Origin of the sequence: Nocardioides turkmenicus, from assembly GCF_011045035.1 — a bacterium.
Classification (GTDB): Bacteria; Actinomycetota; Actinomycetes; order Propionibacteriales; family Nocardioidaceae; genus Nocardioides; species Nocardioides turkmenicus.
Genome location: NZ_JAALAA010000022.1, coordinates 1 through 90,554, shown reverse-complemented (window position 1 = coordinate 90,554; position 90,554 = coordinate 1). Strand labels below are relative to the sequence as shown.

The window sequence follows — 90,554 nt, the reverse complement described above, 5'->3', positions numbered from 1 at the left end:
CCTACCAGGCTCTCTTTCGCTTCAGCAATTCGGCGCTAACCGCGCTTCCTTACCAGCTCCAGACCCTCTGGCCGGTCCTGCCTCGCAGACTTTATCAGAGCCACTCTCGCTTCTCCAACTCGGCGCTTTCACGCTTTCTGCCGGATTAGCAGCTGTTTCTCTGCTTCGTCCTGGAGGACTTTATCGGATTCTGCTTTCATCTCCAATTCGGCGAATTCTCGCGCTTATCGGATAAAGCAATATCCACACCCGCACAGCACGAGACAATCAATCGACGGTTCGTGCTGCCTCGATCGTCTGGTCCGAGGACCTGACAGAGACTCTGAACCGAGCTGATGCTCGAGAGTGTTGGGTGGCCGACTCAGGGGCCGGAAGCCCGCCCGAAGACTCGCGCTTGCTTCCCGCCGCACCCCGGCGACCAGATGAACATTACGCCTCCATGACGCGCTTGCCAAATCGAGGAACGCCCCGGCGAAGGCAGTCGCCTTCGTCGGGGCGTTCTCGCAGGTCAGCGGCTACTTGAGGCGTACGCCGGCGAACTTCTTCTTGCCCCTGCGCAGGACGATCCAGCCGTCACCGAGCAACTCTTTCTCGTCGAGCGACCCTTCGGCGTCCTCGACGCGGACGTTGTTGACGTACGCACCGCCCTCGGAGATGGTGCGCCGGGCCTCCCCCTTGGAGGAGACGAGACCGGCGGCGACGAAGAGGTCGACGTACGTCGGCAGCTCCTCCCCACGCTCCAGCTCGACGGCACCGGCCTCCGTGATCGCGGCGGCCAGCGTCGTGCTGCTCAGGGTTGCCAGGTCGCCGCCGCCGAAGAGTGCGGCTGCGGCCTGCTTGGCCTGCTCGGTCTCCCCTGCCCCGTGGACGAGGGTCGTCATGTGATCGGCGAGCGCCTTCTGCGCCACCCGCAGGAACGGCTTCTCCGCGTGCTGCGCCTCGAGGCTCTCGATCTCCTCGTGGGAGAGGAAGGTGAAGACGCGCAGCATCTCCCCCACCTTGGCGTCCTCGACGTTGAGCCAGAACTGATGGAAGGCGTAGGGCGACATCATCGTGGGGTCGAGCCAGAGGGCGCCGCCCTCGGTCTTGCCGTACTTGGTGCCGTCGGCCTTCGTGATCAGCGGAGTGGTGAAGGCGTGCACGGTCTCGCCGGTGACCCGGCGGACCAGCTCGACACCGCCGGTGATGTTCCCCCACTGGTCCGAGCCACCGAACTGGAGGCTGACCCCGTGCGTACGGAAGAGGTTCAGGTAATCCATGGACTGCAGCAGGATGTAGGAGAACTCGGTGTAGGAGATGCCGTCCTCGAGACGCTTCTTCACCGTGTCGCGGGCGAGCATCCGGTTGACCGGGAAGTGCTTGCCGATGTCGCGGAGGAAGTCGATCACCGACAGCGACGCGGTCCAGTCGGCGTTGTTGACCATCGTCGCGGCGGTGTCGCCCTCGAACGAGACGAAGCGCTCGATCTGGCTGCGCACCTTGCCGACCCATTCCTTGACGGTCTCGGGCGAGTTGAGCGTGCGCTCGCCGGAGTCACGCGGGTCGCCGATCATGCCGGTGGCACCGCCGACCAGCACGTAGGGCGTGTGGCCGGCCTGCTGCAGGCGCATCGCCATGGTGATCTGGAGGAGGTTGCCCATGTGCAGGCTCGGCGCGGTGGGGTCGAACCCGATATAGAACTTCACACTCCCGCCGGCCAGCGCTTCTCGGAGCGCGTCGCGGTCCGTCGAGTCGGCGATGAGGCCTCGCCACTCGAGGTCGTCGAGGAGTGTGGGATCGATGGACACGTGGTGCCTTTCTCAGATCGTTCTCAGATGGTGTTTCCGGGGCCCGGAACGGGTTGTCCCGAAAGCAAGGGTAGTGGGCGATACCCCCTAGAGTTGACCACTGGCGAACGCGTTTGAGATTTGAGGGGACCTGGGTGATCGCAGGGAGGTACCGGCTCGAGAGGGAGCTCGGGCGGGGAGCGATGGGGGCCGTCTGGCTCGCCACCGACGACGTGCTGGGACGTTCTGTCGCGCTCAAACAGCTGGTCGCGCTCGACGGCGTCTCCGACGCCGCGGTCGAACGCGAGGCCCGGCTCGCCGCACGCCTGGTGCACCCGAACGTGGTCGCCGTCTTCGATCTCGTACGGGACGACGACAAGCCGTGGCTGGTGATGGAGTACGTCGAGGGGAAGACCCTCGCCCACATGGTGCGTGATGACGGCGCCCTGTCCGTCGAGGACGCTGCCCGGCTGATCGGTCAGATCGCCTCCGCCCTGCGCGCCGCCCATGCCGCCGGGATCGTCCACCGGGACGTGAAGCCCGCCAACATCGTGGTCGGCCGCGCCGAGCGGGCGAAGCTGACCGACTTCGGGATCGCTCGCGGCGTCGACTCCCAGACCACGCAGACCGGGCAGGTCACCGGCTCGCCGGCGTACCTGGCTCCGGAGATCGCCACCGGCGGACGGGCCACCCCGGCCAGCGACATGTGGTCGCTGGGGGCCACGCTCTTCCAGGCGCTGACCGGCGAGCCTCCCTACGGGATCGGCGACAACGCGCTGGCGACGTTGTATCGGGTCGTGCACGAGGACCCGCCGCGTACGCCGCTGGCCGGCCGGCTCGCGCCCCTGCTCGAGCACACCATGGCCTACGACCCGGCCGACCGGTGGTCGGCTCAGGACGTCCTCGACTTCCTGGCCGGGCGGCTCGCGGCCGAGAAACTGGAGCCGGTGGCGCTGCGTACGCAGACGCTCGCCGCCGTCGGGGCGCCGGCTCCGGCTCCGGCTGAGGAGCCGGTGCACGCCATCGCGTCGAAGCCGGCTGCGGCCGGACGACGCAGGTGGTGGCCGCTGGTGCTCGTCGCCGTCGTGGCGCTGGTGCTGCTGGTCGGCGGGGCGCTCTGGGCCAACCGCGGCGACGAGCCGGCCGCGAAGCCGAAGCAGGTCGCCTCTGCCTCACCGCTGTCGGAAGCCACGGCCGAGAAGTCCGAGGACGCTGCCGAGGCCGAGGAGTCGGAGGAGCCTTCGGAGGAGCCGACACCCACGGAGACCACCAGCGAGACCCCGAGCGAGAGCCCTTCGGCAAGCGAGACCGCCGGCGCGACCGCCGAGGGCATCGACGCGTTCATCCGCAACTATCTCAAGACCGCTCCCGCCAACCCCGACAGCGCGTTCAGCTCGATGCTGACCCCGGCGTTCCAGGCCAGCAGCGGCGGGATCGAGGGCTATCGCGACTGGTGGGGCTCCGTCGCGAGCACCAGTGTCGTCTCCGTCTCCCCCAGCGTCGACCCGCTCCAGGTGACCTACACCTACAAGTACACGATGAAGGACGGCCGCAACGACGGCGGCACGGTCACGCTCGGGCTCGTCTACGACGACGGTCGCTACCTCATCGACACCGAGGGCTGAGCGCGTCAGAGCAGCTTCCCCAACGGGCCCAGATCGATGTTGAGGTCCTCCGGGGTGAGCCCGAAGTGGTCGCGCAGCTCGGTCATCTTCTCGTCGAGCAGCATCAGGGTCTGGCCCAGGCGCTCGATGTCGTCGTCGCTCAGGCCCCCGGCATCCATGCGCCGGATCGCCTGGCGCTCCATCAGCTGCCGGAGCAGCTCCACGAGGGTGAGCACGAGCTGAACGAGGCCCTTCTCGACGGACTCGGGGTCGGTGGTCCTCCAACCACCCACGTACCCCCGGAGGTACCCCTTGGGCAGCGGGACATACCTTCGGCCCACAGATTGGGCGACGTGGCGAGGAGCGAGCGCCGTCAACGGCGAGGTCTGTGCGCCGGAGCACATCGGATCCCGATAGGCTCCCGTGCGGGCCGTTAGCTCAGTCGGTTAGAGCAGAGGACTCATAATCCTTGGGTCGCGGGTTCGAGCCCCGCACGGCCTACCAACGATCGGTGCGCTGGACCTCGTGCATGAGCTCGATCTTGCGGAAGCCGAACTGCCGGTTGATGCGCTGCATCACGTCGTTGGACGGGTCGGTCCAGGTGTGGATGCTGGTGCGCTCGGGGTGGTCGCGCTGGACGGCGGCGAGGGTGGCGACCTTGAGGGCGAGGCCGAGCTTGTGGCCGCGGTGGGCGGCCTTGACGAAGGTGTCGTCCTGGATGGCCTCGTCGCTGCCGTGGGCGAGGAAGATGACGGAGTAGCCGACCAGCTCGCCGGTGAGGATCTCGCGGGCGGCGGCGGTGATGCGGTCGTAGGAGCGGGCGGTGCTCTTCTCCGCCGAGCGAATGCGGTCGGCGGTGTGGGCGACCATGTCCTCCTGGGACTTGCCCGGCATCTCCTTGCCCATCTGGTTGCGCAGTCCGACGAACTGCGCCAGGAGGTCTTCGGGGGTGCGGTCCTCCCACATCAGGATCTCGTAGCCGAGCACGTTGAAGGGCTTGTGGGGCAGCGGGAGGTCGGCGGCGAGGTGGTCCTCGCGGCGTACGGACTTGAAGCCGAGCGCCCGTGCGAAGGCCAGGGAGGACTTCGGCGGGATCGTCACCTCGGCGGTCGTCAGGGTGCGGCCGTTGGTGCGGCGTACGTCATCGGCGGCTCGCCACAGCTCGGTGCCGACCCCGCGCCAGCGGTGCACGGGAAGGACGTGGATGCCGAGCTCGACGACATGGCTGCGCTCCTCCTCGGGGAGATCGAGCTCGGCGATGCCGATCGTCTCTCCCTGCTCCTTCGCGGCGAGCAGCACGCGGCGGCCGTGGTCGTGCGGCGTCCGCACGGAGTTGGCCAGCGCCTCGAACGTGCGATGCGACGCGTAGGGTCGGTCGAAGGCCATCGATGCCGCCTCCACGGCGTACCAAGCCTTCAGAGCGGTGTCATCGTGGACGTCAACGGGGGCGATCACAGACACGGCACTATCTAACCGTGTCCCCCAAGTTGGCGGGAAATGAGGCCCCCCACCATGCGTTGACACATCATCTGTTCGGGCCGGAGCCGCCTCAGAACGGCCCGGGCTCAGTCTCCGGGTCGTCCGGCTCGGGGTCCGGCGGCCCGGGCGACTTCGTCGGCGTCGGAGTCGGGGTGGGGGTGGGAGTCGGCGTGGGAGTCGGCGTGGGCGTCGGCGTCGGCTCCTTGGTCGGCGACGGCTTCTTCGTCGGCTCCGGCTCCTGGGTCGGCTCCGGGTCGGGAGCCGGCGGGACGTAGGGCGCGTGACCGTCCTCGGGGGCGTCGCCGTCGAGCCAGGCCGGCTCGGGGAACTCCTCGTAGTCGAGCTCGTCGGTCAGCGGGCCCATGATCTCTACCCAGGTGTCGGCGGGGTAGTCGGCACCGAAGAAGGTGTCGAGCCAGCCGTCGAGGGCTCCGCTGCCCTTTCCGCGGCTGTAGGCGACGGCGGTCGAGAGCTGCGGCGTGTAGCCGACGAACCAGGCCGAGGAGACCTCGTCCTTGTCGTTCGTCGCGGTGCCGGTCTTGCCCGCGGCGGGCTGGACGACTGCGCTGGCGGCTTGTCCGGTGCCGCTGGCGACGACCTGCTGGAGTGCGTAGGAGGTGTCGGCGGCGACGTCCTCGCTCATCGCCCGCTTGCCCCTCGGGGAGTCGTCGCGCTCGTAGATGACGGTGCCGTCGGCGTCGACCACCTTGGAGACGACGTGGACGTCGTTGCGTACGCCGCCGTTGGCGATCGTGGCGAAGGCGTTCGCCATGTTGATCGGGCTGGTCCGGTTCTTCCCGAGGGTGAGCAGGAAGTCCTCGGGGCTGAAGTCACCGGTGGTCATCGGGATGCCGGGGTGGGTGGCGTCCGCCTTCTCCGGCGGGATCCCGGCGGCAAGCGCCATGTCGTAGACCTCCTCGCTGCCGTTGGGCAGCGAGTCGGACATCTCGACGAAGGCGGTGTTGACCGAGTCCTCCATCGCCTGGAGGCTGCTGATGCTGGACCCGTAGCTGTGGCCGTACGGATTCGCGGCGTCCTGCCCCGAGTTGCGGATCGGGTGGCCCGGCAGGACGTCGAACTCCTTGGGCGAGTTGCCGTCCCAGCTGTCCTTGAGGGAGTAGCCGGCCTTCAGAGCCGCGGCCATCGTGAACGCCTTCATCGTCGAGCCCGCCATCGTGCCCGTCGCCGCCCAGTTGGTCTGCGACTCCAGGTAGTCCTGGCCGCCGTAGAAGCCCCGCAGCGCACCGGTCTTCACGTCGACGGTCGCCGCGCCGACGTGGAGCTCGTCGCCCTTCTTGTTCTCGTCCTCGATGAACGCCTTCTTGTCCTCCGGACGTACGTCGTTGACCGCCTGCTCGACGGTCTTCATCGTCTTCTTCGTCAGCGTGGTGGTGATGCGGAGGCCGCCACCGTTGATCTCGTCCTCGCTGACCAGCGGGTTGCCCTGCTCGTCCTTCAGCCGCAGGAGCTCGTCGCGGACCAGCTTGAGCGCGTGACCCTTCTGGCCGCCGTAGCGGCTGTCGGAGCGCGGCTTCTTGAACTTCGGCAGCGAGGACTTGGCCTTCTCGCCCTCGGCCGCGTCGATCATCTCCATCTTGACCATCGAGTTGATGACGTAGCGGTAGCGGCCCTCCAGCTCGGCGATCGCCTCCTCGCCGTTGTTGGGGTCGAGGTCGTTGGGGTCGTTGAGGATCGCCGCCAGCGCGGCGGCCTCCTGGAGGCTGATCTTCGCTGCCGACTTGTGGAAGTAGGCGTTCGACGCGGCCTCGACGCCGTAGGCGCCGCGGCCGAAGTAGATGGTGTTGAGGTAGCCGGCGAGGATGTCCTCCTTGGACTTCTGCCGGCTGATCTTCAGCGAGATGACCGCTTCCTTCACCTTGCGGGTGTAGGTGCGCTCCTGGGTGAGGTAGAGGTTCTTGACGTACTGCTGGGTGATCGTCGAGGCGCCGGACTGGGTGCCACCGGTGTTGTTGTTGACCACCGCGCGCAGGATGCCCTTGATGTCGATGCCGCTGTTGGTCCAGAACGTACGGTCCTCAGCGGCGACCGCGGCGTCCTTCATCAGCTGCGGGATCTCGTCGTAGGGCAGCGAGTCGCGGTCCTGCGAGTCGGCGATGTAACGGCCCAGCTCGTCCTTGCCGCCGCGGTAGTAGACGAAGGACGTCTCCTTCTCGTAGGCGGCGTTCGCGTTGGGGATCGGGATGGCGTTGTAGGCCACGATCACACCCAGGGTGCCGATGAGTGCGCCCACCAGAATCAGCACGAGGAAGCCCTTCAGGACCTTCTTCGCCCGCTTCTTCTTCGGCTTCGGCGTCGGTGTCGTGGGTGTATAAGGCGGATTGCCCTGCCAGCTCAAGATGTCCCCTCCCGCGGTCACAAACGTCAACAAGACTACGGTGGGGCCCCCGGACCGCCGCGATCCTCGACCCCGTGTCAAGGACGTTTCAGCGGGGTCTCAGGTTGCCTGGAGCGTACGAATGGGCCTCTGTCCTGGGCGAGCGAGTCGGTGTCGTCCCAGGCCAGAGGCCCATTTCAACAGGGTCAGACCAGCTTGTAGAAGGTGCTGTAGTGGTCCGGGGTGAAGTACACCGCACCGGAGCTGCGGTCGACGACGATCCGGTAGGACTGACGCGGGGCGCCACATTCGCGCGGGGTGACGTCGAACTCGAGGTAGGAGCGGCCGGTCGGCAGCTCGCCCTCGTAGTTGTTGTAGGTGCCGCCGGCGAAGTTGCAGGTGCCGGTGGGGGCCCAGTCGTACCAGCCACGGGTCGACGGGTAGCCCATCGACTTCCAGGTGCTGTTGGAGCTGCGCGCCTCGGCGCAGCCGCTGTGGGTGCAGCTCGGGTTGTAGTAGGCACTCGCGGACGGAGCGGTGGCGAGGCCGGCACCGACGAGGCCGGTGGTGGCGACGAGGGCTGCGAGCAGCAGCTTGACGATGGTGAGCACGGAGCGGTTCTTCCCGGACATGAATCCTCCAGTGTGTGCGTTACGGACGCGCGTAATTCTGCTACCTGGCCGGGCCGGATGGGGGCTCGCGAGGTCACGAACCGGTGAACTCTCGGCGCCGTCCACGCCGGACGGGGCCGCTCAGACGACGCCGGCCTCGCGCGCGACGATCGCCGCCTGGACCCGCGAAGTGACCTCGAGCTTCGCCAGGACTCGGGAGACATGGGTCTTCGCGGTCGCCTCCGAGATCACCAGCCGCTCGGCGATGTCGGCGTTGGACAGGCCCTGTCCCAGGGCCGCCAGCACGTCCCGCTCCCGCGGGGTGAGGTCGGCGGGCAACCGGTCGGTGGCATCGGCCGGCGGACGGGACGGGCCGGCCAGCTCGGCGAGCACCCGGCGGGTCACCTCCGGGGCGACCACGCCGTCTCCGGCGGCGACGTGCCGGACCGCGTCGACCAGCGCGGTGGCCTCCGCCGACTTGAGCAGGAACCCGGCCGCGCCGGCGCGCAGGGCACCGAAGACGTACTCGTCCAGGTCGAAGGTGGTGAGCACGAGTACGTCGGCGAGCCCCTCGTCCACGACCTGACGGGTCGCGGTCACGCCGTCGGTGCCCGGCATGCGTACGTCCATCAGCACGACGTCGGGACGCAGCGCGCGGGCGTTGGCGACCGCAGTCGAGCCGTCGGCGGCCTCCCCCACGACCTCGATGTCGCCGGCGGTGGCCAGCAGCATGCGCAGGCCGGCACGGATGGCGGCGTGGTCGTCGGCGAGCAGGACTCGGATCATGGAGTCATTCCTTCCTCAGCGGCAGGACCGCTCGGACCCGCCAGCCGGCGCCGTCGGGGCCTGCCTCGAACGTCCCGCCGAGCGCTTCGGCGCGTTCGCGCATCGAGACCAGCCCGGTGCCGCTGCCGGCGGTCTCCGGCTCCGCCGCCGCGCCCGCGGCGCCCTCGTCGCTCACCTCGACCTCGAGGACGTCGCCGGGAACCAGGCGCAGGTGGGTGGCTCCGCCGCCGTGCTTGAGCACATTCGTGAGGGACTCTCGCACGATCCGGTAGACCGCATGGTCGACCGCGACCGGTAGCGCGAGGTCCGCGCCGTCGAGCAGGCCACGCGGATCCTCGACCTGCAGTGGCAGCCCGGCCAGCCTGGCCTGCTCCAGGACCGGGCCGAGGTTGGCCGTCCGGGAGGCGGCGGTCAGGTCCTCGGGCTCCCCGGGCGCAGGGTCGGCGCGCAGGACGCGGATCATCGCCTGCATGTCGTCCAGCGAGGCCAGGCTCTCGGCACGCACCGCCCGCAACGCCGCCCGGTCCCGCTCGGGATCCTGGTCGCCGGCCAGCGCCGCGCCCGAGGTGAGCGCGATCGCGGACAGGTGCGAGGCGACCACGTCGTGGAGGTCGCGGGCGACCGCGGCGCGCTCGGCCCTGACCGCGTCGTGTCGCTCGGCGTCAGCCAGGCGCAGCATCGCGGTGCTCCGCTCCCGCTCGAGCCGTGCCCGTTCGTCGGCGGCGTCGGCGAGCTCGCTGCCCTGACGTACGTTGTTGCCCCACCACATCGGGGTGACGACGAGCGCGACGAGGGTGAGCGCGAGGACGGCAGGGGTGCGCGGGTCGGGCGTGGCCGCCGCGGAGGCGACGACGGCGGCCGCGATCGCCGCGACGACGGACCCGGTCGTGATGCGGCGCGCCAGGGACGAGCCGTGCAGGTGGAGGGCGAAGAGGGCGTCCCAGAGCGCCACCACCATCGCCACGCTCCCACCGATCAGCAGGTCCCCGACGAAGCAGAGGGCGACGACGGCCACCACGATGAGAGGACGACGACGCTTGAGCACGAGCGCACCGGCCGCGAGCGCCAGCGGGACCAGATGCCACCAGGCCGGGGCGCTGTCGGAGCCGAGCCCGAAGGGGTGCAGGCCGCGTACGCTGCCGACCTGGCCGAGGAGGAAGAGCACGAGGCCGGCGACGAGGACGACGCCGGCGTCGAGCCAGGCCAGGCGCCGGTCCCGGGCACGCAGGCTGGAGCCACCGCCGAGAAGCGCCGCGGGCAGCTGCTGCAGCAGGGTCGGGCGGTCCACGACACCATCTCAGCACGTACGCCGCCCCGCGGGGGTCATCCGAAGGATGTATCCGCGCCGGGATGGATCATCGGTTCGGCCGACGCCGTCAGACCCGCGGCACGGGAGCCTCGGACCATGGACATCGACCTCGGCCCGCTGACCGGCGACCTGGGCGGCACGGCGACGTACGTCGCGCTGGCCGTGCTCGCGCTGATCGACTCGACCAGCTTCGGCACCCTGCTCATCCCGGTCTGGCTACTGATGGCGCCGGGCCGGGTGCGGGCCGGCCGGATCCTGGTCTACCTCGGCGCCATCGCCGGCTTCTACGCGCTGCTCGGCATCGGGATCCTGCTGGGCGGGTCGGCGGTTGCGGAGACGGTCGCCGGGGTGAGCGACTCGCGCCCGTTCCTGTGGGGACAGCTCCTCCTCGGCGTCGGCCTGTTCGCATGGAGCTTCAAGCTGGACCCACCCAGATCAGGGACCGAGCGGGCCGACGCGCCGGAGATGCCCCGGCGCCTGCTTCGCTGGCGCGAACGAGCGGTCGCCTCCGAGTCCGGATCGGCCTCCGCGCTCGCGGCGATGGCGGTGCTTGCCGGGCTGCTCGAGGCCGCCTCGATGCTCCCGTACCTCGCCGCGATCGGGATCATCGGGACCGAGGGGCCGGACTGGCCGGTCTCGGGCCTGTGGGTCGTGGCCTACTGCGCGGTGATGATCGTTCCGGCACTGGTCCTGACCGCGCTGCGGGTGCTGGCGGCGCCGCTGGTCGCCAAGCCGCTGGCGCTGCTCGACGGCTGGCTGGTCAAGCACGCCGCGGGCGCCACGGCGTGGGCGGTGGGGATCGTCGGCTTCCTGCTCGCCCGGGCCGCGCTCGGGCCGCTCTTCGGCTGAGCCCTTCGGCTGAGCGTCTCACTCCCAGCCGCAGTGGCCGGGCAGGAAGTCGTAGAGCGCGGCCTTCTGCGGCTTGCTGAGCGGCAGGAAGTAGGCCGCCTCCTCGGGCAGGCCGGGGCCGCCGACGTGGACGCGGAAGAGGCTGCCGACCTTGTCGTCGGCCAGGGCGTGCGTATCGCAGCGGGCGGGTAGGACCCGCAGCTCCAGCGTGACCGGCTCGCCGGTCATCGGGTGCGGCGTCGATCGCGGCCAGGTCGGCGTCTCGTCGGCGAGCTGGAAGAGGACGGTGCCCTCCCAACCGTCGAAGGTGACGTCCGGGGCGTCCTCCGTCGGGGCGAAGGTCACCGGGAGGACGAAGACGCTCTGCTTGCCCTCCCCATCGACCCTCGGCTCGCCGACGGTGACCTCGGCGGCCTCGGTCAGGGTGCGCTCGGCGCAGTCGCGGTCGAGGAGGCGGTCGATGTTGGCGTACCTGTCCTCGGCGGTGCCGGTGCTGGTGCGCCACTCTTCCGCCTCTCCTGTCCGGCGCCAGGTGATGGTCACGTCGGCGTCGCCGCTTTCACCACATCGGCCGCGGGGCATGTCGAAGTCGAAGTCCATCTCGGGATCGACCGGTTCCGAGCCCTTCCAGCGGGCCCGGAACCGGTCGCTGCTCACCTCGACGCGCGAGACCTCGATCGAGGAGCCGGTGTCGTTGACGAGGCGTACGAACGCCTCACCGGTGTTGCGCTGCAGCCGGGTCTGGTCGAGGTAGGCGGTCAGCCCGTCGGGCCAGGCCGTCTCCCGCGGCTCGCTCGGCCCGCTCGTGCCGCAGGCAGCCATCGACCCGATCAGGAGAACCGCGACCAGCGCGGCGATTCGGCGCATTGCGGCAGGTTAGCGGCACGGCAGCCCGATCCGCTCACCGTTTGCCGGCGACCACCAGGACGTGGAGGGTGCGCGGACCGTGCACGCCCTCGACGCGGTCCAGCTCGATGTCGCTGGTGGCCGAGGGGCCGCTGATCCAGGTCTGCGGCCGGGCGGGGTCCAGGACGGCGATCGCGTCGGGTACGTCGGCGACCACCTGGTCCTCGCGGACCACGCAGACGTGGGTGTCGGGGACGAGCGAGATGGCTCGGCGGCCCTGGTCGGCGGTGTGGTCGAGGACGATCGTGCCGGTCTCGGCGATGCCGACCCGGGCCTCGGTGACGACCGCCGCGATCCGGTCGAGCTCGGCCGCGGTGAGGCTGCCGTCGTCGACGACGGCGTCGGCGACCCGGATCGAGAGGCCGGGTGGGACGACCACCTGGCCGGGCGGGAGGGCCGCCGCGACCCTCTCCGCCACCTCGTCGACGCCGCAGCGCTCGACCACCGCGCGGTAGTCGGCCACGCGCTCGGCGAAGAGGTCGATGACGTCGGGGGTCACGACGGGCGCGAGGTCCCTCGGCGTCGCCGGCTCGGGGATGTCGATCGCCGAGCCGGCCAGGGCCTCCCGGACCCGGGCGAGGATCTCGGTGCGTGCGTCGGTCATGCGTCGTCCTTCCGGCCACCGTCGGTCCGTTGCCACCAGGCCCGGAAGCTCTCCTCCGGCGCCTCGGGCAGGTCGCGCGCGCCGGTCCAGGCGGAGGGCCCGAAGCGCCGCGCAAAACGCATCCCGAGACCCGTGAGGCGCTCGAGGGCGGAGAGGCGGCGCGAGCGCCCCAGGACGTACGCCGCGCCCTTCATCGCCGCGCCCTCCGGCTTCGGCACGCCGCCGCGGTGGGCGTCGACCACCTGGGCGCGCTGGTCCACCAGCACGGACGGGATGTCGATGCGTACCGGGCAGACCTCGAAGCAGGCGCCGCACAGCGAGGAGGCGTATGGCAGCGAGTCGATCTGGTCGTCGTGTCCCACGCCCTTCAGCAGCGGGTTGAGGATGGCGCCGATCGGGCCGGGGTAGACCGAGCCGTACGCATGACCGCCGGTGCGCTCGTAGACCGGGCACACGTTGAGGCAGGCCGAGCAGCGGATGCACCGTAGGGCCTGCCGGCCGACCTCGTCGGCGAGCGCGCGGGTGCGGCCGTTGTCGAGGAGCACCACGTGCACCTCCTGCGGGCCGTCGCCTGGGGTGATCCCGCTCCACGTCGAGGTGTAAGGGTTCATCCGCTCGCCGGTCGAGGACCTCGGCAGCAGTCTCAGCAGCGGGTCGAGGTCCTCCCAGCGGGAGACGACCTTCTCGATGCCGACGACCGAGACCAGCACCTCGGGCAGGGTGAGGCACATCCGCCCGTTGCCCTCCGACTCGACCACGACGAGGGTGCCGGTCTCGGCGACCGCGAAGTTGGCGCCGGAGACGCCGACCTTGGCGCGCAGGAACTTCTCGCGCAGGTGCTCCCGGGCCGCGGCGGCGAGCACAGCAGGTTCGTCGGTCAGGTCGATCGGCGCCGGACGGCCCGCGGCCGCCATCCTGGAGCGGAAGATCTCCCGGATCTCGGCGCGGTTGCGGTGGATCGCCGGCACCAGGATGTGCGACGGCAGGTCGTCGCCGAGCTGGACGATCAGCTCGGCCAGGTCGGTCTCCCAGGCCGCGATGCCGTCGGCGGCGAGCGCCTCGTTGAGCCCGATCTCCTGGGTCACCATCGACTTGACCTTCACGACCTCCTGCGCATCGTGCGCCTTGGCGATCGAGGCGACGATCGCGTTGGCCTCGGCAGCGTCACGGGCCCAGTGGACGGTGGCGCCGTTGGCGGTGAGGGTCTCCTCGAGGCGTACGAGCTGGGTGTCGAGATCGAGCAGCGCGCGCTCCTTGACCGCGGCACCGGCCAGGCGCAGCTCCTCCCAGTCCTCGACCTCGGCGACGACCCTGGCGCGCTTGGCGCGGATGGTGCCGGTCGCGTGGGCGAGGTTGTGGCGCAGCTGGGAGTCGGCGAGGGCCTCGCGCGCGGCGGTCGGGAAGGCCGGCATGCCGACGAAGGTGCCGCTCATCGAAGCGTCCTCTCGATCGAGCCCGCCTCGGTGGAGGCGAGGATCTCGGCGAGGTGGACGGTGCGTACGCCGGAGCGCTGCCGGGAGAGCACGCCGCCGATGTGGGTCAGGCAGGAGTTGTCGCCGGCGACCACGACCTCGGCGCCGGTCTCGCGGATGTGACGTGCCTTGTCGGCGCCCATCGCGACCGAGATGTCGGCGTTCTTGACCGCGAAGGTGCCGCCGAAGCCGCAGCACTGGTCGGCTCCGGGCAGGTCCACGAGCCGGATGCCCCGGACAGCCTCGAGCAGCCGCCGCGGCCGGTCCCCCACCCCGAGCATCCGCAGCGAGTGGCAGGTCGGGTGGTAGGTCACCCGGTGCGGGTAGTAGGCGCCGACGTCGGTCACGTTCAAGACATCGATCAGGAACTCGGACAGTTCGTAGACCTTGGGCCCGACCTCAGCAACGGCCTTCTCCAGCGCCTCGTCGCCGGAGCGCCGGGCCACGATCGAGTGCTGGTGGCGTGCCGATCCGGCGCACGAGCCCGAGGGCGTCACGACGGCGTCGTAGCCGGCGAACGCGTCCACGAACGTACGCACGACCGGGACCGCCTCGTCCAGATAACCGGTGTTGACCATCGGCTGCCCACAGCAGGTCTGCGCCTGCGGGAAGTCGACCTCGACGCCGAGCCGGCGCAGGAGGCGTAGGACGGCCTGCCCGGTGCCTGGATAGAGGGCGTCGTTGATGCAGGTGACCATCAGCGCTCCTCGCACCCGGCAGCCTCCTTCGTGTGTGGTGCCATCAGATCAGATCACGGTCTCGGGGCGGACCGAAAGCAGGCGCATTCCACGACAACCTCGGTGAGCCGACCAGTGCTCGGGAGCCATCCCTATGCTGCAATTGAACGTTTCAGGAAGGAGCCCAGGTGGCGATCACTCCGGCTGCCGGTTCGTCGCGCAGTGCCTCGGTCAAGGACGTCGCGGCCACCGCCGGCGTCTCCCTCGGCACCGTGTCCAACGTGCTCAACCGTCCCGAGCGGGTCAGCCCGGCCACACGCGAGCGTGTCGAACGCGCCATGGCCGAGCTGGGCTTCGTACGCAACGAGTCAGCGAGGTCGCTGCGCACCGGCAGCACCCAGTCGCTGGCCTACGTCATGCTCGACGCCGGCAACCCGTTCTTCACCGATGTCGCCCGCGGCATCGAGCTGGCCGCCGAGTCGGCCGGGCTCTCGCTGTTCCTGTGCAACAGCGACAGCCGCTCGGCCCGCGAGGGAGCCCACCTGGCCCACCTTCAGCAGCAGCGGGTTCAGGGCATCGTGATCACCCCGGTCGACCCGGACGACCCGCAGATCGACCAGCTCATCGAGCGCGGCACCCCGATCGTCATGGTCGACCGCACCCGGGCGGGCTCGTCGTTCTGCTCCGTCGCCGTCGACGATGTCCTCGGCGGGCGGCTGGCCGTCGAGCACCTCATCGACGCGGGTCACCGGCGGGTGGCGTACGTCGGCGGGCCGGAGTCGATCGGACAGGTCCGCGACCGCGGCGAGGGCGCCCGGCAGGCCTGGGCCGAGGCCGGGCTCCCGCCCGAGGACCTGATCACCCTCTCGTGCGAGGCCCCGACCGTCGCCTGTGGCCGTACCGCCGGCGAGCGGCTCGTCGGGCTACCCGCCCGGCGCCGCCCCACCGCCGCGTTCTGCGCCAACGACCTGCTCGCGCTCGGGCTGCTCCAGCAGACGATCTCAAGCGGCAGGACGGTCCCCGGCGACCTCGCGATCGTCGGCTACGACGACATCGAGTTCGCCGCCGCAGCAGCCGTGCCGCTCACCTCCGTGCGGCAGCCCCGCCAGGATCTCGGCCGCCGCGCCGCCGAGCTGCTCCTCGACGAGGTCGACGACCCCGCGCACGAGCACGAGCAGGTCGTCTTCACCCCCGAGCTCGTCGCCCGAGCCTCCACCCTCGGACGCCCCTGACCGCGCACCGGCAGGGTGAGGAGCCGTGGATGCCCTAGGCTCCAGGACGGAAGCCGAAGGAGAGTCAGTTGGCCGGAGAACGTGCAGCGACGCTGAGCGATGTCGCCCGCGAGGCAGGGGTCTCGCTGGCCACCGCGTCGCGCGCGCTGAACGGGAGCGACCGGGTGGTGCGCCCCGAGCTGCAGGAGCGCGTCCTGGCGGCGGCGACCAAGCTCGGCTACACGCCCAACGCCAACGCCCAGGCGATGGCGCGCGGCTCGACCGAGACGGTCGGGCTGCTGGTCAAGGACATCGCCGACCCCTACTTCTCGACCATCGCCGGCGGCCTGGCCGACGAGGCCGAGAAGCACGGCCTGCTGGTGATGCTGTGCAACACCGGCGGTCAGGCCGAGCGCGAGCAGAAGTTCCTGGCCGCGCTGCGGCGGCAGCGGAGCCGGGCGATCGTGCTGGCGGGTAGCGACACGACCGACATGGGCCACACCCGCGAGGTCGCCGACCTGCTGACCTCCTACCTGGACGGTGGGGGCCGGGCGGCCGCGATCAGCCAGCCGCGCCTGCCGGTCGACACCGTCGTCATCGACAACCATGGCGGGGCGAAGGCGCTGGCGGAGCGGCTGGTCGGCCTCGGCTACCGCCGCGCCGCGGTGCTCACCGGTCCGGAGGATCTCCTGGTCTCGACCGAGCGTCACGCGGGCTTCGCGGAGGGGTGGCTGGAGGCGACGGGCTCGAAACCGGCGTACGTCGCCGACGAGTTCAGCCGCGACGGCGGCCACCGCGCGATGTCGCGGCTGCTCGAGGACGGCCCGGAGGCCGACTGCGTCTTCGCGGTCAACGACCTGATGGCCGTCGGCGCCCTGGCCGCCTGCCGGCAGGCCGGCGTCGAGGTCGGGAAGGATCTGGCGGTCGCCGGCTTCGACGACATCGCGACGCTGCGCGACGTGACCCCCGGGCTGACCACCGTGCGTCTCCCGCTGGCCGACATCGGCCGGCTGGCGCTCGAGCTCGTGCTCGGCGAGCCGTCGGCGGAGCTTCGCAAGCAGTCGGTGCACGGCGAGGTCGTGCTGCGGGAGAGCACTCCCCCGCGCTCCTGAGCCGTCCCGCGGCGTCGGGTGGACGCAACACCCTCTTGCGACCGGAATCACATTTGTCATACCGTATTGGAAAGCGCTTTCCCAATCGCCTTCCAGCAACTCTCAGCAGACGAGGAACCCTCACATGGCCACACGACGGCTCGGCATCATCATGAACGGCGTCACCGGACGCATGGGCTACCGCCAGCACCTGGTGCGCAGCATCCTGGCGATCCAGGAGCAGGGCGGTGTCGAGCTCTCCGACGGCACCCGGATCCAGCCCGACCCGATCCTCGTCGGCCGCAACGCCGAGAAGCTCCAGGACATCGCCAAGGAGCATGGTCTGGACCGTTGGACGACCGACCTCGACGAGGCGCTGGACAACGCCGAGGACACGATCTACTTCGACTCCCAGCTGACCAACGTCCGCGAGGCCGCCATCACCAAGGCGATCGCGGCCGGCAAGCACGTCTACACCGAGAAGCCGATCGCCGACAACGTCGAGGGCTCGCTGCGCCTGGCCCGCCTGGCCAAGGACGCAGGCGTCAAGACCGGCGTCGTCCACGACAAGCTCTACCTGCCGGGTCTGCTGAAGCTGCGCCGCCTGGTCGAGTCGGGCTTCTTCGGCCGCATCCTCAGCGTCCGCGGCGAGTTCGGCTACTGGGTCTTCGAGGGTGACCTGCAGCCGGCCCAGCGGCCGAGCTGGAACTACCGCAAGGAGGACGGCGGTGGCATGACCACCGACATGTTCCCGCACTGGAACTACGTCCTGGAGAACCTCTTCGGGAAGGTCGAGGCCGTCACCGCGAAGGTCGTCACCCACATCCCCGAGCGCTGGGACGAGAAGGGCGCGCGCTACGACGCGACCGCCGACGACTCCGCCTACGGCATCTTCGAGCTCGAGGGCGGGATCATCGCCCAGATCAACTCTTCCTGGGCCACCCGCGTCAACCGCGGCGAGCTCGTCGAGTTCCACGTCGACGGCACCCACGGCTCCGCCGTCGCCGGCCTGCACCACTGCGTCACCCAGGACCGCAACCTCACCCCGAAGCCGGTCTGGAACCCCGACCTCGTCGAGTCGATCCGGTTCCGTGAGCTGTGGAACGAGGTGCCCGACAACCAGCCCTTCGACAACGGTTTCAAGGCGCAGTGGGAGCAGTTCATCCGCTACGTCGAGGGCGACGGCGACCACCCCTACGACTTCATGGCAGGCGTACGCGGCGTCCGGCTCGCCGAGGCCGGCCTCACCTCCTCGGCCGAGGGCCGCCGCATCGAGCTCGGAGAGATCGAGCTGTGACCTCCGTACGTCTCCCCCTGTCCGACGGCGGCACCGAGCTCTACCCGCTCGCCGACCCCAAGGAGTGGACGAAGCCGACCGCTCCGTTCACCTCCCGCACCGCGTACGCCGCCGCCCACGTCGTTCCCCGCGCCCTGGCCGAGAACGTGCCCGGAGCCCCGGCGGACATCGACTGGGACTCGACGCTCGCCTATCGCCACGAGCTGTGGTCCTACGGCCTCGGCGTCGCCGAGGCGATGGACACCGCCCAGCGCGGCATGGGCGTCGACTGGACCGCCGCGGCCGAGCTGATCCGCCGCTCGGCGGCCGAAGCGGCGACCTTGGGCGCCTCGATCGCCTGCGGCGCCGGCACCGACCAGCTCGTCCTGTCCGCCGTTCCCGACGGCCGACAGGGCCTGGCCACCGTCGTCGACGCCTACCGCGAGCAGATGAAGGTCGTCGCCGACACCGGCGCGACCACGATCGTGATGGCCTCGCGTGCCCTGGCCAAGGTCGCCCGTGACGCCGAGGACTACGCCGAGGTCTACGCGACCCTCCTCGACGAGGCCGACAGCCCGGTGATCCTGCACTGGCTGGGCGACATGTTCGACCCGGCGCTGGCCGGCTACTGGGGCTCCTCGTCCGTCGAGGAGGCGACCCAGACCTTCCTCGAGGTCATCCGGGCCCGCCCCGGCAAGGTCGACGGCGTCAAGGTCTCGCTCCTCGACGCCGAGCACGAGGTCGGCCTTCGGCGGGCGCTGCCCGAAGGCGTACGTCTCTACACGGGCGACGACTTCAACTACCCGGAGCTGATCGTCGGTGAGCGGGATGACTTCTCGCACGCGCTGCTCGGCATCTTCGCGGCGATCTACCCGGCCGCCTCGGCCGCGCTGCAGGCACTCGACAACGACGACGCCGACACCGCCCGGCAGCTGCTCGACAGCACCCAGGCACTCGGCCGCAAGATCTTCGAGGCGCCGACCTACTACTACAAGACCGGGATCGCGTTCCTCTCCTGGCTCAACGGTCACCAGCCGGGCTTCTCGATGGCCGGCGGCCTGCACGCCGGCCGTTCGGTGCCCCACCTGGCCGACGTCTTCCGACTGGCCGACGAGGCTGGTCTGCTGACCGACCCGGATCTCGCGGCCACGCGCATGCGTGCCTTCCTCACCGTGCAAGGAGTCGAACAGTGACCGACCACGCCATCGGGCTCGAGCGGCTCTCGCTCAACACCAAGACCACCAACTCCTGGACCCTCGCCGACGCGGTCGACGGAGCGGCCCGCGCCGGCATCCCGGCTCTCGGTCTGTGGCGGGATCGTGTCCAGGAGGTCGGGGTGGAGAAGGCCACCAAGCTCGTACGCGACGCAGGCCTGCGCGTCTCCTCGCTCTGCCGCGGTGGGTTCCTGACCGCGTCCGACCCTGCCGGAATCGCTGCCGCGCTCGAGGACAACAAGCGGGCGGTCGAGGAGGCCGCGACGCTGGGCACCGACGCGCTGGTGATGGTCGTCGGCGGCCTCCCCGAGGGAGATGTCGACCTGGCCGGGGCGCGGGAGCGGGTCGCCGAGCGGCTCGCCGAGCTCGCCCCGTACGCCCAGGCCGCGGGCGTGAAGCTGGTCCTGGAGGCGCTCCACCCGATGTACGTTGCCGACCGGGCGGTCATCTCCACCCTCGGCCAGGCGCTCGACCTGGCCGCACCGCACCCGGTCGACGCGGTCGCGGTCGTGGTGGACACCTTCCACGTCTTCTGGGACCCCGACCTCGCCGCTCAGGTCTCGCGGGCCGGCGCGGAGGGGCGGATCGCGTCGTACCAGGTCTGCGACTTCAACCTGCCGATCCCCGCCGACGCGCTGCTGGCGCGCGGGATGATGGGCGACGGAGTCATCGACTTCGCCTCGATCACGCGGATGGTCGCCGGTACCGGCTACGCCGGCGACGTCGAGGTCGAGATCTTCAACGAGGCGGTCTGGGCCAGCGACCCCGACGAGGTGCTCGCGACCATGGCGCAGCGCTACCGCGACCTCGTCCTCCCCCACCTGTGATGGCCGAGCATCGGCGGGGCGGTCGGGTCGTCGTGGTCGCCTGCGACAAGTTCAAGGGCTCCCTGACCGCGCGCGAGGTCGACGAAGCGGTGGCCGCAGGCATCCGCACGGCGTCCCCCGAGACCGAGGTACGCATCGTGCCGATCGCCGACGGCGGCGACGGCACCGTTGCGGCGCTGGCGGGCGCCGGCTTCGACCTGGTGCCGGTGACCGTCGCCGGCCCGACGCTCGAGCCGGTGGCGGCGCACTACGCCGTGCGCGGCGACCTGGCGGTCGTCGAGCTGGCCGACACCTGCGGGCTGCTGCGGCTGCCCGAGGGCCGGCTCGCGCCGCTCACCGCCTCCTCCCGCGGGCTGGGCGAGGCCGTGCTCGCCGCCGTCGACGGCGGCGCCCGCACGGTCGTGCTCGGCCTCGGCGGCAGCGCCAGCACCGACGGCGGTGCGGGGATGCTCCGCGCCCTCGGCGTACGTCTTCTGGACGCGTCCGGGGCCGAGCTCGCGGAGGGCGGGGGCGCCCTCCAGCACCTGGCGCGCGTCGACCTCGACGGTCTCGATCCGCGCCTGCGGGAGACCGAGATCGTGGTCGCCTGCGACGTCGACAACCCGCTCCTCGGCCCCCGCGGCGCGGTCGCCACCTTCTCCGCGCAGAAGGGCGCCGGCCCGGAGGAGCAGGCCATCCTCGAGGCGTCTCTGACGACGTACGCCTCCCTCGTCTCCGCCGTCCTCGACCGCGCCGCGCCGGCTGACACCCCTGGTGCAGGCGCGGCCGGGGGCGTCGGGTTCGCCGCCCTGGCGGTGCTGGGCGGCCGCGTCGAGCGGGGCGTCGACCTCCTCGTCGACCTGGTCGGCTTCCGCGAGGCCCTCGACGGGGCGGACCTGGTCGTCACCGGCGAGGGCTCGTTCGATCATCAGACCTTGTCCGGCAAGGCCCCGCTCGGCGTACTCGAGGCCGCGCGCCGGCAAGGCGTCCCTGCCGTCGTCGTCTGCGGCCGCACCACCCTCTCCCCCGCCGAGGCCGAGCACGCCGGCGCCGCGGCCGTCCACGCCCTCACCGATCTCGAGCCCGACCCCAAGCGCTGCATGACGAACGCCGCCGAACTGCTCTCACAGCTCGGCGGCGGACTCGTGTAACACGTCGTTCGTACGTCTTTCCGGTCGTTCCGATAGGGCGAGTAGTCCGACGAACAGCGTGTTACACCCCGCGAGAGCCCACATCCAGCCGGGAATCTGGCCGCGTCAGTGCGCGTTCAGAGCCCCATGCACGCACTCTGGGTATGGGCACATCCGCACGCGTCATCACTCAACGGCAGGCTCCAGGAAGTGGGCCGGAACGCCCTCGAGGCGGCCGGCTGGACCGTCGACGAGATCGACCTCTATCGAGAAGGTTTCAATCCGCTCCTGGTGGAGCGGGGAGAGGCCGACGTACGCCGCCACCAGGAGCGGCTGCGGGCCGCCGATCTGCTGGTCGTGCAGTTCCCGCTGTGGTGGTACTCGGTGCCGGCGATCCTCAAGGGTTGGATCGACCGGGTCTTCGAGTCGGGGTTCGCCTTCGACGTACCGGACCCGGAGACCGGCAAGCCGCTCAAGTACGGCAAGGGCGGCCTGGTCGGCAAGCGGGCGCTGACAGTGGTGACCGCCGGCGACCGGGCCGCGACCCTGGGCCCACGCGGGATCAGCGGCCACATCGAGGACGTCCTGTGGCCGCTGCTGCACGGCACGTTCTGGTACACCGGGATGGACCCGCTGCGCCCCCACCTGATCACCGACGCCGACACCGTCGACCCGCAGGTCATGGCGCGGATCGAGGGCGATCTGAGCGTACGTCTGGAGGGCGTGATGACGGAGCCGCGGATCGCCTACCGGCCGATGATCGAGGAGCACTACGACCACACCATCAAGCTCCACGACTCGGTCGCGCCCGGGAAGGACGGGCTCAGCGCCCACCTCGAGGGCTGAGGGCGTGACCACGACGGGCGGTCGCGCCTGCTACGGTCTTCGGGCCAGCCGCTCGGGACGTAGTCCCGGCACGGGAACCCGGTGAGAGTCCGGGACTGACGCGCAGCGGTGTGGGTGACGGACGGGACACTGTGCCACTGGGCCCTCGGGTCTGGGAAGGCGTCCCGCGCCGGTCGATCCCGAGTCCGAAGACCTGCTGGCCCTGCAGCAGACCGCTGCCGGTCAGCACGGGCGACGCGCACCAGCCCGCGACCCGCCCGAGGACCGACGTGCACCTGTCCCAAATCATCCTGTCCCGAACGATCTGGGCCCGAACGATCGCCGCGAGCACCATGCTGGCGCTCGGCGCCGCCCTGGTCGGCTGCGCCGCCGACCAGCCGTCCGGCGCGCATCGAGCCGCCGTCGGCACCGGCGCCGACGGCTTCCCGCTCACGCTCACCAACTGTGGGCGCGAGATCACGCTCGAGGCGCCACCCGAGCGTGCGGTCTCGCTCAACCAGGGCTCGACCGAGATCCTGCTCTCGCTCGGCCTCGCCGACCGGATGGCCGGTACCGCCGTCTGGACCGACCCGGTGCTCGACTCGCTCGCCGGGGACAACGAGCGCGTCCCCCGGCTGGCCGACGACTGGCCCTCCTACGAGCGCGTGCTGGAGGCCGAGCCGGACTTCGTCACCGCCTCCTTCATCAGCACCCTCGGCGAGGGCGGCGTGACCACACCCGAGGACCTGGAGAAGCTGGGTGTCGGCTCCTACCTCTCCCCCGCCGAGTGCCTCAAGGACAACGAGGGCGACGACGACGGCACCCGTCTCGACCCTCTCGAGATCGAGACGATCTACCAGGAGATCACCGACCTGGCGCGGATCTTCGGCGTCCCCGAGCGCGGCGAGAAGCTGGTCGCCGACCTGTCCCGGCGCCTCGAGGCGGCCGAGCGCAAGGCACCGGAAGGCGGGGTGAGCGCGATGTACTGGTTCGCCAACTCCGAGTCGCCCTACCTGGCCGGCTGCTGCGGCGGCCCCGGCATCATCGGCCGCACGCTCGGCATCGAGAACGTCTTCGACGACACCACCGACGAGTGGCCGCAGATCAACTGGGAGACCGTCGCCGAGCGCAACCCCGACGTCATCGTCCTCGGCGACCTGACCCGCAAGAACCAGACCGCCGAGACCGCCCGCGCCAAGATCGACTACCTGAAGAGCAACCCGGTCACCGCGCAGATGGAGGCGGTGAAGAACGACCGCTTCGTGACGGTCTCCGGCGCCGAGCTCAACCCCTCGATCCGCACCGTCTACGCGGTCGAGAACGTCGCCGACCAGCTCGCCGACCTGGGCTTCCGCTGATGCCGGTACGCCTCCCCCGTCCGGCCCTCATGCTGGCCGGGGCGCCCCTGCTGGTGCTGGTCTCGGTGGCCGGTGCCATCACCGTCGGCCCCTCCGACCTCAGCATCGCCGACGTCTACGGCGTCGTGGCCGACCGCGCCGGACTCGGCTCCACCGACCTCACCCTGCTGCAGCAGAGCATCGTGTGGGACCTGCGGCTGCCGCGTACGCTGCTCGCGGGGATCTGCGGAGCGGGCCTGGCCATCTGCGGGGTGATCCTGCAGTCGCTGCTGCGCAACCCGCTCGCCGACCCGTTCGTGCTCGGCATCTCCTCGGGTGCCTCGACCGGCGCGGTCTCGATCGTGGTGCTCGGCATCGGGTCGGGCGCGATCGGGCTCTCCACCGGAGCGTTCGCGGGCGCGCTCGCGTCGTTCGGGCTGGTGCTCCTGCTCGCCTCGCTGGCCGGCGGCACCACCGACCGGCTCGTCCTGGCGGGCATCGCCGCCACCCAGCTGTTCTCGGCGCTGACCTCGTTCATCGTGTTCACCGCGGCCGACGCCGAGCAGACGCGCGGGGTGCTGTTCTGGCTGCTCGGGTCGCTCTCCTCGGCGAGCTGGACCGACGTGCTCGTGTGTGCGGTGGTCGTGCTCGGCGGGCTGGTCTGCTGCATCGCGGGCGCCGGGTGGCTGGACGCGTTCGCGTTCGGCAACGACGCGGCGGCCTCGCTCGGCGTCGACGTCGTGCGCATCCGTGCGGTGCTCCTGGTCCTCACGGCACTGATGACGGCCGTGATCGTCGCGACGTCCGGTGCGATCGGCTTCGTCGGCCTGGTCCTCCCCCACCTCGCCCGCGCGCTGGTCGGTGTCGGACACCGGCTGCTGCTCCCGGCCACCGCCCTGCTCGGCGCGATCTTCCTGATCTGGGTCGACACCGCGGCCCGGACCATGATCGACCCCGAGGAGCTGCCCGTCGGGGTCGCGACCGCACTGGTCGGCGTGCCCGCCTTCGCGCTGGTGCTGATGAGGGCCCGGCGATGACGACGCTCGAGACCGAGCGGGTGTGCTGGGCGCCTCGGGGCCGGCTGGTCGTCGACGACGTCTCCCTCCAGGTCGAGGACGGCGCCACCGTCGGGCTGCTTGGACCCAACGGCTCGGGGAAGTCCTCGCTGATCCGGATCCTGGCCGGCCTGCGGCCGCCGTCCTCGGGCGACGTCCTGCTCGACGGCAGCCCGCTCGCCGGGATGTCCCGGCGCCGCCTCGCCCGCCGGCTCGCAGTCGTCGAGCAGGAGCCGGCGACCAGCCAGGACCTCCGCGTACGCGACGTCGTCGCGCTCGGCCGGGTCCCGCACCGCCCGGCCTGGGCGCCCGACAGCGCCCAGGACCGTGCCGTCGTCGAGGAGGCCGCCGCCCACGCCGGCATCGCCGACCGCCTCGACCAGCGCTTCTCGACCCTGTCGGGCGGTGAGCGGCAGCGTACGCAGATCGCGAGGGCGCTCGCCCAGGAGCCGGAGATCCTGCTCCTGGACGAGCCGACGAACCATCTCGACGTACGTCACCAGCTCGCCCTGCTCGCGCTGGTCCGTCGGATGCCGATGACCTGCCTGGTCGCGCTGCACGACCTCAACCTCGCCGCCGCCTACTGCGACCAGGTCTTCGTGCTCTCCCACGGCCGGGTGGTGGCGGGCGGCGCACCCGCCGAGGTGCTCACCGAGTCCCTGATCGCCGAGGTCTACGGCGTCAGGGCCCGGGTGCACCACGACGACGGGGTCGTCATCCGCTTCCTCGGCCCTGTCTCCTAGAGCTGGGAGTCGTAGACGCGTACGTAGTCGACGACCATGCGCTGCGGGAACTGGGTCGTGCCGTCGGGGTTGCCGGGCCAGTTGCCGCCGACGGCGACGTTGAGGATGAAGAAGAACGGCTGGTCGAAGACCCAGGGGTTGGCGCCGGTGTTGGCCGTGGTGAAGGTCTGGTAGGCCACCCCGTCGACGGACCAGGTGATCGAGCCGGGCCGCCAGTCGATGGCGAAGGTGTGGAAGGTGTCGGCGAAGGACCAGCCCTGGGGATGCATGTACTGCCCGGTGATCCCGTTGCCGCCGGAGTAGCCCGGCCCGTGCAGGGTGCCGTGCACCAGGTGGGGCTCGTAGCCGACGTTCTCCATGATGTCGATCTCTCCGGCGTCGGGCCACGGCGTGCCCGGGAACTGGCCGCCCAGCATCCAGAAGGCCGGCCAGATGCCCTGCCCGCGCGGGATCTGGATCCGCGCCTCCAGCCGCCCGAACTTGGGCTGGACCTTGCCCTTGGTGGTGAGCCGGGCCGAGGTGTAGCCGCTGCCGCTCTGCCGGGCGGTGATGACCAGGTTGCCGTTGCCGTCGAGCGCGGAGTTGTCGCGGGAGTCGGTGTAGGTCTGCAGCTCGTTGTTGCCCCAGCCGCCTCCCCCGGTCTCATGGTTCCAGTTCGCGGGGTCGGGGGCGCTGCCGGCGGGCCCGTCGAACTCGTCGGACCAGGTCAGGGCGGCCGCCTCGACCTCGCCGGCGCGGGCGGCACCGGCCTCCGGGCCGGGTACCGCCGCCGGGGCGGCCATCGGGGCCACCAGGACAAGTGCAAGGGCGGCGGTCGCGGTCAGTGTGGTGCGGATGGTGCGGATCCTCGAGCTACGCATCGTACGCTCCTTCGTGGGGTGAACTGTAAGGCGACCTTACAGTTACTGGTGGCTCGCGGGAACGGAAACGACGCGCGACGTCCGGTCACCGCCAGTAGCCGATCGATGCGCTCTAATGGGTGACCGGACAGGGGGCCATCGGGGGTCCCCGCAGATGGGGTGATCGCATGGCACGGGATCCGTACAAGCCACGGACGCCGATCATCGGCATGGTGATGGTGTTCCTCGCGCTGGCGATCGTCGGGGTGACGGCCTATCTGCACCTCGGCTGGTGGTCCCTGATCGGCTACGCGGCCGCGGCGGTCATCGCCGTGGTCGGCGGATGGCTCCTGTTCAAGGACGTGCCCGAGCCGCCTCACTCCGGACCGGGAGCGAGCCGATGACCGACACCGACCAGACCAGCAACCCGGCCGACCCTCCCGCCGTCGGGCTGACGGACGAGGACGAGGGCTACCACAAGAGCCTCAGCCCGCGGCAGCTGCAGATGATCGCGATCGGCGGCGCCATCGGCACCGGTCTGTTCCTGGGCGCGGGTGGCCGCCTGCACGAGGCCGGGCCCGGGCTCTTCCTCGTCTACGCCTTCTGCGGCGTCTTCGTCTTCCTGATCCTGCGGGCGCTCGGCGAGCTGGTGCTGCACCGGCCTTCGTCGGGATCCTTCGTCTCGTACGCGCGGGAGTTCCTGGGCGAGCCGGCCGCGTTCGCCGCGGGCTGGATGTACTTCCTCAACTGGGCGATGACCTCGATCGTCGACGTCACGGCGATCGCGACGTACATGCACTTCTGGGGCACCTTCGAGGTCGTCCCGCAGTGGGTGATCGCGCTCGTCGCGCTCGCGGTCGTGCTCTCGATGAACCTGATCTCCGTCAAGCTCTTCGGCGAGCTCGAGTTCTGGGCGGCGCTCATCAAGGTGGTCGCCCTGGTGGGCTTCCTCGTGCTCGGGACCATCGTCCTGGCCGGGCGGGAGGAGCTCAACGGCCAGGAGACCGGCATCGGCATGATCATCGACAACGGCGGCCTGTTCCCGGTCGGCGCGCTGCCGCTGGTCGTCGTCATGTCCGGCGTCGTCTTCGCGTACGCAGCGGTCGAGCTCGTCGGCACCGCGGCCGGCGAGACCGCGGAGCCGGCGAAGGTGATGCCGCGGGCGATCAACTCCGTGATCGCCCGGATCGCGGTCTTCTACGTCGGCTCGCTCGTGCTGCTCGCGCTGCTGCTGCCCTACACCACCTACCGGGCCGACGAGAGCCCGTTCGTGACGTTCTTCGACCAGCTCGGGATCGCGAACTCCGGCACGATCATGAACCTCGTGGTGCTGACCGCCGCCCTCTCCTCGCTCAACGCCGGCCTCTACTCGACCGGCCGGATCCTGCGGTCGATGGCGATGAGCGGGAGCGCGCCGACCTTCACCGCGAAGATGTCGCGGAACGGGGTGCCGTACGGCGGGATCCTGCTCACCGGCAGCATCACGCTCCTCGGTGTCGGTCTGAACGCGATCGTCCCGGGCCAGGCGTTCGAGATCGTGCTGAACATGTCGGCCCTCGGCATCATCGCCTCCTGGGCGACCATCGTGATCTGCCAGATCCAGCTCTACCGGCGGTGGAAGAAGGGCCTGATGTTCCGCCCCGACTTCCGGCTGTGGGGCTCGCCGTGGACCGGCTACGCGACGCTGGTGTTCCTCGCCGCCGTGCTCGTGCTGATGGGCTTCGACTACCCGATCGGCACCTGGACGGTCGCGACCCTCGTCGTCATCGTCCCGGCCCTGGCGATCGGCTGGCGGCTTGTCCGCGACCGCGTCCGGCAGATCGCGCTCGAGCGCGAGGGTTACACCGGCGCGATCCCGATCCGGGCCGAGCGGCCGATCTCCGACGAGGCGACAGGCGGCCCCCGCGACGACGAGGACCCGAGCAGCTGATCAGGCGGCCAGGATCTGCGCGGCGATGTCGAGCACGGTGTCGATCGGGATCGCGTAGCCGGAGATCTCGGCCGAGCCCGAGGTCGCGGCGACGTTCATGCCGATGACCTCGCCGTCCTCGTCGAGCAGCGCGCCGCCGGAGTCGCCGGAGACGACGTCGGCGTCCGTCTCGATCAGGTCGGTCAGGCGGGTGCTGGTCCCGTCCTCGTTGCTGACGGTGATCGCGGTGCTCGGGTCGGTGACCGTGCCGTCCGCGGCCGAGAGCTCGCCCTGACCTCCGGCGTTGCCGACCGACGTGACCTGCTCCCCCTGGGTGGCAGCGTCGCGGTCGGTCGCGACGGTGGCGAGTCCTGAGGCCCCCTCGAGCTGCAGCACCGCGACGTCGTGGGTGGCGTCGTAGCCGAGCACGGTCGCGTCGTACGTCGTGCCCGTGCTCGGGTCGGTCACGGTGATCGAGGTGGCGCCCTCGACGACGTGGTGGTTGGTCACCACGATCCCGTCGGCGGTGATCGTGAGCCCCGTGCCCGCGCCCTGGGCGGTGCCGTGGCCGACGATGGTGTCGAGCAGCACCACGCCGGTCGACTCGGCGTCGGTCGCGGGCTCGGAGTCGACCGTCGCCGTCGAGCCGCTGGCACCCTGCTGGTACGGGTCCAGGGGCACGCCGCCGTAGCTGCCGTAGCCTCCGCCGAGCCCGCCTCCGTAGCCCTCGGTCCAGCCGTATCCCGGGCCGTACCCGGAGCTCGGGCCCGACTCGGCGGCGTACGTCCTGGTGGTGCCGACCGCGGCCGCGGCGAGGGCCGGGGTCGCGACCCGGATCGTGACGAGCGGGATCGCCAGGGCGGCGACGACGGACTGGCGGATACGGCGGGAGCGAGACATCGGGTCCTCCTCGAGGCGGTTGATGCCTCGAGATTCCGCCCGTCCGCTGCGGGCTTCCTGTGAACCAGTCACGGACTGGCCGGGAATGTCAGACCCTCGACGAGTCGCCGTCGGTCGAGTCCTTCTCCTCCTCGACCTTTGACCGTACGTGTCGTTCCTCATCCGCGCGGTAGAAGAGGCCCGTTGTCCACTCGGTGAGTGCCCTTCCATCCGGTCGAGCGCCTCGTAGCCCGCCAGGACGCTGAACCCGAGCGCTGGAAACCGGTCTCCCTGTTCCTTCGCGATCTCTTCCAGGGCTCCCTCCAGCTCGTCACGCTCCGGCCGCTCGTCAAAACGCGACATGGCGCTGTCGAGAATGTAGTGGGCGTGCGCACGGGTGAGCTGCTTGCCGGCGGTCGGGTAGCGACATGGTTCGCCTCCGGCTTCTCCGGAAGCCGGACGTACATCTCGCGCCACAGCACGGCAAGCGGCGTGAACGCGGGTGACTGCTCGATCGCTGTGTACATTGCGCGATCGATACGCCAGCGTCACCTCCAGCTCGACCTCTGCGGGCGTTTGGTCCTCCCGGCGACGCCGACATGACCTCGCACGACGACGCTCCCACCCCGCGCGTCTTTCAGCACGTCGGACATCACGCTCCAGTAGTCGAGGAGAAACGTCACCCGCGCGTACGGCTCCAGCCGGACGACCGTGTCCTCGACTGCCTTGTCCGGACCGAACGAGTCACCCGTTCCAAACATTCGCGGGACCACGGAGTGCTTTTTGATGCCGTGGCGGCTGAAGTTGAGCCCCGGCGAGTAGATCGTCACGGGCGACCTCCCAGGTTCTCGACCACGAGCTGCGCGAGCTCGAGCGCCCGCCCGCGCGTGACGCTCCACGCCGAGTGGTTGTTCTTGAGCACCATGCGGCCCGAGTGATTCGTCGCCAGCACTACCCCTGGCTCCCAGATCGCCGCGTTCAGGTACACCCTTACCCGCCCACCGTCGAGAAAGTGCTTGATGATCTGCCAACCGAGCGCGAACAGCGCGGCACCGAAGCTGAGCAGCGACACGACCAGCGCCCACACGGCCACGGGCAGACCGAACAACTCTGGCGTCACATCGTCATCATTCCATGAAGGACGACGCCGAGGAGCGCCTTGAGCTACCTTCGGGCATCGCGCAGAAGGCCTTCGACTTCGGGCTTCAGCAAGGTGGTGCACACCACGGCTTGCGCCGGGCAGCGTTCGAAGGCCGGGCAGACCAACGGAACGACGACTCGTAGCCCAAGGATGATCTGATCGGTGCCGACCGTCCCGATCGCTCGACCAGCGCCGAAGGCCGCCGACTTGCCGAGGACGGTCGCAGCAAACTCGGGCATGCCCGCATCACGAAGCGTCCGCGTGACTCCGTCTCCCACCGCCGCTGTGTACGTCCCTGGATCGATCGCCTTGCTCGCGTCCTCGAGAACCTTGCACAGCCAGTGGCCACGGCTCGGTCGTCGATGCCACGGCACGCGTTTGAGCAGTTCGTCCGCGGCAACGCCATACACCGAGTCCGGCTTGAAGATGATCGCCACCGCAAAGGACGCGCTGGGGTCCGCCAAGCGCCGCGTCAAGGCGTCTCGGTTCCTGGCACGCCGGTCCGCCCGCCGATCCGCCCCGCGGTCCTTGGGCGAAGGCACGCGGGGTGACTTCTTCGGGCGTGCAGGCCGAGGTTTCACGACGCCAAGCGCCATAGCGGGCGGAGATGAGCTGAACGACGCTGTCCGCTGTCTGACCGGCCGGAGGTGGTCTCGGCCTATCGCGGACGAGTAGAAGTGACTCTTACCGCGGCACCCCGGCCGCGAGCATGGATACGTACGCCTGGCCATCACGCTTCCTCCCGAGAGTGAACCGTTGCTCATCGAGCGTAGGCACGGTCGCAGGCGTGAGTTCAGGCTTCCTGCGGAAACCAGCTCGCATCGGTCCGCCAGGCGGCAAAACGAGTGCGGGCGGGTCAGCGGTAGAGCGCCCACTGAGCGTCGAGATCTCCGGCTCGGAGGGTGTCGAGCGGTGGCGCCATCGGGCAAGAGACCTGATATCCGTCAAGTTGCGGAGCGCGGCACGTCCCACCTCGGTGGCGCGGTTACGCTCGCCGACGCGAAGGCACGCGACGGCCAGGGTGGTCTGTTCCAAGTCAGGCTACGAGCTGTCGCCTGTCCACACCCGTCGATGGAGGCATCGAGGTGCTCGATGGCGCCACTCATCTCGGATCCGGTGGCGGATGGGAGGGACATCAGTGCCATTCCTGCCATCGGGGTGACCGTCGCGGTGAGACAATCCCATCGCTTCTGGTCGGCTGTCGGCCCGATGCCGACACCATGACCCAAGGTGGTCAGCACGATCGAGGACGAGTGCGTGAAGCGTGACGTGCTCGGATTGGCCCTGAATCCGGGACGACATGAGCAATCCCCATGTCGGTTCTATTGATGAGGATCTGAACACCGATGTTCGATTTCGCATTGTTGCAGCGGCAGATGAACGCCGAAGACCCAGTATCCGTACTCCTGCGTGGCCACCTCTGGATCGAAAGCATGATCGTGGAGCTGATTCGTGCTGAGTTGCCGATACCAGAAGCCTGGCGTGAGCTCGACCGACTCTCGTGGTCCTCGAAGCTCGGCCTGGCTATGGCTCAGGGCAATGCGCCCGACTTCACATCTTTTGTTGTGCTCAACCGGCTTCGAAACCGACTGGCACATTCACCCACCTTCGAGCCTGACCTCACTGCCAGCATGGAGCTTGCGCGCGCCGTCGCCGCAGACATCCAGTCCGAGAAGAATGTCCATGCGATCACATTCGACCTACCCGATCCGGATACGCAGTCACCCGCGGACATCTTACGCGAGGCGATATCGACGCTCCTCGAATACCTAGTTGCAGCGCTCACCGCCCTGTACGAAGTGCTTGCGAACAGATTCAACGAGCAGGCCGAGCGGCTCCGCGCGTTCATCGACGGTCTGCCTTCTTCCACCTCCGGTGAGGACGGTGCCGATTCGAACCAACATGGGGCCACAACTTCTGCTAGTTCGTAGCGCCATCGGCTGATCAGGTTGAGATGCTTGACCCGATGTCCACGACAACGCAGACCAGGTCCCGAGGCCGCCGAGCCGTCTTCTGGACCGGGATCGTCCTGGTCATCGCCGGGTTGAGCGTCCTCGGCTACGTCGCCTGGGAGTTCTACGGCACCACGATCGTCAGCAAGGAGCGCCAGCGTGAGGCGACCTCGAAGATCGAGAGGGCATGGGGCTCGGGTCAGACCGAGGTGACGACCGAGTTCGGGTCGGCCGGGGCTCTCATCGAGATCCCGCGCTTCGGCAAGGACTACCGGATCCCGGTGCTCGAGGGCACCTCCGACCGGGCCCTCGGCGCCGGCTTCGGCCACTTCGACGGCACGGCCGGTCCCGGAGAGGTCGGCAACTTCGCGCTGGCCGGGCACCGGGTCACCCACGGCGAGCCCCTACGCAACCTCCCCGACCTCCGGCCAGGAGACAAGATCCGCGTCCTGACCAGGGAGAAGACGTACGTCTATGCCCTCACCAGCGGTGGCGACGACCTGATCGTGCCCTTCACCTCGATCTGGGTCACCGACCCGCTTCCCGACAACCCCGAGCGGGGCGGGGTCGAGCCCGAGCAGAAGAAGGGACAGCGCCTGATCACGCTCACCACGTGCTCGGAGCTCTTCCACACCGACAACCGGATGATCGCCTTCGGGAAGCTGGTCTCCGAGGAGCCGACGAAGTAGCCCGGGCGCCGGAGACGGCTCCGAATGAAAAGAGCTCGGATGGGGTACCTCTGGGCATGGCCGAACCCACCGACCCCCTCTCACAGCCGATGGGCAACGCCCCATCGTCCGTCTCTCCAGCCCGCTCAGCCGCTGGCTCGCAGCGCGTCGGCACCGAGCCGCGCGATCGGATCCAGCCTGGTGACCTCACGGGTGGCCAGGTCGACCATCACCGCCGTGTCGGCGGGCACCGGAGTCCACCCGGGCTGGTCGAGACCGCTGGAGACGATCTCGAGACCGTGGTCGCTCGTGCGATAGTCCATCGCGAAGTACTCCGTGGTGTGCCGAGGCGGGATGTCCCCCTCGTCGTCGAAGAGCTCGCGCAGCGCCCGCAGGGGCGAGTCGGCACGCGAGTTGATGTGGATCGCGAACATGTGCGTCCGGGTGAGCATCAACGCGTTGAGGCCGCATCTGGGGAACTTCCGGACGAGCGTCGCCAGCGCCTGGGTGACCCCCTCGGCCTCGTCGCCGTACTGCTCGACGTTCTGGTGCACGAAGTGGAAGTAGCGCTCGCTGTCGGTGTCGCCGCGGAGGCGCTCCCGGGACTCCGGGGTCAACAGCGCCTCGAGCTCCGCGATCGGCGAGATGTGGCCGTTGTGTGCGAACGCGGCGCCGTCGGTCAGGAACGGATGCGTGTTCTCCGGACGTACGTCCAGACCGCCCGTCGCCCAGCGCAGGTGCACGAACCCGGCGTGCGAGAGCGGGATCTCGACATGCCTGCGATAGGTCTCGTCGACGTCGGCCGAGCGCGGCGAGCTCGTCGTGCAGGTGCCGTCGGGCGTGTGCCAGGCCATGCCCCAGCCGTCGGAGTGCACGGTGGTCAGCGAGGTGAACGCCGCCAGGCCCTCCTCTCCCAGCAGGTCGGCTACGGCACACGGGGACTCGGTCACATATCCGAACAGACGACACATCGTCGAGTGGCTCCTTCCAGAGGCAGGTGCGAGCGTTGAACAGAGACTCTTCGAGCAGTACCCACGACCGGGTCAGGACAGTCGGTGTCGAGGAGGAGCTCCTCCTCGTCGACGCCGAGAACGGCGCTCCGCGGTCCGTCGCCAGCGAGGTGCTGCGGGTGGCGCGGCGGCGCGGTGACACCGAGTCCGACGCCGGAGGCTCGGTGGGACCCGAGATGCAGGAGCAGCAGGTCGAGACCGACACCCCTCCGGAGGAGTACCTCGGCCTCCTCGAGCTGGACCTGCACCGGTGGCGCGACAAGGCGCGCGGCGCCGCGAAGGAGGCGGGTGCGCTGATCCTGGCCAGCGGCACGACACCGCTGCCGGTGGTGCCGCAGACCTTCGACGACGAGCGCTACGCAGCGATCACCGAGAAGTTCGGGCTGACCGCCAGCGAGCAGCTCACCTGCGGCTGCCACGTGCACGTCTCGGTCGAGTCGGACGACGAGGCCGTGGGCGCGCTCGACCGGATCCGCGCCTGGCTGCCCGTGCTGCTCGCGGTGAGCGCCAACTCGCCGTTCTGGCAGGGCGGCGACTCCGGCTACGCCAGCTACCGCTCCCAGGCGATGACCCGCTGGCCCACCAACGGTCCGACCGAGGTCTTCGGCAGCGGCGAGGCGTACGCCGACCACCTGCGTCGCCTCGTCGACACCGGGGTCCCGCTGGACGAGGGCATGGCCTACTTCGACGCCCGGCCCTCACGCAACTACCCGACCCTGGAGGTCCGGGTGGCCGACGTCTGCCTCGATCCACGCGACGCCGTGCTGGTCGCCGGGCTCGCGCGGGCGCTGGTCGAGACCGGTGCACGGGAGTGGGCGCAGGGCCGTCCGGCCGATCCGGTCTCGGTCGCCGTGCTCCGGCTCGCGATGTGGCAGGCCGGCCGCCACGGGATCAGCGGCGACCTGCTCGACCCGGAGACGCATCGGCCGCGGCCCGCCCGGGACGTGGTGGAGCGCCTGCTCGAGCACGTCGGCCCGGCGTTGCAGGACTCCGGCGACCTGGCGCGCGTCCAGCAGGGCATCGAGCGGGTCTTCACCCGCGGCACCGGCTCCTCGACCCAGCGCAGGATCCACTCCGAGGAGGGCCGCCTGGACCGCGCCGTGGTCCGGCTGGCCGAGCTCACCTGAGCTTCGACGCTCCGTTCCCTCCAACCCGAAAGAGGTATCTGCAGTGACGATCCGATTCGGTCATCTCGACATCGACTTCGACGACCGCGTGCTCACCCCGCGTACGTGGACCGTGCGACAGTCCGAGTGGGCGGCCGACCTCTCGGCCGATCTGCCGGACGGGCCGATGCTCGAGCTGTGCTCGGGGGCCGGCCAGATCGGTCTGCTCGCGGCGGCGATGGTCGGCCGCCGGCTGGTGTGCGTCGACGCCGACCCGGCCGCGTGCGCGTTCACCCGCGCCAACGCCGAGCGCGCCGGGCTGGCCCACCTGGTGGACGTACGCGAGGGCAGCATGGACCACGCTCTCGACCCGCACGAGCGCTTCGTGCTGGTGATCGCCGACCCGCCGTGGGTGCCCACGGCCCAGGTCCGGCGCTACCCCGAGGATCCGCGGACGGCCATCGACGGCGGAGCCGACGGGATGCTGGTCGCCACGACGTGCCTGGACACGACCGCCCGCCACCTCTCCCCCGGCGGTGCGGCCGTGCTCCAGCTCGGCACGACCGACCAGGCCGACCGCGTACGGCAGCTGGTCGAGGGCAGCGACCTGTCCGTCCAGGAGGTCCGTGGCTGGCCGGGCGAAGGGGTGCTCGTGCACCTCGCGCGGGCCGCGGCGCCGAGCATGGCGGTTCCGGCCGCCGGGTACCGGGAGCCCGATGGAAAGGTGGGCTGAGATGCTGCCGAAGTCGCGTGGCACCCTGAGTGCTGCTGTGTTCACCGCGCTGCAGAGCGGCGCCACCGCCGACCTGGTGCCGGCGCCGGAGTCCGAGGAGGACGCCCAGGTCACCCTGTGGGCGCTCTACGAGCTCCACTACCGAGGCTTCGACGAGGTCGACCCGGACCTCGAGTGGGACCCGGACCTGCTGCGCCTGCGCCGCGGCCTGGAGAGGTCGTTCGAGACCGAGCTGCGCCGGCGCTGGGACGCCAGCCCGCTCCGCGAGGCCGGCGAGCTGACCGACCTGATCGACGGGCACGACGGCCCGTCGCTGGCGCGGTTCGTGCAGCGTAAGGCCGACCGGGAGCAGGTGCTCGAGATCCTGCGGCACCGCTCGCTCTACCACCTCAAGGAGGCCGACCCCACCAGCTGGGTCGTCCCCCGGCTCGACACCCGCGTCAAGGCACCGCTGATGGAGATCCTGTTCGACGAGTACGGCGACGGCGACCCGAACCGGCTTCATCATCACCTGTTCCGCCGCGGCCTGGAGGCGGCCGGGCTGCGCACCGATCACGCCTGCTACGTCGACGAGGCACCGGTCGAGGTCCTCGCGCTGAACAACGCGCTGTCGTTGTTCGGCCTGCACCGTCGGCTCCGGGGCGCGGCGCTCGGTCACTTCGCGGCCTTCGAGGCGACGAGCTCGATACCGTCGCGACAGCTCGCCCAGGGCCTGCGCCGCCTGGAGTTCCCCGACGAGATGGCGGCCTACTACGACGAGCACGTGGAGGCCGACTCCGTGCACGAGCAGGTCGCGCTGCGCGACGTGTGCGGAGCCTTCCTGGAGGAGAACCCGAGCGAGCGCGACACCGTGCACCTCGGCGCCTTCACCTGTCTCGACCTGGAGGCGCGGTATGCCCACGCGATGCTCACCCAGTGGGGTGTCTCATGAGCGACTTCGAGCACGCCTCGGTCGTGCTGTGCCCGGCGGGACCGATGCTCCTGCGCGGCAAGCACGAGATCCTGGACGCCGACGGGAAGGTCCACCGCACGGTGCGCCCGGTGAGTGCCGTGTGCATGTGCGGTCGGTCCGCGATCAAGCCCTGGTGCGACGGTACGCACCGGCTGCTGTCCGCGGGCGCGCGCGACGACGAGCCCACCGGTTGAGAGGAGCCCCTCGTGGTTCGACTTCGCCGGGTCTCGGCGGAGGAGCCGGGATGGACCCGCCGCGGGGCGGGTCGCGGCTTCGTGTACCTCGACGATGCCGGTGACCGGCTGCCCGAGGATGCCGCGGCACGGATCCGCGCGCTGGCCATCCCACCCGCCTGGGAGGACGTCTGGATCTGTCCTCACGAGAACGGCCACCTCCAGGCCGTCGGGACCGACGCCGCCGGTCGCCGCCAGTACCTCTACCACCCCGACTGGCGGGCCAAGCGCGACCAGGAGAAGTTCGACCGGGTGCTGGAGCTCGGCAGCGTGCTGCCCCGCGTACGCGAGCGGGCGGAGCGGGACCTCACCACCACCGGGATGAGCGACGCCCGGGCCTCGGCGCTCGCGGTGCGGCTGCTGGACCTGGGCTGCTTCCGGATCGGCAGCGACGCCTACGCCGACGACAACGGCGGCTTCGGTCTGACCACGCTGGAGCGTCGCCACGTCCACAAGCGCGACGGCGCCTACGTCTTCGACTTCACCGGGAAGTCCGGCGTCCACCACACCATCAGCATCGACGACCCGCTGTCGGTGGAGGCGATCGCCACCCTGCGTCGCCGGCGCGCCGGCTTCGAGGAGCTCCTCGCCTACAAGCAGGGCAGCAGGTGGCAACGGCTGACACCGGCGATGGTCAACGACTACGTGCGCGAGCTGAGCGGCCTGGAGGTGTCCGCGAAGGACTTCCGGACCTGGCACGCCACCGTGCTCGCGGCGCTCGCCCTGGCCGAGGACCCCGAGGCCGCGGAGCGGGCGACCCCGACCGCCAGGTCCCGGCGCAAGCAGCAGGCCGCGGCGATCAAGGAGGTCGCGGAGTACCTCGGGAACACCCCGGCGATCGCCCGCGCCTCCTACGTCGACCCGCGGGTGCTCGAGCTGCACGAGCAGGGACGCACGATCCGCGTACGCAAGGGTTCGAGCACCGACCCGCAGGCCCGCCAGGCCGCGGCGGAGCGTGCGGTGCTGCGGCTGCTGGCGCCGGAGGAGGACTGAGCGGCGCGTCAGCCCTCGACGCCGGTGGCCTCGTGGGACGAGCCGACCGGCTTGCTCTCGGGTGATCCGCGCTGTCGGAGGTAGATCGAGAGCACCGCCATGGAGCCGACGGCCAGGAACTCCGACTGCCAGTTCTGCAGGGTCCGCGCCCAGAAGTCGGAGTGCAGCAGGTAGGAGCCCCAGGCGATCGGGTCACGGAGCTGCTGCATCCGGGTCTCGTTGTACGCGGCCCACCCGGCCACCGACTGGACCAGCCAGGACAGCACGAAGATGGCGCCCATGGTGAAGCCGAGCGACCGGGAGTAGAGCGCGGTCCGGAGGCCTCCGGCCCGGGCCAGCTTGGGCGAGTCCGGACGGGCGTACGCACCGACCTTCTGCTTCTCGTCGGACTCCTGGCCGGCGTCCTTGAGCGGCTTGGACTCCGGGGAGCCCCGTTGCACGAGCCAGACCGTCAGCATGACGTAGAGCAAGAACTGGAGGTACTCGCTCTGCCAGTTCTCGGTCACGTCCACCGCGAAGCTCGACGAGGTGAGGTAGCTGCCGAGGGTGATCCGGTCGAGGCCGTCGGCGAAGAGCTCGTCGTTGAGCTGGTGCCAGCCGGCGATCGCCTGGCCGGCGAGGCTGCCCAGGAAGAGCACCCCGAAGGCGAGGCTGAGCGAGTTCTCTCGGAAGAATCGTCGCATCGCTTCCCCTCACCCGTGCCTCAGCGCGAGGACGAACGTGTAGACGAGTCCGATCCCGATGACCGCCAGGTAGGCGACGTACATGATCCGCATCTCAGCCTCCGTGCAGGGCGCAGTCATAGGGCTTCGGCCGCTGCGGCGTGCAGCCCGCCGCGTGCAGCAGCCACTCGTCGGCGAACCGGGTCAGGAACAGCGTCTCGCCCTGGTAGCGGACCTCGGCCATGGTGCCGAAGACGTCGACACGGTCAGGCCGGCCCGGGGCGGGCAGCTTCTCCTCGGCGATCGCCTCGGCGCAGGGCAGCTTGGCCGCCGCCTCCAGCTCGGTCCGCGTCTCCGGGGCGAGCAGCGCGCAGGCGCCTGCCCAGTCCTGAGTGGCGACCGCGTCCTGGAAGGCGGCGGCGCGGTCACGTACCGCGGCGTCCTGGCCCGAGCCGCACCCGCTGAGGATCATTGGGAGAAGCAGTGCCAGCGCCGCGAACCACCACCGCATGGGATCCCCTCAGCCGCGCACGGCTCGCGCCGCGCCTGCCTCCGTGGCTTCGCCGCTGGTCTTCAGCTGGCCGCCCTGGTCCTCCAGGTGGGCGCGTACGAACCAGTGGAAGAGCTCCAGCTGCTCGGTCTGGCCGATCAGGATGTCCTGGGTGACCAGGTCGAGCTCCTCGAGCTCCTTGATCGCCGTGCGGTAGGACTCGATCACGCCCCGGTAGGTGACGTCGAGGGCGGCGAGGTGCTCCTGGGTGGTGGCCCGGCCGATGCTGTAGTCGTCCCACTCACGCTCCGCGACGAGTGCGCCCGGGGTGCCGCGCGGGGCACCGCCCAGGGTCGCGATGCGCTCGGCGAGCGCATCGGCCATGGCACGTACGGCGTCGACCTGGGGGTCGATCATCTCGTGGACCGCGATGAAATGCGGCCCGACGACGTTCCAGTGCACGTGCTTGAGGGTGAGCTGGAGGTCGTTCGCGGCGTGGAGTCGCGACTGCAGGAGGTCGATGGTGGTCCGAGCAGCGCTCTCGTCCATGCCCGGGATCGTGTAGTGCAGCGTGTCGGTCGTCATGGCGCGACCAGTACCCATAGCCGCTCGATTCATACCAGTACACGGGTGCGAATAAACTTTGCCGCGTGTCCGCCATCCTTCGCTCCCCCTCCCGTCTCTACCGGATCGTCGCCACCGCCGAGGCGGTGACCTGGGCGGGGCTGCTCAGCGGCATGTTCCTGAAGTACGTCACCGAGACCACCGACCTCGGCGTCAGCATCTTCGGGATGCTGCACGGGATCGTGTTCATCAGCTACTGCGTGACCACGACCGTGGTCGCCATCGACCAGCGCTGGTCGTTCGGCCGGCTCGTCGCCGGCCTCGCGTCCTCGATCCCGCCGTTCCTGACCCTGTGGTTCGAGCGCTACGCGGAGCGCCGCGGGCTGCTCGCACAGACGTGGCGGCTGCTCGAGGACGCCCCCACGCGCTCCCTCGAGCAGCCGCTCGCCTGGCTCCTCCGCAACCCGGTGCGGGGACTGGCCGCCGGCTTCGCAAGCGTCGCCGCGCTCACCGCGGTCGCGCTGGTCGCCGGGCCGCCGGTCGGCTGACCGGCCTCACCTGACCGGCATCACTTGTCGGCGTGCTGGTCCAGCTCCTGCCGTAGCTCTTCCTTGTCCTTGTCACCCGCGGGGATGCCCGCGTTGGACGCCTGACGGCGCAGCTCGTCGCGGGTGATGTCCTCGGGCATCTGCCCGAGGTGCTCCTGGCGGCTCTTCAGGAAGGCCTTGCCCAGCTCGGCGCGACGCGCGTCATCGAGACGGCTGCGCATGCCCGGCAGCACGGTCGACTCCTCCTCCTCGACGTGGTGCGAGACGGCGTCGACCACCTCGGCCAGCTTGTTGTCGTACGCCGTGGAGTAGGGGTCGCACTCGGCGAGCTCGGCAAGGAGGCGGTCGGCGAGGACGTGCTCCTCCTGGCTGTGCGCGACGTCGTCCGCCTCACCGGCCTCGTCACGGGCGACCGGGTAGACCTCGGCCTCCTCGGCACGGCTGTGCGCGGCCAGGAGGGTGACCAGGACCGGGGTCAGTCCGGCGCGTACCTCCGGCTCGCGCTCCAATTTCTCGAACAGACTCTCCACCTCACGGTGGTCCTGCATGATCAGGTCGGTCACGTCTTCGGACACGTCACTTCTCCTCTGTGCTGGTAGGGATCCGGCCGTCCACCGGTACCCCTGAACGCGCAGAGTCAGTCAGGCACCTCGTCGACGACGTGCACGGCCGCTTCCTCGGCCGAGGCGCCGGCACCGTCGATCCCCTCGTCCTGCCCGACGAGCTTCCCCTCGTCGTCCTCGCGCACTCCCTCGTCGGGACTGGTGAGCCGACCGGCACGCGCCTCACCCACCTCGCCGGTCACCGGCCCGTCCAGGATGTCGGCGTCGGCCTCGGCCTTCGCCTCCTCCCAGACCTCGGGCTCCTCCTGGGCACGGCGCTCGTCGATGGTCTCGCCCTCGCGCTCCTCCCGAGGCGTGACGCCCTTGACGGTGACACCGCGGGGCCGCTCGGGCGGCGAATAGCCCTCGTCCAGGACGTCGTCCACGCCGCGGTCGTCGAGGGTGTCCTCTGGCTGAAGCTGCTCTCCACTCATGCTTCGACCGGTATCCCGCCACCGGCTCGACGATGCTTCGAGGCCGCGCCCGCTTCAGGCAGGCCCGCCCTCGCCGCTGTGGTCGGCGAGCAGCTCGACGTCGACCTCCTCCTGATGCGAGATCTGCTCGACGACGAGCTCCTGCTGCTCCTCGGTCAGCGTCACCCCGGCCTCGTGCAGCGCCTTGGTGAGCTCGTCCCGGATGGTTCCCTCGGGCGCGGTCTCCTGCCAGGCGGTGACCCGTTCGACCACACCCTGGAGTGCCTGTACGCGAGCTTCGTCCTGGTTCATCTCAGTCATCTGCACGCGGTACCCGGCCCGGTGGGGGACATGCGGACGGGCGGCTCAGACCGGGTTCGTCTCGTCGGCGTGGGCGATCGCCTCGCGCAGCCGCTCGGCCTGGTGCTCCGGCGGGATGTCGGCCACCCAGGCGCCCATCGCCGCCTCGCTGCCGGCCAGGTACTTCAGCTTGTCGGCCCCGCGCCGCGGGCTGGTGAGCTGGAGGGTGAGCCGGACGCTGTCGCGGTGGGAGCGCACCGGGGCCTGGTGCCAGGCCGCGATGTAGGGGGTCGGGTCGTCGTAGAGCGCATCGACGCCGCGCAGCAGCCGCAGATAGAGCGTGCTCAGCTCCTCGCGCTGCGCGTGGGTGGTGGCGGCGAAGTCCGGCACCTGGGCGTGCGGCATCAGGTGGACCTCGACCGGCCAGCGGGCGGCGTACGGCACGAAGGCGGTCCAGTGCTCGCCGGAGAGGACGATCCGCTCCCCCTTCTGCTCGAACGCGAGGAGGTCGGCCTGCAGGCTCGGGCCGTACTCCTCGATCGCGGCGAGGAGGCGCTGCGTCCGCGGGGTGATGTAGGGGTAGGCGTAGATCTGGCCGTGAGGGTGCCGGAGGGTGACGCCGATGGCCTCGCCCCGGTTCTCGAACGGGAAGACCTGGGCGACGCCCGGGAGGGCGGAGAGCTCGGCGGTGCGGTCTGCCCAGGCCTCGATCACCGTGCGGGCGCGCTCGCGCGACAGCGAGCCGAAGGAACCCTCGTGCTCCGGGCTGAAGCACACCACCTCGCAGCGCCCGACCGCCGTGGCGCTGCGGCCGAGCGCGAGGCCGGACAGGTCCGCCGGCCCCTCCCCCGGGTCCGGCCCGAAGGACGGCGACCGGTTCTCGAAGACCGCGACGTCGTACGCCGACGGGATCTCGGACGGGTTGCCCGGCGTCTGCGGTGACAGCGGGTCCAGATGGGCCGGCGGCAGCATGACCCTGGTCTGGCGGGCGGCCGCCACGGTGACCCACTCGCCGGTCAGCACGTCCTGACGCATCTGCGCGGTCGAGGGTCGCGGAGGCAGCTCCCGCTCGTCGGCCCGTCGTTCGGCCGGCAGGGCCGAGTCGGGGTCGTCGAAGTAGATGAGCTCGCGTCCGTCCGCCAGCGTGTGGACCTGTTTGGGGATGCCTGTCACGCCTCGAAGGCTAGAGCTCTTTCGATATCGAAATCAACTCTTTCGCATTGACAAATTCCGGCTGGCCTGAGCAGCATGTCCGCATGCCCGAGCCCGCCCCGCACCTGCCGACCGAGGAGCGCCGCGACCGGATCCGCGAGCTCGTCGAGGAGCGCAGCTTCGTGCGGGTCGTCGACCTCAGCGAGGCGTTCGGCGTCTCCACCGTGACGGTGCGTACGGACCTGGAGGCTCTCGAGCACGGCGGCGCCGTCCGGCGCATCCGTGGCGGGGCGATGCCGGCCGAGGGCCTGCGGGAGCGTCCCTTCGAGGAGGTCCAGGTCGACGCGGCTCCGCAGAAGGAGGCCATCGCCCGTCTCGCCGTCGACGAGCTCAGCTCGGGCATGAGCGTGCTGCTCGATGTCGGCACCACCACCGCGGCCATCGCCGCCGAGCTGGTCCGGCGGACCGAGCTGGTCGACCTCACGGTGATCACCAACGGGCTCTCGATCGCGCTCACGCTGGAGCCCGCGCTGCCCCGCCTGCAGGTCATCGTCACCGGCGGGACCCTCCGCCCACTGCAGCACTCCCTCGTCCCGCCCCTGGCCGACACCGTCCTGAGCCGCATCCGTGCCGACGTCGCCTTCATCGGCTGCAACGGCGTCGACGTCGAGGCCGGCATCACCAACATCAACCTCCCCGAGGCGGAGCTGAAGCGAGCGATGATCGATGCCGCCTCCCGCGTCGTCGTCGCCGCGGACAGCAGCAAGCTCGGTCGCGTACACCTCGGCCGGGTCGCCGACCTCGGCCAGGTCGACGCCCTCGTCACCGACGGCGACCAGAGCGGGCCGGCGCTCGACGCGATCCAGGCGGTCACCGGCCTCGAGGTGCTCGTCGCCAGGGGCGGCACCCGCTAGGCAGCCGGCGTCTCGGCTTCCCAGCAGTCCTCCGCGGTGTGCTCGACCACGCCGTAATAGGCCGCTGGCTCCGCGGGCGCATTCCGGGCAGGGTCGACGCGCACCTCCACGTTCATGCACCCCTGCAGGGCCAGCCCGGTGACGACACCGAGCAGGACCACCGGCGCGAACGTTCTGACTCCGCGCCATGTCGATGCTGTTCTCATGCTCACTCCTCGTACGTGTGGTCGGCGGTTCACCCGAGCAGCGGGTCCCCTTCGGGTGGCGCGTCGGTGCGGTTGGCCGAACGGTTCATCGCGTGGTCGGGGAGCCAGAGCACGAAGGTGCTGCCGGCGGTGCCACGACTGACCAGCACCAGCCGGCCCTCGTGGCTCTCGGCGATCTGCCGGGCGATGGCGAGGCCGAGCCCCGAGCCGTCCGTGGCCGGCTCCTGACCGGCTGCTCCGTTCCCTCGGTAGAAGCGGTCGAAGATGCGTTCCCGGTCGGCCTCGGCGATCCCCGGCCCTTCGTCGGCCACCGCGGCCCAGGCCCAGCCGTGCTGGCCACCCATCCCGATGGTGATGGTCGAGCCCGTCGGGGCGAGCCTGACCGCGTTCGACAGCAGGTTGGCCAGGGCACGCTGCAGCGCGTCCGGGTCGCCGACGACGACCGGTCCCCGGTGGGAGCGCTCGACCATCCGGAGGCCACGGGCCTCGGCCGCGAGACGATGCTCCCGCACCGCCGCGGTGACGGCGTCGGACAGGTCGACCTGGCGGTCGGTGAACGCCTCGGAGCGGCTGCGGGCGATCGCGAGCAGATCCTCGAGGAGGCGGCGCATCCGGCGGGTGGCCTGGAGCACGACGACGCTCGCCTCGCGCCGCTCGGTCGGGGTGGACCGGTCGTTGGCGAGGACGGCCTCGACGTTGGTGTGGATGAGGGAGACCGGGTTGCGCAGCTCGTGGGAGACGTCCTCGACGAAGCGCCGCTGGTCGGTGAACGCCTTGTCGAGGCGGGCCAGCATCGAGTCGATGGTGTCGGCGAGCGTACGCAGCTCGTCGTGGGGCCCGGTCGCGCCGATGCGCCGGGTGAGGTCGGAGGCGTTGATCTCCTGGGCGGTGCGCGTGATCGCGCCGACCGGCCGCAGCGCGCGACCGGCGACCCACCAGCCGATGGCCAGGCTGAGGACGAACATCACGACCAGCGCGATGATCGAGTAGTTGCGCAGCGTCTGCAGCGAGGCGTAGTTGACCGCCTCTTGGACGTCGGCGAAGTCCGCTGCCTGGAACTCCTGCCCGGGCTTGTAGACGATGTGGCCGTCCTGCGTCTCGAACTTCTTGACCGTCACGGGGTCCAGCGGCGCGGCGCTGATGCTGCTGGAGAGCGCGAGGTAGACCCCGGCAAGGAGGAGGGCGGTCACGCCGAACAGCAGCGAGGAGTACGTCAGCGCGAGCCGCACCCTCACGGTGCGGAGCCATCTCGGAAGCCGCAGGGCCAGGCGACGTACGCCGGTGCCCACGCCGCCGCTCATGCGGTGGCGCCCTGGTCGAGCTCGGGCAGGTCGCGGAGGCGGTAGCCGCGGCCGACGACGGTCTCGAGGGCCGGAGGCTCGTCGCCGACGGTCAGCTTGCGCCGCAGCGTACCGACCGTGACCCGGACCGTCTGGGTGAACGGGTCGGCGTTCTCGTCCCACACGTGCTCGAGGAGCTCCTCGGCCGAGACGATGAAGGCCGGCCTGGTCATCAGGTAGCGCAGGACGGAGAACTCCTTTAGGGTCAGCCCGAGCTCCCGGTCGCCGCGCCGGGCCAGCTGCCGGGCGGTGTCGAGCCGGATCGGCCCGTGGGTCAGCACCGAGGTGCCGTCGCTGCTCGGCCGCCGCAGCAGCGCCCGCAGCCGGGCGGTCAGCTCGGCCAGCTCGAACGGCTTGGTCAGGTAATCGTCGGCCCCCACGTCAAGGCCGCGGACCCGGTCGTCGAGCCGGTTGCGAGCGGTCAGCATGAGGATCCGCGGGGGCTCGTCGCCGGCGACCTCCACTCCCCCGGTACGCAGCGCCGAGGCGACCTCGAAGCCGCTGCCGTCGGGCAGGTTGATGTCGAGGACGACCAGGTCGTAGGCGTTCAGGCCGAGCTTCTCGAGCGCACCGGCGACCGAGCCGGCACCGTCGACGGCATAGCCCTCGCGCTGCAGCGCGACCTTCAGCGCGCTGACCAGGCCGGCCTGGTCCTCGACGATCAAGACCCTCACGCTCAAGAACGGTAGCGCGCACCCTTGTCCGCGCAACGCCTTCGGGATGACTGCTGTGTATCGGTTCCGGCGCGCGCTTTCGGATCGCTTTCGGTGCTGTTTCCGCTGGTTTTCGGCCTCCTTCGATGAGATCGGTGTCCAGCAGAAGCACGCCATCGAGCTCCAGGAGGTCCCCCATGTGGAAGTCAGAGCACCAGCCAACCCAGCCGGCCCGGTCCGACCTCGGCGCCAACGCGGTCCTCGAGCGCGTCCTCTTCGAGGTCAAGCGCGTCGTCGTCGGCCAAGACCTGATGATCGAGCGGATGCTGGTCGGCCTGCTGGCCCGCGGCCACGTGCTGCTCGAGGGCGTGCCCGGGGTCGCGAAGACCCTGGCCGTACGCACCCTCGCCGGCGTCGTCGGCGGCTCGTTCACCCGTCTCCAGTTCACCCCGGACCTGATGCCCTCCGACATCGTCGGGACCCGGGTGTGGCGGCCGTCGGCGGAGCAGTTCGACACCGAGCTGGGGCCGGTCTTCGCCAACCTCGTCCTCGCCGACGAGATCAACCGCGCCCCGGCCAAGGTGCAGTCCGCGCTGCTGGAGGCGATGGCCGAGCGCCAGGTCAGCATCGGCGGCACGAGCCACCGTCTGCCCGACCCGTTCCTCGTCCTCGCCACCCAGAACCCGATCGAGAACGACGGCGTCTACCGGCTCCCCGAGGCCCAGCGCGACCGGTTCCTGCTGAAGGTCGACGTCGGCCACGTCGACGAGCTGGAGGAGATGACGATCATCCAGCGGATGGGCACCCGGCCGCCAGCCGTGGAGCAGATCCTCGACATCGCTGCGCTGCGCCGACTCCAGGCCCGTGCCGAGGAGGTGTTCGTGCACCACGAGGTCGCGCAGTACGCCGTCAAGCTCGTGATGGCGACGCGTACGCCGCATGCGTACGGTCTGCACAACCTCGACGGCCTGCTCGCCTACGGCGTCAGCGCCCGCGGCAGCCTCGGTCTGATCACCGCCGGCCGGGCGCTGGCCCTGCTGCGCGGGCGCGACTACGTGCTGCCGGCCGACATCGCCGACCTGGCCGGCGACATCCTCGCCCACCGGCTCGTGCTCACCTTCGACGCGGAGGCCGACGGGGTCGACCCGCGGGCCGTCGTGGACGCCGTCCTCGCCGCGGTCCCGCAGCCGCGGGCGACGCCGAGCGACGACGACGCGGAGACCGTCGAGCCGGCGTCCGGCGAGGAGCTGGCGTCGTGAGGTCCACGGGGCGCTCCCCCTACGGGGCCTTCCGCGAGCTGGACCTGACCGTCCAACGCCGGGTGAGCGGAATGCTCCAGGGCGAGGCCGACGGACTGCGGCTCGGTCCCGGCAGCGACGCGGAGGAGCTCGTGCCCTACACGCCGGGCCATGACGTACGCCGCATCGACTGGAACGCGACCGCGCGCCTCGGCGATCCGCACGTGTGGCTCACCCGGGCCGAGCACGAGCTCGACACCTGGCTGCTGGTCGACCGCACACCCAGCATGGCCTTCGGGACCGCGCTCGCCGAGAAGGTGGAGGTCGCCGAGGCGACGGCGGCCGCGATCGGGATCGCGGCAGACGGTCCGGGCAACCGGGTCGGCCTCGGGATCCTCGAAGCCGACGGCGTACGTTGGCGGCCGCCGGCCACCGGACGCCGGGCCGCGCGTCGACTGCTGACCGCGGAGCCGCCCTCGCCGCGTACGGCCCGGGCGGCGGCAGGCGGCGCCACCCTCGACAGCGCGCTGGTCGAGCTCGGACGGCGCGCCCGGACCCCGGGTCTGCGGGTGGTCGTGACCGACCTCCTGCCCGCGGACGGGACCTGGGAGCGGCCCTTCGGCTGGGAGTCGGCGCTGCGTCGGCTCACCGCGCGCCACGACGTGATCCTCGTCGAGATCGTCGACCCGCGCGAGCTCGAGCTACCCGCCGTCGGGCAGGTCACGATCGTCGACCCCGAGACGGACCGGCAGCACGAGGCCGACACCTCCGACCCGTGGCTGCGCGCCGCCTACGCCGAGGCGATGACCACGCTGCGCGGGCACAACGCCCAGGCCGTACGCGCCGCCGGCGCCGACCACCTGCGGATGTCCACCGACGACGACTGGGCGCGAATGCTGGTCCGGCTGCTGCGACGCCGGGCCCGACACCCCCGGCCTGCCCGCTCCCGGACGGCCACGGCCACCCACTGACCGGAAGGAGCACTCGATGAGACTCACCCAGCCGCTGTTCCTGCTCGCCCTGATACCGATCGCCCTGCTCGCCGTCGGCTACCTGGTCATGCAGCGTCGCCGGATCAAGTACGCCGTCCGGTTCGCCACCGCTCCCATGCTCGAGCGCCTCGTCCCGAACCGTCCCCGCTGGCGGCGCCACCTGGCCGCCGGGCTGGTGGTCGGGGCCCTGGCCCTGCTCGCCGTGGCGACGACCCAGCCCCAGGTCCGGGCGCAGGTGCCCTACGAGCGCGCCACGATCCTGGTCGCCATCGACACCTCCGCCTCGATGTCGGCCGAGGACATGCCGCCCAACCGCCTGGAGGCCGCCAAGTCGGCCGCCATCAGTTTCATCGAGCAGCTCCCGGCCCGCTACAACGTCGGCCTCGTGAGCTTCTCCAGCAACGCCCGCGTCGTCACCAGCCCGACCACCGACCACGCCCTGGTCGTACGCAGCATCGACGGTCTCGGCCCGCCCGACGGCGGCACCGCGATCGGCGAGGCGGTCTACTCCTCGATCAGCGACCTGCAGCAGATCCTCGAGGAGGCCGCGGCCGGCTCGTCCGAAGAATCGGAGGAGTCCGAGGAGTCCGAGGAGGAGCGGGCGCCGGCACATCTCGTCCTGCTCTCCGACGGCGGCAACTCCGCCGGCCGGAGCCCGGTCACGGCCGCCGCAGCCGCCCGGGAGGCGGGGCTGCCCACCTCGACCATCGCCTACGGCACCGAGGGTTCCAGCGCCACGCTGCCCGGCGGGCAGTCGGTCGAGGTCCGCGAGGACACCCTGCGGGACCTCGCCGACACCACCGGCGGCCAGTTCTACCGCGCCTCCAGCGCCGACGAGCTGCGTGAGGTCTACGACGACATCGGCACGCTGGTCGGCCATCACATCGAGTACCGCGAGATCACCGTCTGGGTCGTGCTCGGCGCGATGGTCCTCGCCTTCGCCGCGGCCGCGCTCTCGCTGCGCTGGTTCGCACGCCTCATCTAGGCCCCAGGAAGGACTCCCGTGAACGACAACCCGACCACCGACCACGACCACGACCTCGGCCTCGGCCTCGGCCGCCCGGCCGGACCGCAGCAGTGGACCGTCACGGCCCCACCCATACGTCCCCGCCGGCCGCTCCAGCCCGCACCACCACCCCCGATCCGACCAGTCGCACCCTCGCCGACACCACCGGCCGCGCCGAGCCCGACCCCCTTGTCGGCACCCCCTCCGGCACGACGCGTGGTGCGTGACCGCTACGGCAGGGTGCGGCTGGTCGCCCCGGCCAGGCCGCCGGGCCCGCCCACCGAGGTACCTCGGTCAGCCGACGCTCCGGCGACGCAGCCGCCTCCGGCTCTGATGAGGCGCCCCCGACGTACCCTCACGCTCGCCCTCGCCGCCGCGGTCCTGGCAGGCGCGGTCGCCGGTGGCGGCGTCGCGATCGGCCTCGCCGACCGCGGTCCCGTCGACGCCCTCACCGCCCCCGCACCCGCGCCGCAGGGCTCACAGGGAGCGGCGGCGACGAACGCCACCGAGGCCGCGGCCCAGCGCATCCTGCCCAGCGTGGTCCAGGTACGCGCCGGCCGCGGCACCGGCTCCGGCGTGGCCATCGACGGCGTCGGCCACATCGTCACCAACGCCCACGTCGTCGACGGCTCCGACTCGGTGAGCCTCGTCCTGGCCGACGGAAGCTCCACCCCCGGCCGCGTCATCGGCAGCGACGAACGCAACGACATCGCCGTCATCGCCACCGATCCGAACGCCGTACGCCCCGCCACCATCGGCCAGAGCGGCAACCTCCGCATCGGTCAGCCCGTGATCGCCGTCGGCTCACCCCTCGGCCTCAACGGCACCGTCACCTCCGGCATCGTCAGCTCACCGCACCGCTCCGCCGGCTCGTCGCCGGAGATGATCCAGACCGACGCCGCCATCAACCCTGGCAACTCCGGCGGCCCGCTCGTCGACCTCGACGGCCGCGTCGTCGGGATCAACACCTCCATCGCCACCCTCGGCGGCCCCAGCGGCAACATCGGCATCGGCTTCGCCGTCCCCATCGACCGCGTCCGCACCGTCGCCCAGACCCTGATCAGCCAGGGCTGAGCGCGCGTACCTCACCCATGTGTCGGACGGCCCAGCGCAGCCGGGTACAGGTCTGCCAGCCGGCGACGGTCGCCTCGCTCATCGGCTGTCCGTGCGGTGTGTGATCCGTCCACTGGAGACGGTGAGTCTGACCGGCGCGGCGGCGAGCTCGTCGGCCGGCGCCACGACCGGGTCCACCGCGAACGCGGTGAGATCGGCTCGGTGCCCGACGGCGACCCTTCCGCTGGTGCGTTCGGTGCCGTCCGCCAGCGCAGCGTGGGTGGTCATCCCCTCCAGCGCCATCAGCCCGGTGAGGGCCTGGTCGGGGGTGATCGGCGCGTCAACCGTTCCCGGGCGGCGGCGCAGCTGTGCGAAGGCGAGCACCTCGCGGGCGTCATACGACGCGATCGGCCAGTCGGAGCCCAGCACCAGGGTGCCGCCGGCGTCACGTACGTCCCGACAGGGCCAGGCGCGAGCGGCCCGCTCGCGGCCCAGCCGCGTCGACCACTCATCGGTGCCGTCGGCCCGCGCGTAGCCGGTGTGCGAAGGCTGCATCGAGGCGACGAGTCCCGCGCCGACCACCCGTCGTACGTCCGCCAGCGGCAGTGTCTCGAGGTGCTCCACGCGGTGCCGCACACCCCCGGTGTCCACGCCGGCCAGGGACTCGACGACGTGGCGCACGCCGGCGTCCCCGATCGCATGGGTCGCCGTCTGGACCCGATCGGCGGCGAAGTGCCGGACCGCCCGGGTGTAGGCCGCCGGGTCGCGCCAGAACGCGTCGGCTCCCTGCCCGTGGCAGTCGGCGTGACCCAGCCAGGCGGTCCCACCTTCGACGGTCCCGTCGATGAAGAACTTCACGCCGCCCACGGCCCAGCTCCGACCGTGACGCCCCTGGAGCGCATCGATGGCCGCGAGGTCGTCCTCCGGCATGCACCACGGCATCACTCGCAGCCGGATCGGCAGGTCGGCGGCGTCCTCGACCGCGGCCAGGACGTCGAGTGCGTCGCCCTCGGCGTCCATCATCACGCCACCCGTGAGGCCCGTGGTCGCCATGCCGTCCATCACCTCGAGGAGCCGCTTGTGGAGCTCGGCATGCTCCATCGGCGGGACGACGCCGCGCACGGTCTCCATCGCAGCGTGCTCCAGCAGAAGCCCGGTCGGCCGGCCCGCTGTGTCGCACACGATCTCGGCGCGCTGCTCGAACCGGCGCGGTCCGGTGACGCCGGCGCGGCGCAGTGCCTCGTCGCTGGCCAGCGACGAATGGCCGTCGTACAGGACGATGACGAGCGGGGCTCCGGGGAGGGCCTCCTCGAGCACCTGGTTGGTGATCGGGGCGCCACCGAAGACGTTGTGGTCGAGGCCGAATCCCGTCACCCAGCCGTCCTTGCCCGGCAGGGCACCAGCGAGCGCGGTACGCAGGTCGTCGAGGTCTCGGCATCCGGAGAGGTCCGCGCCGGCGAAGGCGGTCACCCCGAACAGAGCGTGCAGGTGCCCGTCGACCAGGCCGGGTGTCACCGTGGCACCGGCGAGGTCGACGACCTCGGTGGTGGAGCTCCGCATGGCCACGGCATCGTCGTCGAGAGCGACGATCCGGTCGCCACGGACCGCGACGGCACGAGCGATGGGGCGGTCTGGGTCGAGCGTGCGGACGGTCGCCCCGACCATGAGCAGATCGGCACTCACGACGCCGCCACCTCCGGGGTGCTGTCGCACGTCGCGGCGACGGCATCGAAGACGTCGCGGCGGTTGCGGCGCAGCCAGAGCGCCCACCCCACGCCCAGGACGCAGGTGACGGGGATGGTCAGCAGCAGGATCTGGTTGACGAGACCTGTGGTTCCGGTTAGGAACGAGATGTTCTTCGCGGACAGCACCATCGCCAGCACCATGAGCCCGGCGGAGACGACCGGCGCGACGACGGTGCGCCAGACGCCTTCCCCGGCGGCCCGCTTGCGGAAGTAGGCGACGACCGAGATCGCAGCAGCGACCTGGAGCAGGAGGATGCCGAAGATCCCGGGGGTGTTCACCCAGATCAACAGCTGGGTGTAGGGGTCGGCCTTCGCGATCGCGAAGCCTCCGACGACGGCCAGCGCCAGCGCGGTCTGCAGGAGTCCTGCGACGTAGGGTGCCCGGGTTCTCGGATGCACCTTCGTCAGGACGGCGGGCAGCAGGCCCTCGGCGGCGATGGCGAGCGAGTAGCGGGTCACGGCGTTGTGGAAGGCGACCAGGCTCGCGACCACGCTGGTGGCGATGAGCAGGTGCATGGCCGTGGTGAACCAGGTGCCGAGGTAGGTCTCGCCGGCGACGAAGAACATGCCGACCCCGTTCGTGGTGGCCGCCTCGACCGCTCCCGCGGCGCCGAAGGCCTGGACGATGCTCCATACGATGAAGGCGTACGTCCCGGCGAGGATCGCGACGGCCAGGTAGGTCGCACGCGGGATGGTGCGGCGCGGGTCGCGGGTCTCTCGGCGATAGATCACCGTGGCCTCGAAGCCCATGAAGGCGGCGAAGGCCGTCGGCAGGATCACCGTCATCGACGGCACGAACACGTTGGCCGGCGCGAACGAGTCCAGACCGACGCCCTCGGCGCTGCCGCCCTGGACGAGGATCGCGATCGCGAGGACCAGCAGTAGGCCCGTCTCCGCACTGAGCAGCACCGCGAGGAACTTCGCGCCGAAGTCGACGCTGCGGAAGCCGACGTACCAGACGATGGCGATGCAGGCGAGGGCGTAGACCCACCAGGGCTGGTCGATCCCGAGCACCTCGGCGAAGGTGCTCTGGATGGCGACGCCGGCGAGCCCGTAGACGCCGATCTGGAGCGCGTTGTAGGAGACCAGGGCGACGAGTGCGGAGACGACGCCGGCCGTGCGGCCGAGCCCGACCGCGATGTAGGAGTAGAACGCGCCGGCGTTGTCGATGTGGCGCGACATGGTCGTGAAGCCGACGGCGAAGACGGCGAGCGCAGCTCCCGCGAAGACGTACGCCGCCGGCGCCCCGATGCCTCCGATCATCAGCGCGAGCGGGGCGACGCCGACCATCACCATCAGCGGCGCGGCGGCCGAGACGACGATGAACACCAGGTCGCTGGTGCCGAGCGCGTCGCGCTTGAGGCCGGTTGCCGTGGGCTCGGCCGTCACCGTGGGGTTCGGGACAGTTGACATGACGGATTCCTCATTAATCGAAACCGATTAGATTTAGGTTGTGCGGTAGCGTACGACTCCAGAGCCCAGAAGGGAAGAGCTTCTCGTGACCCAGATCACCCAGCGCCGCGCCGGACGCCCCCGCAAGGCCCTGCTGGACCGTGGCCGCATCGGCGCCACGGCGCTCGAGCTGGTCGACGAGACCGGCGACTTCACGTTGCCCGAGCTGGCCCGACGGCTCGGGGTGCAGACCGCCTCGCTGTACCACCATGTCCAGGGTCGCGCCGGGGTCATCGAGCTGCTGCGTGAGCAGGTGAGCGCCGAGATGGACACCTCCGCGCTCGACCTGGGGCCGTGGGATGTTGCCGTCTCGGCGTTCTTCCGCTCCTACCGTGCGGTCTTCGCGGCCCACCCGCGCGTCGTGCCGCTCCTCACGACGACGACCATCCGGTCGCCGCAGGTGCTTGCTGCGTACGACCGGATGGTCGTCCTCCTGGAAAAGATCGGTTTCCCCGTCGACCATGCCATGGAGGTGCTGACTGCCGTGGAGAGCTTCGTCATAGGTTCCGCACTCGACCTCGCTGCGCCCGACGTGATGTGGGAGATCCCTGAAGGGGTCGAGGTCCCTCGTCTTGCCGATGCGCTGGCTTCTCAGCATGATGCCGCCCACCGGGCGGAGGCCGCCTTCGAGCTCGGGCTCCGGATGATGCTGGCTGGGGTGGCGGCCGAGATCCCGCCACCGACGGCCTGAGCCCCGAGCCTTCTGTTCAGTCCCGCCCGACGGCGGTCAGGTCGGTCTCCCGCGTCTCCTTGGCGATCAGGGAGGCGACGAGGGAGACCGCGCCCATCGCCGCGAGGTAGGCCGCGATCGCGTAACCCGTGCCGAACTTCTGGTAGAGCGCGATCGCGATGATCGGAGCGAGCGAGCCGGCGAGGACCGAAGCCAGGTTGTAGGCCAGCGAGACGCCCGAGTAGCGCACCTCGGTCGGGAACAGCTCGGAGAAGAACGCGCCGATGACCGCGCTGAAGGCGGCGAAGACCAACAGACCTCCGGTGACGGCCAGGATGATGAGCGCCGTGCTCTTCGTGTCGAGGAGGCCGAAGAAGACGAAGGACCACACGATCGTCGCAACCGATGCAGCGAGGTAGATCGGGCGCCGTCCGATGCGGTCGGCGAGCACGGCGATCGACGGGATCGCGACGACCGCGACGCCTTGGCCGATCAGAACGGCTGTCAGGGCCACCGACTGGTCGAGGTGGATCATCTTGGTGACGTACGTGATCACGAACAGGGAGTAGATGTAGAAGCCTGCGTTCTCCCCGAATCGGGTAGCTGCTGCCAGCATCACCATCCGCCAGTGCTTGCGGACGACGATGCCCAACGGCAGACCCTTGGGCTGGGCGGCGGCTTGCTTCTGTGCCTGCTCGAAGAGCGGTGTCTCGGCTACGTAGAGTCGCAACCACAGGCCGATGAGGACGAGCAAGGCCGAGAGCCCGAAGGCGATCCGCCAACCCCACGACATGAAGGCTTCATCGGAGAGCATGTTGTTGAGGGCGAGAAGCACACCCGCTGCCGCGAGATTTCCGAGCGGCGGGCCGATGTTCGGCCAGGAGGCATAGAACGCTCGGCGCTTCCCGTCACCGTGCTCGGAGACGAGCAGCACGGCACCGCCCCACTCGCCGCCGAGGGCGAAACCCTGGACCAAACGCAGGGCCACCAGCAGGATCGGTGCGGCAACCCCGATCGTCGCGTAGCTCGGCAGGAAGGCGATCAGGAAGGTGGAACCGCCCATCAGCAGGAGGCTCGCGATAAGCGTTGCGCGACGTCCGTGCCGGTCGCCGAAGTGACCGAGGACGACGGCGCCGATCGGTCGTGCCAAGAAGCCCACCGCGTACGTCGCGAAAGCGAGGATCGTGCCGACGAGCGGGTCGGATGCCGGGAAGAACAGGGTGTTGAAGACCAGCGCCGAGGCGGTCCCGTAGAGAAAGAAGTCGTACCACTCGACGGCCGTGCCGGCGAGGCTCGAGCCGGCGACGACCGGCAGGCTGGTGTGTGTTGTTCGCTGTGACTGCTTGCTGGGTTGATCGAGCGTTGTTCTGGACATGGGTCTCTCCTGAAGGGTGCGTGTCGTTCAGGCCGGAGGCCTAGAAGAACCAGTGCTCGGGCTCCTGCCCGTGCGGGATGACGTCCGCGAAGCGTCCGCCGTGAAACCCGAGAGCGTCTCCCTCGCGGGAGCAGACGTCCTTGACCGCTCCGAAGACGACCGTGTGATCGCCTGCCTCGACCACCCGCTCGACGTCGCAGTCGAGGTGCGCCAGCGCGCCGGGCACGACGGGCACGCGGTGGCCGTCGTACTCCAGGCCGAGGCCCGCGAAGTGGTCCTCGCCGCGCTGGGCGAAGCGCAGGGCGATCGGCCGCTGGCGCGACGAGAGGATGTTGACCACGAACCGCCCCGCGGCAGTGACCGCCTCCGCGCTACGGGCCCCGTGGTTGAAGCAGACCAGCAGCAGCGGCGGATCGAGCGAGACCGAGGTCAGCGAGTTGACGGTCATGCCGTGCGGGACGCCGTCGTGCTCCGTGGTGATGACGGCGACACCGGTGGCGAAGCGACCCATGGTCTGCCGCATCGCCATCGAGTCGACCAGGGCTGCGGCCATCGTCCCCATCTCCCTCAGTCCTCGGTCCGAGCGTGGTAGCGGACCTCGTAAGTGGTCACGCCTTCGTCGGTGCGCCACGGGCCGTGCGGCATGCCCGGCGGGCGGCAGGCAAACTCGCCGGCCACGAAGGTCCGGTCCAGCGTGAGATCATGGAACGAGCCCTCGATGATGTAGACCTCCTCCCAGAACTCGTGCTTCTGCACGCCCAGGTCGGTGGAGTCGGCGCCGGGCTCGTAGCGCAGAATCCGGGTGGCCACGCCACCGGCGGGGTCCGCCGCGAGGATCCGCTCCTTGATCAGCGGGTTGTCGCCCGGGCACAGGGTGTAATCGATGTCGGTGATCGGGGTGAACTCGATCTCGGGCTTGCTCATGCGGTGACCTCCTCGGTGATGGCGGCGAGCTCGGTGACGCCGTACGACGCCAGGAACTCCTCGACGGACGCGAGCGGCCCGTCGTAGTCGAAGTTGCGGAACGCGTAGCCCTTCACGACGAAGGGGGCTCCGGAGTAGAAGAGCTCGTACTGCTGATGGCGGCCGGCGAACTCGCTGCCGATCGCATCCCAGGCGAGCTTGAACAGCTTCACCCGGTCGATCGAGGAGATGCCGGGGCTGCTGACGTAGCGCTCCATGTCGTCGCGGGTGGCCTCGTCGACGAGCTCGTTCACGCTCGAGGGGACCTGCAGGACTCCCCCGCCGACGAGGTCTCGCAGGATCCCGATGACGCGCGGGTGGATCTCGGCCTGGAGGCCCATGGCGCCGTAGAGAGCCTGGGCGCCTGGGCGGGTCAGGCCCTGGGCGTCGGTCGTCGCGGTGAACTGCGCGGAGTTCACACCGGACTCCACGACCGAGACCAGGCTGGCCAGCTCGCCGAGCTTCTCGACGACACCGGGGAACTTGTCCACGCCGTTGACGGCGGCGACCTTGCGGGCGATGCCGGCGAGGAACTTCAGCTTGGTGGCGAATCGGATCTGGGCCTGGAAGTTTCCGAGAACGTGGGCGGCGGTCTCGAAGAACTGCTTGCGCAGGCCGGCGACATCCTTGTAGACGAAGACGTCCTTCCACGGGATGAAGACGTCGTCGAAGACGAGTAGTGCGTCGGTCTCGTCGAAGCGGGAGCTGAGCGGGTAGTCGTACTCGCTCGTCACGCCGGGTGCGTAGGGGCGGCGGCAGTAGAGGCTGAGGCCGGCGGCGTTGACCGGGACGGTGAAGCTGACCGCGAAGTCGGAGTCCTCGGCCTGGAGCGGCTTGATGCAGGACACCAGGATCTCGTCGGCGACCGCTCCACCGGTGGCCAGCATCTGGGCACCGCGGACGACGATCCCGTCCTCGCGCTCCTCCTTGACCCCGACCTGGATGAAGTCGCCCTCCCAGGCGTGCGCGGTCGTGGCGCGCGAGACCTGCGGCGGGATGATCGCGTACGACACGTACAGGTCGCTCTCGACGATGCGGCGGTGGAACGCGAGCACGTTGTCGGCCAGACCACGCTCGGACTCGAACGCCTCGGGATGCGCCGAGAACGCGGCCACGAAGGCACCCACGTGGTCGGGCGAACGCCCCACCCAGCCGTGGGTGTGGTCGGCCCAGACCTGGGCGGCGTCGCGCCAGGACTGCAGGTCCTCGGCGCTGCGGGGCGCAAGGAAGAGGCGGTTGACCGGGCGGCCGGCCACCTCGTCGTGGACCTGCATCCCGTTGGCGGGGTCGGCGGCGAGATCGAGCAGGTTGCCGATGGTGCTGGCGATCGGCGCGAAGGCCGGGTCGCTGGCGACGTGCTCGACGGGCTTGCCGTCGACGATGACGCGGCGGCCGTCGTCGAGGGAGGCGAGGTAGTCGGTGCTGGTGCGCATCAGTTGCTCCTGACAGAGACGGTGTAGGTGAGCTCGATGGGTGCGTGGCCGGGGACCTCGAGCTGCATGCGCCAGTCGCGGCCGTAGCGGAAGGTGCCGTCGATCAGCGGTCGGGTGCCGCCGAAGAGGACGAGGGCGACGTCGGCGCTGCCACCGATCTGGTCCCACTCCGCCAGGACCTGGGTGATCGGGAGCATCGAGGCGAGGGTGCCCTCTTGGTAGAGGTCGCCGTCGACCCAACTGCGGACGACGATGGCGTCCCAGTCGAGGAGGGCCGGTGGGTCGCCCAGCTCGATGAGGGTGGAGGCGATCGGCTTGGGGCAGGCGGCCTTCGAGAGCTGGATGCCGACGGTCTCCATCTTCCGGTCGGTGTGGTCCGAACCGATGGTGAGGTAGTAAGTCCCGTTCGCTCGGACGAGCACCGGCTCGACCTCGCCGGACGTCTCGGCGCCGCCGACCTCGATGTTGCCTGCGGTGGTCAGCCGGTCGACGTCGAGCGGGTAGAAAGCCGGGATGGTGTCCGGCTCCGGCACGCCGATCGCGGCGAGCTCGTCGATGTGATGGCGGACCGCCTCCTGGTCGCGGCCGGTGTAACCCGCCACGACGAGATGGGTCGGCGCGATCTCGACGTCGGCACCGTGGGTGGTGCGGAGCCGGAGGCGCGTCGCGGTGGTGCTCATGCGTACTCCTTCATGTGGGTGGGCTGTGTCGGTACGGGCGCGGCCGGCCACCGGCGGTCGGCCAGCGCCGGGAACTCCGCACGGAAGCGGCGCGGAAGGCTGGGGTCAAGGTCGGCGTAGGTGAAGCCCTCGTCGGCGCCGGCCTCGACGAGCACCTCGCCGGTCGGCGCAACCACGCGGCTGTGCCCGCCGAGGGCGACGCCCTGCTGCTCGCCGACGGCGTTGCAGGCGATCAGGTTGACCTGCTGCTCGACGGCGCGCACGGAGGTGAACAGCCGCCAGTGCTCGAGGCGGGCAGCGGGCCAGGCCGCGCAGACGACCAGCTGTTCCGCACCCTCGTCGACCAGGCTGCGGAACAGCTCGGGAAAGCGGAGGTCGTAGCACGTCGTGATCCCGGTGGTAGGGCCCGCGACCGGAGCGACGCCGAGGCCCTCCCCCGGCGTCAGCAGCTCCGACTCGCGAGAGCCGTAGCCGAACAGGTGGACCTTGCGGTATCGGGTGACGACCTCGCCGTCAGGGGCGACGACCACCGAGTTGTTGTGCAACCGGCCCTCGGGGTCGGCCTCGACGAAGCTGCCGAGGTGGACGAACAGCTTCAGCGCGGTGGCCCAGCTGCGAGCAGCAGCGACGGTCGGCCCCTCGAAGGGCTCGGCACGCTCGACGTAGTGCTCGAAGGAGAAGTAGCCGGCCGTCCACATCTCCGGCAGCACCAGCAGGTCGACATCTCGCAGGGCGCGCTCGGCGCGAACCGTTCGGTCGACGCGAGCAAGTCGGTCTTCGACCGATTCCTGGTCTGGGCTGGCGATCTGGAGAAGCGATATCTGCATGCCTCAACGATCGTGTGACCGCAGACACACCCGATATCGGAAAGACGCCGAGCGGCACTCGGATATACGCGAGGACGTGGATCAGCGACGCTCGGCGAGAACAGCTGAAGGGGTGACGCCGTATCTGGCACGGAAGGCAGCACCGAACTCGCCGAGGTGGAAGAACCCGCAACGGTAGGCGACGTCGGTCACCGACAAGCCGGGCGCGCCACTGGCCAGCAGGGCGTGGGCTCGCTCGAGCCGCTGAGAGCGCAGCCACTTCAGCGGTGTGGTCCCGAGCTCGCTCCGGAAACAGGCCTGCAGGCTACGTACGCTCGTACCGCACGCCTCCGCCACCGCGGTGACGGTCATCGGTTCGTCGAACCGGTCGAGCATGAAGTCCATCGCCACCCGCAACCGCGGCGACACCGGCCGGGAACGCTGGGGGTCGGCAGCAGTGGTCCGGTTGTTCGGCTGCGCCAGCAGCAGAGTCTCGATGATCAGCTGCTCGAGCTGCCAGATCAGCTGCGGCCGATGCTCCGCCGCGGCAGAATCGACCAGGCTGACGGCGGACTCCAGCAGACCGTCGAGGCTCACGACACCCTCTGCGAGCGCGACATCGAAGTGAACCGGCCCGACCTCCCCCGTCAACGCGGCCGCCACCGACTCGACCCGCGTGCGGTCAAGGCGCACGATCACCTGGTCCCAGGCGGCGTCGAAGGCGAACTCGAACTCACGGTGCGGACCGATGATGACGCCGTGTCCCGGGGTGGCCACCACCTCCGACTGCCCGTAGCGGAACACTCCAGCACCGCCGAGGGGGAGGGTGAGGAGGTAGTCGTCGAGGACCCCGTCGCCGGAACTCACCGTGACCTCGGCGCCGTAGCGCAACAGGTTGACCGACGCGTCGAGAAGAGGGACGTGGGTCAGGGTCGTGGCGAGCCGAGGCCTCGCCTGGCGCACGGCGAGGGAATGGGGGCGCAGCGCGCCAGTGCACGCCTCGATGATCTCGTCGGCATCGCCGGTGTCGGACAAGACAGCGCGACCGCGATCCGCCGTCAGACGCGCCAATGCGGGAACTCCCATGGCACCTCCCGACGATCTGAACAGACGGACTTCGAGCCGAGCCTCGAGTCCACCGATCATGGCTCGCCTGTCCCGGCCCCGTCAACGAGGCCGTGGAACCACCATGTGGTTCGTGCCTCGAGAAGGCGGCTCGGGCCTGAGCGTGTGCATTGCAAGAGAAACGATCAACGAACGATATGACAAGAGCCGCTGACCTTGGCGTTTTGCCTGGTCAGCGGCTCTGTTCTGGCTCCCCGAGTTGGACTCGAACCAACAACCCTCCGGTTAACAGCCGAATGCTCTGCCAATTGAGCTATCGGGGAATGCTCCTTGCGGCGCGGTGAAACCTTAGCAACCCGGCGGCGGCGATCGGAAATCGGGAGGCCCTCATTCGGCGACGAGATCGCGGAGGCCGCGACGGTGCTGCTCGAGGGCGGCGAGCTGGGCGAAAAGACGGTTGTACGCGTCGGGGTCGGCGGCCGCGTCGGAGCGCTGCAGACGGCTCTTCACGTCGGCGATGCGGCGCTGGTCGAGGAGCTCGAGGAGGCGTACGACGTACTGCAGGACGTACGCCGAGTCGGGCTCCTTCGCGGACGGGATCGGCTCCACGGCCAGCTCGGCGAGGATGCGGCTGACGAGCGGGTCCGAGGAGGCGGCGGCGAGCTTCTGGGCCCAGCCGGCGTCGCCGGTGCCGGCGCCGGGACCGCCGAGGCCGGCGATGATCTCCCACAGCGCCCGGTAGAGCGGGTGGGTGAACGCCTCGGGGGTGATCTCGCCGGTGGTGCGGCCGAGGGCGACGGGGTGCTGCACGAAGAGCTTCAGCGTCTCCCGCTCGACCGCGAAGCGGGGCTCGCGCGGGTGCGGCATGGGTGGGCGGCGGGGCGCTGCGGGCGCCTGCTGAGGAGCGACCGCCTCACGCCGGGGCGGAGCGGCCGACGGCGCCGGGCGGCCGGCGGCGCGGCGTACCTCTCGGGCGGCCTCGTCCGGATCGACGCCGAGGAAGCGCGCCAGGTCCCGGGTGAAGCCCATCTTCTTGGACTCGTCACGCACGGAAGCCACCAAGGGCGCGGCTTCACGGAGCGCGTCGACCCGGCCGTCGGCACGGTCGAGGTCGTACTTCGAGGCGACGTTGCGCAGCACGAACTCGTAGAGCGGGACCCGGTTGGCGAGCAACTCGCGGACCGCCTCGTCGCCCTTCTTGATCCGCAGGTCGTTGGGGTCGAGGCCGTCGGGCTCGACGGCGACGTAGGTCTGCGAGGTGAAGTTGCCGTCGCCCTTGAACGCCTTCAGGGCCGCGGCCTGGCCGGCGGCGTCGCCGTCGAAGGTGAACACCACCGCGCCGCGCAGCTGCTGGTCGTCGGAGATGAACCGGCGCAGCACCTTGGCGTGATCGTCACCGAAGGCGGTGCCGCACGTGGCGACCGCGGTGGTGACCCCGGCGAGATGACAGGCCATCACGTCGGTGTAGCCCTCCACGATCACCGCCTCGCGGGTGCGGGCCATCTCCTTGCGGGCCAGGTCGATGCCGTAGAGGACGTGGGACTTCTTGTAGATCGGCGTCTCGGAGGTGTTGAGGTACTTCGCCTCGATGCGGTCATCGTCGAAGAGCCGACGCGCGCCGAAGCCGATCACATCGCCGCCCGACTCCCGGATGGGCCACATCAGCCGGCCGCGGAACCGGTCGTAGTGCGACCGCCCCTGCGCCACCAGACCAGCGGTGACGACCTCCTCGTCGGAGAACCCGCGCGCACGCAGGTGGCGATAGAGGTCCTCTCCCCCGCGCGGCGAGAAGCCGACGCCGAAGTGGAGCGCGGCGTCGCGGTCGAAGCCCTTCTCAGCGAGGAACTGGCGCGCGACCACCGCGTCCGGGGTCAGCAGCTGCTCGGCGTAGAACTCGGCGGCGACCTTGTGGGCCTCGACCAGCTTGCCGCGGCCCGGACCCCGTCGGACCGGCGCATCGTCGCCCTCCTCGCGCTGGACCTGTACGCCGACCTTGTCGCCGAGCCGTTCGACCGCCTCGAAGAAGCTGAGCCCGTCGAGCTTCATCACGAAGTCGATGACGTCGCCGCCCTCGCCGCAGCCGAAGCACTTGTAGAACCCGCGCGAGGGGTTCACGTTGAACGACGGCGACTTCTCGTCGTGGAACGGGCACAGCCCTTTGAAGGTGCCGGGCCCGGCGCGGCGCAGCGTGACGTACTGGGAGACGATGTCGTCCAAGCGCGCCTTCTCGCGCACCTCCTGGATGCTCGTCTCCTTGATGCGGCCCGCCACGAGGTGAATCCTACGGGGCAGCCGCGACGGAGACCGTACGCCGTGGGCCGAGGTCCGCCCGGTGGTCCGCCCACATCCGCTGGTCGTCGCGGACGCGCGCCACCTCCGCCGGGTCGATCGTGGCGACGACCATGCCCGGGGTGGCGTCGTCGAGGCGCTCGACCGGCCGGCCGAGCGGGTCGTAGAGGGCCGAGCCGCCGATGAAGCCGAGCGGCCCGCCGACGAGTCCGGCGAAGGCGACGTACATCGAGTTGTCCAGCGCTCGGGCGGCGTAGTGCAGGTCGCGCCGGTGGCCGCCACCGGGGAAGTAGGCGCCGGTGTTGAGGTAGAGGATCGCGCCGTCGGCGGCCGCCGCTGCGGCGTGCTCGGGGAAGTTGGCGTCGTAGCAGACCGACAGCGCCACCCGGACGCCGTCGATCTCGATCGTGGTGCCGTGTCCGCCGGGCTCGAAGGGCTCGCGCTCGGGCGGGAAGAGATGCTGCTTGTCGTACGCCGCGACCGGCTCCTCCCCCGGCGCGAGCACGAGGCTGGTGATCGCCTGTCGCCCGTCTCGGGCGAGGGGCGAGTTGAGCACCAGCACCGCGCCGGTCTCGTCCACGGCGGCCTGTGCCGGCGCGAGCCAGGACGGATCGTCGAGCGTGGGCAGCGGCCCGCCGAACACGTCGAGGTCCCACGAGGTCGTGAACGTCTCCGGCAGCGCCACCAGCCGCGCGCCTCTCGCGGCCGCCTCGCGGACCCGGTCGGCCGTCGTCGCGACGTTGGCCGCCACCTCACCGGGGACCGCCGTCTCCTGCACCACCGCTACCGTCAGCACACCCCTGACCGTATCGTCCGTTCACGGATCCGCCACGCACGCTTCCCCTAATTCGCTTCCCGCCGAGCACCGAGATCGCGACAGTGGGAGCGTGCGCCCCCTCGCCCCCACGCTCGCTCTCGCCCTGGCTGTTCTCGTCGCCGCCGGACCGGCCGCCGCCGACGTACCTCCTCCGCCGCCGACCGCGGTGACGCTCGCCCCGGGCGGGATCCCGCCGAACCAGCAGGAGTCCAACGGCTACGACTTCGCCGCCGGCGGGGAGGCGCTCTCGACGGTCGCGACCCAGGACGTCGCACCGGGCCTGAAGCTGACCAACTTCCAGCGGCTCGAGACCACCGGCTGGAACCGCGGCAACGTCCTCACCGCGGACCTGTCCGAGCCGACGCTGTCGATGGACGTACGCAACACCGGCAAGGTCGCCGGGATCGGCACCCTCTCCCGCCAGATGGCCGGGACCGGCGCGGTGGCCGGCATCAACGCCGGCTTCTACGACATCAACGCCTCCGGGGCGCCGGTCGGGCTGGCCAAGAGCCGCGACGGCCTGCAGAACGCGCGGTTCGGCTCCGATCCCACGTTGTCGATGGCCGGCGCGAAAGCCGCGATCGGCGAGCTGACCTCGGGCGGGACCGTCACGATCGAGGGCACCGAGCACGACCTGGCCGGCTTCAACACCCCGTCGCTGCCCACCGGTGGCATCGGCGTCTACACCGAGCTGTGGGGCGACTACACCCTCGACCGGCCGGTCGGCGGTCCGGCGAACGTCTCCCCGGAGGTCGCCCGTGCCACCGTCGTCGACGGCGTCGTCACGGCGGTCGACGACGAGGCCGGTGCGCCGGCGGTGCCCGACGACGGCCAGGTGCTGCTCGGTCGCGAGGCCGGTGCCCGGGTCGTGGGCGACCTGGAGGTCGGCGACCGGGTGGATGTGGCCGTCGGGCTGGCCGAGGACGCCGACTGGGCGGTCAGCGGCAACGTCCAGCTCGTGGTCGACGGCGAGGTCGGCCCGGGCATCGGCGACGACGGCGTCCACTCGCGCACGGCGGTCGGGCTCAACCGCGACGGCACCAAGCTGATCGTGCTCGCCCTCGACGGCCAGACCGGCGCGAGCCGCGGGATGACCCGCGCGGAGCTGGCCAGGTTCATGCTCAGCCTCGGCGCCTACCAGGCGCTGAACCTGGACGGCGGCGGCTCGACCACGATGGCCGCCCGGGTCGCCGGCGACGTGCGGCCGAGGATCGTCGACACCCCCTCTGACGGGACCGAGCGCGAGGTCTCCAACACCCTGCTGTTCTTCTCCTCGGCGAAGCCGACCGGGGTCGCGACCGAGGCGCAGGTCCGCCCGGTCACCAACCGCGCGGGTGCCTACCGGGTGCTGCAGGGGCAGCGGCGTACGGTGTTCGGCTCGGGGCTGGACGCCACCTACGCGGCCGTCGAGCAGCCGGGCCGGTTCCGCACCCAGGACCCCGACGTCGGGATCCCCGACAGCAGCGGTGACCGCGCAGCGGCCGTCGGGCGGCGCACCGGATCGGCCGACGTCGTCTACACCACCGGCCACCACCGCGCCTCGATGCCGCTGACCGTCCTCGGCCCGCTCGCCCGGCTCGCGGTCGACAAGTCCCAGCTGGCGATCGAGCGGTCCGGCGAGACGGCGACGATCCAGGTCACCGGGTACGACGCGGACGGGCGACCGGCCCCGATCGAGCCCTCGGAGATCACCGTGGACGCCGATCCAGGCGTCGAGGTGACCCCCGACGGCGCCAACGGGTTCGCCGTCCGAGCCACCATGGAGAGCGGCGCGGCGGTGATCGACCTCGCGGTCGGCGGCCACCACGTGACCTCCACGGTGCTGGTCGGCAGCGAGCAGCACACCCTGGCCGACTTCGCCGACGGCGCCTCCTGGAAGGTCGAGACCGCCCGGGCGACGGCGACCATCCAGCCCGTCGCCGGCGGCGGACACGACGGCGGCGACGCGCTGCGGCTACGCCACGACTTCACCACCAGCACCGGCACCCGTGGCGTCTACGCGGTGCCGCCCGCCGGCCTGGCCGTGCCGGGCCGGCCGTTGAGCCTGTCGCTGTGGGTCGACGGCGACGCCAGCGGGATCTGGCCGCGGATCCAGATCCGCTCCGGCGACGGCACCGTCAGCAACCTCGACGGCGACCTGGTCACCTGGGACGGGTGGCAGCACGTGACCTACCCGATCCCGCCGGGCACCGCGATGCCGATCCGGGTCGACAAGATCCGGTTCCTGGAGACCCGTCCGGCCGCCTCCTACCGCGGCGACCTGACGATCAGCGACCTGGTCGCCAACGTCGCGCCGGACGCCCCGCCGACGCACACCGAGCCGGTCCACGACCCGGTGATCCTCACCGAGGGCACCGTCGACGACCGGCCGCAGCGGATCGCGGTGATGTCCGACGGCCAGTTCGTGGCACGCAACCCCGACAGCGACCTGGTGCGCCACGTACGCGAGACGCTCCGCGAGATCGTCGCCGCCCGGCCCGACCACCTGATCATCGACGGCGACCTCGTCGACGAGGCCTCCCCGGCCGACATCGCGCTGGCGAAGCAGATCCTGGACGAGGAGGTCGGCGACCGGATCCCCTACACCTACGTCCCCGGCAACCACGAGGTCATGGGCGGCCCGATCACGAACTTCAAGGCGGTCTTCGGGGCGACCCACACCGCGTTCCGGATCGGGGCGACGCAGCTCATCACCCTCAACAGCTCCTCGGGCACGCTGCACGGCAACGACGACGGCAAGGCGCAGCTGACCGAGCTGGAGTCACAGCTGAGCGCCGCGGCCGCCGACCCGACGATCACCGGTGTCGTCCTCGCCATGCACCACCCCATCGACGACCCGCTCCCCGACAAGGCCAGCCAGCTGACCGACCGGATCGAGGCCAGGCAGCTCGAGGACCGGCTGGGCCGGTTCCGTACGTCCTCGGGCAAGTCGGTCGCCGTCGTCAACGGTCACGTCGGCGTCTTCCACGGCTCCTCGGCGCAGGGCATCTCGATGCTGGTCAACGGCAACTCCGGCAAGACCCCGGCCGGCAACGTGGCCGGCGGTGGGTTCCGGGGCTGGACCATGGTCGGGATCGACCCGCGCGCCGGGGTCGTCGGCAGCGACCCGCGTCCCGGAGCGCGGCTGCGCTGGCTGCGCGCCGAGACCCGTCCTGCGGTCGACACCGTCTCGACCGGTGCCCCAGAGACGCTCGCGATGGGGTCGTCGGTGACGCTCGAGTCCACTTTCACCCAGGGCGCGGCGACCGTCCCGGTCGCCTGGCCGGTCACCGCCGACTGGGGTGGCGACGGGGTCGCCGTGGGCGAGCAGGGCCACGGCGTCGTACGCATCGACCCGGCCACCCGGCGACTGACCGCGCTGCGTCCGGGGACCGCCACCGTGACGCTCGTGGTGAACGGCGTGAAGGCGGAGTCGACTATCACGGTCACGCCTTAGCTCAGGTCAGTAGGCGCCCGACATCACGTTGGCGAGCGGCTCGCCGGCGGCGAACCGCTCGAGCTGCTCGCGGACGACCCGGTAGGCACGCGGCCACATCGCGCTCGACGCACCGCCGACGTGCGGGGTGATGAGCAGGTTGGGCGAGCTCCACAGTGGGCTCTCGGCCGGGAGCGGCTCGGTCTCGGCGACGTCGATGGCCGCGTGGATGCGCTCGGTCGCGAGCTCGGCGACCAGGTCGTCGGTGACGACGACTCCGCCACGGGCGACGTTGACCAGCAGCGCGCCGTCCTTCATCCGTCCCAGGAACTCCCGGTCGACCAGGCCGCGGGTCTCGTCGGTCAGCGGCGTGACCAGCACGATCACGTCGGCCCCCGGGACGAGCGAGGCGAGCTCGCCGAAGCCGTGGACACCGTCGCGGGCGGTCCGGGCGACCTTGACGACCTCGGTCTCGAACGGCAGCAGCCGGGCCTCGATGGCGCGGCCGATCGCCCCGTAGCCCACGATCAGGACCCGCTTGTCGGCCAGCGACGGGAACCAGCCCGGCCGCCACGCGTGCTCGTCCTGATGACGTACGTGACCGGGGATGCCCCGCAGTGACGAGAGGATCAAGGTGACGGCGAGCTCGGCGGTCGAGGTGTCGTGGATGCCCCGGCCGTTGCACAGGGTCACCCCCTCGGGGATGTGGCCGCGGGCGGCGTCGACCCCCGCCGTCAGCAGCTGCACCACCTGGAGCGACTTCATCTGGCTGACGACCTCGAAGATCCGCGACCCGAGCATGTAGGGCGGCAGGTAGAAGGCCACCTCGCCGACCGAGTCCGGCACCTCCACGTGGGCGCCGGCGAAGCGGGTGTGGTCGAAGAGCTCGAACCGGAGGCCTGGGGGCACCTCGCCCAGCTCGGAGGGGTCGAAGGGCAGCCAGACGAGGGGATCACTCACGCAGCGAGACTCTCATACCCCGGTAGGGGTGACCTGAATCACATCGCGCCGCTAGGGTGACCGCCATGGATCCGCTGGCACCGGCACACCCCACGTGGGTCATGCTCCTGATCGCCGCAGTCGCAGTCGCCGTACTCCTCGTCCTGATCGCCAAGGTGAAGCTCCACGCCTTCATCTCCCTCGTGCTGGTCAGCGCGGTGACCGCGATCGCCGCCGGGATCCCGGTCGCCGACGTCCCGACCGCGATGCTGACCGGGTTCAGCTCGACGCTCGGGTCGGTGGCGCTGCTGGTGGCGTTCGGCGTGATGCTGGGGCGGCTGCTGGAGGTCACCGGCGGCGCGCAGGTGCTCGCCGACACCCTCATCGGGGCGTTCGGCGAGAAGCGAGCACCCCTCGCCCTCGGCGTCGCCGCGCTCATCTTCGGGTTCCCGATCTTCTTCGACGCCGGCCTGGTCGTCTTCCTGCCGATCATCTTCGCGGTCGCTCGACGCTTCGGTGGCTCGATCCTCATCTACGCCCTGCCCACGGCGGGCAGCTTCGCGGCGATGCACGCGGTCGTCCCACCCCACCCCGGCCCGGTCGCCGCGGCCACCGAGCTCGGCGGCGACATCGGCCTGACCCTGCTCATCGGTGTCCCGGTCGCCATCCTGGCCTGGATCCCCGGCGCCTACCTCGTCGGCCGATGGCTGGGCGCCCGGTTCACCCCCGAGCCGACCAACGTCTTCGCGATCGACGAGAACGACGAGGAGACCTCGGCGAACGAAGCCGCGGCGCCGTCCTTCGCCACCGTCGTCCTTCTTCTTGCCCTGCCCTTGGTCCTGATCGGCCTCAACACCGTGGTCACCACCCTGCAGGCGGCAGGGGCGGTCAGCGAGGACGCCACCTGGGCCAGCGCGCTGGTGCTCATCGGACAGACTCCGGTCGCGCTGCTCATCACGGTCCTGGTGGCGATCCTGGTGCTCTCCCCCGGACGCTTCCCGGTCGGCCGCGCCAGCGAGATCCTCGACCAGGCGCTCGGCCCGATCTGCGCGATCATCCTGATCACCGGCGCCGGCGGGATGTTCGGCGGCGTGCTGCGCACCAGCGGCATCGGGGAGGCGCTCTCCACCTCCCTCTCCGACCTCGGCATGTCGCTCATCGTGCAGGCCTTCCTGATCGCGACGCTGCTGCGGGTGGCCCAGGGCTCCGCGACCGTCGCGCTGACCACCACCGCCGGTCTGATCTCTGCTCAGGTCGCCGCCGCCGGGCTCGGCGGCTTCGACATCGCCCTGCTCGTCTTCGCGATCGCTGCCGGCGCAACCGTCCTCTCCCACGTCAACGACTCCGGGTTCTGGCTGGTCAGCCGGTTCTTCGGGATGGACGTCATCACGACCCTCAAGACCTGGACGGTCCTGGAGACCACCCTCGGCCTCTCGGTCTTCGTGATCGCCTCGGTGCTCTGGGTGGTCGTCCCCTAACGACGCACCCTGCTCTCGAGCGTCGCCAGGCCCGGACCGCTGAGCTCCGGGAGCGCGTCGGCGCGCCCACAGACGGCCATCAGCAGCGCCTCGCCCGGGCCGGTGACCTCCTCACCGCTTCCGCGGGACCAGTCGAGATCGGTGGCGACGAGCCGGAGCGCCTGGGCGTTCTGCTTCGCCGGCAGCGGCGGGGCGAACATCGCAAAGCCGAGGACCGGGAGCAGCCGCTCGGCGGGCACCTGACGCGGCTTCCCGAGCGCGCGCCGGATGTCCTGGTGGTGGATGAGGCCGTCGGTCAGGCCGATCCGGGCGTCCGCGACGGCGGTCGGCCCGGATGGCTTCGCATGCGCTCGCACGTAGGCGACCAGCTCCTCGGGACTCCTGGTCCCGAACTCCTCGAGCCGGCTCTGGTTCATCCGCCCGAACCGGAAGCCCTGGCGCGCGAACCGGCCGAAGAAGCCGAGCAGCCCGACCTCCTCGTAGCTGATCATGTGCGCGACCACGTCGCGCACCGACCACCCGCGACACAGCGAGGGCTGGTCCCACTGCTCCGGCGTCAGCGTCTCGAGGAAGTCGGCGAGGTCTCGACGCTCGGCCGTCGCGAGCGAGGTGCGGTCCACCCTCATCACGCCTCCGCGAGGGCCCGGAAGCGCTCCAGGTAGATCCCCCAGGCGCTGTCGCCGGCGGCCCGGTCGCGCCAGCCCTGCCATCCGGCGCCGTGCCGGTCGAGGTGGCGGTGCTCGAGACGTACGCGGGTCTGCTCCGGTCCCACCGAGGTGAAGCTGAACTCGACCTCGCTGCAGCGGGCCGGGTCTGGCTCGAGCCGGAAGTCGGGGGTGATGTCCCAGGAGATGACGAGGCGGTGGGGCGGCTCGACGACGAGGACGCGGGCCCACTGGCAGGTGGAGCCGTCGACGCCGCGGTCGTAGACGCGGCCGCCGACCTTCGGTTCCAGCACGGTCTCGGCGATCTCGACGGGAAGCATGTTGTGCTCGCGCGGCTTGATGCGGTCGAAGTCCTCGGTGAACACCTTGAACGCGTGCTCGACCGGTACGTCGACGGTGATCTCCAGGTCCACAGAGGTGGGTTCGCGGATGATGCTCATTGCTGCTCCTTCTGCTCGGTCGTCTCTGCCCGGTAGCTGGCCTCAGCCACCTCCTTGAACGACTGCAACGCCTGGGTCCAGTACGTGTCCAGCTCGGCGCGCAGCTCGGCCAGGCCTTCGAGCCGGGCCTGGTAGATCCGACGCCGGCCGGCCGGGGTCATCGACACCAGGCCGGCCTCGCGCAGGACCTTGAGGTGCTGGGACACCGCGGCCATGCTCACCGGGAGCGCGTCGGCGATCTCCCCCACCGAGCACGGCCCGGCAGCCACCCGCGCCAGGACCTGGCGGCGGGTGGAGTCGGAGACGGCGTACCAGACATCGGTCACGAAATTTAAGGTAACGCTAAAATGTCGTGACCGCAATAGGCTAAGAGCGCCGACAGAGCCGCTCGTGCCAGCCCAGCGCCGTGATGTCGGTGAGCGAGGCGACCTGGTCGATCACCACCCGGAGCCGGGCGGCGTCGTCGTCCGCAGCGCGCCAGTCGTCGGCGAACTGGCGGTCGAGGTCGACCGGCGCAGTGGAGACGAGGTGCTCGACCAGCTCGGCGAGGACACTGCGCTGGCGGTCCATCTTCGCGGCCCGCTCGTCGGTGCGCATCACGTAGTGCGCCGCGATCCCCTTCAGCAGCGCGATCTCCAGGCGGGTCTGCTCCGGCACCACCAGGTCGGCACCGTAGCGGGCATAGGGGCCGCCGCCGGCTGCGTACGTCGCCTCCTTCACGGCGCCGCAGAACCGCCCGATCACGTCGGAGGTCAGGTTCTTGAGCATGGCCTGGGACCGACGGGAGGCGTCGTACGCGGCACCGTCGGCGATCCAGCAGCCGGCGCCACGGAGGTCGGCGATCGTCGCGACCGCCAGGGCGCGGTCGAAGCCGGGGACGTACCAGTCGGCGACCGTCTCGGCGACGCCGTCGAGGTCGAGCCGGGCCAGGTCGATCTTCCCGGCGACGATGCCGTCCTCGACGTCGTGGACCGAGTAGGCGACGTCGTCGGACAGATCCATGATCTGCGCCTCGACGCACTGCCGCTGCCCGGCATCGGCGACGCGCAGCCAGGTGAAGACCGGCAGGTCGTCCTCGTAGACCCCGAACTTCGCACCTTTCCGCTCACCGAAGCCCCACGGGTACTTGGTGCAGGCATCCAGGGTCGCCCGGGTCAGGTTGAGCCCGACCGAGCGCCCGTCGGCGTCGAACGTCTTCGCCTCCAGGCGGGTCAGGATCCGCAGCGTCTGCGCGTTGCCCTCGAACCCGCCGATCGCCTTGGCGTGCTCGGCGAGCACGTTCTCGCCGTTGTGGCCGAACGGCGGATGTCCGAGGTCGTGCGCGAGCGCGGCGGTCTCGGCGATGTCAGGCTGCGGCGAGTCCGGACCGTTCAGGGCGCGCGACAGGTCCCGCGCGACCTGGGCGACCTCGAGCGAGTGGGTCAGCCGGTTGCGTACGAAGTCGTCGGCCTGCGGCCCCACGACCTGGGTCTTCGCAGCCAGCCGCCGGGTCGAGGCGGCGTGCACGACCCGGGCGCGGTCGCGCTCGAACTGGGTGCGCTCCGGCGCGGCCACCCGCTTGGGCGGCTCGGCAACGATCCGCTCGCGGTCGGCGGCCCCGTATAGCTCCACGTCGGAGAGGCTATCGCTGACTCACGGCAGGAGCCCGGCGACGTCGGTCGGGTCGAAGCCGGAGTCGTCGAGGACGTCGTTGAGGGTGATGCCCTCGAGCTCGACCAGGACGGCTTTGGCGACCCGGCGGTCGAGGTCGGTCAGCACCCCCTGGATGCTGGCGCCGACCGGACAGGCGGGGTTGGGGCCGTGGATGCCCAAGACCGGGTCGTCGCCCTGCAGCACCTGCCACACCTGGGCGAGATTGACGACGCCGGGATCCGCGGCGAGCTCCCATCCCCCGTGGGCACCGGAGCGCGAGCAGACCAGGCCGGCCGCACGGAGCGGGCCGAGGACCTTGCGGACATGGACCGGGTTGACCGCGGTGCTCCCGGCCAACTCGTCGGAGCTGACCGGCGTCGCACGCCCGACGGCTGCGCAGGACGCGAGGTAGGTCAGGACATGGACAGCCACCGCGAAACGCGTGTTCGTCGGAGTGGCCATACCCCCATCTTGCCTTATTGCCATCACTATGACTACATTTACGGAACCGTCATCACCGTGACTACAGATAGGACTCCACCATGACCATCGCCATCACCGGCGCCTCCGGCCAGCTCGGCCGCCTCGTCGCCGACCAGCTCCTCGACACCGTCGACCCCGCCGAGGTCGTGCTCCTCACTCGCGACCCCGCCAAGCTCGCCGACTACGCCGAGCGCGGTGCCGACGTCCGCGCCGCCGACTTCGACAAGCCGGCCGAGCTGGTCGACGCCTTCGCCGGCGTCGAGCGCGTCCTGCTGATCTCGACCGACGCCGTCGGCGCCCGCGTCGAGGGCCACCGCGCCGCGATCGACGCCGCGGTCAAGGCCGGCGTACGCCACATCGTCTACACCTCGGTGTCCGAGCCGACCCCGGACAACCCGGCCGGCGTCGTCCCCGACCACGCCGCCACCGAGGACGCGCTGCGCGAGAGCGGCCTGGCCTGGACCATGCTGCGCAACAACCTCTACGCCGACATGCAGGTCGACTCCGTCGCCCAGGCCGCCGCGAGCGGACAGCTCGTCACCAACACCGGCGACGGCGGCGCGGCCTACGTCACCCGCGCAGACTGCGCGGCCGTCGCCGTCGGCGTGCTGACCGGCGAGGGACACGAGGGCAAGGCGTACGACGTCACCGGCCCGCAGGCCTACACCGCGGCCGACCTGGCCGCACTCGCCACCGAGCAGTCCGGCAAGCCGGTCGAGGTCGTCCAGGTCGACGACGAGGCCTACACCGCCGGCCTCGTCTCCGCCGGCCTCCCGGACTTCATCGCCCCGCTGCTCACCTCGTTCGGCACCGCCACCCGCCTCGGCAAGCTCGCCACCGTCACCGACGTCGTCGAGAAGATCGGCGGCCGCAAGCCCACGCCGCTCAGCGCGCTGATCTGACACCGTGATGCCGAGCTCGACTTGGTGGCCGGCGTAGATTTGGGGTGACTGACCGACGACGAGCTCTCCGCCCGGACACCGCTCGTGCCGGTCGAGAGGCGGACGTCATGCCGACGCCAAACGGTCCCATTCTCCTGTTCGAGTCCATGTCGCAAGAGATCGGCACGTGACCATGTCAGACATCGTCCTGCGTGTCCGGCTCGTCGGCGGCGACAGCATGGACGTCACCTACAGCGAGGTCGAGACGGCGACCGAGGCCGAGGCCATCGACCACGTCGCCGCGGTGCTGTCGAGCGACTCCGGCGTCCTCCGCTGCAGGCACGGCGATCGTTTGCTGCTGCTGTGCGCCCGAGGGGTCTCCGCTGTCGAAGTGGCGCCACGAGGCGCGATTCTCTGATTCCACCCGCCGAGTCGGCTCGTCCTGACGAGCCGACTCGGCGGGTTCTGTGTCAGGACGAGCCGACTCGCGGTCAGTTGACCGCCACGTGCACGTGGTCGTAGTGGTTGGCGGTGGGGTCGCCGCGGTCCTCCATCAGACGCCAGCCCTCGTCGGCACGGACCGGCGTCCAGATGCGCTGGTACCAGATGATGTCGTAGACGTTCAGCTCGCCGGCGTGCTCCTGGACGAAGGCGGCGATCGCGTCGCCGAGCTCCTTGTCGTCGGTCATGAAGTCGAGCGCCTTGCCGGAGATGTGCTCGCCGTGCGGGTCGTAGCCGTACGTCGTGCCCGAGGCGACCGCGGGGAACGCGTTGCAGACCGCGCGATAGAGGTCGACCGCGTCGGGGACGAGGCCGTCCTCCACCGAGGAGTCGCCGCACGGGGACAGGTCCAGCCCTGCCGGGGCGTCCTCCGAGGGCGTGGGCGTCGGGGTCGCTGCGGGAGTCGGCTCGGGCGGCGGCTCGGGCTTGGTCTTGCCCAGGTTGCCCTCGGGGATCCACACCGGGTTGCCCTCCAGGACGATCTCCTGGCGACCGCCCTCGTCGCGGCCGGTGTAGTAGACCGCCCGACCGAGCTCCAGCCCGCCGAGCTCCTTGGCCCGCTTTCCGTACGAGGCGTAGACCGTCACGTCCTCCTGGACGTAGCGCAGCACCGCCTTCTGGGCACCACCACTGACCGACGTCGGGCGCTCGATCAGCGACTCGATCGTCGCGACCTGGCTCAGCGCGTCGGTCGACGTACCCGCCCCACGCTCACCGCTACGGCTGACCGTGGTCTCCCGGCCGGTGAGCTCGCGACGGTCGCTCGACATCCGGGTGTCCTCCCGGGTCGTCGGCAGCGCCGGGATCTTCGCCTCGGCGTCGGCCCTCGCCTCGATCCGACGGTCAGCCGGCGACGGAAGCCGGAGACCCGACCTCTCCTCCACCTCGGAGATCACGATGCCGGGGTTCGCCGCGGCCACTCCGGCGCCGATCGCACCGCCGGTCGCGAACGTCACGATCCCTGCGGTCGCTACGGCCTTCTTGGTTCTACGGACAGCTCGATAATCGCCTCTGTGGCTGGTGGCCACTGTGCAATCCTTCGCTCGACAATGTGGGGGTCTCGCCCGAGAACGCCCGTCGCCACTCCCCGTTGGAGCTGGGTCGCGAACCCGGGCACAGCGCCTGAGTCAAGCACACCTGGAGGGGTATCCCGCCATCGTCCCCAGACTTTTGCGAAGTTGCTAACCGGTCGAACGCCCCGAAAACGCAGGTCAGCCCGGGCTTGGAAAGCCCGGGCCGACCTGTGTGCGCGACCAGATCAGTTCGTTGACACGTGGACGTGGTCGTAGTGGTTGGCGGTGGTGGACCCGCGGTCCTCCATGTAGCGCCAGCCCTCCGAGGCACGCACCGGCGTCCAGATCCGCTGATACCAGATGATGTCGTAGAGGTTGAGCTCCGCTGCATGCTGCTGCAGGTAGGCGGCGATCGCGTCACCGAGCGCCTTGTCGGAGGTCATGAAGTCGAGCGCCTTGCCCGAGGTGTGCTCACCGTGGGCGTCCCAGCCACCGACGGTCATCGAGGCGACCTCCGGGAAGGCGTTGCAGACCGCACGATAGACGGTGACGGCATCGGCGACCAGGCCGCTCTCGACCGAGGAGTCGCCGCACGCGGCGGTGTTCACGCCGGCTGCGACGCCGGTGGCCTCGGGCTTCTCGTCGACGAGGTGGCCGGTGGTCACCCAGGCGACCTCGCCGTCGTAGATGATCTCGTCGCGGCCGGCCTCGGTGCGCCCGGTGGCGTAGACCACCTCGCCGGCCTCGATCTCGCCGCTCTGGGCGGCGTGCTTGCCGTAGGCGGACCACAGGTTGAGCGTCTCGTCGGTCCAGCGCTTGACCGCCTTGGCGGTGCCGGTCTCGACCTGCTCCGGCCCCTTGGTCAGCGTCTCCACCGAGGAGACCGACTCGCGGTCGCCTCCGTTACGGCTGACGACGGTCTCCCGCCGGTCCCCGGCGACGCGCGCGTCATCACGGGTGCTCGGCACGTTGGCCTTGGCCGAGGAGAGCGAAGCGCCTGCGTTCTCGGTGATCAGGGAGGTCGGCTCCACGAATGCGGCTCCGGCGCCGACTGCGACGCCCGTGGCGAGGACTGCGACCCCTGCGCTGGCAACTATTGATTTGGTCTTACGGACGGCCCGAGTGTCGCCTCTGTGGCTGCCGGCCACACGCAATTCCTTTGCTCGATTACATGGTCAGTGCCCGAGCATTTCCCAAGGTTTCATCGAGTGAAACCCGTCGGGGAAGGTCGGGCACGGCATTGAGTACAGCACACACGACACGGGGTATTCCAATTCCGTTGCCGAGTTTTTGCGTTGTTTTGTACCTGTCGAGCGACTGATTCCGAAGCCCTGAGACACCCCTCCAGACCCGTTTGGACGAGCCCAGGAGGTCAGCCGCCGGAGGTCTCCGAGACGTTCTCCGCGAACCCGCAGCCGCGCCCGTCGGCGTCGTCCAGCCACCCCTCGGGGAGGACGACCTTGTCCCGCGGCGCACCCTGCCGTCCACGCGGCGCACCCAGCTGTGACGTGGGAAAAGGCTCGTTACGGTCGAGCTTGTCGAGCATCTCGTCGAGGTCGGCGAGGCTGTTCACCAGACCCAGGGTGCGGCGCAGCTCGCCACCGGCTCCGAAGCCCTTGAGGTACCACGCGATGTGCTTGCGGATCTCCTTGCAGCCGCGCTCCTCGCCCATGTGCTCGCAGAGCAGCTCGGCGTGGCGGCGCATGATGTCCGTCACCTCACCCAGATTCGGAAGAACGTTCACCGTGTCGCCGGCGAACGCGGCCGCCAGGTCGCGGAAGAGCCAGGGGCGGCCGAGGCAGCCGCGGCCGATGACGACACCGTCCACGCCGGTCTCCTCGACCATCCGGATCGCGTCGGCGGCCTCCCAGATGTCGCCGTTGCCGAGCACCGGGATGTCGACGGACGCCTTCAGCTCCGCGATCGCGTCCCAGTCGGCGGTGCCGGAGTAGGCCTGAGCGACCGTACGTCCGTGCAGCGCGATCGCCGCGGCGCCGCTCTCCTGGGCGATCCGGCCGGCGTCCATGTAGGTCAGATGGTCGTCGTCGATGCCCTTGCGGGTCTTCATCGTCACCGGTACGCCGTAGGGCTCGGCCGCACGCACGGCGTGCTCGAGGATCTCACCGAGCAGACCGCGCTTGTAGGGCAGCGCTCCCCCGCCGCCCTTGCGGGTCACCTTGGGCACCGGGCAGCCGAAGTTGAGGTCGACGTGGGCCACGCCGTAGTCGGCGCAGAGGATCTCGGTCGCCTTGCCGACGTAGACCGGGTCGGTGCCGTAGAGCTGCACGCTGCGCACGGTCTCGGCCTCATCGAAGACGAGCATGTCCTTGGTGTGCTGGTCACCCTCCACCAGGCCGCGGGAGGTGATCATCTCGCAGACGTAGAGGCCCGCGCCCTGCTCGGCGCAGAGCCGCCGGAAGGCTGCGTTGGTGACACCGGCCATCGGCGCGAGCACCACAGGGGTGTCGACGGTCAGGCTGCCGAACTGGAGAGGGCCGGGGAGAGACATGCCTTCTATTGTCCGGCCAGGGCGCGACGTACGGAAAATCAGGAAGACGGCGACGCGGACGGGCTCGGCTTCGCCGAAGCCTTGGGAGCCGCGTAGGGCGTCAGGTCGCCCTCCCAGGTGATCGGGTCGAACTCCTCGTAGGGGCGGAAGCTGACGCCGACGAGCTTGCCCTGGTCGGGGACGAGCATGACCAGGCAGACGTTGGCGGTGGCGCCGGGAGCGAACGGCTTGGGGAGCGCCTTGCCGTCGCAGGGCTTGAACGGCTCCTTGAACGCGGCCGCCTCGACCAGGTTGCCCTCGCCGTCGAGGCCCCACAGCGGCGCGTCGTAGCCGCCGAGGTCGGTGTCGCCGTCGTTCTTGATGGTGGCGCGTACGAAGTACGGAGCGCGCGCGAGCGTCGCCTCGTCGAGCTTCCAGCCGGAGAAGGTCTGCTTGTAGGAGGTCGACTCGAGCCTGGCGACGGTGATCGAGATCTTGCCGTCGACGCCGTCCTTGGGTGACCACTCGACCGTCGCGGTCTCACCCAGCCTGCGATCGGCGCCGGGCTCGGTGAGCGCACCGGGAGAAGGTGAGGTCGACGCCGAAGCCGACGGTGAGGCGGAGGCCGACGCGCTCTCCGATTCCCTGGGCGCGTTCGACCTGGGCGCAGTGCCGCTGCACCCCATCACTGACATGGCCATGACCGCACCCGTGACGGATGCGGCGAGTACGGACCCCGCTCGTTGCATGGGGACATCCTGCCCCACTCATCCGGGAAATCGTGCGGCAGGACGCCCCATGCAACGTTTACGACCCGGTAACGGTGTCGCTCAGGCTCGGGTCAGGCGCCGATCAGGCGCTCGGCGAAGTAGCGGCTCACGCCCTCGAGCGGGATCCGCTCCTGCTTCATGGTGTCGCGCTCGCGGATGGTGACCGCGTTGTCCTCGAGGGTGTCGAAGTCGACCGTGACGCAGTAGGGCGTGCCGATCTCGTCCTGGCGGCGGTAGCGCTTCCCGATCGACTGGGAGTCGTCGAAGTCGACGGCCCAGTTGGCGCGCAACTCGGCGGAGAGCGCCTTCGCCTTCGGGGAGAGCGCCTCGTTGCGGGAGAGCGGGAGCACGGCGATCTTGACCGGCGCGACCCGGTGGTCGAGCCGGAGCACGACGCGCTTGTCGACGCCGCCCTTCGCGTTGGGGGCCTCCTCCTCGGCGTACGCGTCGACGAGGAAGGTCATCAGGGCACGGGTCAGACCGGCCGCGGGCTCGATGACGTAGGGCGTGTAGCGCTCGTTGTTGGCCTGGTCGAAGTACTGCAGGTCGGCGCCGGAGTGCTTCATGTGGGTGCCGAGGTCGAAGTCGGTGCGGTTGGCGATGCCCTCGAGCTCTCCCCACTCGCTGCCGGGGAAGTTGAAGCGATACTCGATGTCGACGGTGCGCTTGGAATAGTGGCTCAGCTTCTCCTTGGCGTGCTCGTAGTGGCGCAGGTTGTCGGGGTTGATGCCGAGGTCGGTGTACCACCGGGTGCGCTCGTCGATCCAGTACTGGTGCCACTCCTCGTCCTCACCCGGCTTGACGAAGAACTCCATCTCCATCTGCTCGAACTCGCGGGTGCGGAAGATGAAGTTGCCCGGCGTGATCTCGTTGCGGAAGCTCTTGCCGGTCTGGGCGATGCCGAACGGGGGCTTCTGGCGGGTGCTGGTGACCACGTTGGCGAAGTTGATGAAGATGCCCTGCGCGGTCTCCGGGCGCAGGTAGTGGAGGCCGCTCTCGTCCTCGATGACGCCGAGGTGGGTCTTGAGCATGCCGGAGAACTCGCGCGGCGGGGTCCAGGCGCCGCGGGTGCCGCAGTTGGGGCAGGCCACGCTCTCGTTGATGTCGACGTCGTCCGGGTTGGCGATGCCCTTCTTCTCCGCGTACTCCTCCTGGAGGTGGTCGAAGCGGAACCGCTTGTGGCAGCTCTGGCACTCGACCAGCGGGTCGTTGAAGGTCTCGACGTGGCCGCTCGCCACCCAGGTCTGGCGGGGCAGGATCACCGACGAGTCGAGGCCGACGACGTCGTCGCGCTGCTGCACCATCGCCTTCCACCACTGGCGCTTGATGTTCTCCTTGAGCTCGACGCCGAGGGGGCCGTAGTCCCAGGCACTCCGGGTGCCGCCGTAGATCTCGCCGCAGGGGTAGACGAATCCGCGCCGCTTGGCGAGGGAGACGACGAGGTCAAGGGTCGATGCTGGCGGCTTTGCCACGATGAATGCTCTCTGCTCGAGGTGAGCCCGGCCGGCTGCCGGGCCACGGTGCTTGGGGGATCTGCGGAAATCGTATCCGTGGTGTCATTTTGTTATGTACGCCGCCCGCCGGGCCAATTCGCTCGGCTGGTGAGGTGAGTGCCGATACCGTCGGTGGCCATGGAGCCGAACGCGCGTCGCCTGTGGAAGCTGCTCGAGCCGATCCATGCGGTGGGTTACTTCTCGCCGGAACCGATCGCCCTCCTGAAGGGGGCTGGCTACCGCGGCTACTGGATGGGCTACTTCGCCGCCCGGTCCGCCCCGCTGGGGGCCGTCCCGGCCGAGGTGGTCCATGCGGTCTTCTACAACTTCGCTCTCTCCCACGTCTCCCGCGCGCTTCCCGACGCCTGGACCTACGCTCCGCCTGAGGCCGCGCACGAGGCCCGGCGCTCCGGTGCCGTCGCAGCGCTCCGCCGCCACCTCGGCGCGCTGGCCGACTCCGACGACGTCGCCCGGGCCGCCGCGCTCGCGTCGCGGGCCGCCCTCTCCGCGCCGCTGGAGGGCCGGCCCCTGTACGCCGCGCTGCGCTCGCTCCCCGTCTCCGACGACCCGCTCACCCTTCTCTGGGACGCCGCCACGCTGCTCCGTGAGCACCGCGGCGACGGCCACATCTCCGCCCTGCTCGCCGCCGGGATCGGCGGCCGGGAGTCCCACGTCTTCCATGCGCTCGCCACCGGCCTCTCCCCCTCGGTCTACGCCACCTCCCGCAACATCCACGAGACCGAGTGGGACACCCTCGTCACGGGGCTGCGCTCCCGCGGGCTCGTCACCTCCGACGGCGGCTCGCTCACCGACGCCGGACGGGAGACCAAGGCCGGGATCGAGTCGACGACCGATGCGCTCGCTGCCACTGCGTACGCGTCGTTGGAGGAGGTCGAGGTCGAGGACCTCATCACCCTGCTGCGGCCGCTGACCAAGGCCGTCGTCGCCTCCGGCGAGATCCCCCAGCAGTCCCCCATGGGGCTCGATCTCGATGACGCCACCGCGTGACGTGCACACGGTCGTTACCAGTGTGACGAATGAGGCACCTCAACTGTCACCTGCGTAACGACTGTGTGCAGCTTCCCCTCGTGTTCAGCGGCTCGGGTCGTTGAGGGAGAGGATCTGGCGGCGCTCGGCGTCGGTCAGGTCCGAGACGGCGAGGACGTTCTGGAGGACGTCGGACTTGCGGGCGATGTAGGTGTCGATGTCCATGGCCGGGTCGGCGGCCAGGGCCAGCTTCACGGCGGCGTAGTCGTCGCGGAGGTCGTCGCGGCTGCGCAGGACGTCGCGGACGGCGAGGTGGTTACGTACGTTGAGCGTGCCGGCGGCGCAGACGTAGACGTGGCGCCGCGGGTCGGTGTCAGGGGCGTGGAACGCCTCGCGGCCGGCGACGCCGAGGTCGCCGCGGTGGACGTAGCCGATCCGTTCGAGGGCGGCGACGGCGGCCGGGACGTCCTCCGGGGCCACGATGACGTCGACGTCGAGAATCGGCTTGGCCGCCAGGCCCGGGACCGAGGTCGAGCCGACGTGCTCGATGCTCGCCTCCGGGCCGTCCGCGAGGGCCTTCCGCAGGATCTCGGCGACCTCCTCGAACCGGATCGGCCAACTCGGGTCGTACGCCCTCACCTCGATGCCCACGGGCGAGAGTCTGACAGATTCGGCTCAGACTCGGCCGGCGTACGCCCTCGCGCGGGAGGGCAGACGCGCCACCAGGCCGGCGACGATGTCGGAGAGCGCGGGCGGCCACCATGGTGAGCAGGAAGGATGCAGCGCGGAAGACCTTCACCGCGTCAGACCCGCCCGCGGACCATGTCGATGAGGCGGCCCAGGACCTCCTCGGGAGCGACCTGGACGCCGTTGTGGAGATGGGCGTTGGTGATCCACGGGCGCAGGGTGGGGACCAGGTCGGCGGTGGCGAGGGAGTGCTCGCGCAGGACGTAGGGGTCGTCGTAGTACACGGCCGCGGCGCACGGGACGTCGACGGCGGCGAGCGCGCTCGGGTCGTAGAGGCTCGGCCACTCGCGCTCGGCGAGCAGGTCGGCCGCCTCGGCGAAGGGCGCCAGCAGCGGGTCCTCGGTGAGGTGCCACGGGAACAGGTGCTCAGCGGTGAGCAGGGTCGGGTCCTCCTCGTACGCCGCGGGCTGCACGCGCGCGGAGGCCCAGCGGGTGGCCTGGGCGTCGGCGTAGCAGGCCTCGTGGATGAGTACGTAGAGCGGCGCGTGTCCGCTGAACGGCAGCAGCGAGGCGACCTCGTGCCCGAATCCCAGGCCGGCCGGGTCACGCTCGAGGAGGTAGTGGATCTGCTCGGAGCCGCCGGCCATGCCGAGCCGGTTGCCGATGGAGCGCGCCTGGCGGGAAGACAGCAGGCCGCCGTGCGGGAGCCGGATCTCGCCGGCGTCGCAGCGTTCGACCAGCGCGCGCATCCGGTCGCGGTCGCCGGGGAAGCGGGCGTAGTGGCGCTCGGTGAGCTCGATCGTGCGGGCGAACGTGGCGGCGTAGATCTCGTCGACGGGCAGGCCGACCGGCGGCACTCCCCCGGTGAACAGCACCTCGCGCAGCGACTCGGGGTGGGTCGAGAGGTAGCGCAGCGAGCAGAAGCCGCCGAAGGACTGACCGAGCAGGGACCACCGCGAGATGCCCAGGTGAGAGCGGAGGAGCTCGGCGTCCTCGACGATCGAGTCGGCGCGGAAGTGGGCCAGATGGTCGGCCTGCGCCTGCGGGCTCATCCCGGTCATCGCGGTGAGCGGTGTCGACCGCCCGGTCCCCCGCTGGTCGAGGAGGATCAGTCGGTAGTCCTCGAGCGCCCGTTCCAGCCAGCCGGGCACCATCGGGAGGTCGATCGGGCGCGGGCTCTCCCCGCCCGGACCGCCCTGGAGGAAGAGCAGCGCGTCACGGTCGTCGGGATCGCCCGGGCGGAGCACCTCGCGGGCGAAGACGGTCAGCGTCTCCGGCCCGCCGCCGAGATGGTCCAGGGGCACCTCGATCTCGTGCTCGATCAGGACCAGTCCGGGGATCGTCTCGATGCGCACTCGCTGATCGTAGCCCCGCCGGCCGGACGCCGCCGTTGCGGAGCAAGCCCGCCTCACCTAACCTGAACACCGTTCAACTGAACGACGTTCAGGTAGCCTTCCCGAGGAGACGCCCCACATGACGACAGCCTTCGACCAGCTAGCCGACCGGATCCTGTCCGGCGGGGCCGCGACCGCTGAGGACGCCGTGGCGGTGCTGCGTGCCCCCGACACGGAGCTGATGAGCGTCGTCGCCGCCGCGGGGCGGCTGCGCCGCGAGCACTTCGGCAACACCGTGAAGGTGAACTACCTGGTCAACCTGAAGTCGGGACTGTGCCCGGAGAACTGCAACTACTGCAGCCAGGCGCTCGGGTCGCAGGCGCCGGTGCTGAAGTACTCCTGGCTGTCGAAGGACGAGACCCTCGAGCAGGCCGGCGCCGGGCTGCGCGGTGGCGCGACCCGCGTCTGCATGGTCTCCTCGGGCCGCGGACCCTCGGACCGCGACATCGACAAGGTCGTCGAGATGACCTCCGCGCTCAAGGACGCTCACGAGGGCGTCGAGGTCTGCGCCTGTCTCGGGCTGCTCAAGGGCGGGCAGGCGGAGCGGCTCAAAGCGGCGGGGGTGGATGCGTACAACCACAACATCAACACCGCCGAGTCCCACCACGAGAACATCGTCCAGACCCACACCTACGAGGACCGCGTCGACACCATCGGCAAGGCCAAGGACGCCGGCCTGTCGCCGTGCTCGGGCCTGATCGCGGGCCTGGGCGAGACCGACGAGCAGCTCGTCGAGGCGCTCTTCGCGCTGAAGGCGCTGGATGCCGACTCGATCCCGGTGAACTTCCTGATGCCGTTCGACGGGACGCCGTACGAGAACACCTGGGAGCTCTCCCCCACCCGCTGCGTGAAGATCCTGGCGATGGCGCGGTTCGTCTGCCCGGACAAGGAGATCCGGATCGCGGGCGGGCGCGAGATGCACCTGCGCTCGCTGCAGGCCACCGCGCTCCAGGTCGCCAACTCGATCTTCCTCGGTGACTACCTGACCTCCGAGGGGCAGGACGCGCTGGCCGACCTGGAGATGCTGCGCGACAACGGCTTCGTCATCCTCGGCATGGACGAGAGCGGGTTCGCCGAGCTGATCGAGGAGCACCGCGCCAAGGCCGCCGCCCGGGCCACCGGTGGTTGCGGCAGCAGCTGCGGCGACGGCTGCGGGTCCGCCTGTGGTGGTCACGACGAGCAGGAGCGCCCGGTGATCCGGCGCCGTGGAGCGGGGACCGATGTCGCTGCCAACGCTTGATCGGGGCACCGATCTGCTCGCGTTCGACCGCGAGCACCTCTGGCACCCCTACACCTCGATGACCGACCCGGCGCCGGTGCGGCTCGTCACCGGCGCCGAGGGCGTACGTCTCCACCTCGCCGACGTCGACGGTGATCGCCTCGAGGTCGTCGATGCGATGTCGTCGTGGTGGTCGGCGATCCACGGCTACCGGGTGCGCGAGCTCGACGCCGCGCTCGCCGAGCAGGCCGGCCGGATGGCCCACGTGATGTTCGGCGGCCTGACCCACGCTCCTGCGATCGATCTCGCGCGCCGGCTCGTGGAGATCACCCCCGAGCCGCTGCAGCACGTCTTCCTCGCCGACTCCGGGTCGGTGAGCGTCGAGGTCGCGATCAAGATGGCGCTGCAGTCCCAGCGCGGCCGCGGGCGGCCGGAGCGTACCCGGCTGCTGACCGTGCGCGGCGGCTACCACGGCGACACCTTCGGCTGCATGAGCACCTGCGACCCGGTCGGCGGGATGCACTCGATGTTCACCGAGATGCTGGTGCCCCAGGTCTTCGCCGAGCGTCCGCCTGCGCCGGGCGGTGACGTGGAGGCGTGGGCCGAAGGCGTACGTCGCCTGGCGGCCGAACACGCCGACGAGCTGGCCGGGATCATCCTGGAGCCACGGCTCCAGGGCGCGGGTGGGATGTGGGTCTTCGACGACCGCTGTCTGGTCGTGCTCCGCGAGATCGCCGACGAGCACGGCCTGGTGCTGATCTTCGACGAGATCGCGACCGGGTTCGGCCGTACCGGCGACCTGTTCGTGTCCTCGCAGGTCACGCCCGACATCCTCTGCCTCGGCAAGGCGCTCACCGGTGGCTACATGACGCTGGCCGCCGTGCTGACCACCGCCGAGGTCGCGCACGCGATCTCGCGGAGCGAGTCCGGCGTGCTGATGCACGGGCCGACCTTCATGGGCAACCCGCTGGCCTGCTCCGTGGCGCTCGCCTCGCTCGACCGGCTGGCTGCTCGCGGGTGGCACGAGGACGTGTCCCGGGTCTCCGCCGCACTGTCGGCTGGCCTCTCCCCGGCGTCCGCGGTTCCGGGCGTCAGCGACGTCCGCGTCCTCGGCGCCATCGGCGTGGTCCAGCTGGACCATCCCGTCGATGTCGCGAAGGCGACCGACGCGGCGCTGCGGCAAGGTGTCTGGATCCGGCCGTTCCGCGACCTGATCTACACGATGCCACCCTACGTCACCGGCGAGGACGACCTCGCCCGGATCTGCCGGGCCGTCACCGCCGCGGCGGAGGTGGCCTGAGATGGGCTGGCAGAGCTGGCTCGACGGGGCGGCCGCGGCTCGGGAGGAGGCCGGGCTGACCCGGCGACTGCGGCCGCGCGGCCCGGACGACGATGTCGTCGACCTGGCCGGCAACGACTACCTGGGCCTCTCCCGCCACCCCGAGGTGCGCCGCGCGGCCGCGGACGCGGCCCTGCTCTGGGGTGCTGGCACCGGCGCATCCCGCCTGGTCACAGGCACCTTGACGCTGCACGGCGAGCTCGAGGCCGAGCTCGCCGACTGGCTCGGCCAGCCGGGGGCGCTGACGTTCTCGACCGGCTACCACGCCAACCTCTCGATCGTCGGCGCACTGGCCGACCGCACCGCCCACGTCATCTCCGACGCCCACATCCACGCCTCGCTGATCGACGCCGTACGACTCTCTCGGGCGCAGCTCACGGTCGTCCCGCACAACAACGTGGCCGCGGTGCACGCGGCGCTGGCCGCCCGGCCGGGCGTACGCAGCCTCGTGCTCGCCGAGTCGGTCTACTCGGTCCTCGGCGACGAGGCGCCGCTGGCCGAGCTGGCCGAGGTGTGCCGGGCGTACGGCGCGCTGCTGGTCGTCGACGAGGCTCACGGCGTCGGCGTGCACGGTCCCGGGCTCGTCCACCGCCACGGTCTCGCCGGGCGACCGCACGTGCTGGTCACCGCGACGCTCTCGAAGAGCCTGGGCAGCCAGGGCGGAGCGGTGCTGGGACCGCGAGCAGTGCTCGACCATCTGGTCAACACCGCCCGGCCGTTCATCTTCGACACCGGCCTGGCTCCCGCCTCCGCCGCCGCGGCGCTGGCCGCGGCTCGGGTCGCGCGAGCACGCCCGGACCTGGCCGACACCATCCGGGCCCGCGTCACCGGACTGGCCCACACTCTCGACGTCCCAGCTCCTGCCGGAGCGGTGCTGTCGGTGCCGATGCCCTCGCCGGAGGCGGCGGTCGGTGCCCAGGCCGACCTGCTCACCGAAGGCGTACGCGTCGGCTGCTTCCGTCCGCCGTCGGTCCCCGACGGGGTTTCCAGGCTTCGGATCACCGCCGGAGCAGGTGTCACCGAAGAGGAGTGGGAGCGGGCGACCAAGGCCATCGACTCGGTCGTGGGTGAGGTCCGGTGACCGGGCGGGTCGTCATCGTCACCGGCACCCACACCGGAGTGGGCAAGACGGTCGCCACCGCGACGCTGGCCTCCCGAGCGCGGACGAACGGTGAGAAGGTCACCGTCGTCAAGCCGGTCCAGACCGGCACCGACGACGGCGACTGCGACGCCGCCGAGATCCAGCGGCTGACCGGGATCGAGGTCCACGAGCTGACCCGGCTCGGGGAGCCGCTCGCGCCGGACACCGCGGCCCGGCGGGCCGGGGTGGAGATCCCCCCGGTCGCTGCGTACGCTCCGACGATCTCGGGCCTGGCGCGAGACCACGATCTCGTCCTGGTCGAAGGCGCAGGTGGCCTGCTGGTGCGCCTCGACACCGACGGCGGCACCCTCCTGGAGCTGGCCGACGCGCTCCTCGTGGGTGGCACTCCGACGTCGTTCGTCGTCGTCACCGCGGCCGGCCTGGGCACGCTCAACCACACCGAGCTGACCGTGGCCGCGCTCCGCGCCCGCGGGTACGAGCCGGATGGGCTGATCATCGGCTCCTGGCCGGGCGACCCGGGACTGGCCGAGCGGTGCAACCGCGTCGACCTTCCCCGGGTGACCGGCGTACCCCTGCTCTTCGGCATCCCGGAAGGAATTGACAACCATTCTCAACAGACCTGAGAATGGTTCTCATGGCCCCCACTCTCCGCTCCGCCGGCCTGCTTGCTGCCGGCGCCCTCCTGCTCACCTCCGGCTGCGCCGCCCTCTCCGACGACTCCGGCTCCGCCGGTTCCGACGCGGGGAAGGTCCAGGTCGCGGCCGCGTTCTACCCGCTGGAGTTCGTCGCGGAGCGGGTCGCCGGTGACCTCGCCGACGTCACCGGCCTCACCAAGCCAGGCGTCGAGCCCCACGACCTCGAGCTCAGCATCAACCAGACCGCCGCGCTGCAGAGCGCCGACGTCATCCTCACCGAGCACGGCTTCCAGCCCGCCGTCGACGACGCGATCGAGCAGGACGTCAAAGGCGACGTGGTCGACGCCGAGAAGACCGTCGAGCTCCGCGCCGCCGAGGAGGGCGCGGACGAGCACGGCCACGAGGAAGAGGCCGGCCACGAGGGCGAGGCCGCTCACGAGGAGGAGGGCGAGGAAGCTCACGACCACGGTGAGATCGACCCCCACTTCTGGCACGACCCGGCTCTCATGGCCGACTACGCCGAGGCCGTCAGCGCCGCGCTCGCGAAGGCCGACCCGGACAACGCCGAGACCTACACGGCCAACGCCGAGAAGCTGACCGAGGACCTGACCGCGGTCGACGAGGAGTTCAGGACCGGTCTGGCGCAGTGCAAGATCAAGGAGGTCGTGGTCTCCCACGACGCCTTCGCCTACCTGGACAAGTACGGCCTCGAGTTCGAGTCGATCGCCGGTCTGACCCCCGACGCCGAGCCCAACCCGGCCCAGCTCGCCGAGATCGGTGAGCACGCCAAGGAGCACGGCGTGAACACGATCTTCTCCGAGCGCCTGGTGAGCTCCGCGCTCGCCGACACCCTCGCCGGCGACCTCGGCCTGAAGACCGCCGTGCTCGATCCGATCGAGGGACTCTCGGCAGACACCGAGGGAGAGGACTACCTTTCCCTCATGCGCCAGAACCTCGACGCCCTGAAGGCGGCCAACGGTTGTCAGTGAATCCTGTCCCTGCTGATGTCCCCGTGCAGCTGCTGCACGGGGATGTCGCGCTGTCCGGGCGCCCCGTCCTGCGCGACGTCGACCTGACGGTCAAGCGCGGCGAGTTCGTCGCGCTGATGGGTGCCAACGGGTCCGGCAAGTCGACGCTCGTACGCACCCTGGTCGGCCTCAACCCGCTCTCGGCGGGTCGCCTGGAGCTCTTCGGCCGCGCCCTGGCCGGCTTCCACGACTGGTCGCGGGTCGGCTATGTCCCGCAGCGCTCGACGGCCACCGGTGGCGTCCCGGCCTCGGTCTGGGAGGTCGTCGCCTCCGGTCGCCTCACCCACCGCAAGCTGCTGCGGCCGCTGCGCAGCGCCGACCGGGCCGCGATCCGGGCCGCGCTCGAGGTGGTCGGGATGGATGCGTACGCCCACCGCGGGGTCGCCCAGCTCTCCGGCGGCCAGCACCAGCGGGTGCTGATCGCGCGGGCCCTCGCCGGCCGCCCCGAGCTGCTCCTGCTCGACGAGCCCACCGCCGGCGTCGACCTGCCCAACCAGCAGGCTCTGGCCGAGGCGCTCGGCCGGCTCAAGGCCGACGGCGCCACGATCGTGCTGGTCGCCCACGAGCTCGGGCCGCTGGCCCCGCTGGTCGACCGTGCCGTCGTCATGCGCGACGGCCGCAAGGCCTACGACGGCCCGCCGCTGTCCGACGCCGACGTCCACGCCCAGGGCTTCGACGCCGCCCACGTCCACTGCGACGACGCCTCGGCCCGCGCCGCCAACGCCGCGGTCCCGACCCCGCTCAAGGAGCTGTGATGACACTTCTCGAGCTCTTCTCTGTCCCGTTCATGCAGCGCGCCCTGATCGCGGCGTTCCTCGTCGGGATCGCGGCGCCGGCGGTCGGCACCTACATCGTGCAGCGACGGCTGGCGCTGATGGGCGACGGGATCGGCCACGTCGCCGTCACCGGTGTTGCGATCGGCCTGTGGACCCAGACCTCGCCGACCTGGACCGCCGTGGTCGTCGCGATCGCCGGCGCCGTGGTCATCGAGGTGGTGCGCGAGCGCGGCCACGCCGAGGGCGACGTCGCGCTGGCGATGCTGTTCTACGGCGGGCTCGCCGGCGGTGTCTTCGTCACCGGCCTGGCCGGCACCGGCGCCTCCCGGCTCCAGGAGTTCCTCTTCGGCTCGATCCTGACCATCTCGGTCGACGACCTGCTCGTGACCATGGCGCTCTCGGTCGTGCTGATCGTGATCTGCGTCGGGCTCTCGCCGCAGCTGTTCGCGGTCTCCCAGGACGCCGACTACGCCAAGGTCGCCGGGCTGCCGGTGCGGTTCTACTCGATCCTGGTGGCCGTGCTGGCCGCGCTGAGCGTCGTGATCGCGATGCGCACCGTCGGGCTGCTGCTCGTCTCCGCGCTGATGGTCGTCCCGGTCGCGATCGTGCAGCAGCTGACCCGGTCCTTCCGGATGACGCTGCTGGGCGCGATGGGCGCCGGACTGGCCGCCTCGGTCGGCGGCCTGGTGCTGGCGGCCGTGCTGTCGCGTACGGGGGCCAACGTCCAGCCCGGTCCCAGCATCGTGCTGGTCGCGCTGGCCGGGTTCTTCCTGGTCTGGCCGATCGGCGCCTGGCTGCGCCGCCGGCGGGCGCTGAGGGCGCCGTTCCCGGAGACCTCTCCCGAGGAGAAGCCGGTCGACGAGGCCCACCCGCACCACCACGGCGAGAAGTGCGGCCATGTCGCGGTCGAGCACGGCGACCACGTCGACTACATCCATGACGGGCACCGGCACGCGGCGCACGTCGGCGCGGAGGGAGAGCACTATGACGAACACTGATCCGCTGGCGACCGATCAGCCGCACACCCTGCGCCCCACCAAGCAGCGGCTCGCGGTCGCCGAGGCGCTGGAGACCTACGACGGCTTCCACTCGGCCCAGGAGATCCACTCCCGCCTCGACGGCGCCGTCGGCCTCGCCACCGTCTACCGCACCCTGACCGCGCTGGCCGAGGCCGGCGCGGTCGACGCGATGCGCTCCGAGGACGGCGAGACCATCTACCGCCGCTGCTCCGACACCCACCACCATCATCTGGTCTGCCGTGGCTGCGGCCGCACGGTGGAGGTCGAGGGGCCCGCCGTCGAGCGCTGGACCAAGACCATGGCCGAGGAGAACGGCTTCACCGACGTCTCCCACACCCTGGAGATCTTCGGCACCTGCACCGACTGCCGCTAGTTCCGCTCCGTCGGTCGAGCCGGATTCGTGAGGAACGAACGAATCCGTGTCGAGACCAACACAGTCTCATCGAGCGCCGAGGGGACTGTGTTGGTCTCGACACGCCTCCGCCTAGCGGCTCCGGCGGCTCGACCAGCGGGGCTGGTCAGACGGGGTTGGGGAGGGCACCGCCGTAGCGGCGGTCCCGGGAGGCGTACGTCTCGATGGCGTGCCACAGGTGACGGCGGTCGACGTCGGGCCAGAGCACGTCGGTGAAGACGAACTCGGAGTAGGCGGCCTGCCACAACATGTAGTTCGACAGCCGCTGCTCTCCCGACGTGCGCCAGATCAGGTCGGCGTTGGCGAGCTCGGGGACGTAGAGGTACTTCTCGATCGTCTTCTCGGTGATCTTGGCCGGGTTGAGGCGACCAGCACGTACGTCCTCACCCATCGCCCGCATCGCGTCGGTGAGCTCGGCGCGGCCGCCGTAGTTGACGCACATCGTCAGCGTGCAGACGGTGTTGTGCTTCGTCATCTCCTCGGCGATCTTGAGCTCGTTGATCACCGACTTCCACAGCCGTGGGGCACGGCCGGCCCATCGCACCCGGACGCCGAGCTCGTTCATCTCGTCGCGGCGGCGACGGATGACGTCGCGGTTGAAGCCCATCAGGAACTTCACCTCGTCGGGCGATCGCGACCAGTTCTCGGTGGAGAACGCGTAGGCCGAGACGGCCTTCACGCCGATCTCGATGGCTCCCTCGACGACGTCGAAGAGCGAGGACTCACCCTCTTCGTGGCCCTTGGTCCGGGGGAGGCCACGCTCCTTGGCCCATCGGCCGTTGCCGTCCATGATGATCGCCACGTGCTCCGGGACGAGGTCCTTGGGGAC

General features: G+C 70.5%; 93 protein-coding genes, 2 tRNA genes and 1 riboswitch. Of the genes, 42 read left to right on the top strand and 53 right to left on the bottom strand.

Translation table 11 applies throughout. From position 1 onward, the window contains the following. Positions 1 to 515: 515 nt before the first annotated feature. The gene (gene tyrS / locus G5C66_RS21715) at positions 516 to 1,787 is read right to left on the bottom strand and encodes a tyrosine--tRNA ligase (RefSeq protein ID WP_165113029.1); all 1,272 of its coding nucleotides are present in this window, start codon (positions 1,785 to 1,787) and stop codon (positions 516 to 518) included. Between the two features lie 134 nt (positions 1,788 to 1,921). Between tyrS and G5C66_RS21710 the strand changes: the two genes are divergently transcribed. After that, positions 1,922 to 3,391 (top strand): protein kinase domain-containing protein, encoded by a 1,470-nt coding sequence (locus tag G5C66_RS21710; protein ID WP_165113027.1) that lies wholly within the window; start codon positions 1,922 to 1,924, stop codon positions 3,389 to 3,391. A gap of 5 nt (positions 3,392 to 3,396) precedes the next feature. On the opposite strand, the gene G5C66_RS21705 is transcribed toward G5C66_RS21710, so the two are convergent. Next, positions 3,397 to 3,663 (bottom strand): gas vesicle protein K, encoded by a 267-nt coding sequence (locus tag G5C66_RS21705; protein ID WP_338144273.1) that lies wholly within the window; start codon positions 3,661 to 3,663, stop codon positions 3,397 to 3,399. 134 nt (positions 3,664 to 3,797) lie between these two features. On the opposite strand from G5C66_RS21705, the gene G5C66_RS21700 reads away from it, so the two are divergent. Continuing rightward, positions 3,798 to 3,874: transfer RNA gene (locus G5C66_RS21700), tRNA-Ile, on the top strand. On the opposite strand, the gene G5C66_RS21695 is transcribed toward G5C66_RS21700, so the two are convergent. From G5C66_RS21695 to G5C66_RS26945, 5 genes are all read right to left on the bottom strand, one after another. Continuing rightward, positions 3,869 to 4,756, bottom strand: a complete 888-nt coding sequence (locus tag G5C66_RS21695; RefSeq protein WP_241248733.1) for a GNAT family N-acetyltransferase — start codon at positions 4,754 to 4,756, stop codon at positions 3,869 to 3,871. The genes G5C66_RS21700 and G5C66_RS21695 overlap by 6 nt on opposite strands. 163 nt (positions 4,757 to 4,919) lie before the next feature. Then, positions 4,920 to 7,205 (bottom strand): transglycosylase domain-containing protein, encoded by a 2,286-nt coding sequence (locus tag G5C66_RS21690; protein WP_241248732.1) that lies wholly within the window; start codon positions 7,203 to 7,205, stop codon positions 4,920 to 4,922. A 185-nt stretch (positions 7,206 to 7,390) separates the two neighbouring features. Beyond that, positions 7,391 to 7,816: a ribonuclease domain-containing protein gene (locus G5C66_RS21685; RefSeq protein ID WP_165113019.1), complete on the bottom strand. Its 426-nt coding sequence runs from the start codon at positions 7,814 to 7,816 to the stop codon at positions 7,391 to 7,393. A 120-nt stretch (positions 7,817 to 7,936) separates the two neighbouring features. After that, entirely contained in the window at positions 7,937 to 8,581 is a 645-nt protein-coding gene (locus tag G5C66_RS21680; RefSeq protein ID WP_165113017.1) for a response regulator, read from the bottom strand. Between the two features lie 4 nt (positions 8,582 to 8,585). Further along, positions 8,586 to 9,869, bottom strand: a complete 1,284-nt coding sequence (locus G5C66_RS26945; protein WP_165113015.1) for a histidine kinase — start codon at positions 9,867 to 9,869, stop codon at positions 8,586 to 8,588. Positions 9,870 to 9,986: 117 nt separating this feature from the next. Here G5C66_RS26945 and G5C66_RS21670 point away from each other — a divergent pair, with 117 nt between their 5' ends. Continuing rightward, positions 9,987 to 10,739 (top strand): GAP family protein, encoded by a 753-nt coding sequence (locus G5C66_RS21670; protein WP_165113013.1) that lies wholly within the window; start codon positions 9,987 to 9,989, stop codon positions 10,737 to 10,739. Between the two features lie 18 nt (positions 10,740 to 10,757). Here the strand turns inward: G5C66_RS21670 and G5C66_RS21665 are convergent, their stop codons facing one another. Genes G5C66_RS21665 through G5C66_RS21650 form a run of 4 tightly spaced genes read right to left on the bottom strand, consistent with a single transcriptional unit; the run spans position 10,758 to position 14,419 of the window. Continuing rightward, entirely contained in the window at positions 10,758 to 11,606 is an 849-nt protein-coding gene (locus tag G5C66_RS21665; protein WP_165113011.1) for a hypothetical protein, read from the bottom strand. Between the two features lie 34 nt (positions 11,607 to 11,640). Beyond that, on the bottom strand, positions 11,641 to 12,249 hold the full coding sequence (locus G5C66_RS21660) for a LutC/YkgG family protein (RefSeq protein WP_165113009.1): 609 nt from the start codon (positions 12,247 to 12,249) through the stop codon (positions 11,641 to 11,643). Then, a complete protein-coding gene (locus tag G5C66_RS21655) occupies positions 12,246 to 13,682 on the bottom strand; it encodes a lactate utilization protein B (RefSeq protein ID WP_165113007.1) in 1,437 nt (478 codons plus the stop codon). The genes G5C66_RS21660 and G5C66_RS21655 overlap by 4 nt, the downstream gene beginning before the upstream one ends. Further along, entirely contained in the window at positions 13,679 to 14,419 is a 741-nt protein-coding gene (locus tag G5C66_RS21650; RefSeq protein ID WP_165113041.1) for a (Fe-S)-binding protein, read from the bottom strand. Before G5C66_RS21650 ends, G5C66_RS21655 begins: the two co-directional genes overlap by 4 nt. Before the next feature lie 167 nt (positions 14,420 to 14,586). On the opposite strand from G5C66_RS21650, the gene G5C66_RS21645 reads away from it, so the two are divergent. The 10 genes from G5C66_RS21645 to G5C66_RS21600 all read left to right on the top strand — a co-directional run bounded on the left by G5C66_RS21645 (position 14,587) and on the right by G5C66_RS21600 (position 25,086). Beyond that, entirely contained in the window at positions 14,587 to 15,630 is a 1,044-nt protein-coding gene (locus tag G5C66_RS21645; RefSeq protein ID WP_165113005.1) for a substrate-binding domain-containing protein, read from the top strand. Positions 15,631 to 15,698: 68 nt separating this feature from the next. Continuing rightward, the gene (locus G5C66_RS21640; protein WP_165113003.1) at positions 15,699 to 16,721 is read left to right on the top strand and encodes a LacI family DNA-binding transcriptional regulator; all 1,023 of its coding nucleotides are present in this window, start codon (positions 15,699 to 15,701) and stop codon (positions 16,719 to 16,721) included. 124 nt (positions 16,722 to 16,845) lie between these two features. Then, a complete protein-coding gene (locus G5C66_RS21635; RefSeq protein WP_165113001.1) occupies positions 16,846 to 17,997 on the top strand; it encodes a Gfo/Idh/MocA family protein in 1,152 nt (383 codons plus the stop codon). Beyond that, positions 17,994 to 19,169: a DUF993 family protein gene (locus tag G5C66_RS21630; RefSeq protein ID WP_165112999.1), complete on the top strand. Its 1,176-nt coding sequence runs from the start codon at positions 17,994 to 17,996 to the stop codon at positions 19,167 to 19,169. The genes G5C66_RS21635 and G5C66_RS21630 overlap by 4 nt, the downstream gene beginning before the upstream one ends. Continuing rightward, the gene (locus G5C66_RS21625) at positions 19,166 to 20,017 is read left to right on the top strand and encodes a sugar phosphate isomerase/epimerase family protein (RefSeq protein ID WP_338144272.1); all 852 of its coding nucleotides are present in this window, start codon (positions 19,166 to 19,168) and stop codon (positions 20,015 to 20,017) included. Before G5C66_RS21630 ends, G5C66_RS21625 begins: the two co-directional genes overlap by 4 nt. Beyond that, complete coding sequence (locus tag G5C66_RS21620) at positions 20,017 to 21,147, top strand: glycerate kinase (RefSeq protein WP_165112997.1); 1,131 nt, start codon at positions 20,017 to 20,019, stop codon at positions 21,145 to 21,147. The genes G5C66_RS21625 and G5C66_RS21620 overlap by 1 nt, the downstream gene beginning before the upstream one ends. Before the next feature lie 126 nt (positions 21,148 to 21,273). Continuing rightward, positions 21,274 to 21,972 carry an NAD(P)H-dependent oxidoreductase gene (locus G5C66_RS21615; RefSeq protein WP_165112995.1) on the top strand — a complete coding sequence of 233 codons (699 nt, stop codon included), beginning with the start codon at positions 21,274 to 21,276 and terminating at the stop codon, positions 21,970 to 21,972. Between the two features lie 28 nt (positions 21,973 to 22,000). Then, positions 22,001 to 22,187: riboswitch (cobalamin riboswitch) on the top strand. Positions 22,188 to 22,241: 54 nt separating this feature from the next. Beyond that, on the top strand, positions 22,242 to 23,309 hold the full coding sequence (locus G5C66_RS21610; protein ID WP_338144271.1) for an ABC transporter substrate-binding protein: 1,068 nt from the start codon (positions 22,242 to 22,244) through the stop codon (positions 23,307 to 23,309). After that, positions 23,309 to 24,325, top strand: coding sequence for a FecCD family ABC transporter permease (locus G5C66_RS21605; protein ID WP_165112993.1), 1,017 nt, complete (start codon positions 23,309 to 23,311; stop codon positions 24,323 to 24,325). The genes G5C66_RS21610 and G5C66_RS21605 overlap by 1 nt, the downstream gene beginning before the upstream one ends. After that, positions 24,322 to 25,086: an ABC transporter ATP-binding protein gene (locus G5C66_RS21600; protein ID WP_165112991.1), complete on the top strand. Its 765-nt coding sequence runs from the start codon at positions 24,322 to 24,324 to the stop codon at positions 25,084 to 25,086. Before G5C66_RS21605 ends, G5C66_RS21600 begins: the two co-directional genes overlap by 4 nt. Here the strand turns inward: G5C66_RS21600 and G5C66_RS21595 are convergent. After that, complete coding sequence (locus G5C66_RS21595; protein WP_165112989.1) at positions 25,083 to 25,946, bottom strand: glycoside hydrolase family 16 protein; 864 nt, start codon at positions 25,944 to 25,946, stop codon at positions 25,083 to 25,085. The two genes, G5C66_RS21600 and G5C66_RS21595, sit on opposite strands and share 4 nt — an antisense overlap. Positions 25,947 to 26,113: 167 nt before the next feature. Here G5C66_RS21595 and G5C66_RS21590 point away from each other — a divergent pair, with 167 nt between their 5' ends. Further along, positions 26,114 to 26,329 carry a hypothetical protein gene (locus G5C66_RS21590; protein WP_165112987.1) on the top strand — a complete coding sequence of 72 codons (216 nt, stop codon included), beginning with the start codon at positions 26,114 to 26,116 and terminating at the stop codon, positions 26,327 to 26,329. Continuing rightward, the gene (locus tag G5C66_RS21585; RefSeq protein ID WP_165112986.1) at positions 26,326 to 27,855 is read left to right on the top strand and encodes an amino acid permease; all 1,530 of its coding nucleotides are present in this window, start codon (positions 26,326 to 26,328) and stop codon (positions 27,853 to 27,855) included. The genes G5C66_RS21590 and G5C66_RS21585 overlap by 4 nt, the downstream gene beginning before the upstream one ends. On the opposite strand, the gene G5C66_RS21580 is transcribed toward G5C66_RS21585, so the two are convergent. From G5C66_RS21580 to G5C66_RS21565, 4 genes are all read right to left on the bottom strand, one after another. Further along, complete coding sequence (locus G5C66_RS21580; RefSeq protein ID WP_165112985.1) at positions 27,856 to 28,734, bottom strand: S1C family serine protease; 879 nt, start codon at positions 28,732 to 28,734, stop codon at positions 27,856 to 27,858. It lies immediately after the preceding gene. Between the two features lie 527 nt (positions 28,735 to 29,261). Continuing rightward, positions 29,262 to 29,543: a hypothetical protein gene (locus G5C66_RS21575; protein ID WP_165112984.1), complete on the bottom strand. Its 282-nt coding sequence runs from the start codon at positions 29,541 to 29,543 to the stop codon at positions 29,262 to 29,264. After that, positions 29,540 to 29,833 (bottom strand): hypothetical protein, encoded by a 294-nt coding sequence (locus tag G5C66_RS21570; RefSeq protein WP_165112983.1) that lies wholly within the window; start codon positions 29,831 to 29,833, stop codon positions 29,540 to 29,542. The genes G5C66_RS21575 and G5C66_RS21570 overlap by 4 nt, the downstream gene beginning before the upstream one ends. A 44-nt stretch (positions 29,834 to 29,877) precedes the next feature. After that, positions 29,878 to 30,291 carry a hypothetical protein gene (locus tag G5C66_RS21565; RefSeq protein ID WP_165112982.1) on the bottom strand — a complete coding sequence of 138 codons (414 nt, stop codon included), beginning with the start codon at positions 30,289 to 30,291 and terminating at the stop codon, positions 29,878 to 29,880. 909 nt (positions 30,292 to 31,200) lie between these two features. On the opposite strand from G5C66_RS21565, the gene G5C66_RS21560 reads away from it, so the two are divergent. Both G5C66_RS21560 and G5C66_RS21555 read left to right on the top strand, forming a co-directional pair. Then, entirely contained in the window at positions 31,201 to 31,785 is a 585-nt protein-coding gene (locus tag G5C66_RS21560) for a hypothetical protein (protein ID WP_165112981.1), read from the top strand. A gap of 35 nt (positions 31,786 to 31,820) precedes the next feature. Continuing rightward, positions 31,821 to 32,495, top strand: coding sequence for a class E sortase (locus tag G5C66_RS21555; RefSeq protein WP_241248731.1), 675 nt, complete (start codon positions 31,821 to 31,823; stop codon positions 32,493 to 32,495). Between the two features lie 125 nt (positions 32,496 to 32,620). Here G5C66_RS21555 and G5C66_RS21550 read toward each other — a convergent pair whose 3' ends face one another. Continuing rightward, complete coding sequence (locus G5C66_RS21550) at positions 32,621 to 33,445, bottom strand: class II glutamine amidotransferase (protein ID WP_241248730.1); 825 nt, start codon at positions 33,443 to 33,445, stop codon at positions 32,621 to 32,623. A gap of 35 nt (positions 33,446 to 33,480) precedes the next feature. On the opposite strand from G5C66_RS21550, the gene G5C66_RS21545 reads away from it, so the two are divergent. Genes G5C66_RS21545 through G5C66_RS21525 form a run of 5 tightly spaced genes read left to right on the top strand, consistent with a single transcriptional unit; the run spans position 33,481 to position 37,501 of the window. Continuing rightward, positions 33,481 to 34,611, top strand: a complete 1,131-nt coding sequence (locus G5C66_RS21545; protein WP_165112978.1) for a carboxylate-amine ligase — start codon at positions 33,481 to 33,483, stop codon at positions 34,609 to 34,611. A 43-nt stretch (positions 34,612 to 34,654) separates the two neighbouring features. Beyond that, complete coding sequence (locus tag G5C66_RS21540; protein WP_165112977.1) at positions 34,655 to 35,323, top strand: methyltransferase domain-containing protein; 669 nt, start codon at positions 34,655 to 34,657, stop codon at positions 35,321 to 35,323. 1 nt (position 35,324) lies between these two features. Beyond that, positions 35,325 to 36,254 carry an iron-containing redox enzyme family protein gene (locus G5C66_RS21535; protein WP_165112976.1) on the top strand — a complete coding sequence of 310 codons (930 nt, stop codon included), beginning with the start codon at positions 35,325 to 35,327 and terminating at the stop codon, positions 36,252 to 36,254. Then, positions 36,251 to 36,469: a CDGSH iron-sulfur domain-containing protein gene (locus tag G5C66_RS21530; protein WP_165112975.1), complete on the top strand. Its 219-nt coding sequence runs from the start codon at positions 36,251 to 36,253 to the stop codon at positions 36,467 to 36,469. Before G5C66_RS21535 ends, G5C66_RS21530 begins: the two co-directional genes overlap by 4 nt. Positions 36,470 to 36,481: 12 nt before the next feature. Next, complete coding sequence (locus tag G5C66_RS21525; protein ID WP_165112974.1) at positions 36,482 to 37,501, top strand: DNA topoisomerase IB; 1,020 nt, start codon at positions 36,482 to 36,484, stop codon at positions 37,499 to 37,501. Between the two features lie 8 nt (positions 37,502 to 37,509). On the opposite strand, the gene G5C66_RS21520 is transcribed toward G5C66_RS21525, so the two are convergent. The 3 genes from G5C66_RS21520 to G5C66_RS21510 form a co-directional block, all read right to left on the bottom strand. Further along, complete coding sequence (locus G5C66_RS21520; protein ID WP_165112973.1) at positions 37,510 to 38,184, bottom strand: DUF6766 family protein; 675 nt, start codon at positions 38,182 to 38,184, stop codon at positions 37,510 to 37,512. A 94-nt stretch (positions 38,185 to 38,278) separates the two neighbouring features. Then, the gene (locus tag G5C66_RS21515; RefSeq protein ID WP_165112972.1) at positions 38,279 to 38,674 is read right to left on the bottom strand and encodes a hypothetical protein; all 396 of its coding nucleotides are present in this window, start codon (positions 38,672 to 38,674) and stop codon (positions 38,279 to 38,281) included. 9 nt (positions 38,675 to 38,683) lie between these two features. Next, positions 38,684 to 39,238 (bottom strand): Dps family protein, encoded by a 555-nt coding sequence (locus G5C66_RS21510; RefSeq protein WP_165112971.1) that lies wholly within the window; start codon positions 39,236 to 39,238, stop codon positions 38,684 to 38,686. A gap of 65 nt (positions 39,239 to 39,303) precedes the next feature. On the opposite strand from G5C66_RS21510, the gene G5C66_RS21505 reads away from it, so the two are divergent. After that, entirely contained in the window at positions 39,304 to 39,765 is a 462-nt protein-coding gene (locus G5C66_RS21505) for a DUF3817 domain-containing protein (RefSeq protein ID WP_165112970.1), read from the top strand. 20 nt (positions 39,766 to 39,785) lie between these two features. Here the strand turns inward: G5C66_RS21505 and G5C66_RS21500 are convergent, their stop codons facing one another. The 4 genes from G5C66_RS21500 to galT all read right to left on the bottom strand — a co-directional run bounded on the left by G5C66_RS21500 (position 39,786) and on the right by galT (position 42,253). Continuing rightward, positions 39,786 to 40,340, bottom strand: a complete 555-nt coding sequence (locus G5C66_RS21500; RefSeq protein ID WP_165112969.1) for a hemerythrin domain-containing protein — start codon at positions 40,338 to 40,340, stop codon at positions 39,786 to 39,788. Between the two features lie 62 nt (positions 40,341 to 40,402). Beyond that, on the bottom strand, positions 40,403 to 40,801 hold the full coding sequence (locus G5C66_RS21495) for a DUF5709 domain-containing protein (RefSeq protein ID WP_165112968.1): 399 nt from the start codon (positions 40,799 to 40,801) through the stop codon (positions 40,403 to 40,405). Positions 40,802 to 40,855: 54 nt separating this feature from the next. Next, the gene (locus tag G5C66_RS21490) at positions 40,856 to 41,101 is read right to left on the bottom strand and encodes a hypothetical protein (protein ID WP_165112967.1); all 246 of its coding nucleotides are present in this window, start codon (positions 41,099 to 41,101) and stop codon (positions 40,856 to 40,858) included. A gap of 45 nt (positions 41,102 to 41,146) precedes the next feature. Continuing rightward, positions 41,147 to 42,253, bottom strand: coding sequence for a galactose-1-phosphate uridylyltransferase (gene galT / locus G5C66_RS21485; protein WP_165112966.1), 1,107 nt, complete (start codon positions 42,251 to 42,253; stop codon positions 41,147 to 41,149). Positions 42,254 to 42,336: 83 nt separating this feature from the next. Here galT and G5C66_RS21480 point away from each other — a divergent pair, with 83 nt between their 5' ends. Beyond that, positions 42,337 to 43,146 (top strand): DeoR/GlpR family DNA-binding transcription regulator, encoded by an 810-nt coding sequence (locus G5C66_RS21480; protein ID WP_165112965.1) that lies wholly within the window; start codon positions 42,337 to 42,339, stop codon positions 43,144 to 43,146. Here G5C66_RS21480 and G5C66_RS21475 read toward each other — a convergent pair. Genes G5C66_RS21475 through G5C66_RS21465 form a run of 3 tightly spaced genes read right to left on the bottom strand, consistent with a single transcriptional unit; the run spans position 43,143 to position 45,366 of the window. Beyond that, entirely contained in the window at positions 43,143 to 43,352 is a 210-nt protein-coding gene (locus G5C66_RS21475; protein WP_165112964.1) for a hypothetical protein, read from the bottom strand. The two genes, G5C66_RS21480 and G5C66_RS21475, sit on opposite strands and share 4 nt — an antisense overlap. Positions 43,353 to 43,381: 29 nt before the next feature. Then, complete coding sequence (locus G5C66_RS21470) at positions 43,382 to 44,653, bottom strand: sensor histidine kinase (protein ID WP_165112963.1); 1,272 nt, start codon at positions 44,651 to 44,653, stop codon at positions 43,382 to 43,384. Then, on the bottom strand, positions 44,650 to 45,366 hold the full coding sequence (locus G5C66_RS21465) for a response regulator (protein ID WP_165112962.1): 717 nt from the start codon (positions 45,364 to 45,366) through the stop codon (positions 44,650 to 44,652). Before G5C66_RS21465 ends, G5C66_RS21470 begins: the two co-directional genes overlap by 4 nt. Positions 45,367 to 45,542: 176 nt before the next feature. Between G5C66_RS21465 and G5C66_RS21460 the strand changes: the two genes are divergently transcribed. Genes G5C66_RS21460 through G5C66_RS21445 form a run of 4 tightly spaced genes read left to right on the top strand, consistent with a single transcriptional unit; the run spans position 45,543 to position 49,655 of the window. Continuing rightward, complete coding sequence (locus tag G5C66_RS21460; RefSeq protein WP_165112961.1) at positions 45,543 to 46,604, top strand: AAA family ATPase; 1,062 nt, start codon at positions 45,543 to 45,545, stop codon at positions 46,602 to 46,604. Beyond that, entirely contained in the window at positions 46,601 to 47,554 is a 954-nt protein-coding gene (locus tag G5C66_RS21455; protein ID WP_165112960.1) for a DUF58 domain-containing protein, read from the top strand. Before G5C66_RS21460 ends, G5C66_RS21455 begins: the two co-directional genes overlap by 4 nt. A 16-nt stretch (positions 47,555 to 47,570) precedes the next feature. After that, entirely contained in the window at positions 47,571 to 48,560 is a 990-nt protein-coding gene (locus G5C66_RS21450) for a VWA domain-containing protein (protein WP_165112959.1), read from the top strand. Between the two features lie 18 nt (positions 48,561 to 48,578). Next, a complete protein-coding gene (locus G5C66_RS21445) occupies positions 48,579 to 49,655 on the top strand; it encodes a S1C family serine protease (RefSeq protein WP_338144270.1) in 1,077 nt (358 codons plus the stop codon). 78 nt (positions 49,656 to 49,733) lie between these two features. Here the strand turns inward: G5C66_RS21445 and G5C66_RS21440 are convergent, their stop codons facing one another. Beyond that, complete coding sequence (locus tag G5C66_RS21440; RefSeq protein ID WP_338144269.1) at positions 49,734 to 51,317, bottom strand: amidohydrolase; 1,584 nt, start codon at positions 51,315 to 51,317, stop codon at positions 49,734 to 49,736. Next, positions 51,314 to 52,792 carry an APC family permease gene (locus tag G5C66_RS21435; protein ID WP_165112958.1) on the bottom strand — a complete coding sequence of 493 codons (1,479 nt, stop codon included), beginning with the start codon at positions 52,790 to 52,792 and terminating at the stop codon, positions 51,314 to 51,316. Before G5C66_RS21435 ends, G5C66_RS21440 begins: the two co-directional genes overlap by 4 nt. A gap of 85 nt (positions 52,793 to 52,877) precedes the next feature. On the opposite strand from G5C66_RS21435, the gene G5C66_RS21430 reads away from it, so the two are divergent. Then, on the top strand, positions 52,878 to 53,522 hold the full coding sequence (locus G5C66_RS21430; protein ID WP_165112957.1) for a TetR/AcrR family transcriptional regulator C-terminal domain-containing protein: 645 nt from the start codon (positions 52,878 to 52,880) through the stop codon (positions 53,520 to 53,522). Between the two features lie 16 nt (positions 53,523 to 53,538). Here G5C66_RS21430 and G5C66_RS21425 read toward each other — a convergent pair whose 3' ends face one another. The 10 genes from G5C66_RS21425 to G5C66_RS21380 form a co-directional block, all read right to left on the bottom strand. Then, positions 53,539 to 54,876 carry an MFS transporter gene (locus G5C66_RS21425; protein ID WP_165112956.1) on the bottom strand — a complete coding sequence of 446 codons (1,338 nt, stop codon included), beginning with the start codon at positions 54,874 to 54,876 and terminating at the stop codon, positions 53,539 to 53,541. A gap of 40 nt (positions 54,877 to 54,916) precedes the next feature. Further along, positions 54,917 to 55,429, bottom strand: a complete 513-nt coding sequence (locus G5C66_RS21420) for a flavin reductase family protein (RefSeq protein WP_165112955.1) — start codon at positions 55,427 to 55,429, stop codon at positions 54,917 to 54,919. A gap of 14 nt (positions 55,430 to 55,443) precedes the next feature. After that, positions 55,444 to 55,800, bottom strand: a complete 357-nt coding sequence (locus tag G5C66_RS21415) for a cupin domain-containing protein (protein ID WP_165112954.1) — start codon at positions 55,798 to 55,800, stop codon at positions 55,444 to 55,446. Then, positions 55,797 to 57,272 carry a 4-hydroxyphenylacetate 3-hydroxylase family protein gene (locus G5C66_RS21410; RefSeq protein WP_165112953.1) on the bottom strand — a complete coding sequence of 492 codons (1,476 nt, stop codon included), beginning with the start codon at positions 57,270 to 57,272 and terminating at the stop codon, positions 55,797 to 55,799. Before G5C66_RS21410 ends, G5C66_RS21415 begins: the two co-directional genes overlap by 4 nt. After that, entirely contained in the window at positions 57,272 to 57,952 is a 681-nt protein-coding gene (locus G5C66_RS21405) for a DUF2848 family protein (protein ID WP_165112952.1), read from the bottom strand. Before G5C66_RS21405 ends, G5C66_RS21410 begins: the two co-directional genes overlap by 1 nt. Continuing rightward, positions 57,949 to 58,779, bottom strand: a complete 831-nt coding sequence (locus tag G5C66_RS21400) for a carbon-nitrogen family hydrolase (protein ID WP_165112951.1) — start codon at positions 58,777 to 58,779, stop codon at positions 57,949 to 57,951. The genes G5C66_RS21405 and G5C66_RS21400 overlap by 4 nt, the downstream gene beginning before the upstream one ends. Before the next feature lie 81 nt (positions 58,780 to 58,860). Beyond that, positions 58,861 to 59,793 (bottom strand): helix-turn-helix transcriptional regulator, encoded by a 933-nt coding sequence (locus G5C66_RS21395; protein ID WP_165112950.1) that lies wholly within the window; start codon positions 59,791 to 59,793, stop codon positions 58,861 to 58,863. 277 nt (positions 59,794 to 60,070) lie between these two features. Then, a tRNA-Asn gene (locus G5C66_RS21390) sits at positions 60,071 to 60,146 on the bottom strand. Between the two features lie 64 nt (positions 60,147 to 60,210). Further along, on the bottom strand, positions 60,211 to 62,094 hold the full coding sequence (gene dnaG / locus G5C66_RS21385; protein ID WP_165112949.1) for a DNA primase: 1,884 nt from the start codon (positions 62,092 to 62,094) through the stop codon (positions 60,211 to 60,213). 10 nt (positions 62,095 to 62,104) lie between these two features. Next, positions 62,105 to 62,908, bottom strand: coding sequence for a nitrilase-related carbon-nitrogen hydrolase (locus G5C66_RS21380; protein ID WP_165112948.1), 804 nt, complete (start codon positions 62,906 to 62,908; stop codon positions 62,105 to 62,107). 91 nt (positions 62,909 to 62,999) lie between these two features. Between G5C66_RS21380 and G5C66_RS21375 the strand changes: the two genes are divergently transcribed. Continuing rightward, the gene (locus G5C66_RS21375) at positions 63,000 to 66,365 is read left to right on the top strand and encodes a phosphodiester glycosidase family protein (RefSeq protein WP_165112947.1); all 3,366 of its coding nucleotides are present in this window, start codon (positions 63,000 to 63,002) and stop codon (positions 66,363 to 66,365) included. 6 nt (positions 66,366 to 66,371) lie between these two features. On the opposite strand, the gene G5C66_RS21370 is transcribed toward G5C66_RS21375, so the two are convergent. Continuing rightward, positions 66,372 to 67,304: an NAD(P)-dependent oxidoreductase gene (locus tag G5C66_RS21370; protein ID WP_165112946.1), complete on the bottom strand. Its 933-nt coding sequence runs from the start codon at positions 67,302 to 67,304 to the stop codon at positions 66,372 to 66,374. A gap of 65 nt (positions 67,305 to 67,369) precedes the next feature. On the opposite strand from G5C66_RS21370, the gene G5C66_RS21365 reads away from it, so the two are divergent. After that, complete coding sequence (locus G5C66_RS21365) at positions 67,370 to 68,761, top strand: GntP family permease (RefSeq protein WP_165112945.1); 1,392 nt, start codon at positions 67,370 to 67,372, stop codon at positions 68,759 to 68,761. Here the strand turns inward: G5C66_RS21365 and G5C66_RS21360 are convergent. Genes G5C66_RS21360 through G5C66_RS21340 form a run of 5 tightly spaced genes read right to left on the bottom strand, consistent with a single transcriptional unit; the run spans position 68,758 to position 71,960 of the window. After that, positions 68,758 to 69,387: a maleylpyruvate isomerase family mycothiol-dependent enzyme gene (locus tag G5C66_RS21360; RefSeq protein WP_165112944.1), complete on the bottom strand. Its 630-nt coding sequence runs from the start codon at positions 69,385 to 69,387 to the stop codon at positions 68,758 to 68,760. The genes G5C66_RS21365 and G5C66_RS21360 overlap by 4 nt on opposite strands. After that, positions 69,387 to 69,866 (bottom strand): SRPBCC family protein, encoded by a 480-nt coding sequence (locus tag G5C66_RS21355; protein WP_165112943.1) that lies wholly within the window; start codon positions 69,864 to 69,866, stop codon positions 69,387 to 69,389. The genes G5C66_RS21360 and G5C66_RS21355 overlap by 1 nt, the downstream gene beginning before the upstream one ends. After that, positions 69,863 to 70,192, bottom strand: coding sequence for a metalloregulator ArsR/SmtB family transcription factor (locus G5C66_RS21350; RefSeq protein WP_165112942.1), 330 nt, complete (start codon positions 70,190 to 70,192; stop codon positions 69,863 to 69,865). Before G5C66_RS21350 ends, G5C66_RS21355 begins: the two co-directional genes overlap by 4 nt. Before the next feature lie 40 nt (positions 70,193 to 70,232). After that, positions 70,233 to 71,477, bottom strand: coding sequence for a deoxyguanosinetriphosphate triphosphohydrolase (locus G5C66_RS21345; protein WP_165112941.1), 1,245 nt, complete (start codon positions 71,475 to 71,477; stop codon positions 70,233 to 70,235). 21 nt (positions 71,478 to 71,498) lie between these two features. Next, positions 71,499 to 71,960, bottom strand: a complete 462-nt coding sequence (locus G5C66_RS21340; RefSeq protein WP_165112940.1) for an Rrf2 family transcriptional regulator — start codon at positions 71,958 to 71,960, stop codon at positions 71,499 to 71,501. A gap of 80 nt (positions 71,961 to 72,040) precedes the next feature. Between G5C66_RS21340 and G5C66_RS21335 the strand changes: the two genes are divergently transcribed. Together G5C66_RS21335 and G5C66_RS21330 are read left to right on the top strand one after the other, a co-directional pair. After that, the gene (locus G5C66_RS21335) at positions 72,041 to 72,883 is read left to right on the top strand and encodes an SDR family oxidoreductase (RefSeq protein WP_165112939.1); all 843 of its coding nucleotides are present in this window, start codon (positions 72,041 to 72,043) and stop codon (positions 72,881 to 72,883) included. A 172-nt stretch (positions 72,884 to 73,055) separates the two neighbouring features. Continuing rightward, complete coding sequence (locus tag G5C66_RS21330) at positions 73,056 to 73,280, top strand: hypothetical protein (RefSeq protein ID WP_165113031.1); 225 nt, start codon at positions 73,056 to 73,058, stop codon at positions 73,278 to 73,280. A 73-nt stretch (positions 73,281 to 73,353) separates the two neighbouring features. On the opposite strand, the gene G5C66_RS21325 is transcribed toward G5C66_RS21330, so the two are convergent. The 5 genes from G5C66_RS21325 to G5C66_RS21305 all read right to left on the bottom strand — a co-directional run bounded on the left by G5C66_RS21325 (position 73,354) and on the right by G5C66_RS21305 (position 79,106). Further along, the gene (locus tag G5C66_RS21325) at positions 73,354 to 74,319 is read right to left on the bottom strand and encodes a VldE C-terminal domain-containing protein (RefSeq protein WP_241248729.1); all 966 of its coding nucleotides are present in this window, start codon (positions 74,317 to 74,319) and stop codon (positions 73,354 to 73,356) included. A 302-nt stretch (positions 74,320 to 74,621) separates the two neighbouring features. Then, positions 74,622 to 75,407 carry a VldE C-terminal domain-containing protein gene (locus G5C66_RS21320; RefSeq protein ID WP_338144268.1) on the bottom strand — a complete coding sequence of 262 codons (786 nt, stop codon included), beginning with the start codon at positions 75,405 to 75,407 and terminating at the stop codon, positions 74,622 to 74,624. Positions 75,408 to 75,748: 341 nt separating this feature from the next. Next, positions 75,749 to 76,885 (bottom strand): tRNA dihydrouridine synthase DusB, encoded by a 1,137-nt coding sequence (gene dusB / locus G5C66_RS21315; protein WP_165112936.1) that lies wholly within the window; start codon positions 76,883 to 76,885, stop codon positions 75,749 to 75,751. 38 nt (positions 76,886 to 76,923) lie between these two features. Further along, positions 76,924 to 77,559, bottom strand: a complete 636-nt coding sequence (locus G5C66_RS21310) for a hypothetical protein (protein WP_165112935.1) — start codon at positions 77,557 to 77,559, stop codon at positions 76,924 to 76,926. A gap of 146 nt (positions 77,560 to 77,705) precedes the next feature. Next, positions 77,706 to 79,106, bottom strand: a complete 1,401-nt coding sequence (locus G5C66_RS21305) for a glycine--tRNA ligase (protein ID WP_165112934.1) — start codon at positions 79,104 to 79,106, stop codon at positions 77,706 to 77,708. A gap of 159 nt (positions 79,107 to 79,265) precedes the next feature. Between G5C66_RS21305 and G5C66_RS21300 the strand changes: the two genes are divergently transcribed. Further along, positions 79,266 to 80,135 carry an SCO6745 family protein gene (locus G5C66_RS21300; RefSeq protein WP_165112933.1) on the top strand — a complete coding sequence of 290 codons (870 nt, stop codon included), beginning with the start codon at positions 79,266 to 79,268 and terminating at the stop codon, positions 80,133 to 80,135. Between the two features lie 84 nt (positions 80,136 to 80,219). On the opposite strand, the gene G5C66_RS21295 is transcribed toward G5C66_RS21300, so the two are convergent. Beyond that, on the bottom strand, positions 80,220 to 80,765 hold the full coding sequence (locus G5C66_RS21295) for a GrpB family protein (RefSeq protein WP_165112932.1): 546 nt from the start codon (positions 80,763 to 80,765) through the stop codon (positions 80,220 to 80,222). 152 nt (positions 80,766 to 80,917) lie between these two features. Then, a complete protein-coding gene (locus tag G5C66_RS21290) occupies positions 80,918 to 82,156 on the bottom strand; it encodes an alpha/beta fold hydrolase (protein ID WP_165112931.1) in 1,239 nt (412 codons plus the stop codon). Positions 82,157 to 82,274: 118 nt separating this feature from the next. Between G5C66_RS21290 and bioB the strand changes: the two genes are divergently transcribed. Genes bioB through G5C66_RS21250 form a run of 8 tightly spaced genes read left to right on the top strand, consistent with a single transcriptional unit; the run spans position 82,275 to position 89,686 of the window. Further along, positions 82,275 to 83,435 carry a biotin synthase BioB gene (bioB, locus tag G5C66_RS21285; protein ID WP_165112930.1) on the top strand — a complete coding sequence of 387 codons (1,161 nt, stop codon included), beginning with the start codon at positions 82,275 to 82,277 and terminating at the stop codon, positions 83,433 to 83,435. Beyond that, entirely contained in the window at positions 83,416 to 84,714 is a 1,299-nt protein-coding gene (locus G5C66_RS21280; RefSeq protein ID WP_165112929.1) for an adenosylmethionine--8-amino-7-oxononanoate transaminase, read from the top strand. Before bioB ends, G5C66_RS21280 begins: the two co-directional genes overlap by 20 nt. Before the next feature lies 1 nt (position 84,715). Beyond that, entirely contained in the window at positions 84,716 to 85,834 is a 1,119-nt protein-coding gene (locus tag G5C66_RS21275) for an 8-amino-7-oxononanoate synthase (RefSeq protein ID WP_165112928.1), read from the top strand. Continuing rightward, the gene (gene bioD / locus G5C66_RS21270; protein ID WP_165112927.1) at positions 85,831 to 86,478 is read left to right on the top strand and encodes a dethiobiotin synthase; all 648 of its coding nucleotides are present in this window, start codon (positions 85,831 to 85,833) and stop codon (positions 86,476 to 86,478) included. Before G5C66_RS21275 ends, bioD begins: the two co-directional genes overlap by 4 nt. A gap of 11 nt (positions 86,479 to 86,489) precedes the next feature. Continuing rightward, complete coding sequence (locus G5C66_RS21265; protein ID WP_165112926.1) at positions 86,490 to 87,479, top strand: metal ABC transporter substrate-binding protein; 990 nt, start codon at positions 86,490 to 86,492, stop codon at positions 87,477 to 87,479. A 23-nt stretch (positions 87,480 to 87,502) separates the two neighbouring features. Next, positions 87,503 to 88,273, top strand: coding sequence for a metal ABC transporter ATP-binding protein (locus G5C66_RS21260; RefSeq protein ID WP_338144267.1), 771 nt, complete (start codon positions 87,503 to 87,505; stop codon positions 88,271 to 88,273). Next, positions 88,273 to 89,292 carry a metal ABC transporter permease gene (locus tag G5C66_RS21255; protein WP_165112924.1) on the top strand — a complete coding sequence of 340 codons (1,020 nt, stop codon included), beginning with the start codon at positions 88,273 to 88,275 and terminating at the stop codon, positions 89,290 to 89,292. Before G5C66_RS21260 ends, G5C66_RS21255 begins: the two co-directional genes overlap by 1 nt. Continuing rightward, positions 89,279 to 89,686 (top strand): Fur family transcriptional regulator, encoded by a 408-nt coding sequence (locus tag G5C66_RS21250; protein ID WP_165112923.1) that lies wholly within the window; start codon positions 89,279 to 89,281, stop codon positions 89,684 to 89,686. Before G5C66_RS21255 ends, G5C66_RS21250 begins: the two co-directional genes overlap by 14 nt. 145 nt (positions 89,687 to 89,831) lie before the next feature. Here the strand turns inward: G5C66_RS21250 and G5C66_RS21245 are convergent. Then, positions 89,832 to 90,554 (bottom strand): isoprenyl transferase (locus G5C66_RS21245; RefSeq protein ID WP_165112922.1); only part of this gene is annotated, 723 nt, incomplete at its 5' end.

Coding starts and splice junctions, on each gene's coding strand:
- G5C66_RS21695 (WP_241248733.1), bottom strand. CDS start 4,756: ATGGCCTTCGACCGACCCTACGCGTCGCATCGCACGTTCGAGGCGCTG.
- G5C66_RS21685 (WP_165113019.1), bottom strand. CDS start 7,816: ATGTCCGGGAAGAACCGCTCCGTGCTCACCATCGTCAAGCTGCTGCTC.
- G5C66_RS21680 (WP_165113017.1), bottom strand. CDS start 8,581: ATGATCCGAGTCCTGCTCGCCGACGACCACGCCGCCATCCGTGCCGGC.
- G5C66_RS21670 (WP_165113013.1), top strand. CDS start 9,987: ATGGACATCGACCTCGGCCCGCTGACCGGCGACCTGGGCGGCACGGCG.
- G5C66_RS21665 (WP_165113011.1), bottom strand. CDS start 11,606: ATGCGCCGAATCGCCGCGCTGGTCGCGGTTCTCCTGATCGGGTCGATG.
- G5C66_RS21660 (WP_165113009.1), bottom strand. CDS start 12,249: ATGACCGACGCACGCACCGAGATCCTCGCCCGGGTCCGGGAGGCCCTG.
- G5C66_RS21655 (WP_165113007.1), bottom strand. CDS start 13,682: ATGAGCGGCACCTTCGTCGGCATGCCGGCCTTCCCGACCGCCGCGCGC.
- G5C66_RS21650 (WP_165113041.1), bottom strand. CDS start 14,419: ATGGTCACCTGCATCAACGACGCCCTCTATCCAGGCACCGGGCAGGCC.
- G5C66_RS21635 (WP_165113001.1), top strand. CDS start 16,846: ATGGCCACACGACGGCTCGGCATCATCATGAACGGCGTCACCGGACGC.
- G5C66_RS21620 (WP_165112997.1), top strand. CDS start 20,017: ATGGCCGAGCATCGGCGGGGCGGTCGGGTCGTCGTGGTCGCCTGCGAC.
- G5C66_RS21615 (WP_165112995.1), top strand. CDS start 21,274: ATGCACGCACTCTGGGTATGGGCACATCCGCACGCGTCATCACTCAAC.
- G5C66_RS21605 (WP_165112993.1), top strand. CDS start 23,309: ATGCCGGTACGCCTCCCCCGTCCGGCCCTCATGCTGGCCGGGGCGCCC.
- G5C66_RS21600 (WP_165112991.1), top strand. CDS start 24,322: ATGACGACGCTCGAGACCGAGCGGGTGTGCTGGGCGCCTCGGGGCCGG.
- G5C66_RS21595 (WP_165112989.1), bottom strand. CDS start 25,946: ATGCGTAGCTCGAGGATCCGCACCATCCGCACCACACTGACCGCGACC.
- G5C66_RS21590 (WP_165112987.1), top strand. CDS start 26,114: ATGGCACGGGATCCGTACAAGCCACGGACGCCGATCATCGGCATGGTG.
- G5C66_RS21585 (WP_165112986.1), top strand. CDS start 26,326: ATGACCGACACCGACCAGACCAGCAACCCGGCCGACCCTCCCGCCGTC.
- G5C66_RS21580 (WP_165112985.1), bottom strand. CDS start 28,734: ATGTCTCGCTCCCGCCGTATCCGCCAGTCCGTCGTCGCCGCCCTGGCG.
- G5C66_RS21560 (WP_165112981.1), top strand. CDS start 31,201: ATGTTCGATTTCGCATTGTTGCAGCGGCAGATGAACGCCGAAGACCCA.
- G5C66_RS21555 (WP_241248731.1), top strand. CDS start 31,821: ATGTCCACGACAACGCAGACCAGGTCCCGAGGCCGCCGAGCCGTCTTC.
- G5C66_RS21550 (WP_241248730.1), bottom strand. CDS start 33,445: ATGTGTCGTCTGTTCGGATATGTGACCGAGTCCCCGTGTGCCGTAGCC.
- G5C66_RS21535 (WP_165112976.1), top strand. CDS start 35,325: ATGCTGCCGAAGTCGCGTGGCACCCTGAGTGCTGCTGTGTTCACCGCG.
- G5C66_RS21530 (WP_165112975.1), top strand. CDS start 36,251: ATGAGCGACTTCGAGCACGCCTCGGTCGTGCTGTGCCCGGCGGGACCG.
- G5C66_RS21520 (WP_165112973.1), bottom strand. CDS start 38,184: ATGCGACGATTCTTCCGAGAGAACTCGCTCAGCCTCGCCTTCGGGGTG.
- G5C66_RS21515 (WP_165112972.1), bottom strand. CDS start 38,674: ATGCGGTGGTGGTTCGCGGCGCTGGCACTGCTTCTCCCAATGATCCTC.
- G5C66_RS21510 (WP_165112971.1), bottom strand. CDS start 39,238: ATGACGACCGACACGCTGCACTACACGATCCCGGGCATGGACGAGAGC.
- G5C66_RS21495 (WP_165112968.1), bottom strand. CDS start 40,801: ATGAGTGGAGAGCAGCTTCAGCCAGAGGACACCCTCGACGACCGCGGC.
- G5C66_RS21490 (WP_165112967.1), bottom strand. CDS start 41,101: ATGACTGAGATGAACCAGGACGAAGCTCGCGTACAGGCACTCCAGGGT.
- G5C66_RS21480 (WP_165112965.1), top strand. CDS start 42,337: ATGCCCGAGCCCGCCCCGCACCTGCCGACCGAGGAGCGCCGCGACCGG.
- G5C66_RS21475 (WP_165112964.1), bottom strand. CDS start 43,352: ATGAGAACAGCATCGACATGGCGCGGAGTCAGAACGTTCGCGCCGGTG.
- G5C66_RS21470 (WP_165112963.1), bottom strand. CDS start 44,653: ATGAGCGGCGGCGTGGGCACCGGCGTACGTCGCCTGGCCCTGCGGCTT.
- G5C66_RS21460 (WP_165112961.1), top strand. CDS start 45,543: ATGTGGAAGTCAGAGCACCAGCCAACCCAGCCGGCCCGGTCCGACCTC.
- G5C66_RS21450 (WP_165112959.1), top strand. CDS start 47,571: ATGAGACTCACCCAGCCGCTGTTCCTGCTCGCCCTGATACCGATCGCC.
- G5C66_RS21435 (WP_165112958.1), bottom strand. CDS start 52,792: ATGTCAACTGTCCCGAACCCCACGGTGACGGCCGAGCCCACGGCAACC.
- G5C66_RS21425 (WP_165112956.1), bottom strand. CDS start 54,876: ATGTCCAGAACAACGCTCGATCAACCCAGCAAGCAGTCACAGCGAACA.
- G5C66_RS21420 (WP_165112955.1), bottom strand. CDS start 55,429: ATGGCCGCAGCCCTGGTCGACTCGATGGCGATGCGGCAGACCATGGGT.
- G5C66_RS21415 (WP_165112954.1), bottom strand. CDS start 55,800: ATGAGCAAGCCCGAGATCGAGTTCACCCCGATCACCGACATCGATTAC.
- G5C66_RS21410 (WP_165112953.1), bottom strand. CDS start 57,272: ATGCGCACCAGCACCGACTACCTCGCCTCCCTCGACGACGGCCGCCGC.
- G5C66_RS21405 (WP_165112952.1), bottom strand. CDS start 57,952: ATGAGCACCACCGCGACGCGCCTCCGGCTCCGCACCACCCACGGTGCC.
- G5C66_RS21400 (WP_165112951.1), bottom strand. CDS start 58,779: ATGCAGATATCGCTTCTCCAGATCGCCAGCCCAGACCAGGAATCGGTC.
- G5C66_RS21365 (WP_165112945.1), top strand. CDS start 67,370: ATGGATCCGCTGGCACCGGCACACCCCACGTGGGTCATGCTCCTGATC.
- G5C66_RS21360 (WP_165112944.1), bottom strand. CDS start 69,387: ATGAGGGTGGACCGCACCTCGCTCGCGACGGCCGAGCGTCGAGACCTC.
- G5C66_RS21355 (WP_165112943.1), bottom strand. CDS start 69,866: ATGAGCATCATCCGCGAACCCACCTCTGTGGACCTGGAGATCACCGTC.
- G5C66_RS21340 (WP_165112940.1), bottom strand. CDS start 71,960: ATGGCCACTCCGACGAACACGCGTTTCGCGGTGGCTGTCCATGTCCTG.
- G5C66_RS21335 (WP_165112939.1), top strand. CDS start 72,041: ATGACCATCGCCATCACCGGCGCCTCCGGCCAGCTCGGCCGCCTCGTC.
- G5C66_RS21330 (WP_165113031.1), top strand. CDS start 73,056: ATGTCAGACATCGTCCTGCGTGTCCGGCTCGTCGGCGGCGACAGCATG.
- dusB (WP_165112936.1), bottom strand. CDS start 76,885: ATGTCTCTCCCCGGCCCTCTCCAGTTCGGCAGCCTGACCGTCGACACC.
- G5C66_RS21310 (WP_165112935.1), bottom strand. CDS start 77,559: ATGTCAGTGATGGGGTGCAGCGGCACTGCGCCCAGGTCGAACGCGCCC.
- G5C66_RS21300 (WP_165112933.1), top strand. CDS start 79,266: ATGGAGCCGAACGCGCGTCGCCTGTGGAAGCTGCTCGAGCCGATCCAT.
- bioB (WP_165112930.1), top strand. CDS start 82,275: ATGACGACAGCCTTCGACCAGCTAGCCGACCGGATCCTGTCCGGCGGG.
- G5C66_RS21280 (WP_165112929.1), top strand. CDS start 83,416: ATGTCGCTGCCAACGCTTGATCGGGGCACCGATCTGCTCGCGTTCGAC.
- G5C66_RS21275 (WP_165112928.1), top strand. CDS start 84,716: ATGGGCTGGCAGAGCTGGCTCGACGGGGCGGCCGCGGCTCGGGAGGAG.
- G5C66_RS21265 (WP_165112926.1), top strand. CDS start 86,490: ATGGCCCCCACTCTCCGCTCCGCCGGCCTGCTTGCTGCCGGCGCCCTC.
- G5C66_RS21255 (WP_165112924.1), top strand. CDS start 88,273: ATGACACTTCTCGAGCTCTTCTCTGTCCCGTTCATGCAGCGCGCCCTG.
- G5C66_RS21250 (WP_165112923.1), top strand. CDS start 89,279: ATGACGAACACTGATCCGCTGGCGACCGATCAGCCGCACACCCTGCGC.